The sequence below is a fragment of the Pseudomonas sp. 5.2 genome (genome assembly GCF_059025405.1).
Window position 1 is genome coordinate 676,420 of sequence record NZ_JBYBHH010000001.1, and the last position, 92,842, is coordinate 769,261.

A 92,842-nucleotide genomic window follows, 5' to 3' on the forward strand; every position below is an offset into this window, starting at 1 on the left:
CTACGGTCCGAAGATCGAATTTACCCTGCGCGACTGCCTCGGCCGTAACTGGCAGTGTGGTACCCTGCAGTACGATCCGAACCTGCCAGAGCGTCTGGACGCCAGCTACATCGCCGAAGACAACAGCCGCAAGCGCCCGGTAATGCTGCACCGCGCCATCCTCGGTTCGTTCGAACGCTTCATCGGCATGCTCATCGAGCATTACGCGGGTGTGTTCCCGGCATGGCTGGCGCCGACCCAGGCAGTGGTCATGAATATCACCGACAAACAGGCCGATTTCGCCCTTGAGGTTGAGAAATCTCTGAACGGTAGCGGTTTCCGTGCCAAGTCGGACTTGAGAAATGAGAAGATCGGCTTTAAAATCCGCGAGCATACTTTGCTCAAGGTCCCGTACCTTTTGGTTATAGGGGACCGCGAAGTCGAAACGCAAACCGTCGCTGTGCGTACTCGCGAAGGCGCAGACCTGGGCTCCATGCCCGTCGCGCAATTCGCTGAGCTCCTGACACAAGCGGTTTCCCGGCGTGGTCGCCAAGAATCGGAGTAATGACTATTAAGCGTGAAATGAGAAACGATAAACGTGCTGTACCGAAGGCCCCGATCAACGAGAATATCTCGGCCCGCGAGGTTCGGTTAATTGGCGCAGACGGCGAGCAGGTTGGCATCGTCTCGATTGATGAAGCGCTGCGTATCGCTGATGAAGCGAAGCTGGATCTGGTGGAAATCTCTGCAGACGCGGTACCGCCGGTCTGCAAGGTCATGGACTACGGCAAGCACCTCTTCGAAAAGAAGAAGCAGGCTAACGAAGCCAAGAAAAACCAGAAGCAGATCCAGATCAAAGAAATCAAGTTTCGTCCAGGGACGGAGGATGGGGATTACCAGGTAAAACTACGCAACCTGGTACGTTTCCTTACCGATGGGGACAAGGCCAAGATCTCTCTGAGATTCCGTGGTCGTGAGATGGCCCACCAGGAGCTGGGCATGGAGCTGTTGAAGCGGGTTGAAAATGACCTGCTTGAATACGGCACCGTTGAGCAGCATCCTAAGATGGAAGGACGCCAGCTTATGATGGTCATCGCCCCCAAGAAAAAGAAGTAATCTCCCGGGCACGGCAGGCCTGATGATTATGTGTAATTTTATCGAATGCGGAGTTCCAACATGCCAAAAATGAAAACCAAGAGCGGTGCTGCGAAGCGTTTCCTGAAAACAGCTTCGGGCTTCAAGCACAAGCACGCTTTCAAGAGCCACATCCTGACCAAAATGTCGACCAAGCGTAAGCGTCAACTGCGTGGTAGCAGCTTGCTGCACCCGTCTGACGTCGCGAAAGTCGCGCGCATGCTGCGCGTTCGTTAATTCTGGTCAAAGATAGAGGAAGTTACTCATGGCTCGTGTAAAGCGCGGCGTTATCGCTCGTAAGCGTCACAAAAAAATTCTGAAACTGGCTAAAGGTTACTACGGTGCACGCTCGCGCGTATTCCGCGTAGCCAAGCAGGCTGTCATCAAGGCCGGTCAATACGCCTACCGTGACCGTCGCCAGAAGAAGCGTCAGTTCCGCGCACTGTGGATCGCTCGTATCAACGCCGGTGCCCGCACCAACGGTCTGTCTTACAGCCGTCTGATTGCTGGCCTGAAAAAGGCGTCGATCGAAATCGACCGTAAGGTTCTGGCCGATCTGGCAGTGAACGAAAAAGCGGCGTTTGCTGCGATTGTCGAGAAAGCTAAAGCCGTTCTGGCTTAAGTACCCGCGACAATCACCCGGCGGCGCTAGCGTCGCCGGGCATTGAACGTCATCGATAGGGGAAGAGCCTTCAAAGCTCTTCCCCTATTTTCGTATCTGGAGTCTGTACATGGAAAACCTGGATGCGCTGGTCTCCCAAGCCCTTGAGGCCGTAGAGCGCGCTGAAGACATCAATGCCCTGGAACAGATCCGGGTTCAATATCTCGGCAAGAAAGGCGAGCTGACCCAGGTGATGAAGACCCTGGGCAACCTGCCAGCCGAAGAGCGGCCGAAAGTCGGCGCGCTGATTAACGATGCCAAGGAACGCGTCACCGAGGTGCTCAACGCACGCAAGGCCGCCTATGAAGAAGCCGAGCTCAGCGCTCGCCTGGCTGCCGAATGCATTGACGTCACCCTGCCAGGCCGTGGCCAGACCACCGGTGGCCTGCACCCGATCACCCGTACACTCGAGCGCATCGAGCAGTTCTTCACCCACATCGGCTACGGCATTGCCGAAGGCCCAGAGGTCGAAGACGACTACCACAACTTCGAAGCGCTCAACATCCCCGGCCACCACCCGGCGCGGGCGATGCACGACACCTTCTATTTCAATGCCAACATGCTGCTGCGCACCCACACCTCGCCGGTGCAGGTGCGGACCATGGAGTCCAGCCAGCCGCCCATTCGCATTGTCTGCCCGGGCCGCGTCTACCGCTGCGACTCGGATATCACCCACTCGCCGATGTTCCACCAGGTCGAAGGCCTGCTGATCGATCGCGATATCAACTTCGCCGACCTCAAGGGCACCATCGAAGAATTCCTGCGCGTCTTCTTCGAAAAAGAACTGGCTGTGCGCTTCCGCCCGTCGTTCTTCCCCTTCACCGAGCCGTCCGCTGAAGTCGATATCCAGTGCGTGATGTGTTCTGGCAAAGGCTGCCGCGTCTGCAAGCAGACCGGCTGGCTCGAAGTCATGGGATGCGGCATGGTCCACCCGAACGTGCTGCGCATGTCCGGCATCGACCCTGAAGAATTCCAGGGCTTCGCCTTCGGCATGGGCGCCGAGCGCCTGGCCATGCTGCGCTACGGCGTCAACGATTTGCGTCTGTTCTTCGACAACGACCTGCGCTTCCTCGCGCAATTCCGCTAGGTCAATGCCCGACGCAACTTTCAGGAGAACAGCATGAAATTCAGTGAACAGTGGCTGCGCGGTTGGGTAAACCCGCAAGTCTCCCGTGACGAACTGGTCGCCCGCCTGTCCATGGCCGGCCTCGAAGTCGACAGCGTGACCCCCGCTGCCGGCCAGTTCAGCGGCATCGTCGTGGGCGAAATCCTCGCCACCGAGCAACACCCGGACGCCGACAAGCTGCGCGTCTGCCAGGTCAGCAACGGCCAGGAAACCTTCCAGGTTGTCTGCGGCGCCCCCAATGCGCGCCCGGGCATCAAGATCCCGTTCGCCATGATCGGTGCCGAACTGCCAGGTGACTTCAAGATCAAGAAGGCCAAGCTGCGCGGCGTCGAGTCGTTCGGCATGCTGTGCTCGGCGGCCGAGCTGCAGATCAGCGAAGAAAACGACGGCCTGCTGGAACTGGCGGCTGACGCCCCGGTTGGCGAAGACATTCGCCAGTACCTGAGCCTGGACGACGCCAGCATCGAAATCGGCCTGACCCCGAACCGCGGCGACTGCCTGTCCCTGGCCGGCCTGGCCCGCGATGTCAGCGCCCTGTACAACGTCCCGGTCACCCGCCCAGTCGTCCCGGCTGTACCGGCTGCCCACGACGAAGTGCGTCCGGTCGAAGTGACTGCCCCGGCTGCCTGCCCACGCTACCTGGGCCGCGTCATCCGCAACGTCGACCTGTCCAAGCCGACCCCGCTGTGGATGGTCGAACGCCTGCGCCGCAGTGACGTGCGCAGCATCGACGCTGCCGTCGACATCACCAACTACGTGATGCTCGAACTCGGCCAGCCGATGCACGCCTTCGACCTCGCCGAAATCAACGGCGGCATCCGCGTCCGCATGGCTGAAGAGGGCGAAAAACTCGTCCTGCTCGACGGCCAGGAGGTCGCCCTGCGTGCCGATACCCTGGTCATCGCCGACCACACCCGCGCCCTGGCCATTGCCGGCGTCATGGGTGGCGAGCACAGCGGCGTCAACACCGAAAAAACCCGCGACCTGTTCCTTGAAAGCGCCTTCTTCGAGCCGATCTCCGTCGCTGGCAAGGCCCGTTCCTACGGCCTGCACACCGATGCCTCGCACCGCTACGAGCGCGGGGTCGACTCGCAGCTGGCCCGCGAAGCCATGGAACGCGCCACCGCGCTGATCCTGGAAATCGTCGGCGGCGAAGCCGGCCCGATCGTCGAAGCCGTCAGCGAACAGCACCTGCCCAACGTCGCCCCGGTAACCCTGCGCGCCGAACGCATCACCCAGATGCTTGGCATGGAGCTGGAAGCCGCCCAGGTCGAGCAACTGCTCAACGCCCTGGAACTGACCACCACGGCGAACGGGGCAGGGCAGTGGACCGTCAACGTCCCAAGCCACCGCTTCGACATCAGCCTGGAAGTCGACCTGATCGAAGAGCTGGCCCGCCTGTACGGCTACAACAACCTGCCGGTCCGCTACCCACAGGCGCGCCTCGCGCCCCAGGGCAAGCCGGAAACCCGCGGTGACCTGCCGAACCTGCGCCGCCTGCTGGTCGCCCGCGGCTACCAGGAAGCCATCACCTACAGCTTCATCGACCCGAAGTTGTTCGAGCTGTTCACCCCTGGCGTCGAGCCCCTGCTGCTGGCCAACCCCATCTCCAGCGACATGGCCGCCATGCGCGCGTCCCTGTGGCCGGGCCTGGTCAAGGCGCTGCAGCACAACCTCAACCGCCAGCAAGACCGCGTACGCCTGTTCGAAAGCGGCCTGCGCTTCGTCGGCCAGCTCGGTAACCTCGAGCAGCAACCGATGATCGCCGGCGTCGTCACCGGCAGCCGCCTGCCAGAAGGCTGGGCCAACGGCCGCGACGGCATCGACTTCTTCGACGTCAAAGCCGACGTGGAAGCCCTGCTGGGTTATTCCGGCGCGCTGAGCGACTTCACCTTCAGCGCCGGCAAACACCCCGCCCTGCACCCAGGCCAAACCGCCCTCATCGAGCGCGACGGCAAGCCCGTCGGCCACCTCGGCGCCATTCACCCCGAGCTTGCCAAAGCCCTGGGCCTGGATCGCCCTGTGTTCCTGTTCGAGCTGGTATTGGGTGACGTGGTCGAAGGCCGCCTGCCGAAGTTCAGCGAACTGTCCAAGTTCCCAGAAACCCGTCGTGACCTGGCGTTGATTGCAGGACGTGATGTAGCTTCTAACGCGGTGCTTGAATTAATTCGTGACAATGCAGGCGAATGGCTCACAGACCTCAGGCTGTTTGATGTCTACCAAGGTAAAGGCATTGATCCTGATAGAAAAAGCCTGGCCGTCGGCTTGACCTGGCAGCATCCATCGCGCACTCTTAACGACGATGAGGTGAACATTACCCTGCAAAATATCCTCACCTCGCTCGAACAAAGGTTGAACACCACGTTAAGGAAATAACGGCATGGGTGCTCTGACGAAAGCTGAGATGGCCGAAAGGCTGTACGAGGAGCTGGGGCTTAACAAGCGTGAGGCCAAGGAGTTGGTCGAGCTGTTTTTCGAAGAAATTCGGCACGCACTTGAAGAGAACGAGCAGGTCAAGCTGTCCGGTTTCGGCAACTTCGACCTTCGCGACAAACGCCAGCGGCCGGGCCGCAACCCCAAGACAGGGGAAGAGATCCCGATCACCGCTCGCCGCGTCGTCACCTTTCGTCCAGGGCAGAAGTTGAAGGCCCGGGTAGAGGCCTATGCTGGAACCAAGCCATAACGACGAACTGCCCCCCATACCGGGCAAACGCTACTTCACCATTGGTGAAGTCAGCGAGCTTTGCGCGGTAAAGCCGCACGTGCTGCGGTATTGGGAGCAGGAGTTCCCTCAGTTGAACCCCGTAAAGCGGCGGGGGAATCGGCGGTATTACCAGCGCCAGGACGTGCTGATGATCCGCCAGATTCGAGCGCTGCTGTATGACCAGGGGTTCACCATTGGCGGGGCGCGGTTGCGGCTCTCCAGTGATGAGGTGAAGGATGAGTCAAGCCAGTACAAGCAGCTGATTCGGCAGATGATTGTTGAGTTGGAGGATGTGTTGGTGGTGTTGAAGAAGTGATTTGCTCCGACGAATGGAAATTTTTTTGAGAAAAAGCTTTCATTTATCAAAAGGTTAGGGTAGATTCTTCAACGTTCTCAGCGGTATCGAGAATAGAGTCGGGGCGTAGCGCAGCCCGGTAGCGCACTTGCATGGGGTGCAAGGGGTCGAGTGTTCGAATCACTCCGTCCCGACCAATAATCCCAATGGGAAAGGCCAATGTTCAGAGCATTGGCCTTTTTCATTTGCGTGACTTTTGCGTGACTTCTCCGTTTTTCATGCCTTCCTCCTGGTCAGCATCGTAAGTACCGGTCCGCGCGAATCGGTTGCGGACACCTTGTTGGCTGCCTCGATCAGTTGACCGATCTCTGCGCCAGAGTAGTGACTGGTGATGCTGCCGTTCTTGTGTCCGAGCAGCGCCTTTCGATCTTCCTCCGAAACACCTGCAGCCTTCAGTCGCCGACCGAACGTGTGTTTGAGATCGTGCACACGGAACGATGCGAACCCGTCGTGCGCTGGCCTCAGGTTCTTCTCCTGCCAAACCTTGGCCGCCCTGGCCCTGGCCTTCTTCCATGCCGAGTCGTTCATTCGATGCATCGGCGTCTCATCGTGGTATGGGAATACCCATTCCTTGCTGATCCCTCGCTGCCGGTTGACGATCAACCTGGCAACGCTGTTCAGCACCACCAGCCTCTCGTCGCCGTTCTTGACCCCGGACTTCTCCGTTCGACCACCGAAGTCGGCAGGGATCAGGAACACGGTAGCGTCGATCTCGGGCACATGAATCTCCCAATCCCAGCGAAGCTTGCACACCTCCTGCTCCCGGCAGCCCGTGTTCACCTTGAACAGGGCCATCTTGTGCAGGTGGTCCGGCAGTTCCGCAAAAAGCAGCGCCTGCTCTTCCCATGACATCGGGTAGGGTTTCCGCGCTGACCGTTTCTCCTCCAACATCGAGATCATCGGCACGTTGTCCAGCCACGGACGCTGCTCGGAGTCCCGCCACTTCCTGGCGCACAAGTTCAGAACCCTGACCACTCGCTGCAAGGCGATGTTGATAGTCCTGTTCGATGCGCCCGGCTTGATCTTCCCGGTTTTCGTCTTCCCTGGCATCTTCCGGTCCTTGATGTACTGAGCCAGCGTCCCGTCATCTACGTGACTGACGGGAAGGTGGCCGATGTACGGATCAAGCTGCTCCAGATAGGTGGCGGTCAGCCAGATTGATGGCTGGTCGGCAAAATCCACCAGGTACTTCGTGGCGGCCTCTCGCCACAACCTGACCTGCTTGACGCCGTAGATCTTCCGCTGCCGCAACTGCTCCAGCCGGAATATCAGGTAGCGCTCCGCTTCTTCCCTTTCGCGAGCGCCAGTGCTTTCGTAAAGTCGCTCACCGTTGACCCTCTTGTCGATGTGCCAGATTCCGTTCCTCTGCGAGAGGCCCGTGATGGTTTTTCGCGCCATGTACTTCCTCCAACCTGGCGCTCGCTGCAGGGGGATTCTGTTCCCTTGGCGCCTTGTTTCGCAATTGCTGTGGTCAGGATGTAGTCAGTTGCCCAGGCGTCGAGCTCCTGCCGGTCGAAGCCGATACCGCGCTCGCCGATGGGGAACTCGCTGACGTAGGGCCTGACGGTCTTGTTGAACTCGGCGCGGCTCATGCCGAGATAGGCGGGGGCCTTGCCGGCGCGGAGAATGCGCGGCAGGGCAGGCGCGGGCTGTGCCGCGCTGGCTGCTGTCATGTGGTGATCTCCAGGCTAGGCGGCCAGATCAGGCCGTGAATTTGTGCCCGACCTGCGCCGCGCGGGCGGCTTCCTCGGTGCGGAGCATGAGCCGGGTGGTGCTCACGCTGCCCCAGCTGTTGTATTCGACGTCGACCCACCAGGCGCCGAACTTGCGGTACGGCTCGCCGAGGATCTTCGTGACGTAGCAGTCGATCAGGTTCATGGATAATCTCCACGCCGCCGGCGGCGGCTGTTTCGTGGTCACGCTGCCGGGGCAGGCTCTACGCGGTAATAGCTGGTGCACCGGCAGCGAGGGCACACCATGGTGCTGGCGCCCTTGAGCCATTTGCAGGGAGCGAGCACGCGCTCGCTCTCCTTGTGCTGGTTGCGGCACCTGCTGCACTTCACGGTGTTATCGGACATAGGTCATCCTCGCCCGCGCATGTCGGCGGGCTCATGTGATTAAATTGGAGCTCTAAAGGAGAGGTGATATGGGCAAGGAAACCAGGAAGCCGTTCGGCTACGTAGCGGTCACACTGATACCCACTGGTATCGGGTTTGTAATGGGCGGTCTGCTGTCAAAACAGCCTGCATTCATATACAGCGGCCTTGGCTTGGCTATACCGGGGGTGTTGCTGGCTGCGACGCACTTCTTGGCGGTGCGTCGGCGGGCTTGAGTTTTAGGGGATGCGGCTTTGCTTTTGGCTGCAATAGCGCTTTTAATCCACCCCTCACCATAACTTGAGGGATCTTGAAGTGAATGATTGGGTGGACTTTTTCGAGGATTTTCCGGAATACGACGATTCCGATCCTAGTAGCAAAAAAAAGGGGCCGGCTTTGGATAGGGTGCAGGTCCAGCACAGGAAGAACGAGAGGGACGAAGTTCAAGCAATGCTTGATGCCGCTCTTCTTCAGAATCCTCTGAAGAAAGTAAGGTAGTTCGAGCTTGGGCGTCCGCATTAATGGGTTGCGGACGCGACCAGTTCCTTCGGCACCTGGACGGTATCGCCGAGCTTGGCTTTGACCAGGCCTCGACAGAAGGCAATTAGCGCAGTTGGGCCATAGCACCAGAATCCGGACCTTCCCGGGCCGGAGCTGTATCGGAAGGCTTCATCAGCCAGGTGGGCCTCGTAGTGCAGACCGCCATTGTGCTTGTCGATCAGCGGGCCGCCCTGGTCCCAGTTAGTGGATGGTCGAAACCCGAAGCCTTCGGATGCGCCGCGAATGCTCACGCTGGTGAAGACGCCCCGGGGACTGATAATCGTCAGGTGGTTCTCGGTGTCCTGCTTGTAGCCTTCGGCCATGGCCACCGCCCAGTCCAGGGGCGCGCCGATCAGGTTGGAAACCCTCACGCTGATCAAGTCGGTCATGCCCGCTGCTCCTTCCGACGCTCCACATCGATCTGCTCGTAAAGGGCATCCACTCGCTTCTGCTTGCGGTTAATCGCCTCGGAGCGGCTCAGATGGTCCCTCATGGCCTTGTCATATGGCTCGATCTTCTCGATCAGCCGAAGGCGCTCATTCGGGTCTTTTGAGGCGTTGAATTGCTTGGCCAGGCGATCACGCTCTCCGAAGTCGAGGTGATCAAGTGCGCGGTTTTCCTTCTCCATCTCATCGATAACGGCGGCTGATTGCCGATGCCAGCGCAGGTACAGAACATCGCTCTTCTTGGGCTTGATGAAAAAGTGCTGCGACCTGATCCAGTCCACCAAGTCTTCCTTGGTCATTTCGTCCAGAACATCTTTGCGGGCGGCTTTGCTCACAGCTGATACCTCTCATCAATACAGCGCCCAGGCGCCGTAGCGGGTGTAGGTTCGGGTTGGGTTTCGTGCGGGGAGAGCTGGCGCTCGTTGCCGGCCTGCAGCTGGCTGTCGGGGATGCAGCTGATGCCTTTCCCGTACCAGCTACTTGCGACCCAGCACGTAACCTCTCGGCGATCGTCGTGAATGACTGTCACGCCATCGCCAAAGCTCATGTCTTCACGCTCAACCCGGCGAATTTCTGCATCGGGAGTTGCTGCGCTGGCGCCGGTGGCCAGCAGCAGGAGGCAGAGGGCGAGGCGGGTCATTCCTTCACCTCGATGGCTACGTCGTCATGAATCCACTCGATGTCGAGTAGGTCGTCTTCGGTGATCTGGTCTTCCCGGGTGTCGTTCATGCTCACCAGGTCCTGGACCTCATCGTCAGGTACGTTTTTCATGACCTTGCGGAAGTTCACGACCGCTTTCCCGGTCATGATGATTGTTTTGCCCACGGCAGATCCTTGGCCGCCATATCGCGGCAGTGAATAGAGGGGGTTTGTTGGCAGGTCTTGGAGGAGGTCGCTAAAGCCTGGCCGACATTGGGGGAAGTCCCGGCTTAATGATGGTGTTAAAGCAAAATCGGAGTGATTTCAGAAATGTTGATTCATTTTCGCTTAGGCGACCCGCACAACTGCTGGTCGCCATTAGTTATAGGGTGTTGATCTGGCTAGTCATTTAAAACTTTCTGTCAATATATAAATTTATTGCTCGTCTTTATCTTTGTCCTCATTTTCCTTTGAGGATTTTTTGCTGATGTAGGATTTGGTGTGTTTAAGTGTATTGGCTATTATTTCGTTCTGAAGCTGGGTGCTTTTACTAATGTCTTGCGCAAACTTGATAAGTTGTTCGGAAGAGTTAAGTTGGATGTCTGCTAGAGAGGGGAATGATAACGTGGTTTTTCGAATGTCCTCGCTTATCGAATTTATGTCGATAAGGCTGGACGACCATTTTGATGACTTGGAGGTGGCATCTCGGTCCGAGTTTGTTTTGAGTTGTTGCAAGTCGCTTTGGAGTTTTGCAATTGTTTCTTTGTAGCTTTCGCCAGTGTCTTTGGCTTGAGCAAGCTCTTCAACTAGAAGGCTCATCTTCAGAAGGGTCTGATCGCGCTCTTCAGTGAGTTTTGCGACCTGCAGATCGTTGATGCTCATGGCTAACGATAGATTTTTAACGAACGTTCCCATCTCATCAGCGCTCCCGGCCATCCTGTTAAAAATAGTCAGAAAGTATACAACTAACGGATTGTCCGAAAAATTAGGGTATCTAATCTTGTGGTCAATTTCGCTCCAGCCTTCTTCAAATATTGTCCGTACCTGAACCTCTACCAAGTTTTCACGAATTGTTGGCTGCGTCCTCAAGACATAGTGGATGGATCTGTAGCCAGCTGGATGGGGTTTTTCGTCAAATAAGTCTTTTTTGAAATTATCTGGAGTTGTGTCTCCGGTGCGTATGTAGTGAATAGGCGGAGATTCATGCAGGTTCCATTTTGCACGAATTGCCTGGTCTATGCCCTCGTACTCATGCTTGAATAAATGTAGTACGCGGACTCCGATTAGGTCGGTTATGATGCTGTTATAATTATCGAGGTTGATGCTCTCGTATTTTTCTGACTTTTCAATTCTTTTTCTAATGATTTTCGCCAGTAGGTGCTCAGGATCTTTAATGCGCCAGCGTACGGAATGCACCCCTGGGGTTGCTTGGAATGCAGACGCGAAGTAGCTCGCTGTTGCTCGCAGATCCTCAGATCGATCAATGTGGTCTATGGCGATGGCGTAGAGTAAATCCCAATCAATACGAGCCATATCCCATTCGTCCGTACTGATGTTCTGAGAGCTCAAAAACGAATCAAGAGAGTTGTCCATGCTCTATTCCTGCAAGTTTTGTTGGCGAAAGCATAATGCTTCAATTTTAGATTTTGTTACAGGGCTTAAGCTGCTGCGGACTGAAAGCGTTGACGCAGCCAGGGGTCATTGGCTCTCGCCAATGCAGCCATAGGCGGTGGACTCACACTATTGCCGCACATGTGAACCTGCTCAGTCTTGGTGAACGGCTTGCCGTCGGCGCCTTTGTCGATGATGTAGCTGGCAGGGAAGCCTTGAGCGCGGTAGAGCTCGTGCGGCTGCAGCATCCGCAGGCAGATGTCGACGATCACATAGGGCGCTCCCTTCACGAACACGGTGACCAGGCCTAGGCGGTCTTTGGTGGTCACCGTGGGCGCTGGCGAGTCGCAGGCGCTGATGTTTTCGGTTCCGTAGTAGCTGATCAGGAACGCGGCGACGCGTAGGGCGCCTTCCTCGTGCTCTGGCGATAGCTTGTACTCGACCAGGGCGTGATGCTCGGCGCCGGCGGTCATGGTCGGTACCGGCTCATCTGCTGCCCGTCCTACGCAGTTGCGGCGGAGCGTGGCCAGGCTGGCCGTTACGAGGCGCTGCTGGCTGCCGGTGTTGGTGACCGTGGTCAGCGGTTCGTCTGCACCCTTGGCCGGGGTGGCGTTGAAGCCGCCGTTGGCCTGTTCGATGAATGCAGTGACCAGGGCGCGGTGATTCTGCGTCATTAGCGTGCCCACTGGTTGATCAGCTGGCGCAGGCTTGCCGGCATACACAGGCCCACCGGCCCCGATCATCACTGGGCTGGCCATCATCAGTTCGCCACGATTGGCTGCAGTTACCGTTGGCAGCGGATCGCGCGGGTTGTTCACACGGTCGGCGCCCTGGTGCGTTGCTGGAAGAATCACTGGGCTTGCCACGGCGAAGGATCCGCCACGCGGCCAGGAGGTGACGGTGCGCAGCGGCTCATCAGCCGACTGGGCTAGCTCGCCCGACCAGTTCGCGATCGGCACGATGAAGGGTTGCGGGTTATCCAGCACAAACTTCTTCATGCCCTTAGCCACACGGCGCAGCGTGGCATCGGCCAACGCCTTCTTGCGGCCGAAGATGCTCTTGCTCGGCACGCTCCAATCGATGCAGTCGGCGGCGGTGCGCCACTTCTGCTGGCCCTTGGCCGGGCTCTTAACGTGGGTTGGCTCTGGCCACACAATTGGCTGGCCATCGCAACGGGCGATCATGAACAGGCGTTCCCGGCTGGTGGGTGCGCCGAAGTCGCAGGCCTTGATGATCTGCCATGCCACCTGGTAGCCCATGCCTTCGAGCAAATGCACGAACCTGCGCCAGGTGATGCCGCGCCGCTTCGGGTCGGGCACCAAGAACTGCTGTTGCACTGGTACGCGCTCGCCGACGGCGGCCACGGTGCCGTCCAGCTTCATCACCCGGCCAGTGGCCTTGTCGCGCTTCGCCAACAGCGGGCCCCACTGCAAAATCTGCTTCACGTTCTCCAGGCTGATCACCCGCGGCTTCTTCTTGCCGGCCCACTTTAAGCCGATCCACGACAGGTTGCGGATCTCGCGTTTGCGCGGCTGCCCGCCGGCGGCCTGGCTGTGGTGCGTACAGTCGGGGCTCATGTGGAACCAGCCCACGGCGCGGCCCTGGCATTCTTCGTCCGGGTCACCCTCGAACACGTCGGTAGTGAAGTGGCGCGCCGCAGGGTGATTGGCGGTGTGCATGCTGATGGCCGCGGGGCTGTGGTTCTTGGCCACGGTCACCGGGCGGCCCAGTCCCATTTCCAGCCCGGTACCGGCGCCGCCGCCACCGCAGAAGAAGTCCACCACGATCTCGTCGTCCTGAGGGTCGAAGCCAAGGCCGTACTGGGTTTTGAAGTCGAGCGGGTTCTTTTTCTGAAATGCAGACATGTGCGGTCCTCGCCGAGAGCTCTATATCTCGGCATAATCGTCAGGATTGTGGTTAGGGGGATGTAAAATGGATCGTATGGTGTGGGCGGGATGTCTGCTGTTGTTTCTAGCGGGTGGGGTTTGGTTTAATGTTGTTCCTGAGTTTACTTGGAAGAAAGAAGTTTCAGTAGCTGACTTTGTAGGCGGAGTGTCAGCTATAGCTGCCGCTTTCGCTGCATACGCGTCTTGGAAGGCTGCAAATATTTCGAAGGCGTCGGCGGATGATAGTAAGTATTTTGCTAGGGCGCAGCTTTATATGAGTCACCGTAAAGATTTTTTTGAGCTCATAGATTATGTGGCGTCAGAATTGAAAGTTGTTTTTTTTAGAAAAAACGACCTGTATAGGATGCTGTTTCCCGCTAATCATTATTCTGGCAGGTCCTTCGATACGATAGGTAACTTGGATGTTGTTAATGAGTGGCGATCCAGCTACGCTGAGTTGGTTTTGATTACAGGTCAAGCGCCAAGCGACTTAGCGCTTGTTCGCTGGATCATTGAGTGCTCGAACTTAAGTGACAGCATGCATTTTGCTTTTCCGCGCCTAGATGATATAGAGCCTGAACTGTACTTGTTTGTTAAAACCGACCCAATTCAGACCCAGTTTTCAAGAACTCCAGCGAGGCCGGTATTCCTCTTAGGGGAGGTTTTGAATCATCTACTTTCGTTCTGCGGTCATGAACGCATTGAACCGCTTCTGATGGACCGGCATCCATTTGAAGATCACTACCTGAGTTTTTTTGATAGGGTCGATGCGGGACATTCTGAACACTATGTAATACATCGCGTTAGAGAGCCGCGACCAGCCTAGTTGTGAAGGTCACGCCTCAATCACCGCAGAAGCAATCTATATCCTCTGAGGTGTAGTCGAAATCGAAATCCCCCTGCCTGGCGCGCTGGTCCGCTGACCAGGCCAGCGACCGATAATTGGGGCGGTCTTGCCGGAACACCTGGCCAAACCGCTCTTCGGTGCCGGACCACCAGATCACCCGGGATGGATCTTCCTGAATGGTCCTGATCAGCTTGGCCTCGTTCTTTTTCCAGCATAGGTCGCAGTTGCCGTAGTCCGAATCCATGCCCAGGTCGAAAGACTGTTCGGCCCAGAAGGCGGCCACGTCCTCTTTGATGATGCCGGCGACGTAGGATGGGCAAACGCTGTCCCATCGGGCGTTGCCGCGCTCGTTGGCGGTCATCATCCGGCTGTAGCGGCGAGGCTCGTCGTAGCGGATGCCGACGATGCAGTCCCATTCGTCGTAGCCCAGGGCGCGCATGTGCTTCTCGCCGATCTTCACCTTGAGGTAGGCGGTGCACATGTTGTTGCTGAAGTTCGGCAGCACCGCCGGCAGATTCTTCTCTGCCTTTCGGTATGCCTGGTAGTACTCCAGCATCATGGTGAAGGGCTCGCCGTTGCGGCTGGCCGTCTCGAAGTCGACGATCTTGTACCAGGGCGCGTCATCCGGCTGGCCGTACACTCGGCACCACTCCATCCAGACGATGTTGACGCCCCAGTGCTTAGCCATGGCGTCGATGAAGACCAGCGTCTCCTCGCGCTCCTTGCCGGTGTTCTGGAAGAAGGCGTGCACGTCTGCCGGTAGCTTGCCGCCGTGGGCCTCCAGTATTTTCCAGAGCATGTGACCGCTGGTGCGGCCACCACTGACGCCAATCTGCGCCGGCCCCGTGATCTGGTAGGGGTTCATGGGCAATCTCCATTGCAGGCGCCGCCATCGCCGAGGTGGCGTTATTTGTTGAAGTGGGGTAGTTATGATTCGCCCGGCACGGAGCCGGATGGGGAGCAGGTTGTGGGTGAGCGTAAGTACGAGTACAGACTGGCAGCACAAGATCAGTCTTTGCACAAGATCGATTGTCGGCAATGTTGCCGTGAAACCAATCACCGGATCGCGGCTGCTTATGTTGAAGATGGCGCTGATGAAACTGATTCTCATAACCACTACTATTGGAATTGTGTTAGTCAGATTATTCAGTGCGTCGGCTGTGACCTCGTTTCATTTCGCACGATCTCATCAAATTCGGAAGACTACGATTATGATGAGGACGGTCGGTATGATGTCGAGACTGTGAAGTTTTATCCGGGGCGATCGACTGGGCTGAAGGGGTTTGATCGAAGATACGTGCCCTATAGGATTTCTCAGTTATACAATGAGACCAAATCCGCTATAGAGAACGATCTGTCGATCGTCGCCGGTATAGGAGTACGGGCAATATTAGATGCGATTTGTAAGGATGTTAAGGCTGATGGTAGGGATTTATACAAAAAACTCGATGATCTGCATAAAAGATCTCTGGTTACTAAAGAAGGTCTCGCGGCGCTTCACAAGATAAGACTCTTGGGTAATAAGTCTGCTCATGAAGCAGAGGCGCATTCTAGGGACCAGTTGTCGTTGGCTCTAGAGATCGTTGAATACATACTGGTTGGTACCTATGTAATGCCTAAAAGGGTAGAGGACACGTTTGTAGATGCAGATCATCACCCTTTGCAGACTCTCCCCGTTCTTCCAGGCCAGTAGCTAGTTACAGGTGCTTTGGCGATCGTGGGCTGGCTAAGGTATGGTGGCAATTTGGTTTTGAATGGGGTATTACGGGTGGCCGGCATGGGGCCGGATTTAGGAGAAGCGATGGGGCGTTCAAGCAAGCCTGACGAACTCAAGAACCCGAGGCGAGTCATGGCGGGCAAGATGGTATACATGCAGAAAAAGGCAGCTCAGGACGCGGCAGATAAAGAGGACTTTGAGAAAATTGTCGCCGGTGTTGTCCTTGTTGGTTTTTTACTGGTAGCAGCGCTTGTTTTCTTCCGCTACGGATAGATCACTTCATCCCCTGGATCCTGCTGAATCATCAGCATGCTCTTCCGGTCGAAGGCCAGGGCCAGGCGCGGTGAGATGCTGATCTCATGTCGCGGCGGGGCGAGAAACTTCGCCGAGTGCAGCCTGCCCAGGGCGTGAATTCCATGGATCAGCGCCTCGATCATCTGGCTTTATGTGGCGTCAGCCCATCCGCAGATCGCGCGCAGGTGCTGGCCCGTTCGCTTCCTGGCTGAAAGCCTCAACGGTTCAGTCCGCGCCACAACCCGATGACCTTCTATTTCGTGGCGCGCGATCCTAAACAGCGCGTGATGGCCGAGCGCCTCGACGTGATGAATCATCAGCGTCATCGCCTCGCCCTGCTCCTCGATACCGGCCCACTCCATCAGCTCCAGCAGGGCCTGTTTAGTCCCTGGTCGAACCTTCAAGCGCAGGTCTTCTTCCTGCAGGCGCTCGGCCTTGGCGCGGCGCTTCTCGTCCCGCTCTTGCTGAGTCATCGCCATACGGCACCTCTTTCAATCCGCTGGGCGGTAGGTTGAACTGTTCACGCCGCCTGTGCAGTTGCAGCGATCGGCGGATTTTTCGGTTCATGGGATAACTCCATATCGCAGTCATGCCAGCCCGCGAGCCACCAGGCGCTATCGACCGACATTTCTGGGTGAGGCTGGTAGGCTCGGCACCGGCCAGCAGCCCGAGTGGTACGCCCGTGGTAGTAGGGCGGTGGGTGGATCTTCTCCGGCTTGACTCTTGGCATGGCTACCCCCGGTGCCGCTGAAGCGGGAAGTTGATCTTGAATGCCACCAGGATTCGCTCGAGCTTGCGATTCCCGATCCCCAGCTTCGCGGTTACCCGGGTCCGAGAATCACCGGCGTCACGGAGAGCGATAATCTGATCGGCGAGCGCTCGATCTTCCTTTTCCTGATCAGCCGCAGACGTCGTTGGCCGGGCCGCCCTGGGCGGGGAGAAGAACTTGAAGCCCTCCCGCGCAGCCACGCCCCACAGCGCGCCTTTGGTTTCCCCAAGGAGCTCCGCAACCTCACCGCAGCTCATGGTCTTGGCCAACTCGGCGATCTTTACGGCGCGGGTCCTGGCTTTGGTTACCTGCTGTCTTTCGGCCTTGCGCGTAGAAGGCTTGGCCGGCTTCTGCTTGGGGTCTGGGTGCTTGCGCTCGGGCAGTGGTCGGTAGGTGTAGCCATCCAGCACGACAAGCTGGCCACCAGAGGCAAAGAAGGCCGCTTGTGCGGCCTCTAGGTCGATTGATGGGTTCATGCGAGCTACCTCATAAGGGCTTTCCGAACGAACGGGTCAAGGTCAGGTTGGTTGAGCAGCCAGCGCCGGTAATCGGCCGGGAGGTCGCTGAACTTGGCTCCCCGATGCTTACCGAAGCCGATCACGGTAGGGATGCGTGCGTCTTCGGAGATGGTCCAGAGTTCTTCCCAGTCGGCCACCGGGCGTCCCAGTTCGGCGGCCAGGGCGTCGAGGATCTTGATCAGCAGCAACCGGCAGTTCTTCACGTCGTCGAGCGCGGCGTGCGCGTTGCGGAGAAGGCCCGGCGCCTGGTCCCGGTAGTGCAGATAGATCATCGCCGATTGCGAGTGGCTGTCGGCGTCAGGCCAAAGGCGGCGGCTCAGTGCCGCAGTGCAGATGCGCTTGATCTCTGGCCGGCCAATGACACCCCAGTCGTAGTCGACGTTGTGGCCGACCAGGTACTCGATCTCAGATGGCAGCTGAAACTCGGTGTGATCCGGGCAATCCGCCACTTCCTCGTCAAGGATGTGGCTGGTGGCCAAAGCACCAAGTTCGATTGGCTTGCCCGGCTTGTAGCGCTGGAGGAACTCAGCGGCCACCGGCAGCCCTGGAATGGCTGCCAGTTGAAGGTACGCGGCCTCGACCAGTTGAGGGTCATTCAGGCCAGTGGTTTCGCTGTCGAAGATGCAGGCGTTCATGCCGATTGCTCCTGAGGGGTGAGTTCATACTTGCGCCGGTCTTTGGCGGCATTCAATTGCGCAAGGAGGTAAGGCGACTGTTCAAGGACGCGGTAGGCTGCCGAGAACACGCTCTGCAGTTCTTGCATCGTCTCCGTGAGCGGGATCTTCGAAAGGGCCTCTTCGAGTGCTGCGGCCTGCAGGTCTGCCTGCGATTTGCCGTCGTCCAGCCAGGCTAGAAGCCGCCTGCCGGTGTCCGAGCTTACTACCTCGGGCTGTTCAAAGAGCCTGGTGCGGTCCTTGGTGGCTACGGCTACGTTGCCGTCGTGCACCAGGTCGAGCACCACCGTGAATTCGTAATCTGATCCATCACGCTGCTCGGACTTCATGCCGAGCTTGAGGATCTTCTTGCCTTCGCCCTGGACCGTCTCGGTCTTGCTGCGCATGGTGCAGATGATATGCAGCGGGCTAGTGAGGATGGTGTCGACCAGCTTGCGGTGGCGCGGCGTCGTCTCGTTCCAGGCCGACCACGTGTTGCCCTTGTAGCGCTGCTTGGCGATCGTGTCGTTGATCTCCAGGCAGCCGCCGGACCCGACCCACTCGTGGGAGTAGCTGTCGATGATCAGCGTTGAGTAGCCGCCGGCCTCTGCAGCCTTGATGGCGTCGATGTACCGCTCTGGTGAATACGGAGCGCTAAGCCCCATCACGTCGAAGTCGGTGAGATCGGCGTACAGCGAGGCGCTTTCGTGCTCGGTGTCGATGACCGCGATGGGGCCGCCCAGACCCATGGCAAGCAGAAGGGCGGAATAGGTCTTGCCTGATCCAGATGGGCCGGTAAGTGCTAGCCGTAGCCTTGCCTGCTTACGTTCGGCTTTCTTGAACATGGGGGTGCCCTCAGTTCGGTTGGTTGTCCCATTGCCGCTCAATTCGAGCAGCCTCTTCTTCGTACTCTTTGCGCTCGTCGCCCTGGTACCGCTCAGGCGAGAACGATCCGACCATCATCCAGTCGAGCTGGGCGGCCAAGCGGGGTGTGGTGTTCATGGGCACCTCAGTAAGAAATGGCGATGTTCGGGATCTTGCGCTGAGCGATCAGGGTGATCGCTTGCTTGGCGCATGCTTCAGGCATGCCCTCGGCCATGAAGGCTTCCAGGGCGGCGCGGTTGATGCTCGCCCGGTGCGCTTTGTCGGCCTCGCGGGCTTCTTGCTGGCGGAGGATCTCGGCGGCCGCTGCATCTGCCCGGCGGCGCTCGTCCTCGCGGGCAAGCTCAATATCGCACTCAGCCTGCAATGCTGCTGCCTGGCGCTCCTGCTCCATCCGCTGCTCAGCTGCAATGCGGTCTGCTTCGGCCTGGACTCGGGCGCGCTCGGCCTGTTCGGCCTGCAGTTTCAGTTCCAGTTCTCGGCGCTCGGCAGCGGCCTTGTCTTCCTGCTCGCGTCGCTCTGCAGCTTGGCGTTCAGCCTGAGCCTTCCGCTCAGCCTCCAGCCGGGCACGTTCAGCTGCTTCACGTGCGATTCGCTCCTCGCGCTCCTTCTGTTCGCGGGCGGCAGTTTCGGCGCGCAGGCGCTCCAGTTCTGCCTGCTCAGCCTCGTGCTTTTCCTGTTTGGTCAGGGATGCGCGCAGTGACTCCAGCGTTTTGGCCTTGACCTGATGCGCCTCTGCTTCGAACTCTTCGAAGCCTTCGTCAATAACGACTGCTTCGGCATTTTTGATCTTGAAACGAATTCCCTCGGCAAACAGCGTTTCAACGTCCACCAGTTCCCGCAGCTGCTGGATGCGCGCTTGGTGCCTGTCAACCCGGGCGTCCTCGGCGGCTTGCCAATCGTTCAGTGGCCGGCGGACCTCTTCCTGCCAGGCATCCAGGATGTCGCGCATCCGCTTTCGCTCGGCGTCGATCTTCTTTGGGATCTCCTTGAGATCGGCCACCAGATCCTTGCCGACGGTATCCAGCGCGGTCTTGGACCGGGCCACCTTGTACGCGATCGAGGCGATAGCCTCGCGACCCTTGCGGGTGGAAACGTCCGGCACGAAGGCGTCGATCTCGTCGCGGATCTTCTGCAGGTACGGCTCCAGGCCGTTTGGCGCTTGGAAAACCTGCAGGGCTGTTTCTTTCGGCGGCACTGCAGCCAGCTCAGTTTGTGCGGACATGCGAATCTCCCGCGCCATCCGTGCGGTGGGCGCTGATCAAGGGTTATTGGGTGATGGTGCCGGCCAGAGCGCTCAGGAGGAGCCAGCCGGTGCAGAAGGTGAGGGCGATGAAGCTGCCGCGCCAGGTGGCGAATCGGCGGGCCCGCCGGTAGCTGGTCACGCCCGGACCTCGTAGGCCAAGGTGCAGATGCCGCAGAGGTAGGCGCGGCCCGACCAAGCTTCGGGGTTCTCGATGTGAGCCATGCGCGCCTGATTCATGGCGTCCGCCATGGTCAGGCCCTTGAAAACCATGAGCATGCGGCCGTCTGGTAAGGCCTGGGCCACCTCGGCGACCTGCTCATCGGTGAGTGTCTTAACGATTGGCGTCGTCATGCGGCATTCCCCTGCAGTCTGGAGGTGTGCACCTGGTGGATGCGGTTCACCTCGGCGCTAAACTCTCGTTTCTCGTCGAGCGAGATCACGCGAAGCAGGGTTGCCAGATCGATGACGGAGCGAACCGCGGCGCTGGCATTGGGCTGTCCCACGTTCGCGGCGAAGATCTTCATCTCCGTGGCGATCCAGGTGGTGGCCGTCTGGTGGTCAAGCTGCTGCTGATTCATGCAGTCCTCCGGGCGGCACCTGTGCCGCACATGGATTCCATCTTGTCGAGTGCCGAGGCAATGACCCGGCGGCTGGTTGCACGCTGGCGCTCGTCGCGCTCGCGGATCATCGTGTTCCAGGCTTCGTTGTTCGCCCTGGCCTGTTTCGAGGTAAGGTGGTCCGCCCAGTGCGTATCGCCAAACAAAGCCATCTGGCGGTCGACCTCGCGCGCCTGGGCTGTATCTGCGTAAAGCTCATGCTCGCGAGCCATGGTCGCCTCCAGATGGTGGGTTACTCGGTGGGTGGGGTGAGGTGTGGCTGCCAGTGCGTCACGCGGTGCTCGAAGCGCGAGCCATCCCCGTAGCGCCAGTCAACTCCGTTCCAGTAGAGGAAGCGGGCGCCGTTGAAGGCGCTCTGCGCTTTTCGTGCTGGCGTGTAGGCGATTACCCAGGCCTTGCCGCCGCCCTTGGGCAGCTCAGGCATGCGTTCAGAGCACTTGATCCAGTCGCTCATGGCTCTTCTCCACGGCGCCGGCGTTCGGTTGCCATTTCCATATCCAAATCATGTCGCTCCTCGCTGATCAGCTCGGCTACGGCATTTTCGATTTGGGCCATGGCCTGCTTCTCGTCAGCGGCGCGGCGAATCATCACGCGCAGCAGCTGAATGGCAGCATCAAGGCGTGTTGGGTAGACCTGAGCCGAAAACCCGCTGCCTGACGGCTCCTGAATCATGATCTGGCCGGAAACGTTCATTCCGCTCATGGCTTAACCCGGGCGGCGAGCATGGCGTCGGCCAGCCTGTAAGCCGTGCTTGCGGTTTCGTTCTCGCTTCCGCCCATGCCCAGCAGGCACGGAGCGCCGGCGGTTGATATGAGCCCCTGCAACGCCTTGGCCGCGAAGTAATCGCGGATGCTCATGCCGAAGCAGGTTCCGTGACCGCCATATTCGTTCGCGGCTACAGGGAAAGCAGGCTGCTCACCTTCCTTGAGGGCGTCGTCGTATCGTTGCTGGGCGCCTTCAATTTGGCGATCCATTTGAGCTGCCATGTATTCCATTGTGTGGACCTCAGTAGGACCGCATTGGTCGGATGCCAGGCGCAGTGACCAAACTGGGCGTGAAAAGCCAGCCTGGCACCCGCCAATGCGGTCGATTCATAGGGAAGGGTGCAGGCGGTGAGCGCTACCTCACATGCATCTGGTCTGGCCGGGTAGGCCCCGGATTCGCCTGCTTGTACGTCGATTAATGTTGACTGCGGTGATCCTTAACTTGCATAAGACTCACGGTGATGAGCTTTAAATCGATGAAAGCTGCATCGGTGATCCACATTCCGGGGCAAACCGGGTGACCGGACGCCTCACCAAAGGGCGAGACGCTACCCAGGCTCACAATTCGCGGCGATCAACTCGCGTTCAATGTGGATCACCGATGCAGCCTGCGATGGGGAGCAGCGCATCGGGCCAGTCTGTTCCTGGCAGTCAAGGGATGGTGTCAGCCAACAATGGGGCTTTCCAAGGCCAGGCACAGCGCGTGGGACTTTGCGTCCTCGCTATCCAGAAATCGGATCAGCCAAGGCACCAACGTTTGTACGGTGCCGTCGGGCATTTCAACGATGGCAACGGTATGGTTGCCCGGGCCGGCTTCGAACTCTTCGTACTCAACGCCCCAGCCATGGAACTTGCCTTCGGCTGCATCCTCGATCCCTGTGCGGCGCCCACGATCATCGTGCAGCGCCTTCATGGTCATAACTGGTCGCATTTGGTTGCCCTCCAGGGCGGTTGATTTCCCGTCTGGCCCTGTCGCCAAGGCCAGCCAGTGAAATCGTTCCCTCATTACCGCCGGGGTGGCGGGGCGCATTGCATGCCCGGGTCGTTCTCTCGGTTAAGGCGTTTCACCTTCGTCAGCCGTACAGGGTGATCCCTGTCGTGGGCAGCCTTTCGGGGCTGTCTGGCGCCGGTCGCCGGTAGAGGCAATGCGGTCTGTTGGTTGTTGCGCTGGTTTTTAAAGAGCGGTGAGGCTTGAGGGCCTCCGCAGTCCCTGTTCGGTGACTGCTTGAGGTGAAATTTAGCCTTACGCTAAAATTACGTCAATAGCTCAGGGCTAAATTATTTTCGCTGGGCGACAAATTACCTCGGAGCGAAAATTTTCCGTCTAGGGCTTTACGCTGGATTTAGCAGTGAGATATTCTTTCCTAAAGCACTGTACGAATATACAGCAGTCAAGGAGGGAAAATGTCCAAGCAGAAGAAGTCCACCCCCAAGCCGCGCCAGGAAATGACCGGAGTTGAGCGGCTAGGGCTCCGCGTATCGTCGATGATTAATCACCCCCTGGCGCAGACACAGCGCTGGGTGACGATCCATCGACTCGACACGGATGGCGACCTGGAGTGGGAAGAGGTGATGGGGCTGCTTTCTGAGACGCCCGAACTTGACCTGACCTTCAATGACGACGATAGCGTGACAGTGAGGTGGGAACTGCAGAGTGCCGAGGACCGCGATGATCTGGTCGTGGAGCGGGATTGGGAGCAGGAGAGGGAAGAGGAGGGGGCTCCTTTCTGAAGGGCACAAAAAAAGCCCGCCAAGGCGGGCTTTTTTAGAGAATTCTCGTTACTGCACCGCGACCTTTGTCAGCATTTTCACAACCTCATCGAATCGGTTGTTGATGATCCATGCAAAAATCGCAGCCACAACAAATCCAGCGCCGCCGAGGTAGGCCATGCGGCGCTTTATTGAAGTCAAGTCGGTGTGCACCTCTTTGAGGTCTGCACTCATCACATCCAGATCGCGCCGGATGTATTCGACATGGGTTTCGAGTCGGGCAACACGAGCTTCCAAGTCAGATCCTCCTCCGTTGCCCCCAGTATGATCCCCGCGGCCTCGGTCCGTCCAGCCGCCGGATTGCTTTCCGTCTACTAGGCGGAGCTTACTCATCAGCTTTCTTCCTGAAGTAATCGCGCACTGCCACCAGGCTAAGCATGGGCATAAATCCGCAGCCAGGGCACTCCATCAGAGCTACTGGGTTGAAGGCTTCAGGCGAGCCATCGCGGGGAACGCTATGAATAGCGATCTGGTTGGTTCCAGCAACTGTGTGAAAATACCAATTGCCATTATGGGGGCATAAGGGACACTGAGGTGACCTTCTCGCAGCCGCCAAAAACTCGGAAAGTTCGCTGACTGTAAATTTTACCTGGTCGGCAGAAACCATCGGCTGTGCTTCATTGCTACTCATGATGTGATCATGACTCCAGTGTCAGGTATCTTGGGCAAGGTCAAACCAGATGGGCATTCCACACCAGCAGCACCCGGGCCTGAATGTAGGTCTCCTCCCGGCGGATCATGCGATCCTTGTGCTTCGGGTTGTCAGAGATCATCTCGAAGTGCTCTTCGTCCGCGATCTGCAGTCGCTTGATGTATTCATGGCCGCCCCAGGAGAAGTAGTAGATCCCATCGCCTACGAAATCGCGGATGCTGACATCGACGATCAGGGGGTCGCGGTTCTTGATCGTGGGGGCCATCGACTGACCCCGACCGGTGACCAACTTCAGGTGGAAGTGCTCCTTGAACTCGATACCCAGCTCGCGCAGGTGAGTGGGGCTCACCCTCACGTCCTGCAGCATCTCAGGGAAATCGTGAGTGGTTTCCCCATCGCCCATGGCCCCGCGCACGTCGTAGTGCGCAATCCAGACCTCGTCACCCACTAGGCCAGGCCGGGTGAAATCGCCCGTCACAACCGCATTATGGCGCGCGGTTTCGGCATCTTCGGGTTCTTCGGCGGCAGCCAGGAGCCTTTGGCGGGTTTCTTCAGAAATACCTCTCCCGCTTTTGGCGAGCATCTGTTTAACGAGATCGGCAGCAGACATAACTGGATCGGCCGCCGGCTCGAATCCATTGAGGTTCGAGTTCGGAATAGCGTCATCCAGTGTTATCGAATCGAACCAGCCGCGAGGCAGGCCCTCGATGCCCTCAATTCTCCGGGCTACATCATCGCCTAGGTTCTTTGCCGTCTTGTCCGAAAGGATCTGACTCAGGTGCGCAGGAGCCATCCCCCAGCGCTCGGCGCAGGACCCTTTCCTCTGGCTGCCAATCAGCCTGACCAGGTTGTGCTTGCGAATTTCGTAGATATCCATGCCGCGAAGAATGCCAGCGTTTAGCTCGATGCTAAATGTGCGCAAAGCTAAATTCTCCTTGCCCAAACATTAGCCATAAGCTAAATTTCGCAGTATGTGTAAGGAGAACCCACATGAATGATCACCTCCGTGAATGGTTGGCCACCGCCACCAACGATCGCCGGCGGGATGTAGCAGTCGCAGCGAAGACCACTGTCGGCCATCTCTGGCAGCTCGCAGGTGGTCATCGGAAGGCTTCTGTCGATCTTGCTGAACGCCTGCAAGACGCATCCAACGGCGAAATCACCATCGCCGGACTGCGCCCAGACCTCATTCCGTTTGCACGCAAAGCGCTGAAGGGCGCTGCGTAACCAATTCCATAGCCGCAAGGAGCCACCAAAGCATGTACGCCAACCCCAAGCACCTGCATGACCGCGAGATCAAGGTCCGGGTCGATGAGGACACCTTTGAACTGATCCAGGCGCTCGCAAAGTTCCACCGCACGCAGCGCGCTGTTCTCTGCCGCGAGCTTTTGGAAGCTCAGCTGGCTGCCCTGGCTTCGGAGAATACCGGCGATCAGCACGTGGCCTGAAGGCCCGTAGGAGGCCCCATGCCGATTGAAGAAGTCGGATTGGACCAGGGGCAGATGGAGCAGCTGGAGAAAGAGGCGAAGAGAAGGGGTGTAAGCCCTGAGGCGCTGGCAGCTGAGCTGATCCGTCGAGAACTGGCCAACCGAACAAAGCCTCGCAATCCGCGAGGTGTCGTGACCCCGTTTCATCGAAAGGCCTGAGCAGGCCCTGATAAGCCCGAATTACGGGCACAAAAAAGCCGGGGGTGAAGGCCCGGCTATCTGCAAAACAAAACTCTGAAGGGAATTATGCATATGCAGACCCAAAGTGTACAGGCCCTCAACCGGGCCGCGCCACAAAATGCGAGCCACCATTCTGTGGCGCGGGAAAAGAACAGGCCTCGGCTTGTCTGCGGAGTCGGCCTAAACGATTCCGAAACCCCGATTGCTTCTGCTGTCCGCGTGAACGGGAAGACAAGAATCACCTGGAAATGCCCGGCCTATTCCGCCTGGGCAGACATGCTCTATCGCTGCTACAGCGAAAAATTCCAGAAGCGCTACCCCAGCTATCAGGGCTGCTCCGTATCACCTCGGTGGCTTTCGCTTTCTTCCTTCCGCGATTGGATGTTCAGCCAGGACTACACCGGAAAGCATCTGGACAAGGATCTTCTGATCCCCGGTAACAAAGTCTATTCAGCGGAAACGTGCGTGTTCATCACTCCAGAGCTGAACAACTTCCTGACCGAGGGCCATTCCAAGAGCGGAGGCCTGCCAATCGGCGCCTCGCGACACAAGCAGGGGCGGATTGATGCGCAGTGTCGTAACCCGTTCACAAAGCGTAATGAGCACATAGGCCTGTTTGACTGCCCGTTCGAGGCCCATGAAGCCTGGCGAGCACGCAAGCATGAGCACGCTTGTGCCTATGCAGACCTGCAAGATGACCCCCAAGTAGCCAGAGCCCTGCGAGCCAGATACCTGAACTTGGACGGCCTGCACACCCACGACAAGGCTGTGCGGGGTGCAGCATGAGCAAACCTGATTGGAGGCACGCCCCAGAGTGGGCGGAGTGGCTTGCAGCAGATGGCAGCGATGGTTACTGGGTTTGGTACGAGTCCGAACCATCTTGGATGTCCGGTGGCTGGTGGTATAGCTACACGGGCGAATGGTTCATGGACAGGCGCTTCTCGGCTGCGGGGTATGAGTCAGAGCACTCGCTGGAGCGCCGCCCATGAGCAAATCGATCTCTCCATTCAAGCGCGTCAAGGTCTACGCAAAGACCCGCGGTCACTGCGCGTACTGCGGCGATAACCTGTGCGAGGAAGACTTTGCTGTCGACCACGTTTATCCGAAGTCGCTCGGCGGCTCGAACCACATCGACAACCTGATGCCCTCCTGCCATTCCTGCAACGCCTCCAAGGGCACGAAGACGCTCGACCACTACCGCATGTACCTGACAGCGAAGAACGTCACAGGGGTGGCCGTTTTCGGACATTCCCAGCTGCTCTATCTGCGAGATGCGGGCGCCTTTCCAGTCCTGGGCTTCGACAACGAGCACAAATTCCACTTCGAGGTGATGCCATGAGCAAGCCTGTGAACGTGGAGAAGGCCACACCAACGCTTTTTTACGCCAAGCAGGCGCCGTACAGCTCGGTCAGCAACGACGTGGTGGCCATGATCGCTAACCCCGACGCCCTGGCCATCTGGATCTATCTGCAGACCCGTTCCAGCGACTGGAAGGTGATCGGCTCGTACCTGCAAGACCGGTTCTCGATTGGCCGTGATCGCTACTCGAAGGCCATGGCCTACCTGAAGGAAATCGGCCTGGTCAGCCATGAGGTTGTGCGCGAGGAGGGCACCGGCAAAGTGCTTGGCCGCCGCGTGATCGTCCACTACGAACCGAACCTACAGGTTTCCGAATATTCGGTTAACCGAAGTGTGGGTTCTCCGAATGGTGGGGAAACCGACAACTACTCAATAAAGGATTCTTCTACTCAATCAAGGAGTAAACCCGATGTCGCTGACGCTCCTGAGCTGGTGGACTTCGAGCGCTTCTGGAAGCTCTACCCGCGCAAGGTGAGCAAGGCCGACGCAAAGAAGGCCTGGGCGAAGATCAAGGTCACCGCAGACCTATTCGACCTGATGTCCAAGGCGTTGGCTGCCTGGACCGTGTCGACCGACTGGACCAAAGACGGCGGCCAGTACATCCCGCACGCATCCACCTGGCTGAACGGCAAGCGCTGGGAAGACGAACTGCCTCAGCCAGCAGGTTCTAGCCAGCCCGCAACCCGTCGCCAAAGCAACGAACCCGACTTCAACGACTCATCCTGGGCCGAAGGGCTGATGGTGCGCACATGAAATCAGCAAACCAATTGATGGCTGCCATGCAGAACCGTCCGCCAGAGCTTCATGGTGGGCCGGTGGTGGTCTCCCTGGAGACTGCCGAGGTGGTCAACGGCCTGTTCCGCCGCCTGCGCGGCATCTTCCCGGCCTGGCGCCAAGCCTGGCCATCCACCGAGGCCCTGGCCGCTGCCAAGGAGGAGTGGATCAAGGAGTTCGCCGCCGAGGGCATCCGCACGGTCGAGCAGATCGAGTTCGGCATCGAGAAGTGCCGCAAGCTCAAGAAACCCTTCGCGCCGAGCGTGGGCGAGTTCATCGCCATGTGCCAGCCGACGCCTGAGGATTTCGGTATGCCGGCTCCGGCTGCTGCCTGGGTTGAGGCGCTGATGGGCGTCTACAGCCACGAGGGAGTGAAGATCGCCGCCGTGGCCACCGGCCTGTTCGACCTGCGCTCTGCCCAGCAGAACGACAAGGGTCTGCAGGCGCGCTTCGACCGTGCCTACGAGATCGTGCTGCGCCGGGCGAAGGAAGGCCAGCCACTGGGCGGAAAGATCGCCACCGGCATCGGCCACGACAGCCAGAAGAGCCTGATCGAGCAGGCCGACGAGTACGCCAACCAGCGCCAGGCCCGTCTGCTGGACCTCCAGCAGATCCCGTCGAGCGCCGCTGCGTGCCGTGCACGCCTGCTGGCCAAGTTGAACATCAAGCGCGCCGGGCATCCGGCCGGGGAGGGGGTGTGATGCGGAATTACCTCAAGGCAGTGGCAATGATCTTCCTGGCTTCGACCGTGATTATCGCGGCATCTGCGGCCTTCACCCTGTGGATCAAGTTCGCCGTGGAGCTTGATCTTTCGTGGCCCGCGAAGCTGGCCCTCATGGCGGGGCCTTCGATCCTACTGGCCGCCATCCCTACAGTCTGGCTGATGAACAAGATCGAGGGGAAGCACTGATGGACACCAGCAAGATGCGCGAGCAGTTCGAAGCGGCATACACGGCCTACTGCGAAAAAAATGGCGTCTTGTCTTACACGGCATTCAACAGGACCAGACAGGTTTACATCAACACTCCAACTGAACTTGCTTGGCAGATGTGGCAGGACTCCCGCGAGGCTGTGGTGGTGGAGCTGCCGCAAGGGCTGTGCATGTTTGATAGGTCGGGTGGTCGAGCCCCTGGCGGACTTCCTCTCATTGAGCTCAAACAAGCTGCCGATGCTATCGAGGCGGCCGGGCTGAAATATGAGGTGATGCCATGACTGAGTTCGCCATTCGCAGCAGCCAAGACCTCAACCGCCTGTATGGGGCCCTGCACGCCATCGACCTGACCAAGCCCAAGGTGGTGGTCATCAAGGACGAGAAGCGCCCAGACGTCTGCAACAGGAAGATGTGGGCCATGCTCCGCGACGTCTCCCAGCAGGTGGAGTGGTACGGCCGCAAGCTCACCGACGAGGACTGGAAGCACATTTTCAGCGCGGCGGTGCAGAAGCAGGACGCGGTGCCGGGCATCGACGGTGGCTTCGTCGTCCTGGGCGTCTCGACCCGCAAGCAGTCGCAGAAGTGGTTCAGCGACCTGTTCGAGGTGATGCACGCCTTCGGCGCTGAGCACGGCGTGCGCTGGACTGAGCCAGATCGGTGGGGAGGGCAGTACTGATGAGCCATCAATTCAAGCCGGGCGACTTGGCACTGGTGATCAATCACACGTACCCGCCCGCCATCGGCCTGTGTGTAGAGCTGGTGTCGCGGCACCTAGTCGGCGCTGTGGATCGGCGCGACCCAATGGACCCTGGAGTGTATGAGCAGGAAGGGGGCGATCCCGTGTGGGTGGTTTCCGAGATGCAGGGCGAGTCGAACTGCATTGTTTGGGAGAAGTGGATCATGCCCCTGCGCGGTGACTTCACCCCTGAGCAGCAGAAAGCCAAGGAGGCCGAGCCATGCGCGTAGCTGAGATCAAGCCGAAGAAGTGCAAGGCGCCCGGCTGCGGCCAGCGCTTTAAACCGGTCATGTCCACACAGTCGGTTTGCAGCATGGCCTGCGCCCGAGCCATGGCGAAGGATCCGAAGCTTCAGAAGATCGCAGCCAAGGCGATTGCCAGGCAGGCCCGCGAGGACCTGCAGGAGCGCCGGGAGAAGCTTAAGACTCGCCGCGAGCACATGGCCGAGGCGCAGACCGCGTTCAACGCCTACATCCGCGAACGCGACGCCGGCCTGCCGTGCATCAGCTGCGACTCGAAACCGAGCGACCACGACCTCATCACCGGCAGTCGCTGGGACGCCGGCCACTACCGGTCGGTGGGCGCCTGCCCTGAGTTGCGCTTCGAGCCACTGAACGTCCACCGCCAGTGCGTGAAGTGCAACCGGAACCTGTCGGGTAACGCGGTCGAGTACCGCATTCGCCTGGTGAAGCGCATCGGCGCTGATCAGGTTGAATGGCTCGAAGGGCCTCATAAGCCCCAGCGCCTGACCATCGAAGACCTGCAGGCCATCAAGGCCCTGTACAGGCAGAAGCTTAAAGACCTGAGGAGGGCCGCAGCATGACACCGGCATGGGGATTCCTGATTTTGGCCACCCTCATGGTGGTGGGTGGTGTGGCGTTGTCCTGGGCGGGCGCAGTGCGCCGCAAGCGCAGCTACGAAGAATTCATTTTGAGAAAGGCCAAGCGGGCAGGGGGTGGGCAGTGAACTATCAGAACGTGGTATCGGCAGTGGTTCGCGCCTTGGCGGCCGAGACGATCAACAGCGCAGGCGGATGCAACGTGGAACCGCGGGTGCAGACCAGCAAGCTCAAGGGCGAGATCTCAGGAAAGGATGCCGCCCTTCTGGCTGACTCCATCGTGCACAAGCTGCTGCACGCCCAGCTCAGCCCGCGACACTGGAACGCACTGGTGGCCAAGTACAGCACCCACCGTGGGCGCAAGATCGATTCCATCGGCCGCCTGGTGGCTGTGGTGCCCACCCCGGCGCCCAAGCGGTTCACCCAGCAGGCCGTGTTGGTCTGGGCTGTGCCGGAGCAGAAGAAGGGTGTGCAGCGTGTTGCGACCCAAGCCAAGCCGGTCAAGCCACTGGAATGCGCTGAGGACTGCGGCTGCAAGGGGGGCTGCAAGCTGGAGTGGCGCAACCGTGCGGCCCAGCAGGCGGTGGAGCGGGCCAATACTCACGCCAGGGCTGTAGCTGAGCAGCGATCTGGCGAAATGATCGTGCTCGCCGAATCGAACTACGACATGACCGACTGGGATTCCCAGGGCCTGACCGCACGCACTTATCAGCGTTGGAACAGAGCCATCAAGGGTTCTTTGGAGGCCATGGTCAACGAGGCGCTGGTTGAGGCGCAGCATATGTTGGAGGCGGTCGGGGTGCTGTCCGGCGAGGCTGCGTGAAAGAGGCCCTCAATAGGGCTTGCAATACCATGTCGTTGTGTCGTAAATTTACCCCATCCTGTCATTCCTGCGCGTGTTGAGGAGTGACAACAAAAGCCCCGCCAGAGAAATCTGCCGGGGCTTTGTCGGCTTTGGCTTAGGAGAATCAAATGTCCAGAGCACAACGCCGACACGATACACGCCGAATCAAGGCCCGCTTTCACCTCAAGCAACGAGCCCAGGAATGCTGGGCTACTGATGCTCGCAACGCCGGCCTGTTCGCCAATCACGGGAAAGTCTGCTCCTGCTGGATGTGTGGTAACCCGCGCAAGCTTGGCGAACTCACCATGCAAGAAAAGCGAGCGGACCTTTCTCGCGCTACCGACTAAAACCCAAACCTGGCCCAGCCGTCGTGCTGGGTTTCCATTTCAGGCACAAACAAAAAAGCCCCGTCATTGATCGGGGCTTTTGCGTTTCTGTCGCGTAATAAAGAGAGGGCGACTCCAGAGGGTGCGGGAACACCCAACGGAGACGCCAGATCGCAGACTGTACCTGCAAGCCAGCCAAGGCCCTCACTGCTCGCGCGAGCGGGGCGGAGCCTAGCAGAAAAACATAAGGCTTTGCAGATGCTTAGAGACATTCGTTGCGGAAAATGCAACCGACTTCTCGCCCGTGCGGCGGGAGTTACCCAGCTCCAGATCAAGTGCTCCCGATGCGGGACTCTCAATCAAGTCCAGGCCGCGAGCCAAGATCACATGCTGGATACTAAAGACGCGAAGGACTCTCGCGCTTAGATGAGCAGTAGTTTCGGAAGATCCAGAAAGCCTTGAGCTTCGAGCTTGTCGCCCTATGGCGGCAGAGAGCGACCTGATCGCTTCAAATAACTCGACCAAGGAAGTTTTTATGATTGTTAAAACTAAGCCAATCAAAAGTTCAGATGAAAATATTTGCGGGGCAGAGTTCTCTGCTTCAGGCGGTGGTGCGGAAGTTGAAAGTGGCGTTGGCAGTCAGATGCTTACGTTCAACGCTTTCAATAGTGATGACTACCCGAGTGAGGCCTCTGGACAGTTTGCTTTTGGAAAGAACGTTGTCTCTTCAACCATTCAGGTTGATTACAATATTTCAACATCTTTCATGGTCACCGAATTTACCGATTATGCCCTCCCTAAGCCTAACCCTGATCCGCAGGTACCCCAGAAACCAATTGTGCCGCATAAAAATGCTCGCGTTACTGCGATTGTTATGTTTCGGGGAGAGGTTCTTTTCACTAAAAATTACCAACTTGAGGAAGTTGATGAAGAGGGTAACTGGCATGCCACTGGTGAACGCGGCGTCTATGTAGGTGGTGGTTTTTCCATCAGCATGCCAACCAAAGTCGGAGCCCCCTACAAAGCCACCTTCCAACGTACAGACCTGCACTCTGTGCAAATTCGTATCACCGCTTCCACGAGTGCAATCACTGCAACCGCTAAAGTGGGCTTCCCGCTTCAAAATAAATCCAGCGGATTCACTACTCGCGAACTTGCGTCTATTCAGGAAATCCTGCGGGAATATGAAAAAGAAAAGGACTTTTTTTATTTAGATTCCGAAGGTTATGTCACTACTGGTGTGGGGTTCAAGCTAGCTAATGAGAATGCTGCTGCGGCACTATCGCTTCTGGATTTTGATGACAATCCAGCCACTGATTTGCAGAAGCGACAAGAATGGCGGACTATTCATGGCCTAGCAACCGGTTATGTGGCGGATTGGTACGAGGACTTCACTTCACTTTATATGCCGGATGACGCAATCAATGACAAGTTGAACTCTTTGATCGTTGAGAGCTACCCTCAGTTGCTTGGTGTGTTTGAAGATTTTGGTAGCTATCCATCCGCTGCTCGAATTGCCTTGCAAGATATTATTTACAATGTGGGGATCGGTCATTTCCGGCAGTTCGTTCGACTTCAAGCTGCGGTCCGACGTCGCGACTGGGCAGAGGCTGCGGCTGAGTCTCATCGCGCAGGTATTGACGAGGCGCGTAACAACAAGGTGAGAGACCTCTTCCTTAGCGCGGCAGGTTCAGGTGAGTTCTAGCTTAAGTAATTGAGATATTAGTGCCCGCGCAGATCTGCGGGCACTTTTTTATCGAGACTGCGTAACGTACCCAAGATGAAGCAGATTGGAGACTTTTAATGGACCCGACCGACCTCGGCCCAGGCACAGCCACCTGGCTGGGCGGAACGGGCACGGTATTGCTGGGCGGCTTTCTATGGCTACGGAAGTGGCTGTCCAGGGATGCGACCGACAGGGCGATGGATACGGCTGACATCGGCGTCGTCCGGCGTCTGAATGAACTACTAGATATCGAGCGCGAGGCACGGAAAGAAGCTGAGGCCCGCGCCGACCAGTTCGCTAAAGAGCGGAACGACCTCGCGGCCACTGTTGGCCGAATGGAGGGGAAAATCGAGGCCTTGACCAGTCAGGTGGTCAGCCTGACAGAGCGGGTGACGCTGCAGAGTGATGAGATCGCCCGCCTGCGCACCAAGCTTGGAGGTACGTCGTAATGGACAGATGCGCATTGGAGTTCATTGCTCGCCGCTGGTGGCACCAGGCAGAGGTCTGGATCATCGCTGCTCTGCTGGTTGTCGGCGGCGTTGTGCTGGGCTGGCAGTCAGCCTACTGGGTCATGGCCATCACCCAGGCCGGCCAAGTGGCCCAGATCCGCGAAGCCTATGACACCGCTATGGCCGAGCGCGATAAGCGTTTGGACGAGCTGACCCGGAAGGCCGAGAGCGCCGCGGCCCATGCGTCGAAGGCGGCTACCACCGCCACCCAGGCTGCCGACAAGGCTGATGAGGCCCTGAATCGGGCCGCGCCTTAAGAGGATGAACCCTTGATGGAGTAGCGCTAGGCTTTTTTTTTCGCCATCATGCAGCCCGCGAAAAGTCAACTCAAGGAGCGAGGCCTGTGAAGCGTTTGTTCAAAGCAGTCTGTGTTGGATCTCTGCTGGTAATGGGTGCTACCCATGCTGATGTTGGTCGGGAGGATGCATTGGATGCGGTGGTGCGCCAGTTCGCGGCGAAGCTGGAGTCCGATTGGCAGCGGTGTCTGAACGGTTCGGAAACGGTCAAAAAATGGGGCTCGGAACGTTGCGCTTATTTGATGCTGCAAACGGCTAAAGATGCGGTGACACAGAAATACCGGGAGAAGCTTGCTATTGCTCAGGATAACGCAAACAAGGATTGGCTTCCGAAAGATGTACCGGCCATGTTGCCGAAGGCGCAAGATGCGTGGGAGCAGTACGTCAAGAAGGACTGTGGTGTAGTTGCCGCGCAAACAACAGGAACCGCTAGCACTACCTACCAACTGGTATGCGAGTACAAGCATCAAATTCAGCGACTGCACGCCTTGGACGAGTGGTGAGCCGTGCCGGCTTCTGTGCCGTAGGGTAGGTGTGCCGCATGTGAGTGCGGCACTATCTTCATTTCTTGGCGCCAAGCGCCTTTTGAATTTCATCCGCGTACGCCGACAGGTTGGTCATCGCGTAGCTGAGATGGTTAGCGTCAGCGGAATGCGAAACGCTCGAGACGATTACTTCAAGTGCAGCTGCAACTGCTAGAGCGCGTTTCTGCTCGTCAGGTAGTGCGCTGTAGCGGTGACCTCCCAGTTCAGTGAGTTTGTCAATAGCTATGGCCATGTATCCATCCTTGCGTTGAGTTGATCCCTACCAATACCGGCAAACCGCCACCATTTCAAGTAGTAGGTTTTCCATGACCAAGCAACCCGACTGGGAGGCGATCGAACGAGCCTACCGGGCAGAGTGCGGTCAAGCGCACCCCGCCGGCACTCCTCTCTAGAGCTTCCAGATTTCGAACAGGGCTAAGGTCCCCAACCCGAGTATCACCAGGGTAGTGGTGGACCGGATCCGTTTAGTCGCCAAGTAAGTCGCGAATAGTCCGAGGGTGGTAATGGCTAGGGCACTCATTGCGTATCTCCGTTTTGGTTTGAGCCCCTAGTGTTCCTGATTTTTTTTTGAACAAGCCTCAGTTTGCGACGGATTTTCGTCAACTTTCGAATTCCTCTCTTTTTTATGCTTTTCTCGGCGGTGATCTATGGGGCGGCCAAATCCACCGGAAGACCTGCTTGAGTCGGTCTGGCTTGCTCTGCTGCCAGCGCCTGAAGTCTGGGAGTGGATACAGAGCGAGATCCTGGCTGATACCGGCAGCATCCATAACCCCGAGCATGCACACCTCATCGATGCGAACATCGGCGTTCTATGGGCATCGTCATCCTTCACCAAGAAGGGGCGCCACGTCCTTGGCCAGGCCGAGCAGCTGATGATCCGGGCTGGAGGGTGGCAGAAGGCGCGTCAAGAGCAGCAGATGCGGGACTGGTTCGGAGAGGAGCCAGAGTTCCTGATCACCCTGGCCGGCGACTACTGCGCCCAGTGCACCGAAGCCGAGTTCTGCGCCCTGGTCGAGCACGAGCTGTATCACATCGGCCACAAGCTCGATAAGTACGGTGCCCCGGCATTCGGTGATGACGGCATGCCCAAGCTTGAGATGCGGGGGCACGACGTCGAAGAGTTCGTCGGGGTGGTTCGCCGGTATGGCCCGAGCCATGACGTACAGCAGCTGATCGACGCTGCAAGCCGGCCGCCTGAGGTGGCCAAGATCAACATTTCGAGGGCCTGCGGAACCTGTCTGCTCAAGTCGGCCTGATGTGAGACAGGCATGAGACGGAATCCAATCTATGGCAGCCCTGAAAAGCGATGTGAAAGCCTTCATCGTTCAGGCTTTGGCGTGCTTTGACACGCCTAGCCAGGTCTCACAAGCCGTCAAGCAAGAATTCGACATCGATGTAACCCGCCAGCAGGTGGAGCAGCACGACCCAACTAAGCGTGCCGGGGCCAACTTGGCAGCAAAGTGGCGGACGCTGTTCGAAGACACCCGCAAGCGCTTCCGTGAGGAGGTGGCCGAGATCCCCATTGCCAACCGGGCGTTCCGTCTGCGCGGTCTTGGGCGAATGGCCGAGAAGGCCGAAGGGATGCGCAACCTTGCGCTGACTGCCCAGCTGTATGAGCAGGCTGCCAAGGAATGCGGCGACGTGTACGTCAACCGCAAGATCGAACCCGACAAGCCCCTGGGCTCCCAGGCGGATCAGCAGCACGCCATTGCTGAGTACAAGCTGGAGCCAGACGAAGGTGTCCCGACTACCCCGTACCTATGACCCGCCGGTGAAGCTGACGCCGAAGCAGGCGAACATTTACGTCTGGGGCTTCCAGCCTGAGGCGCGCTTCCGTGATGCGGTATGCGGGCGTCGATTCGGCAAGACCTTCCTCGGCAAGGCTGAGATGCGCCGCGCGGCCCGGTTGGCTGCGGAGTGGGGGGTGAGTGTCGAGGACGAGATCTGGTATGGCGCGCCGACGTTCAAGCAGGCCAAGCGGGTCTTCTGGCGCCGGCTGAAGCAGGCCATCCCAGAAGCTTGGCGTGCAGCCCGGCCAAACGAGACTGAGTGCTCGATTACCCTCAAGTCCGGCCACATCATGCGTGTGGTCGGCCTGGACAATTACGACAACCTGCGGGGCTCTGGCCTGTTCTTTGTCCTGGTGGACGAATGGGCGGACTGCCCGTGGGCAGCCTGGGAAGAAGTTCTCAGGCCAATGCTCTCGACCTGTCAGTACACGATCCCCCAGACCGGGGAGTCGAGAAAGGGCGGGCATGCGCTGCGGATCGGCACGCCGAAGGGCTTCAATCACTGCTACGACACTTACCGCGACGGGCAGCCGGGCGGTGAGCCTGACCACAAGAGCTGGCAGTACACCTCGCTGCAGGGCGGCAATGTCCCGGCTGAAGAGCTGGACGCTGCCCGCCGCAAGATGGACCCGCGCACGTTCCGGCAGGAATACGAGGCTGGGTTCGAAAACTACGCTGGGGTGGTCTACTACACCTTCGACCGAGCCGAATGCCGTACGAGCGAGCGCGTCAAGCCAGGCGAGGCCGTGCACATCGGCATGGACTTCAACGTCATGAAGATGGCCGCGGTGGTCTATGTCGTCCGCGACGGCCTTCCGCTGGCTCTGGATGAGTTCCACTCGGTGCGTGACACGCCGGAGATGATCGAGAAGATCAAGGTTCGTTTCTCTGGCCACAGCGTTTCCGTGTACCCCGACGCCAGCGGCCAGAACACCAGCAGCAAGAACGCCAGTGAATCGGACCTATCCCTACTCAAGAGGGCCGGCTTCACCGTGGTGGTCGACTCGCAGAACCCCGGCGTCAAGGATCGCATCAACGCGGTCAACTCCATGTTCCTCAACACCTACGGGGAGCGGCGCCTGAAGGTCAACATCGACCAGTGCCCGCAGCTTACGCAGTGCCTGGAGCGGCAGACCTACACCGACAAGGGTGAGCCGGACAAGGACCCAAAGAAGGGGCACGACCACATGAACGACGCCGCCGGCTACTTCATCGCCAAGCGGTTCCCGATCAAGACTCAGTCCGCCGGCACCCGCCGCATCGGAGGTTTGGCGTAATGCCTGTTCAATCCACCAACCCAGACTACGACGCTCACATCGAAGAGTGGCGGATGATGGACGACGCCCTGGAGGGTGAGGGCGCCATTAAGCGCAGCCCGCGCAACCTGCCAAAACCGAGCGGCATGACCGAAGCCGAGAAGCTGGACGGCGCCGGCAATGCATACCTGTACCAGAACTACACCGCCCGGGCTCAGTACGAGCACTGGGTGCGGGATTCGCTGCGCTCGATGATGGGCCTGGTCTCTCGGCTGATTCCCGAGGTAAAGCTACCGTCAGGGATGAAGAGCCTTGAGGAGAACGCCACGGCCGATGGCTTTGGCCTGACTCAGCTGTTCCTGCGGATCGTGCGCCAGGCCATTTCTCACGGCCGGGTGCCGCTGGTGGTCAACATCGATGACGCTGGCCAGCCTTATTTCGCCACTTACGCAGTGCGCAACGCCATCAACTGGGACACCGCCGATCAAGGAGGTCGTCAGGACCTGGTGCTGTCGGTGTTCCGCGAGTTCAGGCGTAAGGAGCAGGACCGCTACAGTCACGAGTGTGAGACGGTGTATCGCGAATTCTACATGGACGGCGCGGTCTGCCGCACTGGCGTGCGCAACGAGGCCGGTGAGCTGATAGAAGACGACCGCCCGCTGGGCACTGTCGACGGCAGCAACAACTTGGTGCGCGGCCTGGACTACATCCCGGTCATCTACTGCGGGTCCACCGACAATTCTCCGGATGTGGACGAGATCCCGCTGCTGACCATGGCAAGGGCTGCGCTGAAGTCGTACCAGCTCAGTGCCGACTACTTCACCGCGCTGCACCAGACCAGCCACCCGCAGCCGTGGGTATCTGGCCTGGACGAGAGCGTGGAACTCAGTGTGACCGGTCCTTCCGCAGCCTGGGATCTCGGGCCGAGCGGTCAATGCGGCTACCTGGAGTTCCAGGGCGCCGGCATCCAAGCCGTCCGCACGGCGATGGAAGACCAGAAGAACGCCGCCCTTGAGGCGGGCGCCAAGGTCATGGATGTGTCGGGAACCGAGTCGGGCGAGGCCCGCAAAACCCGCCAGAACGACCAGCATGCCACGCTGCACAGCATCGTCATTACAGCGGCTGCCGGCATCGAGCAGGCCCTGCGCTACGCGGCGGAGTGGATTGGCTACAACCCTGACGAGGTTGTCTTTATGGTCAAGCCAGAGTTCGTGATCCCAGAGGTTGACGCCCAGGTGCTGGCAGAGCTGCAGAAGAGTGTCATGGCCGGCACCATCAGCGCCGAGACCTATTGGCAGTACCTCACCACCGGCAAGCTACCCGAACACCCATACGACGAAGAGGCCGAACTGATCGGCGACGATCACGGCTCGAGCGGCGTCAACCTGGACAAAGACGATGGCGACGAAACCGGAGCAAACGGCGGACGAGAAGCTGCTGGAGCAGGTAAGCCGCCACGCGGTCCTGCTTGAGCGGCTGAAGGCCGGCGAGGTCGAGAAGTTCGAAACTTACCTGCGCCGGGCTGACAGCCATGTCCGCGACCAGCTAACCCGCAAGGAGCTGACTACCTACGGCCGGAGCCGGTTGGAAGAGTTCCTGGGGCGGGTGGGCGGCAAGCTGCTGGAGATCTACAAGTCCTTCAGCGACCGGATGCAATCCGACCTAGTGGACATCGCGCAGTACGAGGCTGCATTTGAGGGCCGCAGCCTGGCCAAGGCGTTGCTGATCGACGCGGTAATGCCGGCGGACTCCCTGATCCGGGCTGCGATCAACACGCAGCCCCTGCAGGTTGCCGGGGTGGATGGCGGCAAGCTGCTCAAAACCTTACTGAACGGTTGGACGCGCACCGAGGCGGATAGGGTAACCAACGCCATCCGTATGGGTGTCGTGCAGGGCCAGACCAACGCCGAGATCACCCAAGCCGTGCGCGGCACTGCGGCGCAGAACTTCACCGATGGCGTGCTGGCGGTCACGAACCGGAGCGCCCGGGCAGTCGTTCAGACCGCAGTCCAGCATGTGGCCACCACCGCGCGCATGGAAACGCTCAAGGCGAATGCCGAGGCGGTGCCTGGCTATCGGATCGTCGCCACCCTGGACCGGAAGACCAGCGTGCAGTGTCGGAGCCTCGATGGTCGCGAGTACGAGATGGGCAAGGGACCGGTGCCGCCGTTCCACATTCACTGCCGGACCACCATCACGCCGATCACCAGGTTGTCGGTGCTGTCCGGACAAGGTGCCACGAGGGCAGCCGTGGGAGCTGATGGCGGCGGGCAGGTCTCGGCAAGCCTCAGCTACTACCAGTGGCTTAAGACGCAGCCAGCGGCGTTCCAAGATGCCGCGCTAGGGCCGGTGCGCGGCAAGCTGTTCCGTGATGGTGGCCTGACGGCTGAGCGCTTCGCCGCTCTGCAATTGGACAAGAACTTCAAACCGCTGACGTTAGAGGCACTCAGAGAGCTTGAACCACTTGCGTTTACTAATGCGCGGCTTTGACCTCAGCAGTCCTGTCGAGCCTGGTCAAACAGCATCAAATGTTCGAAATAGAAATTGTGCCATGGGATGACTTCACTCGCGTAGTCCTGCAGGTTCTTGGCGTTTTCAGCTTCGTTCGAGGTCGGGTTCACCGCCTGAATGTACTTTCCCGTCAGCCTCATTGTTGCGGCCGCCAGTCGAGGCGGCGCATTCGCGATCAATGCCTGCGCTGCCACCACAGATGATTCGTAACGTACTGCGAGCTCCTCCCCATTGGGCTTGGGGTAGTACGGGTAAGCCATTGCTTTCGACATTGCGGTGAGGAAGGTCTCGGCCCGAAGCCGCAGCTTGTCTTCCCGCTCATCTACCCGCTTTACACAAGCGATTTGTTTTTCCTTCTTCACGGTTAGCTCGGCGGAATGGTTCTGCATCCAGGTCGCTGCGGCGGTGAAAAGGCCGGTGACGAGCGCGACTTGAACCGTGATGTGGAGCTTTTTCAATAATGACAATGTTGTTTCCGCAATTTTTCGAGGGGATCTTGTCGATCCAGACTCAGGGTTTCCGTTAGGGCCGCATGGCGGCGTAAATCCTACCGCTTCAAGCATCAAAAACAGATCCGTCGATACGAGTTTTTCATGCCCGCCAGGCGGGCCGACCAATCCCAAGGGGAAATGCAATGCCTTTCGACTTCGACCCGGCCGCCCACGGCCTTACCCTCGACGAAACCCAAACCGCAGCGCTGAAGGCAGCGCTGGGCGGCGAGGTGCAGAAATTCCTGGACGGCGAGGTCTCGGGCCTCAAGTCCAAAAATAACGAGCTGATCGGCTCCAACAAGGCCATCAAGACCGAACTGGACAAGCTGAAAGGCCAGTTCGACGGCCTGGACATCGAAGCGGTCAAGGGTCTGCTGGCCAAGGCCGGCCAGGACGAAGAGACCAAGCTGATCGCCGAGGGCAAGCTGGACGAGGTCATCAGCCGCCGCACTGAGCGCCTGCGCACCGACCTGGACAAGCAGGTCAAGGCCGCCAACGAGCGTGCGGACAAGGCCGAAGCCTTCGCTGCCAAGTATAGCGACAAGGTGCTGGCTGACTCCATCCGCGCTGCCGCCATCATGGCCGGCGCGCTGCCCGAGGCTGCCGAGGACATCATCCTTCGCGCTCGCGGCACCTTCAAACTGGGCGAAGACGGTGAGCCTGTCGCTACTGACCGTGCCGGCGAAGTCGTGTACGGGAAAGACGGCAAGACACCACTGTCTCCCCTCGAATGGGCGGAATCGCTGCGCGAAACCGCTACCCACCTGTGGCCAAGGGCTCAGGGTGCCGGGCAGACCGGCGACAACGGTGGCAAGGCCACGAAGAAATGGGGCGAGTACACCGAGACCGAGCGTGCTGCGATGGCTCGTGACAACCCCGACGCTTTCAAAAAACTCCAAGCCACCCGAGGAACCTAACCCATGGCATCTACCCAACTGTCGGACATCTTCGTTGCCGACTACTACGGCACTCTGGAGCCGGTGAACTCTCCAGAAAAGACCGCCGTCTACGAGTCGGGCATCATCACCCGCTCGGCCACTCTGGACAACATCGCGAAGAACGGCCAAGGCACTTCCGAGATCAGCTACTGGCAGGATCTCGACGCCGACGAGGCGCCGAACATCTCCAACGATGATCCCGACGACCTGGGCGCCGTCGGCAAGGCCGAGCAGGGCAGCATGCGCGCCCGGACCCTGTACCTCAACAAGGGCTACGGCGTATCCGACCTGACTGCTGAACTGGCCAACTCCGAGCCGATGCAGCACATCCGCAACCGCTTCGGCACCTACTGGACCCGCCAGTGGCAGCGTTACCTGATGGGCGCCGGCCGCGGCATCATCGCGGCCAACATCGCCCAGAACGGCGGCGACATGGTCAAGGATGCGGGCGCCTCGATCAGTGCCAATGCCTTCCAAGACGCCGCCTTCACTGCCGGCGATGCTGCCGACATGTTCGGTGCCATCGGCGTCCACTCGGTCGTCATGAACCAGATGGTGAAGCAGGACATGATCGAGTACCTGCGTGACTCGCAGGGCAAGATCATCCTGGCGACCTATCTGGGCAAGCCGGTATTCATGGACGACGCCCTGACCTACGCGCCGGGCCAGTTCCTCTCGCTGTTCTTCGGCCAAGGCGCCTTCGGTTACGGAGAGGGCGACCCCCACATGCCGGTCGAGATGCAGCGCAACGCCGCCGGCGGCAACGGCGGTGGTGCCGAGGTGCTGTGGGAGCGCAAGACCTACATCCTCCAGCCGGCCGGCTTCAGCTGGCAGGGCAGCGAGAACCGCAACCTGAGCCCCACTGCCGTCCAATACGCCTCGGCGGCCAACTGGAAGCGTGTCTTCGACCGCAAGCAGGTTCCGTTTGCCGCGGTCATCAGCGGCACCGCCAATCCTTGACCAAATGATGCGGGGCGCCGGCCTGGCGCCCTGCGCAGGAGATCTTCATGAAAGTCATCTACACCAACACGCCGGGCAACGAGCGCGGCACCTGCTATCGCCGCCTGGACCAGTTCTTCGGCGTGATCGACGGCGCTGTCTCGGTGTCCGTGCAGGGCGATGCCCCTCACATTAGCGAGGCCTACCAGCGCCAGGGCATCAGCGTCAGCGAGATCGAGGAAGGTCTGCGCGTGGACGGCCCCACCATCGCTCAGTGTGTAGCGGAGGGCTATAAGGCGTCGACCTACCCGCCGAACGGCTATGCCTCGGTCAGCAGCCAAGCGGAGATCGACAAGGCGATCGAGGACGAGACCGGCGGTGACGATGAGACCGACCCGCACAAGATGAAGGTCCCGCAGTTGAAAGAATGGCTGACTGCCAAGGGCATCACCTTCGACGCCACCCTCTACAAGCCCGAACTGCAGGCCCTGATCCCGAAGGAATAAGCCATGACCGACTTCATCACCGTCGCTGATGTAGACCAGGCACTCGGGCAGGGCTGGGCAGGCGACGGTGATGCGGTTCTCGCCGTCTCCATGGCTAATGCCTGGCTCACGGCCAAGATTAAGCGGGCGGTGCCAGACCCGGTGCCGGATGCCATCATGACTGCCGGTGCGCAGATGGCCAAGCTGGCTGCGGCCGGCAAGCTCTACAAGGACACCCAGCGCGAGGTGCAAAGCAAGTCGGTATCTGCCCAGTCGGGCACCTCGACGAGCAAGACCTACGTTGCGGGCTCCGTCGATCGCTCCGCTGGCGAGAACTTCGCCCTCGACCTCATCGTCCCATGGATCCGGCGCTCTGGCACCGTGATGCTGAAGCGGGTGTAACGGCCTTCAGTTTCGCCAGGTCTGTTTCAGCTCCTGATCAAACCACTGCTCAGCTACATCGTTCGCGGGCATCACGCTCTTGAACTCTAGGTAGTGCCCATAACCATGAGTGCGAAGCCAGTCTTTGAACTCTCCGAAGCTCGGGTGCCAACCTGGCGGCTGCTCCTTGGTTCCCGCCCAGGTGTGAGCAAGTTGGCGTATCGCCATTTCGCATTCAGCTTTTTTTGTCATGTTCGATCTCTGTCAGGGGGGTTGGCTGGAGTTTATTTGAATGGGCATGCGAGAAGAAATCCAGGCCGAGCTGGCGGAAGCGTTCGATGATCCAGATGGCCTGGCCGACACGGTGAAGCCTGTTGCAGGTAGCCGCACGGTCAAGGGCGGATATGACCCCGAGATCGGCGGCACCGTCCCGGCCTCGACCATCCACTACGCCGGCCGCGGGGTGTTCGGCAGCTACTTGGCCAAGGAAATCGATGGCTCGCGTATCCAGACCGAGGACTTGAAGCTGCTGGTCCTCCAGAACGAGCTGTTCGAGGAACTGGCCGGCGTTGTCACCGACATTCCAGCGGCCCCAAAGATCGGCGACCAGGTCAGCGGCTACCGGACTCTGAACGTGTCCGAAGATCCCGCCCAGGCCACCTGGACCATCCAGCTGAGGAAGTGACATGGCGCGCGGCTCCCATATGACCCAGCGATACGGCGGCCAGCAGGGCGGCTTCGCCGAGGCTATCCGGGCATTCGCCGAGCAGGCGGGGCAAGCTCTGGAGGCTACCTTCCGCGAAATTGTGATCGAGATCGGCAGCAGCGTCATTCGTATGTCGCCGGTAGGTAATCCGGAGCTATGGGCGGCCAACGTGGCCCACCGAGCCAAGGCCAACAAGGCAGCTGATGATTACGATTTCAAAGTCGCGGTCCGCAACACCCTGATCAACCTGAATCAGGACAACTTCACCAAGGCCGGCAAGCTGCGGAAGGGCTTGAAGTACGCCAAGCCCCTGACCAAGACTGAGCGTGTACAGAACTTCGCCACCAATCGCCTAGTCGCCGGCCAAGGCTACGTCGGCGGGCGGTTCCGAGGAAACTGGCAGTTCTCCATCGATTCGCCGGCGACCGAAGAGCTAGATCGAATCGACCCGTCCGGCAGTGAAGCCATTACCGAGCTCATCACCCAGGTACAGGCGCTGACCATCGGCCAGACAGCGTTCATCGTGAACAACTTAATCTACGCGGTTCCGTTGGAATATGGACATTCAACCCAGGCGCCGCACGGAATGGTCCGTGTGACGCTGGCTAACTTTCAGCGCATCGTCGACGAAGCCATCAGGAACAACCGCGTATGAGTCAAGCAAGGGCCCGCCAGGCCATAGAGATCAAGCTGATGGCTTGGGCGGAGGCTCGCCCGATCCGCGTGGCCAATTTCGAAGAGGGCTTCGAGCCCATGCAGGATGAAACCTACCTAAGGGCCTTCCAGTTGCCAGGTGGCACCACCTGCCGCTACCTGGGCGGCGAAGCCTATGAGTACACCGGAATCTACCAGGTCAGTATCGTTTGCCCGACAGGTCAGCCGCTGGAGGCAGCCGAGACGCTGGTCCAGGAGCTAACCGGCTTGTTCCGGGTCGATTCCGCCCTAAGTCGCAACGGCTTCGAGGGCATGGTCACTGAGCCGGTGGAGCAGGGGCCAACCATCACCGAGTCGGCGACCTATACAGTCCCGGCCAGCTTCACCTACAAGGGTGAGGCAAGCGCTGACTGAACCGCCCATTGGGCAACCCATACCCGCCATGAGCGGGTTTTTTTATACCCGCAGAGGAACCCCACATGGCGTTCAAACTCCCCAATGGCGCGATCATGGAGATCGGCGTCGCGTTCGCAACCGCTATCCTGGCCACGGCCATCAGCAATGCCAATCCGGCCGTAGTGTCGGCGACTGCACATGACCTGGAAGATGGTGATGTAGTCGTCGTAACGTCTGGCTGGGTGCGCCTGGATGGCAAGGTCGCCCGGGTCGATGATGCCCTGACCAGCACCTTTGCCCTGGAGGGCATCGACACCACCCGAACCCAGGTCTACACCGCCGGTGCGGGCGCGGGCTCCGTCAAGGCCGTGACCAGCTGGGCCCAGATCTCTCAGATCACCCAGGTGGCCATGAGCGGTGGCGAGCAGCAGTTCTACACCTTCGGCTTCCTGGAGGACGACGACGATCGCCAGCTGCCGACCACGAAGAACCCGATCACCATGACGTTGACCGTCGCGGACGACCCGGCGAAGCCCTACGTTCCGATCTGCGAAGAAGCCGACGAGGACAAAGAGCCGCGGGTGGTCCGCTTGAAGCTGCCAAACGGCTCGGTGATCTACTACAACGCCTACGTGTCCATCTCCGCCACCCCAACCCTGGACCGCAACAGCCTGATGACGCGTTCCATCACGCTGTCGCTGGCCGCCCGCCCAACCCGATACGCCGCCTAAGGAGCCAACATGGCCAAGTCGTTCAAAATCGCCCAGCCTGCCAGTTTCAAGGCTCCCGTCGAGATCCCCAAGGTTGGCGGTGGAGTGCTGAAAGTGGACTTCACCTTCAAATACCGTGACCGGCTGGCTCTGGCCGACCTGTTCGACGAGTGGAATGAGAAGGGGAAGGAGCTGATTGAGTCGGCGCGCAAGGAAGGCGCGACTCTGAAAGAGGTGGCTCAACTGGAGATCGACATCCAGGTCGAGCAGGTCAAGGAGGTGGCCGAGGGCTGGGGCTTCGATGAGCCATTTGACGATGAGTCGATCCGCCAGCTGGTCACTGGCCTGAATGAGGCGCCGCGGGCGATCCTGCGAGCCTACTCCGACGCCTTCCAGGCGGCCCGCTTGGGAAACTGAGTGAGGCCGCCGCCGCGCTGTACGAGCAAGACGACAGCGCGGCCTTGGCGGCCTTTGGGCTGAATCAGGATGATGTAGGCGGCGAAGATCAGCAGGTGTGGCCGGAGAACTGGCCAGCCTTCTGCGTCTTCGAGGCATTGACGACGCAATGGAGGGTGGGTCCTGGCGGGGCCTCCGGCCTGGACTATGGCGCAATTCCAGCCGTCCTCGACCTGGTAGGCATCCGCAAGAAGGAGCGGGCTGGGGTTTTCGGTGACCTGAGGCACATGGAGGGGGTGATTCTCAAGCAGTGGGCGGACGAGAGGCCGCCTTCATAAGGCGTGGTGGTACTGGTTTTCCGTTCAGGCTGTATGACTAGACAGGATGGCCTGTGGGGCGGCTTTGGGAGAAGATGGCATATTGCCTTTCTCAAGGAGTCGAGCTATGGCGCTACGTTTTCGAAAAAGCATCAAGGTCGCCCCCGGCGTACGAATCAACCTTAGCAAGAGTGACGTTAGCACCTCGCTCGGCGTTAAAGGGGCAACTGTCAATCTCAGCAAACGCGGTACTCGCGTTACGACAGGAATACCAGGAACTGGCATTTCAAGCTCAACGCTTTACAAGGCCAAGCAAAGCCGAGCGAGCTCGAGTGGAGGGCCCAGGGAGTACTCGACGGGTGAGTGGGTGCTTGCATGGATAATTGGAGAGATTCTTGCGATTGTGGGTTGGCTGAAGCTGGATGGTGGAGTAAGCATCTTTTGCTTGGTAATCGCGCTTTTGATCCCCGTCAGCTTGTTTCTCTATTACCGGCCCAAGCGCAGTAGTTGGTAGGTCAAGGCAACCAGTCCAGCCCCGCGCTGGGCTTGTTGCATCTGGAAGACTTCAATCTCACTGCTGACGGAGCTCGTGCCGGCGAACGCGTTGCGTTGAGTGGATCATTTCCTCGAAGGTTTTCGCCTGTGCTAGATCACCACCACCATGAGTCCATCCGATGAGGTAGGCCCGAGCAAGATGGAAGCGGTTATTTAGGTCCTGATCTGATTCTGCCAAGGCGATGTAGCTCTGCAGCTTCACGAAAAACTCACTTGCTTGCTGCGGATCAAGCGCATTGGGTTGTAGCGTTTCCTCGAAAGGGTTCATATGGGTAGCTCCAAAAATTTAACTTAAGACTGTCGAGCAGCCAGTTTTAATTAACGTGTCATCGAGAGGGATGGCAGGAAGGGGACCGGAGGCCTGCGCTTGGTCGGCTTTGGCGAGAAGCGCGGCACTAGTCGTTCCAATCGCGAGTGGTCTGCCAAACGTCCCGTTTCGGGTCGAACTCAAAGAGGACGCTGGTGCTTCCATTCGGGAAGAAGAAAGTGATCTCGCCTTTGTACTTCCCATTCTCCATGCCGGTGATCACATCATAGTGATCCACTTTGAGTATCTGAGGACTGCTCTCGGCGTAGTGACGCTCCAGTCCTTCCTGCTTTGCTTTTTTGTAACGCTCCTCTAGGTGATCAGGAAGCTTCACTGGCTTTCTTTTCGACATAACTACTCCTGCCTGAGGTGAGGTTGCATGGTGAACATATGTTAGAAATCCGGCGCTTGGCCGGGCTTATGCTTACTCGTACGCAGATTCGAGAGTGTTCATCTCCCCGTACGCCCACACTCGATGCGCTTCTGCAGTGTGGCCATTGTTTTCGTCGAAGCCGAGTGCAGCGGCAGCGTGCCAGCGCACACCCAAGGCCTTCTCTTTGGCATAGCCATTGAGTTGATCGTCGTTCTCGAGGTCCTCTACAACGCCCCGAATGGCAGCGAATAGCGCAGCACGCTCGAAGATGCTTTCAGCATTCTTGAGTTCGTCGATGAGCTCCCGTAGCGCTTCGACGCGGGCTTTGATGTGGCTCATCGCTCACTCCAGTAGATGAAGGTTACCTGGACGTTGGCTTCCTTGATCTTACCTCCGTCGAGAATGCGGAGTGCGTGACGAGGTGGATTCACGTTCACCGATACCAGGTTCTCCTCGGTGATGTCGAGCTCCGAGGCTCGCTCGTTGAACTCTTGAAGGATTTCATCAACGCTCAGACCAATCACTTCACGGCTGCGCAGCTTTCGCATCGTTCTTCCTTGATGTCTCATTTATGTGGGAATCCGGCGCTTGGCCGGGCTTGAGTTTATCTGTGTCTGAGGGCGAGGTCGCAGGCCCAGGATTCGGACGTCATTGCTCCTCTCGCGGCGCGCGCTGGTTCAGCTTCAGTACTGCCCTGAGCTTTTCATATTCGCTTAGGAGTTCGCTTCTATGGGTAGAAAGACTATCGATTTCAGACTGAGCAATAGTTGATGCAGCAAGCAGGGCCGCTTTCTCTTCTGGGGAGTGTGATTCATTGAGTTCGGCTTTCAGGGCGACCAAGGCTCTAATCTTGGCGATCTGCAATGCAGAAATTGCAGCTTGCTGACTGTACAGCTCATTGAGCTCTGAAACGCCGTCTTCGGCTGATATGGCCGTGGACTGAGGAATGAAGTCGTAGCTTGCCTCAAGCCTCGCAACGATTTCAGCGTTGAGACTGCGCTTACCCTCTGATGCGGACGCCTCCAGTTTCTCGCGCAGATCGGCTGGCATCCGTAATGAGTATGGGGGCAGGACGTGGCGGTCAGTCATGGGTTTCCAAGGTGCAATGATATTAAACAGGGATTCTGTTCGTGCATTCAAAAAGATTCAAGAATCCACTTGACGTCACATTTGTGTGACGTCAATATGAATCCACATGCCCAGGGAGGAGAGCCATGAAAGGCGAACATCAATGTCCCGCATACAGCTTGCGGATTGCGAATGAATTGAAAGAGAAGGCAAAGGAGGAGGCGGGAATCAACCGTCGCAGTCTCAATGCCGAGCTTGGCCTTTTAATCGAGGAGGGGCTGAAATGGCGGGCAATGCAGAGGCAACAGGCGGAAGCCTAAAAACGAAGAAGCCCCAGTGCGGGAACACTGAGGCTTCGGAGATCAACGCAGTCATCGATCAGGAAAACAACGTCATGGGCGATAATAGCACAAACGTAATCCCTTTCAATTTTGGCAAGCAGCAGGTGCGCACGCTGCTGATTGATGATCAGCCGTGGTTTGTGGCTGCAGATGTTTGCGCGTCCTTGGCAATCGGCAACGTCTCCCTCGCCGTGAACGGGCGCGCTGACCGCGAAACCGACGGTCTGGATGAGGACGAGAAGGGTATTGCCACTGTCAATACCCCCTCAGGCGCCCAGGAAATGCTTGTGGTGAATGAATCCGGGCTCTATGCCTTGATCTTCAAGAGCCGCAAGGCCGAGGCCAAGCGCTTCAAGAAGTGGGTGACTTCTGAGGTGCTGCCAGCGATCCGTAAGCATGGTCGCTATGAAGACTCAAAAGGAGTGATGGTGCCGATGGTCGATGACATCCTCGGTAAGCCTGGCGCCTTGCGACTCAGTAACATCATGCGTTGCCGGGTAGCCAAGATGAGCTCGGAACACCAGCGCAGCGCTACGGCAAAGCTTGCGTCTGCGCTCCATGCCTGCTTCGGAGTGCCACGAGTTGAGCTTATCCCTGCGTGTCAATTTAATGCTGCCGCCAACTTGGTCGCGAGCTACGCAATTGAGGGCGAGTACCTCGGACCAGAGCAAGCTAAGCCAGAGTTGGATATTCACTGTCCAGTTGAAGCGCTGACCCAGCGCCGCCCTGAAATGCTTGAGTATCGAGGCATGGGCCAGGCCTGGCTGGATGTAAGTATGAGCGACATCTGCTCTCGCCCTCAGGATCTGTCGCTGTGCGAGAAGATCCTGTGCGAGCTCCGCCAGGCTGGATACGAAATTGATGGAGCCTGGTACGAGGTTCGCAGCCTGCGAAACCGATTGCATCAGCTTAATTCGTTCCTGACTGGATTAGGGGCTGCTATGCGGCAGCCGACGCGTTACGCGGTTTAAGTATCAGAGGGGAGGGCTGCCGCATGAGCGCGCTGATGATCGCAGGTATCGAGATTCACCAGGACCATGATGGCCGCTTCAGTCTGAACGATTTTCACCAAGCAGCTGGGGGAGAAGACCGTCATAGCCCTTGGCGCTGGACGAGGACCGACAGCTATCAGGGTTTGGTTGGGGTGCTAACACCAGAAATGGAGTTTGCCCCAACAGATGTCCGTCGCGGCGGTTCGGCGCCAGGAACCTACGCCTGCAAGGAGTTGGTTTACAGCTATGCGATGTGGATCAGTCCGGAGTTCCATATTCGGGTTGTCCGCACGTTCGACTCTGTAGGCTCTCAGGCGTCGAACGACCCGGTGATTCCAATAGAGCGGCGTCTCCCGGCTGCTGCCGAAAGTTTCGACGCCTCCTTGCGGATCATTCACAGCCTCGGCCTTGAGGGAAACCAAGCCAAGCTCGCGGCCAACCGGATGGTCAAGGAGACCATTGGCGTGGATGTTATGGAGTTGGCTGGAGTGAAACGCCTGGTCAACGAGGCCCAGGAACTGAACTACACGCCAACTGAGCTTGGCGCGAAGTTCGGCATGAGTGCTGCCAGCATGAACAAGCTGCTGGCCCAGTGCGGTCTGCAGCATCATGTGACGTACAAGCCTGGCAAGAAGCGCTGGGAGGTAACGCCGGATGGCAAGGAGTTCGCCGTCATAACCGACACTGGCAAGAAGCACAGCGACGGCAAGCCTATTCAGCAGATCCTCTGGAAGGAATCTGTGGCCAAGCCGTTGAAGCGACTGGCTGAGAAGCTCCAGGCTGAAATGCCCGAGGTCGTGGCGCACGGTTTGTCGCGGTAGCTACCCACTTAAAGCCGAACCCCGCCAGCGCGGGGTTTTGGCGCTGCTGAATTGCGATGCTAAAGTGACGCCATTACCAATGGAGGTGTCATCGATGCGTTTGGCTTTGTTAGGCATGTGCCTCGTTTTCTCATCGTTGGCTCTCGCGGATAGCCTTGCCGATAATTTTTCATCGGCATTGGCGTCGGCCACTGTAGCCTCAGAGCAAGGTGAACTATGCCAGAGCGAGCTTAGGCGAACGGGATCTACGCAGGAGTGCAAACTGTTCTCCAAGGCGTACGGCGCCTATAGGGAAAGGCTGAAACTTCTGAAGTCTGCGCTTGATCAGTCGCCCGGCGGACCCGAAGCGGGAGCAAGCACTATCCCTCATGAGGATTGGTTGGAACTCAACCAGAAAGGCAAAAAAATTACCTTCACAATTGACTACGTTGATTCATTTGCAGAACTGCATAAGTGAGTCTCTTTAATTAACTAAACCCGCTCCGGCGGGTTTTTTTATGCCCGGAGTACAGCATGGCCAACTTCGCCGAGCTCGGCATCAAGATCGATTCAGGCGACGCCGTTGAGGCAGTAGACAATCTGGGCAAGCTGGTCGATGCAGGTAAGCGAAGCGAGGAGTCAGCCGGAAAAACAGGCAGGGCGTGGGAGAACGCGCTAAGCGGGCTGCAAGGGGATACCCGGCAGATTGTTCAAGAGCTGCGGGCACTCAATGCCAGTCAGGCCCAAACGGCTCAGTTGATGGCCTCTGTTGGCAGAGCTGTCACATCTGCGTCCGACTCCTTCACTTCGGCGGCCAAGGGCCTGAATGCCATGCGATCTGGAGCCGACCAGGCAGGTCAGGCCCAGACGAAATTGGCTGGATCTACAGATGCTTCGGCGCAGTCAGGGCGAAAGGCTGCTGAGACCGCCGAACAGCAAAAGGGCCGCTTGCTGGCCATGGCGCAGGCTTCACTTGAGGCGAGCACATATGTTCAGTCGTTAAATAGTTCTCTTGAGCGTCAAGCTACCGCAACAAGTCAGGCAAATGCCGTCCTTTCCGACCGCGAAGCCCGACAGGCAGCAATCAATACTCGAGCCCAGTCTCTGCTTGAGACCGAGGAAAGACTATCGCGATCCTCGAAGGAGTCGACAGAATCTCGTAAGGCGGAAGCTGCAGGCCTGCAAGAGCTGCTAGGAAAAATCGATCCGACGGTAGCCGCTCTAGGGCGCTTGGATGAGATGGAGTCCAAGCTTCAGGGCTATCGCGACAAGAAACTTTTGGATACCGAGTCCTTCGGGGAGTACAAGGCCAAGATAGATCAGGCAAGGTCTGCCTTAGGCGGTATGGATGCCGCAATTAACAAGACTGGCATGAGCGCCAAACAGACTGCTGCCGCTATGCGCATGCTGCCAGCGCAATTTAGCGATGTGGTGGTGAGCCTGCAGGGCGGTCAGGCCCCGTTGACCGTTCTGCTTCAGCAGGGTGCTCAGGTCAAAGATTCTTTTGGCGGTGTCGGGGCTGCGGCCAAAGCGATGGGCGGTTACATTGCTGGGTTGGTAAATCCCATAAGCGTCGCTGCCGCAGGCATTGCGGTCCTTGGCGTTGCTTATTATCAAGCTGGAAGAGAGCAGGACGCTTTTAATCAAGCAATCATCCTGACTGGAAATTACGCGAATACTTCGGGTGCTCGGCTTACTGATTTAGCGAGACAAATCAGCAGCACCGTTGGGACAACTGGCGCGGCAGCATCCGTTTTAGCTCGATTAGCTGGCGCAGGAGATCTAGCCGGAGAAAGCTTCAAAACCGTTGCCCAGACTGCCCTTGAAATGGAGAAGGCGACCGGGCGGTCGGTGGAGCAGACCATATCCGAGTTCAGCAGAATTGCAGACGACCCTGTAAAGGCTGCAGAGACGCTCAATGAGCGGTATCACTGGTTGACCGCGGCCACGCTTGAGCAAGCGAGAGCACTGGTTGAGCAGGGCGAAAAGACAGAAGCGGTACGCCTGATCACCGAACAATTCGGTGAAACAATGAGTCGGCGCGCTCAATTAATCAGGGAGGAAATGAGCGGGCTTCCCAAGCTCTTTGACGATATTGGTTCAGCCGCAAGCAAAATGTGGGATGGCATCAAAGGCGTTTGGAGAGCCCCGTCGTTGGATGACGTTGCCGAAAAGCTTCGATTGCAAATCCGCTCCATGCAAAACATCCGACCTGAGTTTCGAAACGAGGGTAATTACGACCTCGAAAAGATAAAAGCTTGGCAAGCCCGTCTTGACGAAATTGTCGGTGTTTCGAAGCCAGATAAAACTGTGGTTTCTCCAGAAGGCCAGGGTGCTTACAAGTGGATTCAGGATGAGCTTGATAAGACCGCGCCAAAAGCCGAAAAGCTCAAGAAGGCACTTGAGGAGGTCGATCGTCGTGTAGCTAAAGCTCGGTCAGATGGCTTTACGGTCACTGATTCAGACATCGTGAAGCTCAAACAACAAGAGCGTGAAAAGTTCAAGGACCCAGCAGGCCGGACCTCCTCAGTTGACCTCACCTCTGTCAACGACCAGCAAAACGCCCTCAAGGCCATCGTCACCAGCTCCGCCAACAACCAGAAGGAACTGGACGCCCTTCAGAAGGCCGGAATCGTCTCGCAGGAGGCCTACTACCACCAGCGCGTTGCTCTGGCGAACTCCGAGAAGGAGCAGGTCACTGCCGCCTACGAGGATCAGATCAAGGCCCTGGAGGATGCGAAGAACCGCAGCAGCACGACTGCAGTGCAGCGTATCCAGCTGGATCAGAAGATCGCAGATGCCCGGGCCAACATGGTCAAGGCGCAGAAGGATGCTGACAGCGATCTGGCCGTCCTTTCGGCCAACGAGAAGGGCCGGCTGAAGTCTGAGGAGCGGGCCATCACCAGTTACACCGAGGCCCTGCAACTGCAGCTCGACACGCTCCGCCAGTCGGGCGCCCGGGCAGTGGCAGGCGTGGGGCAGGGTGGTCGTAATCGTCAGATCGCGGGAGAGCTCAACGCTCGTGATGATCGCTATACCCAGGACCAGCGCACGCTGGCTGACCAGTATGGAGACGGCTCTCGCGGCATGTCGAAAAACGAGTTCGACACCAAGAAAGCCGATCTGGCGAGCAATCACAATGCTGCTACCAAGCAGATCCTGCAGAACTACCGCGACCTGGCAGACGCCGAAGGGAACTGGCTGAACGGGGCGAATTCGGCTTTCGAAGACTATGGCGATAGAGCGCGCGACATCGCCGGCCAGACCTCCGACATGATCTACAACACCATGGAGTCGGTGACCCAGGGGATCGGCGATAACGCGGCAGCGGCCATTGTTCAAGGGAAGAACCTTGAGGAGTCGATGGCTAGCCTCGGTCAAACCATCGTCACTGAGGTGCTGAGCTCGCTTATTCAGATGGGCACCAGGTATGGCATCAATACCGCCCTGGAGCTGGCTGGCATTGCCACCACCACAAGCGCCAAGGTGGCGGCGGAAGGCGTCAAGACCGCAGCCGAGGTTACTGGAATCGGCGTTGTTACCGGCGCTTCCCTCGCAGCCACCGCAACAACCACTACTGCACAGGTTGCAGCGGCAGGGACCACCTTGTCCGCCTGGCTGCCGGCGGCATTGGTTGCCTCGGTCGGTACGCTTGGTGCCGCCGCGATCGTGGGTGGTGCTGGCCTGCTGGCGGCGTTTGCGCTGTTCAAGGGCTTCTCCGGCGGCGGTTACACCGGTGATGGAGGGGTCAATGAGCCTGCTGGCGTCGTCCACAAGGGCGAGGTGGTTTGGAGTCAGGCTGACATCAAGCGGTTCGGTGGGGTTGCGTCGGTGGAAGCGCTGCGCAGCGGAAGAATGACCACCAGCGGTGCCGCCGGCGCGAGCAGGGCGGTTGCCAGCGACCGTCCATCCTCCGCCCCGGCTCAGCAGGGTGCTCAGGTGAACCTCTATGAGGACGCCAGCCGGGCGGGCCAGGTGCAGAGTCGAACCGGTACCGATGGGAAGCAGATCACTGACCTGTGGGTCTCCAACATCCGCAGCGGCGGCAGGGAGGCCAAGGTTCTCGAAGAAACCTATGGACTGAAGCGGAGGGGTCGATGACGGCTATCGAGACGCTGTACGCATCTGGTGGCCGGGCGGTAATCATCCCCACCCTTGAGTTGAGGTGTTCTGCCTGGGTGGCCCCGCTGTACCTGTGCAGTGGGTTCGACGACATCGTGGCGACTACAGAGGGTGGTGTGACAGCCACCTTCATCGCCACGGCATTCGATGCAGCTTTGCCGAAGCGAGACAACAGCGGCAACCAGTCGCTGACGTTCGCCATCGATAACGTGACAGGCATCGCCCAGCAACTGATCGACCAAGCTTTGGAGGCCCGGGCAAAGATCACCCTGGTGTTCCGCACCTTCCTTTCCACTGACCTCTCTGTGCCTGCTGATCGCCCTTACCGAATGACGGTGCTGAGCGGTTACATGGAGGGCACCACCGTGCAGCTGCAGGCTGGCTACTACGACCTCATCAACCTGGCATGGCCACGGAAGAAGTACACCTTGGACTTCGTTCCGGCACTTCGGTACACCTGATGTTCGACCAATATCTAGACGCCACCTACGAGGATGGCGCGCGTGGCCCTGCGCGTTTTGATTGCTGGGGCTTGGTGCGTGCTGTCCGCCACGAGGTCTTTGGCCTGCCGCTGATGCCCAGTTGGGGCTATGTGCGCAACACGATGCCCAGGGAGTTCACCCGTGCCGTCAACCAGGAGGCCGGCGCGATGGAGCGTTGCGAGCCAGAGGTGGGGGCGATCGCTTGCGTATGGCGGGGCGATATCTGCATCCATGTCGCGCTGATCGTTGAGGTGGACGGCCGGCTGCACGGCCTGGAGATGAAGCCCGCCGGGGCCACGATCAAGCCGCTGAGGCGGTTTCAAGACCAGTACCTAAAAGTGAGCTATCACCGTGATCGAATTCTATCCGAGCAAGCTTGAGGGGGCTCCGCTGGAGCGCCACAAAACCAAGCAGGTGATGACGATCGAGTCGTGGCTGAAGGACAACGTGCCGAGCTACCGCCGGCGTGAATCTCCGCCAATCAGCATCGAGCTGAATGGCCTATTCATCGCTCCCAGTCGCTGGCACTTCGTAGAGTTCGGACCCGAGGACTTGGTTTGCATCTATCCGGAGCCTAAAGGAGTAGAAGTGGCTGTTTGGGCTCTGGTCGCGGCCGTCGTTGCGATAGGCGTCGTACTGCTCACCCAGAAACCACTTTCCACTCCGAAGAGCCTAGCGCGAAGCGGGCGAAACCTGGACTTGGCGAAGACGACCGGCAATCAGGTCAAGGTTGGTGATGTCATCCGCGAGGTCGCAGGCCGAACCCGGATGTTCCCTGATTATCTGGTGCCGCCGCGCCGATATTTCGTGAACGCCACTGAGCAGTGGGTGGAGCTGCTGCTATGCGTGGGTGTTGGCGAATTCGAGATCAAGCCAACAGACGTCAAGATTGGCGATACGCCTATCGCATCCCTAGGCAGCACAGCAAGGCACGCCATTTACGGCCCGGGCGAGTCCCTGGCGGCTGAGCCGGCTCGCTTGTGGTGGCACAGCTCGACCGAGGTCGGTTCGACCAGCACCGGTGGTTCAGGCCTGACGCTCACGACGACTACTGAGGTGCTGCAGCAGTTCTCTGGTAATGCTGTGCTGGTGGCGGATACCGTCGTGACAGTTCCCGAAGGGGCCGGGTGGTTCCCAGTAGGTTGGGACGGCGGCATGATTGCGCGGGTTGAAATCTTCTACCCGTACACCTTCACCGCCCCAGGCGATGGCGGCGCAACGATTGTAAGCGGGCCGCATGTTCCGATGCTGAAGCCATCCGTTGGGATGCGCATCGAGATTTCCGGCGCCAACGCCGGCGAGTATGTTGTCTCTAGCTACGCGCCAGAAATTCCTGGGACGCCTGCAGTCCCTGGTAGCGCCTCCATGATCACTGGCAGCGCTGCTCCGGCGCGCTTCGACTTCGACGTGACGCCGGCCAGCTTCACGGTGTTCCGCGGGGCCAGTGAGTTTCCGGTCAATCTGACCGCCAATGCCACAGATCTTGCAGGCCTGGTCTCTGCGATCAATACGTCACTGGCAGGTACTCCGATGGCCGCCAGCGCCATCAGTGGCCGTGTGCGCATCGCTGAACAGGCCGCGCCGTACATGGGAGTCGGGCTGTCTATCACCGGCTCTGCAGCCGATATCCTGGGTGTTTCCCCGGTTTCGGTGGCGGGCGTCAAGTCGGAGGCTGCAACCGAAGGCCAGGATGCCCGAATGACCATGGCCTATGACGGCGGCGCGCCGGCGATCGGACTTCAGACGGGCGAGCTGCTGTCATCAATCGGATATCGCGACCTGCGGTACCGAATAACAGCAGTCTCCGACGACTCGGAAGAAGATGACGAGGAAACTCCGGAAGACGAGAGCCATGGGCCTTCAGCAATTACTGTTGCCCGCCTTACTGATACGGGAGCGGTAGATGATGCATGGGGTGGTTTTGATGCAATCGAGACTAACAACTTCTCAATAACCCTGGACGAATCCACCAAGGAGGGCGACTGGTCCGGGCCGTTCTATGGCTGCCCAGAGGGTGAGGTGATACGTCGTTTCGAGTTGGACTTCTTCTTCCCGCAGGGCCTTGCCCGTTTCACGGAAAAGAACGGCAACATCCGATCTCACTGGGCGAAAGTCGAGGTGCAGTTCCGTGACTCGGCATCTGCCGGGGACTGGGAAACTCGTACGTACACCTTCGAAGCGATGAGCCAGGATCAGCAGGGCTACACCAGGGCGGTTACTGCAGCGACCTACATCCGTCCCGAGATCAGGGTGAGGCGGATCGGTGCCGAGTCCACAGAGAACTTCAAGTTCAACCGGGTGCAGTGGTATGGCTTGCGAGGCCGGATAGATAAAGCGCCTACCAGGTACAACGGGGTGACTACGATGGCGCTCTACATCCGGGGCGGATCGCGACTATCAGCGCAAGCAGAAAGTCAGGTGTCGGTAATTGCCACCCGAAAACTCCCGGTCCTGGTAGGCGGTGAATGGACCGAACCCGTGGCCACACGCGATATCACCCCGTGGGTGAATCACGTCAGTAAGTCGGTAGGGGCAGTGGACGATGATCTCAATATCGAAGAGCTTGCTCGCTATGGCGAGATTTGGTCTGCGCGCGGCGACTACTTTGATTTCTCGGTAGAAGACTCGAGCACGGTCAAAGAGTGCATTAACGATGCGCTAACGGCAGGCTTCGCCGAGTTCACGCTGGAGCGAGGGCAGATCACGCCTGTTCGTGACGAGCCGCGAACCCAGATCGGCAAGATGTACACACCGCAGAACATGACCGCGCCGCTCAAGCGGTCGTTCACGTTGCCCGCGCCGGACGACTACGATGGGGTGCTCATTAAGTATCGGGATGGCACCACCTGGGCTGAGGAGCCGGTGAAGTGCAAGCTCCCTGGCGATGCGTTCAACAGAGTCCAGGAAATCACGCTCGATGGCGTCACTGACCGTGACCGGGCCTGGCGGTATGGAATGCGCAAGCGCCGGGCCCAGGTGTACCAGAACAAAAGCTACAGCTGGAGCACTGAGCTTGACGCATTGAACAGTGGCTATCTGAGCTACGACGCTGTGGCGGATGACATACCGGGCTACGCCCAGTCGGCAATCATGGTTGATTACACCTCGGGAGAGGGGCCAGTAATCATCGAAAGCACAGAGCCATTCGAATGGACCGAAGGCCAGAGCCATGTTCTGGCCTTGCGCCGTCCAGACGGATCGGTAAGCGGGCCTTGGGCGGCATCGCGAGTGGACAAGTTCCGTATCGCAGTACCGATTATCGACTTCGTGCCTGACCTGTCCTATGAGATCGAGCCGCCGCACCTGCTCTTCGGCACAACCACCAGGTGGTGCTACTCGGTGCTGGTGACTTCGATTGAGCCGGGCGATTACGCCGCTGATGTCGAGGCCGTCAACTACGACGCCCGGGTCTACGCCGACGACAACAACTTCGCCCCTGAGGATGCCTGATCATGCTCTCTTATCCAGACGGCCTGCCACTCCCTCTGCGGGATGGGTATGCCATGACGCCAACGAGCCCGATTCGCCGGACTCGAATGCAGAGCGGGCGCTCAAGATCTCGCAGGGCATTTCTCAGCGTTCCCACGCAGGTGACGGTTTCGTTTCTCTTCAACGCAAGGCAGGCGCGACTGTTCGATGGCTGGCTCAAATGGGGGATTGGTTGGGCGGATTGGTTTTTGTGCCCGCTCAAGAGCCCGCTTGACGACCATGTCCAGCCAACGCGAGCGCAATTTGTAGATATACCGGTCGGGCCGGAGTTGGTCGGTACACGCCTGTGGCGCTACACCGCCACGCTCGAACTGTTCGAACTGCCAATCATTGATGAGGCCGAGTTTACTTCACTCCTCGCAGGCATGCCGATTGTGCAGATGACAGCCCAACTGCGCTCGCTGCTTGAGCGCTGGTACACCCGAACATGGCCTGGCGCCACGGCCACCTAATTCCCTGCCCACTTCGGTGGGCTTTTTTTCGCCTGGAGTAAACATGAGCGGAGCCGAAGATCTCGCGCGCTTGACACAAACGATCGATAAGGCCGATGAGCTGATGCTGTCCGATCAAATCAAAATGATGGACGTTGGTGGCGGAGTGATGCGCCCGACCAATGCCAAGATCCTGGCCGACCTCGCAGTCCAGATGAGCGGTGCACTCATCTACACCAGCACTGCCCTGGGCCTGGCCGGCACTCAGCCTGGCGGCTATTTCAGCGTTATCTCTACCAGTGCACAGGAATACGTCAACCTCTACCGAAACGAGAGCGGTACGGCAGCCTACATCGCCACATACCCGAGCGCGCTGGCCACGCAGAATGCTGATGCCATGGCGCGCACAGCGCTCAGCCAGACCCCGCCGCGCTCCCTCGATGACGCAATGCCATGGGCGATCGTGGATGAGTTTTTCCGAGCGATCCTCGGCGTCAAAGCTAACGGTGCTGTGCACGCCATTCTCGACACCCTCCCAGGCCTTGACCTGCTGGGCGACTACGCCTGGGCGGTTGTCGATTCGCAAGGCGTGGTGCTGCTCGGCATCAAATGGAGCGGGGAGGTGGTCACGTTCGGCCAGAGCACCGGCGCCGTGGCTGCTTATGCTGACGGGCCGGCGGGCGGCCAAGACATCTGGGTGTTGGTCGATGGCACCCCGTACCAGGTCACCTCCAGCGGCGACAACTTTTCACCGCAGGTATCGAGCGGACGGCTGTCCTACATCAGGCGCAGTGCCGGCGTTTCCTCGGTTACGGTGGATGTGCCCATTCCTGGTTCAGTTGCGTCGTTTGTTCAGACCCTTCTGCATGTGATTGGCTACGGCCAGTCCCTGAGCATGGGGGCAACCTCGAATGTTCAGACGACCCAGCCACCGACGGCCAACCGTCTGCTCACCATTCAGAGTGGTGTGATTCTGGCTGACCAAGAGGCCACCCTGACGAATGAAATGGTGGTGCCGTTTAAGCCCCTGGTCAGCGTTGAACGCGAGGTGCCGGTGGTCCAGCTCTCAGCGCAGTTGAACCGGATTCGCGGCATTCCGTCGGATGTTGGCCTGCTGACCAGTGCCCACGGTCGCAACGGTCGCGCTATCGCCCAATTGAGCAAGGGTACTCTGTATTACAGCAACCTGTTGACCGCGGTGACTTCGGCGAAAGCCGAGGCAACGAGGCTTGGCAAGGCCTACCGGGTGCCATTCGTTGACTGGATTCAGGGCGAGGCTGACCGGACGATGGCACAGGCCACATACCTGGCCGCCCTGTTGCAGCTTCAGTCGGACCTCGACACCGATATCCGCGCGGCTGCGGACCAGGCGGAGCCAACGCCAATGCTACTGGACCAGATCAGCAACTTCACCGCCTACAATATGACCAGCAGCTTTGTCCCGCTCGCACAACTGCAGGCCGCCCTGGACTACCCCGACCGTTTTGCGTGCGCCGGCCCTAAATACTGGGTGCCTAGCAATACTGACGGCATTCACTTGACGGCTGATAGCTATACCCGGATCGGGTGTATGCACGCCCGTGCCGGCGAAGCGCTGATCCGAGGCGGTCGATGGCTGCCGACTCATGCACTCTCGGCGATCAGAACCGGATCTGTGGTTGTCGTTCGGTTCCACACCCCATCCGGGCCGCTCACTGTTGATACCGGTAATGTCAGCGACCCTGGCAACTGGGGCGTTCGCTATGTGGATGACGCCTTAAGCGCAAGCGTCTCAAAGGTTCGCCTAATCGGCGACAACCTTCTGGAAGTCACGCTCAGTGCTGTGCCTACCGGCGCAAATCCCTACATAGGAATCGCTGACGCTGGCGTAGCTGGTCAACCACTTGGCCCAACGACCGGCGCGCGTGCGTGCCTCCGCGATAACAGCCCTGACCGAGACGGCCAGGGTCGCCCTGTTTACAACTGGGCCTGCCACCAGCGCATTGCAATTCAAGCCGCTTGAAACCATTCACAGACTGAAGGAACAAATACATGGCTGGTCAGCTTATTCGACTACCAGGCGTCACCGCGGCTGCAGCTGCAGGTGCTCCACGAATCATCATGACTGCCCCTGACGCAGTTGCTGCGCGAATTGCATCGCTCAAACATGTGGTTAGCGCGCGTAGCATGCGCGCACTCAACGGGGGCGGGGTTGAGGGCCGATGCCGTCTTACGGGGCAGCCGCTGACCCCGATGGGCATCAATACTGACCGGTGGCAGATCGTGACCGTTGGCGGTCGTGAAGGCCTCTACTCTGGACCAGCAGCATCAGGCGGGCAGGGGGCTGCGGCATCGCTCGCCCTGCCGCCGGGAAGCCTCACCCAGTCCTACACCCTGGTTGGTGCGTTCGCCTGGGAAGCGGCAGACCGTGCGGGTAACTACCTGACCAACTTCGTTGTCGGTTTTGACGGGGCTATAGCCACCCGGCGCGCATTCCGTGCCTATGGTCAGCAGTATTCGGTGGTGGAGGGGCGAAACAGCATCGCCACGGGGTCTGGTGAATTCACCTCTATCTATGAGCCCATTCCCCTCACTGAGTGGGGAATCTTCGTGGCCGACTACAACCATGCGACACGCATGATCTCCTTGTCGGTGAACGATGCCGACACGTTTACGCAACGCACGGAGACTGTAGCCACGCCGACCCTATCTGCCGCCGCATATTTGGAGCTTGGCTATCACAACAGCAACAACGCGTTACGCAACTCGAAGATCGGGGATTTGTACACCTTCAGCGAGTCACTGCTTTCAACCGAGCTCGGTGCTGCTCAGCTTAAGCAACTGGTGGCGGAAATGAAGACCTACTACGCGGTTGCGTGAGTAACCCGGAAAGCAAACGACCGCCTTCGAGCGGTTTTTTTTGCCCACAAGATGAGGCCCGCCATGCGCGGGCTTTTTTGCGCCTGGAGAAACTTTCCAACTCACGAATTCTTCGGTGGTATTTGTCAGTGACTACGATTGAGAGACCAAGTGTTTGCTGGTTGGGGAGTTATTTCGGTGTTCATGTCTATGGTCTCTCAATTGTTATTGTGGGAAGGCTTCTTTTCAATTTATCTGGTTGAAAATGCTCTCTATTTCCATAGGTAAGAATAATGGAAAGTCAGCGATTGTCTCAATAATCGCCAGCTTAAGGCCAGAGTCCCCTTTCCCTTTGGATAGCGCATTTAGCTTTGGTATTCTAGATTTAATAAGGCTCTCATATGAGTGCCCTTGGTGGTAAAGGAATTCTCTGGGGTAGTAAACTATGAAGCCATTGATTAAGGTTGCAGGTGCCAGATCTTTAAGTGCAATGCCTATAATGCTTAGAAAGTTATCAATCAACTGTTGGCATTCATCTCTTGTTAACTGGCTGGCCTCAGGATATCGACTTTTGTTGTTGATTCCAAAATCAGAAAAGCTAAGTGCTCGCTCTCGTATTAGAGAAAGTGCAATGTACAGAGGGTCAAGGATGTAGTTTTCGATAGCGTATCGATTCCCATCTCCTATTACTAATATTTTATTGCTGCGAGAGTTTATGTTGTCGTGATCAATTATCCCCCAGGCAGTATCGCATCCCGAACTTATTAGCTGGTCGATGATGGTCTTGACATCGCTGGAATTTGTGTTTTTTTCACGATGAGGATTCATGAAAAACGGTTGGTATTTGTAGCTGTTTTTGCGATTTAAGATCTGAAATATTTTATCATAATATTGCGCGTCATAGTTGCTCTCGACAAATATTTGACGTCGATTTTCGTATCCTACTCTGAAAAACTCTAAGCCCTCCGTTAGATTTGCTATTGCAACTAGGTTGCTTACTAGCTCTGGTGTCTTTTTTATGCGATCAACTTGGTAAATACAGTTGGCTGGCGCTAACGCAACAGTTGCCGGAGAGTGAGTTGTCATGACTACTTTGATGTCTGCTCTTATCACAATAATTTCGACAATTATTTCAATTAGCAGTTTTGAGTAGCTCGGGTGGAGTGCCGCATCTGGCTCGTCTAGGAGGAGAAGGTCAGGCTTTTCTGCCTCCTCTGATGTGTTGTAAATGGCTAGAGCAAGTGACATCAGAACTTTTTCGCCTGTTGATAGCTCAGAGGGTGATATGCACTGCTGCGTGAGTGGATTGATAAGGCGTAATTCAAAGCCTACGTCAAGGTTGTCTAGTTTTGGTTTCTCGAATCTGTAAGGGAGTTGTGATTTCGCAAGTATTTCGTTTAGCACATCCCAAGGCGCCGGACCGAAACGCTTGAGGAATTCATCTTCTTGAAGGTATTCAATTGCTTCGCCTTTACTAGCCCTGTATTCGCGAAATTGATTTTTGTGCTGCCTTGCATGATATGCTTGGAATATAACTGCAATCTGCGATTGGAATAGAGATCTTCCTGTTTCGCTTGTGAAGGACATGTATTCATGTACATCCGGTTCCGTTATTTCTGTGAAATGTTTTCCGGTTGCTTCTGTGATGTCTCTTATTAATTTATTGCGCGGTAAGTCCACGCCCTCTTCAATGTTTAAATATTGTGTGATCATTTCCTCAGTGCTTTGGTGCGCTCTACCTAATCTGCGGTAAGGGCCTATTGATTCATTGAGTTTCGCCCAGGTTGCGCGTGAAATAGTAGCTAAGTGATTTGGTTGGCATTGCTCGGTAATTTGTGGGGATAGGCCGTTAAATGGGATTAAGGCTTTTCGGTTAAGTATTTTTCCGGAAGCTTTTACTATGTTCTGATTCATTGCTTCCAAGATGTGGCTCTTTCCTGATCCGTTCTTTCCTGTGAGTAGGCAGAAGTCGGGAAACATTATTTCCATTCCTTCTGGAAGTGATTTATATTGCTGGGTGAGTTTTGCTTCTATAGGCAATTGATGCTTCCTTTAGCATGTTTGTTTAAAAATTATCATTAAGGTTGTCAGTAGTTTTTTCTGTTCTGGGAGTTTCTGCTTGACCGCTTGTACTTGCCGTCTACGGGGTAGTTTCCATTCGGCTTGATTGAATCTAAGTTTCATCGTTGCTTGCTGTGAAGGTGATTTGATCGTTTGAGGTCGAACACTCTTGGTTGGTCATCAAACCTCAATCTCCTGATTGCTTATCTTCGATGAGAATGGCGGGAGGCGCAACGTCCATGAGGGCAAAGCGTAGTGAATCGACAAAATCTGGCTCGTTCAAGGCGGGCTTATTTGATTGGAAGAATTATGACAAAACTCACTGAGTTACAGGTGGGCGGTGCGAAAGTGCACCGTTTTCTGGACCTGATCGCCTTCTCGGAAGGTACCTCTACCATTAAAGCGAGCGATGACGGCTACGACGTGTTGTATGGCGGCGGCCTGTTCCAAGGCTACGACGACCACCCGCGGCGGAAGCTGACCTTCCCCATTAACGGCAGGCCGGTAACCAGCACGGCGGCCGGCCGGTATCAGCTGTTGGAGCGCTACTGGGACGCGTACCGAGTCAGCCTTCGCCTGGCTGGCGGGTTCACGCCGGAGAATCAGGATCGCATTGCGCTGCAGCAGATCCGGGAGCGCCGGGCGCTGGAGGACATTAAGGCCGGGCGTATCCAGCAGGCGATCGCCAAGTGCTCGAACATCTGGGCCAGCTTCCCTGGCAACACTTACGACCAGAACCCGCATCATCTGGACAAGCTGCTCGGTCGCTGGGTGGAGCTGGGCGGGACGCTTGCATGAATTGGCTCGGCGCGGTGCCGGCCTGGTGCTGGTGGCTGATAGCTCTAGTGCTGGTGACCGGTGGGCAGCAGTACCGGATTGTGGTGGCGCATGGCGATACCGCGACGGCCAGGCGCGAGCTGTCCGACTACCGCCTGCAGGTTGCTGAGCGCGACAGGCGCACCGCGGCCCAAGCCCGACAGGAAGAACAGCGCCGCCAGGCTGTGGCGGATGAGGAGGGTGAGAGTGCACGACAGAAACTGGAACTGGCCCAAGGTCGCGCCGCTGCTGCTGAGTCTGCTGCTGGTGGGCTGCGGGGTGAAATCGCTCGACTGCGCGCCGGCCACCGATCCACCTGCGACACCATCGCTGCCCAGCAGCACCAGGCAGGAACCTCTGCCGTCGTGGTGCTCGGGGGATTGCTTGAAGAAGCTGACCGAATGGCGGGAGACCTCGCGACAGCGCTTGAGCGAAGTCGAATAGCTGGGCTGGCGTGCGAGTCGATCTATAATGGCCTCTCCATCAAGGAGAGAGAAAAGTGAGCAGCCCCTACGATAACGCCCAGCCCGGCGAGTTCTTGCCAGGCATCATCATGCCGCCTGAGATCCATGGCCTTCTCCGCAGAAGATTGGCGCAGATCGAGGTAGCCGACAGTGCCGTCAATTGCCTGATCGCCCCAGGCGAGGGCTGAAAGCTTGGTCGAGGCGCTCGAGGTGTTGAAGGCTATCCCGGCTCAGGCCATCGAGCGGCTCTACAACCTGGTCGAGCATTCAACTCAGGCCCGACTGGCCGAGATTGGAGACCAGGGTTAGGGCCTGGCCTGTGAGTAGCTGTATAAAGGAAGGGAAACGGTCGGCAGAACGCCGAAGGCGGGCGCAGGCGAGTAAAATGCCTGCGTGATTTTTGCGTGACACTCTCACGCAGCTGTTGGCACCTATGAGCAGTCGATTGCAGCGAGCGCCAAGAAAAGTGCCGTGTTTACTGTGTGTTGCTAGGTCCTGCATGCATGGGGTGCAAGGGGTCGAGTGTTCGAATCACTCCGTCCCGACCAAAAATCCCTAAAAAATCCAGTCACTTCGCGGTGACTGGATTTTTTTATGGGCGGCTCTGCGCAAAATGGGCGCAAAACTATCCGGCGAATTCGCCACTATCCAGCTTCTGGTAGTTCCTGGTCATACCGTCAGTCGTATGTCCCGCGATCTTCTGGCCATCTTTCTCCGCCCGCTTGTTCAGGCCGGCCGCCACCAGCACATCAAGGTTGTTCGAGTCCTCATAGCCTGGGCTTTTGAGGAAGTGGTTGCGGCTGATGCTGTGTCGGTCTGAGCATTCAGCGCACAAGCCAAGGGTGAGCCAGAGCAGGCCGAGCTGCTTCTCGGTGGCTTCAATCATAGCTTTCTCCACGCATGCGCCGCCCTCGCCGGGGAGGCGTTATCGTCGATAGGAAAGGTTGTCTGAACTGCCAAACGCGCTGGCTGCCCAACGGAAGGCAATCCAGAGGCTGCTACGGTAGCAACAAGGGGTTGTGGCACAGTGGCGTGTTACGGATCGCTGAGGGTTCCAGCGCGGGATGCGGCGCTTTTCGATACTCATGAAGGAGAAACAGAACATGGCGACACTTTCGAGATTGTCACTCATCTGCATCAGCACAATCTTCGTCAGCTCGTTTAGCCATGCTCAGGCTGGCTCGGCTGCGGCAATCGCTGCCCGTTCTCAAATCATGAGCGCGTTCGAGGCGTCGGTGGCGACCCATGCGGAGCCCAACTTTTCAATCTTGAAAACGCTGGACTTCAAGTCCCAAAGCTATCAGGAGACGGTTCAGCGTCTTGGTGTTAGGTTCACGTACCCACAAGGCTTTGAAATCGATGAGCAACGTGACCTGCTGTACGTTCTGCGGTACTCCAATGGTCGGCCTGCTCGCGCCGTGATTGAGAAGTACCGGTGGAGCTCTGGTGAATTGCTCTCGACCTACATCATTCCCGAGCCTCAGGCCTCGGTGTCTGAGGGCCTTGTGGTAACCCAGGAAGAGGGGGGTGATGTAGCCTTCCTGCGATCCGATAGCGCCCTCACGCGCTATCGTCTTGTAGATGATCAATCCGGTTTCGGCACCACGCAAAAGCTTGAGGCGGTTGCAAGCAACGTTGCCCAAAGTTTCTATCACAAAGGTGGCGAGTGGTATGTCGAAAAGTTCAAGACGCCGGAAGACGCGCTTGGGCAGAGCCGCGGCCAGTACTCGGTGCTCGACAGCAGCTTCAAACACGTTCGGGACGTGAGCTTTGCGCCGCAGTACTCCGGCTACCGAAACTCCGAGCAGCTCAATCTACCCAAGCACCAAGGCTTCGCGGTAACAGATGACGGCTATGCAATGACCATGGGCGGCTATTGGTCATCGCGCATGAAGGCAACGCCTTACCACTATTTTGGCGTGAACCTGTTTGACCGGCACGGCAAGATCGTCAAGTCGGAATACATTGCCCCTGAGGCCCTGGTTTCACAGCTATCAGCGATGGGGATTCAGGCTGACACCGTCGAGAACGAGGGCATTCAGGCCTTGAGCAACGGCAAATTGGTGACCCTGCAGGTTGTTCGCACCAAAGGCGAACGGAGCGGGAAACTGCTTTTCCTCACCCTGAGCCCTTAATCCCCATTTTTTGGGCGTGATCTGCGGCAAGGCAATTTCGACTGAGGGCGCCGCCCTCGCCGGGGTGGCGCGATTCTGATTGGGCTAGAGTTGCGTCACGTTTTGCGGGAGGGGTGGATCTTTGCTATAACGCCCGGCCATTTCACAGGAAGGACCCTCATGAAACTAGCCATTGCTCCGCTCTTCGTTGCCGCACTCGCTATTGGCTTGGCCGGCTGCAAAGAAGACACCGCCGACACTGCCGCCTACGAGCCCACTGCAGAACACTGCCAGCCCGATTACCTGAAAACGCTTCCGGACAACAAGGCTCGCGAAGACTTGGTCGAGAAGTGCATGACCGGTGGCTCATACAAGAAGTCAGAGCCGAAGACCTGGTAATGTCCGATCTTCGTCAGTCAGCGCCGCCTCATCAGGCGGCGTTTTCGTAAGCGTGGATGGCGCTGGCGAGGAGCGCCGCAATTCGTGGTGGTAAGCTTCGCCGCTTACCAAACAAGGAGCGTGGTAATGGGGTTGCGGGAGAGGCATAAGGCGTTTCAGGAGTGGTTCACGCCTAAGCGTAGGAGGCGAGCGGGCGGAGCGTTGCTAGCTATCTGGGCTGTCGGTATCTGCCTATACCCTGGCAAGCACTGGATCTACGTAATGATGCCGGGAATCATAGGGTTCTTCAGCGCTTGGCCACCAGAGCTGCACGATAAGCGTTGAGGCGCTGGCGGGCCGCGCCGGAGGGGCAGGCGGCTTTGCGCTTGATCAGCGCGGCCTTGTAGCTGGCCTTTGCAAGCGGGGCGGTCGGACACTACTCGCCAACCGCGTCCCGGTCATAGGCCGATTCGCGACCATCGCGCGTGCGGTACATCCGATATTGGCATTGACCTTCATGCTTGCGCTTTTCGCGGTGAGGCCGGTTGATACCCAAAAACGCGTGGAAATCGCAGTTCCACTCTTCTTGGTAATAACGGTCAAAGTTAGTGCGGCGCGGTGGCTTTGGCAGCGCTTCAGCCATCTCGTCGTACTCGATGCCGTCGACGGGGTGGTATCGGCCTGGATGGCGCTTCGTGCTCTCGTCGAGGGTGATACCGATGTGATTTTGTCATTCGGCATTAATGGGGAAGTCTGCGATTGTGCTTGGATCGATGGGGCCGCTACGCGGCCCTTTCCGACCGGTCCGGCGCCTCGGCAAGGCCGCTCCTACAGAGGGAGCGTTGGGCCTGTAGAGGGGGTTGTGATCAAGTGGTGGCCATCATTCCAAGTTCAGCATCGTCGAGCAGGGCCTTGGCCAGGGCGCAGAGGTAGTGCGAGGCCCAGAGCAGTTGGGGTTTGTCTTCCATCAGGCCGTCGATGGACAGGTCGCGGGCGTAGCCCATCAGTTCCGAGGCTTGTTCGCGGGCGCTCTGGCAGGGGATGCCGGGTTCGATGCGGAACAATGGGTGGGTCTGGTTTTCACCTTGGTAGAAGGTGGTTTTACCGACAGTGAATTTGGTTTCTTCGGTGGCCATGGTTTGATCTCCCTTCAGTGCTGGCTCGTCGGACCCGTCGGCATTTGCAGCTGTGCCAATGCCACTTCAAGCATTCTGCGCAGGGCTTCGAGTTCATGCACTGAGGCCATGATCAACAAGGTGGAGGGCGATTTGGGTTGCATCATCATCGCCTGCTGGGCGACGGCTTCGGCACAGAGTGCGTAGTCCGCAGCCATCATTAGCGTGTCTTCCAGGGAGTGGAAGTTGTGGGGTGGATCGGGGACTATCTTCAGCATAAACCCTCTCAGTACCTTCAAGGGCTGCCGCAAACCCGCTGTCAAACGGAAGGGTGGCAGCTGTGTGTGGGTTGACAGACCGAGGGTACTGAGAGTCCCGGCGCACACAAAGGTGCCCCACGCACAGCTGCCATAACTGGCATTGCACATGCACTCAGTGACCCACGGTCTGTCAAAACCGTATCGCCGATTAGCAGCGACAGGCCGAGACTATGACTCACGTTTTGCGTGCGCAACGAAAAACAGGCGTCGCGAGTATCTTTGGGAAATGCCCTACAAGAAAGGGGCTAAATCTGATTTTTCAGCGGTTAGGCGTAACTACATGTATCGCGCTCACCGCACAGGGAAACGTAACGCCATGTGAGTGCACGGATATTCAGAATTAGTTAAAATTCGCGCCTCTACCATCTCAAAGGACTGAATTTGTGGTAAGTCAAAATGCCATCACCTGCCCACACTGTCAGGGTCAAAACGTACAGCTTCTTTCTGTCATTCATGCCGCCGGAACCTCTCATTTCCAAGCCACTCATGAGGCGCACTCAGGATTCGGGCCGCGTGTAACTGTTGAAACGACCGGGCGCCAGCAGACTAACTTGAGCGCTAGCGTCGCACCTCCAGGCGCTAAACGTCTGCGGGGCCCGATAGTGCTTACAGTGGTGGGCGGCATCATCCTTTACGATGGGCTCAAATTGTCCTGGGAAGTGGACTGGACCAGGTTCTTCATTGGTGTGACGTTCATCACCATCGGTGTGATCGGATTTGTGCGGCACTGGCGGCACAACGTTGTGCAATATGATCAGTACGAAGAGTGGCGTCGTACCTGGCTGTGCCATGCCTGCAACACGAGATTCCAGCCTTCCTAACGTACACCTCAATAGTCGTTAGAGCCCGCCTAGTGCGTAATGCTGTTCACTTAAGTTATTCATCGCCTGTAGTGGGGCCGCTTTGCGGCCCATCGCGGCACAAGGCCGCTCCCACCCGAACTGTGTAGCCTCAAAGGCTAGCGCCGCACCTGTGGAAGCTGGCTTGCCAGCGATGAGGCCGGCACAAGCACCACAAGACAGTTGCTCCCACAACGATCGCTTCATTCTCCCCGCGCCCCTTCAGGGTGCAAAGTGGCCTGAAATAACAGCCTTTATGCACCATCAGTAAGCGTCCAGTGCTAGCTACTACCCCTCAATACGCTTGGATTACAGTTGGCGTAGAAGTTGCTGGCATTTTGGCATCTGTGTCGCTTATGGTGAACTTAATGTCGCTTTCAAGTAGTTCCATGCAGTTGTCATCGAGCGAGCGGGGCTGGCTGCCCTGGTTCGGCAAAGCCGGCAAGTTCAGCATGGGGTGGGCGTGCCGCCTCAATCGTTCGAACTATGGAGAAATCGAGCAGACGTTCGAAGCCATTGCCCAAACGCGGGTGCAGTTGCTGCACAACTGGGCGCGCGAACAATGGGATCACCTGGCAGAGTTGGCGGAATACCTGGCAGCAGACTTCGCTCATGTGCAGCCCTCGGCATTACTCGACAAGCTGGCACAGGCCGAAGACTTTTCCGAACTGAGTGTGATCGACTGCACTGGCAACGTCAGGGTATCCACTTGGCCAAAGCGTGGCAGCACGCAGATCGAGCAGCTCGCGGCGTTGGCCCATGGTTTGAAAGCGCCGTTTCTTCACGGGCCCTACAGCGACCCGATGACCTTGCAGATCGGCCCATCCTCGTCGCGTTTTCACGATGAGGTGACGCTGATGTTCTACCAACCGATCAGGCACGCGGGCAAAGTCCTTGGCTGCCTGTGTGGTCGGGTCCCTAATGATGTGCTGGGCGACCTGATCCAGCGCGAGGCCGGGCATATCTATGCCGAGTCGGGCGACAATTATCTGTTCATGGTGCAGTCACGCTTCGACCCGACTGTGCAGCCAGGCACCGCCTTGTCCCGTTCGCGCTTCGAAGACGGGACGTTTACCCATGGTGAAAACCTCAAGAGCGGCGTGCGTACGCCCTGGAGCACTGTGCAGGTGCAGCGCCATACCGAGTTGGAGTTGCGCTTCACCGACCCCGCGACGCGTGAGCTGCACCCCGGCGTGCGCGAAACCATCCGGTGTGGCGTCAACCTGTTCGTGACGTACCCGGGTTATTCGGACTACCGCCATGTGCCGGTGGTCGGCAAGGGCGTGACCTTCCAGTTGCCAGGCTCGCTCGACCGCTGGGGCATGATGTGCGAGGCAGACTTGGAGGAGGTCTACCGCCGCCGTTCGCTGAGCTACCGGTTGATGAAACCCTACGTGGCGACCATGGTTGGGCTGTTCGGCTGTAATTACCTGGTGCAGCATTACGCCGGATTGCCTCAGGGCGTGAACGACGCCATCCAGGCCCTTAGCATGGTCGGCGCTACGCTGCTGTTCGGCGTGCTCGGGCCCAGGCGCCTGGCGGCCAGGTTGAACGGCATGAGTGGTGTGCTGCGTACCATCGCCGAGGGTGAGGGCAACCTGCGCCAGCGCCTGGACACGGGCGCCCTGGCCAATGACGAGAGTGGCGACATGGCGCGCTGGATCAACAGTTTCATCGACCGCCTGGATGCCGTGGTGGGGCAGGTGGTCAAGGCCAGCCGCACGGTTGGCAGCACCAACCAGATGATGCTCGGGCGCAGCCAGGAAGCGAGCGTGAGCTCTGTCGAGGTGGCCGATGCGGTGCACCAGATGATGATCATCATGGAGGAGCAACTCGGTGAGCTGCAGCAGGCGTCGGTCAGCGCTGAACAAATGAAGCAGGCCATGGACGAGGTGGTCAGCCGCGCCCGCGAGCAGTACCTGGCTGTGCAGGCTGGCACCCAATCGATTCGCGATGTGGTGGCCCGCTCGGCCTCCAGTGTGCAGCTGCTCGACAGCCGCATGGCGCAGATTGGCAATATCACCGGGCTGATCAGCGACATCACCAACCAGACCAACCTACTGGCGCTGAATGCCGCCATTGAGGCGGCACGGGCGGGCGAGCATGGCCGTGGGTTTGCGGTGGTGGCCGATGAAGTGCGCAGCCTGGCGGCCCGCACCGCACGGGCGGCCGACGATATCCGGCACATGGTTGAAGGCCTGCAGAACGAAACGCAGCAAGCGGTGAGCTTTATGGAGGAGGGCGTGCAGAATGTCGATGATAGTTTGCGCCTGGCCGAGGATGCATCGTCGGAGAACGTGCAACTTCATCAGGCGGTGGAGGGCATGTTCGCCATCATCCAGCAGCTCAACCGCCGCAGCATCGAGTACGGCAAGACCATCGAGCAGGTTAACCACTCCTCCAGCGAGATGCGCCAAACCGCAGTGGTGCTGCAAAACAGCGCGCAGAAGGTAAAGGTGGATGCCGGCAAGCTGCAGAAGCTGGTGGGGCAGTTCGAGGTCAGCGGTGATGGCGAACGGGTCGCTGCTGCTTGAGCGCCGACGGCGCCTCACACAAGTCACCCAGAATTCGCGTAAAAGTGCGAATTCTGGGTTGTCCGCTGCCAATTAGAAGTAGGTAGTTACCCCGGCAAAGTACGCCCGACCGGGTACGTAAAAGCTGGTCGAGTCATCACGTGGATCTTCATCCAGCAGGTTCTGCACGCCGACGTTCAGGGTCAGCCAGCGGGTGGCTGACCAGTTGGCGGTCAGATCGTACGTGGTGTACGACTTGACGAAGTCGGTGCCCAGGCCGCGTTGCTTGCCCACGTGCTGAGCTGACAATTCTGTGCCGATCCGTTCGGTGATCTGCCAGTCGATGGCGCTGAACAACGACAGTTTCGGCGAGCTGATCAGGTCTTCACCGGTCGACAGGTTGCGGCTTTCGAGCATGTAGGTAGCGTTGGTGCGCCAGCTGGCATTTTCCCACAACGGCACTTTGGTGCTGCCTTCCCAGCCGCGGGTGCGGGCTTCCTCAGCATTTTCAAGCATGGTCCACCAACGGCCCTGGAAATACCCCAGCGGCGCGTACTCGATTTTGTCCTCGAAGTCGGTGTGGAAGTAAGTGAGGCTGGCCTCCCAACCGTCGCGGTCGAAGGAGACACCAATCTCCTTGTTGGTGCTGATTTCTGGGCGCAGGTTCGGGTTGCCGGCCATCCAGCAACTGCCGGTGACGTAACCCAGCGGGCGTAGCGATGTACAACCGCGACCGCCCGAGTTGGTCGCCGCGCCAGCACTGCCTTCTTTCAGGCTGGGGGCACGGAAACCTCGAGACACGCCACCGCGCACCGTCCAGTCAGGGTGAGGGTGATAGACCAGGTAAGCACGTGGGCTGTTATGGTTGCCGTATTCGTCGCTGTGGTCGAAGCGGTTCCCCAACGTCAGCGATAGGTTATCGAGCAGAAACAGCTCGTCCTCGACGAACAGCGCAGAGTAGTCGCCCTCAAGATCCGCGCCGCCCACCGCTGCCCCTTGGTAATCAACGGGTACGGTGCCCAGCGTGTCGGTGTTGGTCAGTTGCTCACGCTTCCACTGGCCGCCAACGGTGAGGCGCTGGTTTACCAACAGGTCAAACGGGATGTTAAGGCTACCCTCGACGATTTTTTCTTCCGAGTTAGCCTTGCCCTCGCTGAGGTCGTTGTTGAACTTGTTCAGGTAAGCGTCGATACGCGAGGTGCCAAAGCCCCAGTCGCCGTGGTGGGAGACCACGAAGCTATCACGGGTGAGGCGTCCGGCACCGAAGGCTTCACCTACCGTGTCACCCCAGTCGCCGTAGGTTTTCTTCGACGACCACGAACGCTCGACGCCTTGGATCGCTTCGAAGGACAACTCATGGTTTTCGTTGATCTGCCAATTAAGCAACGCGTTGACGCTGTGGTCTTTGGCACCGCCGGCGCCGTCGTTGTAAACGAAGTCACCCAGTGCATCGAGGCGTGGCGCGGCTTCGTCGGCAGCGCGCCGAGTCAGGTTGGCGCCCAGGCGCAGCCCCAGGGAGTTGGTGACAGGGCCAGAAAGGTTAATGCTGGTCTGGTTGGTCTGACCACGGTCGGAGTCTTCCGGGATCGTGGTGTTGACGTTGAGCGAGCCGCTCCACTCACGGGACACTTTACGGGTGATGATATTGATCACGCCGCCCATGGCGTCTGACCCATACAACGATGACATCGGCCCGCGCACGATCTCGATTCGCTCAATCATGTTCGGCGAGATCCAGTTGATGTCCTGGCGACCCAGATCACGGCGGTAATTCGTGTCGGCGGAACTGCCGACGCGTTTACCGTCCACCAGGATCAAGGTGTATTTGTCGTCGAGGCCGCGCAGCTTGATTTTCGACTGCTCGCCCACCGGGCCGTAGCCCCCGGTGACGCCGGGTATGCGGCGTAGCAGGGTGTTCAGGTCGTAGACCGGCTGTCGCTCGATCTCTTCCCGGGTAATGACGCTGACACTGGCCGGCGCGTCGCGCACATCAGTGCCGCCGCCCGTGGCGGTGACGAACGAAGCTTCCAGTTCGGTGGCGGGGAGCGGTTCAAGCTCATAGGCTTCCTCGGCCTGGACGGCAGTCGCGGTGAGCAGCGCGACGGTGAGCAGGGCACGGGAAAAAGGTGGGCATGGCATCGTGAAACAGTCCTTGTCGAGCGGTTGGATTCCAGGGGCAGAATGCAATCGGGGCAGGACACTAACGCAAATGAGAATTGTTTAAAAGAAAATGTTAAAAATAATTTACTGAAAATTTACAAAAAATTGACCCAGCGAAGGGGCATTCCAGGCTTACAGCCACGGCTACCTGACGGCAGGCCGTTACCGGCCTGCACACCAAGAATCTGACAGTCCCGAAAGAGCATTCAGATCGCGATCAATCCACCCAGCGCCACAGCGGTTCATCTAACAGCCCAACACCGCGCAGCTGCGTTTGCCCCTGTATCTTCTCCAGCTCCAGCACATTGCAGCCATCACACGCCGACAGCGCCTCGATCAACGGGGCGCTGTGGGATACGACCCAAACTTGGCTACGACGCGAAGCGCGAATGATCAACCGCGCTAGCGCAGGAAGCAGGTCAGCATGCAAGCTGGTTTCCGGCTCGTTCAGCACCATCAACGACGGCGGCCGTGGTGTCAGCAGTGCTGCCATCAACAGCAGATAACGCAGGGTCCCATCCGACAATTCAGCCCCCCCCAGCGGGCGCAAAAGCCCGTGCTGATGGAGCTGTACGCTGAACAGCCCACCAGGCGGCGCATCGATCGCCAGGCGACTCCCGGGAAACGCGTCATCCAGTGCCGCTACGAGGTCTTCAACCTCACCAATCTCGATGATGGTCTGCAATGCCGAGGCAAGGTTGCGCCCATCGTGATGCAGAACCGGCGAGCGAGTCCCGAGCTGTGGTTGACGGCAAGGCGCGTCACGGTCGATACGGAAGTGATCGTAGAACCGCCAGCTGTTGATGAACGCCCGCAGCTCCCCGATCTCGGGTGCCTGACGTGGCCGGCCAACGATGTTGAAAAAGCTCTCACAGCTGTCGGCATGTTGATCGAGTACCGTCCAACTGTTTCCCTCCCGGGCACGAACCATCGCGTTTTTACGTTCAACCAGCAAGGACGATGGCCGGTACGCGCCGGCGGCCCAGATGGCTTCGGTTTTGATCTCGGGGTCGAGCATGAATGCGCTGGGATAGGGCAGGGGAATCGGCAGGCCGAGTGAGATGGCAAAGCCGAAATCCTCGGTGGCGAAGCCGAGCCGCAGGCGTTTGGCGTCGCTCGGGTGCTGGCCTTGGATGGGCACTTCACCGCGCTTCATGCGTGCGCTCATCTCAGGCCCCGCCCACCAGGTCGAATCCAGCCCGCCTTCACGAGCGAGCGCTTCGATCACGCCGCCCTGAGCGGTTTCGGCGAGCAGGCGCAGGGCTTTGTACAGGTTGGATTTGCCGCTGCCGTTGGCACCGGTCACCAAGTTGAGTTGGCCCAATGGCAACACAAGGTGGTTGATCGAGCGGTAGTTGCCGATGGCGAGGGTGGTGAGCATGTGGGGCGTCCCAGCTTGAACTGAGTGGCCGATTGTGGCGGAACTGGAGCTGCCTTACTACCGCGGGCCTTTGCTTGGATCGATCGGGCCGCTATAGGGGGCGGCGTTGGGCCTGTGATTCTGCCGTTACGCGTAACGGTATGGATCGCGCAAAAGCGTACGCACTTCGACAAGCTCGCCGGTCCTCATGTACAAGTCACTCATTGCATATGGAAATCAACCGGAGGGAGCATGGTGTCGATACACCCACTAGCGGCGAATGAATGGCGAGTCTACCGGGACCTGCGTTTACAGGCACTGATCGACTCACCCGATGCCTTCGCAAGCCAATACGAAGATGAGGCTGCCAGAGACGATTCAGCGTGGGCAACACGTGTCTCTACAGCTGCTGCGTCCGCCAGCGCCCACGTCTTGATTGCCTTTCAGCACACTGAACCCTGTGGCTTGGTGTGGTGTAAATCCTTGGACGCTGAACCCCCTGTCGTTGAGCTTTTCCAGATGTGGGTGAGTCCTTCATCTCGCGGAACAGGCGCCGGCAGAGCATTACTCGATGCCGCCATCGCCTGGGCTGTAACACGCAATGCAGAGCGTGTCTGCTTGGGCGTGACCCGCGCAGACAGCCCGGCAATGCACCTGTACCAATCAAGTGGCTTCTGCCCAGTCGGTGAGCCAGAACCTTTGCGGCCGGGCTCGGCTTTGACATCCCAACCCATGGAGCTGCGCTTGAAGCGCCCTGAATAATGCCGCCCTGAAGCAGCGCCGACTCAGATCCACACGTCGTTCAAGGCTGTGCGCTCACCCCCTTCATGGCCGGTATTCAGCACGCCGCGTGGCTCGATCATCATCAGTTTCGCCTCCCCCTGGGCCGCTGTCCTGTGCTCCACCCCACGTGGCACCACATACAGTTCGCCCGGGTTCACATAGACGCAGCCCTCGGGCAGGTCGATGCGCAACGTGCCTTCAAGCACAAGAAACGCTTCGTCGGTCTCAGGGTGCGAGTGCCAGATGAATTCACCCTCGATTCGCACGACCTTGAACTGGTAGTCGTTCATTTCGGCGACCACTCTCGGGCTCCACTGTCGATCGATCAGCGAAGCCTTTTGGGCCAGGTTTACAGGTTGCAAGTTGGTGTCGGACATGACGGATTCTCTGTAGTTGAGGTAGTCAGCCTATCGAACCCAAAGCGCGCGGCGCTTGTACGATCCTGCAAGTCAGCGCGTAGGCCGCAGCCGTTCCAGCCAGCGCAACGGCGACACGCCATAGCTGCGGGTGAAGTGCCGGGTCATGTGGCTTTGATCGTGAAAGCCTGCAGCCAGGGCTGCATCGACCAGCGTGAAGCCATCCAGCATCAGCCGCCGAACAGTGTCCAGGCGCCGCAGCGTGACAAAGCGGTAGGGGCTGGTGCCGTAAAGGGCGCGGAAGTCCCGTGACAAGCTCCACTGCTCGCGCCCGCTGGCCTGTTCGAGCATTTCCAGGGTGATGCCCAGGTGCAGGTGCTCCATGATGAATGCCCGGGCGCGCTCGGCCGAGCGGTAGTCCAGGCGTTTGCGACCGCGTGGCTTGCCGCCGACTGCACGCAAGGCCATGGCCAAGTCATAGACGGCGTCCTGCTCTTCCAGTGTTTCCAGGGGGTGGTCCAGTGCCTGCACGAAGGCTTCACTGGCGCAGTACAGGCGCGGGTCGCTGGACAGCCCGCCAGCAATGAAGGGTAACGGCTCACCGCTGAGCACGTTTTGGATCAGCGCCGGGTCGATGTAGGCCATGCGGTAGCGAAAGCCCGCATCCGTGCCGGCCATGCCGTCATGCACTTCGTCAGGGTGCAGGACCAGCGTATTACCGGGTACGCCGTGGCACAGTGCCCCCTTGTAGTGAAAGCTCTGCACGCCGGCGAGGGTGCGGCCGATCGAATAGGTGTCGTGACGATGCGGATCGTAGCCATGGCTACCGAACCATGCTTCGATCCGCTCTACGCTGCCGGGTTGAGCGCTGCGTATGACCCAGTCCGAGGTGGCTGCGTGGGCTGTTTTACGTTCCATCGAGGGGCTTTCCTGCCGGGTTCCCTGCATGAGTGTCACTTGAAAACGATTGCCTTCTGATTAAAGCTGCGCTCAGGTCAGAGGCCTGAACCCCTAAGCCAGATCGGGGGTCCTAGCGTACAGAAAACGCGAACCAAGGAGGGGTATGTCCAACGTGAAATGCACCCAATCGCTTATGGTATTGCTGGCAGCGGCCACACTCGCCGCCTGCGTCCCCTGGAAGCGCGAGCGCCCCGCCTACGCAGACCTTTGCCAATCCGAATTTCAATTCAAAGTGCCAGGCCCGCAGGGGGAGACTACCCTCTACCTGGAAACCTACCTCTACGACCACGCCGCCCACTGGAGCGACCGGCCAATCGAGCAAGTCCTGCACGTCGAGTACCCCGGCGAGAAGTACGCGCGGCGTGAATTCTATGTGCAACTGATCGCCTACAACAAAAACCGCCAGCGTCCGTCGTCCAGCTCCACCCGCGGCGAGCCGCCGATCCCGATCCTCTACGACAGCCGCCAGGCCTCTATCACCTTCGAAGATGGCTCACGCCTGCAGGCGCGGCCCGAGGTGTACCTAGGCATCGACAAAACCTACGACTATCCGCTCGTTTACCCAACCACCGCGCGCCCATCGCCCTACGACATCAACAGCGACGAAGTACACCGCAACATCCCCAAGATCACCAACAACAAACGGTACGGCTCCGCCTATGTGGTTTTCCAGACCGACAAGTTCGATGCCAATTCCAAGTGGACCATCCACCTGGGCGCGCTGGAGGTTCAAGGCCAGAAACTGCCGATTCCACCGATCAAACTCTGCTACCAACCTGTGAAGAAATGGATCGGTATCGAGCCTTTGATGCGGCCATGAGGTAATGCGTTTTTATCGGTATGTAGGGGCAACCCACCGCCGTGGTGCTGCGCCCCTACATTTGAACTGCCCAACTGCAGGGGTGCCTAATGAACATCAACCAGAGGGCAGCACGATGACTGAGCGCAAAGACGACCAGAAGCAACAAAGCCAAGTACCGGCGCATTCCACGGAAGAGGAAAAGGCCAAGCTTAAGGACAAGAACAAGGATGGAATCCCGCCGGGTGCTGAGTGACGCCCGTTGGTTGCGGCGCGGGCACTGCGGCGTAAGGCAAGGGCTGCATCGGTAATCAGTAATTGACAGCGGCCCTACAGCTGACGACCATCCCCAAACAACGACGCCCCGCTGCACCCAGCTCCCCCTGCGTCAATCCATTCGTTTACGACCGTTACAGTGAGTGACGGTCCGCATCAGATCAGGACGATGAACGACTACGCCCTAAAACTCGCCACCTACTGGCGTAACTCCCTCGCTGACGCTGAAAACGGCAATGGCGCACTAAATTCCGATAAATCCAAGGCACTGACCCCCATCCTTTTGGAGCACGTCAACAAAGGCTGCCTGCCTGTGGAACTGGCAGACCCATTGTTCACCAACGAGCCCGCCTCGACTGCGACAGTTAAGGTCACCCTTCGGCCTTGGGTATTCGAAGCGCAACTGGAACACGGCAAGACGCGGTCGGGTATACCAGCCACGGTCACGCCGGTGATGTGCACTGTGCTTGTTGCGCGGGATGGTCGTCTTTATCCAACCAGCCAGACCTTCGTGCCACGCGATATTCTCGAACCGCTCGACAGGGGCACGTTCTGCATCGGCGCGCAGTCGGTGCTTGATGAGTTCTTGAACGCCAGGGAGGTACCTGCCTTTTCCCCTCCCGAAGGGGAGCAGGTGCTGGATGCGCAGAAGCACCACGAGCAATGGCGCCTGTTCATGCGTTTTTGCTGGAAGATGTTGCTCAAGGTGGGCAAAGGCTGGGACCCAACGGCAGACGGCCTGAGTCGAGCTGAGCATGGCCTGCTGTTCAAAGAAGACAAAGCCGACGGATTCAGCCAGAACATTGTCAACCTGTACGACTACCTGCGCCAACACAAGCCCGCCGTAGCGCTGTTCGAGCGCTTCGCCCAGCGCGCCCCGAGCCTGGACGAAGCCTGCCTGCCTGCCAATAGCCTGTTTGCCGCACGGCTTGGCCATGCGGGTGACGAATACGCACTGGCGCCGGCCCAGCGTGACGCCTTGGCTCATCTACTGGCAGGCGAGGTGGGCGAGGTACTGGCTGTGAACGGCCCGCCCGGTACGGGTAAGACGACGCTGGTGTTGTCGGTGGTTGCATCGCTATGGGCCAAGGCTGCCGTGGAGGGCGGCGAGCCACCGATAATAGTTGCCAGCTCCACTAACAACCAGGCAGTCACAAATATCATCGCGGCATTCGGCAAAGACTTCGCCGAGGGTAGTGGGCCTTTCGCGGGACGTTGGCTGCCTGACGTTCATAGTTTCGGTGCTTATTTTCCGAGAGCCTCGGCCGAAGCGGAAATGGCCACTGTCTTCCAGACCAAAAGCTTTTTCGCCGAACTGGAATCAGAGGCGTACCTGGAGAGGGCGCAGCAGGCTTATCTGGAGCATGCTGCATTGGCTTTCCCAGGCGTTCAAGAGATGAGCGTGAAGGGTGCGGTGGACCTGCTGCGTCAGCAGATCGTCGATCGTCAGCAGCAACTTGCTGTTATCGAACAGGCGTGGATTGCCCTGAATTTGGCACGGGAAGCTGTCCAGGCAGCGTTGGGCGACGACCCGCAGGCTGATATCCAAGCACGAAAGGCGGCGCTGGCTGGCCATGTGCAGCCATTGGAAAACGTACAGAAACGGCTGAAAAATTTCAGACATTACCTGGCCCACGAGCCGCTGTTTTACAGCCTCTTCAGCTGGATCCCCCCCGTGGCGGCCAAGCGGCTTCGGCTGGCCAAGCTGCAGCTCGATGGCGCCGATACCCCGCTGCACAATGCCTCGAGCTTGAGTGAAATCGAAAGCCGTCTGGTGGCGGCCGAGAATGAAGCGCGTGCACAGCATCAACAGCTAACTGCCCGGTTACAAACTGCACAGCAACTGCTTGAGGCGCAACAGCGTTCGCTGCAGCACTGGCAGGGTGTGATAGGCCCGCTGGCCGGGGCGATTGGCATGCCTGCAGCTGAAACCACGCTCGATGACTGCGACGGTTGGGCCGATACGACGTTGCGCTTCGACATTTTTCGGTTGACCACACACTACTGGGAAGGGCGCTGGCTGTTGGAGGTAGGCGAAGACCTGCCTGCCATTGTCAAAAGCCGCACGAAAACCGGCAGGAAAACCCTCGTCAACAGCTGGCGTCGCTGGATGAAGCTGACGCCTTGCGTGGTCTCGACGTTTTTCCGCCTGCCCAAAGAGCTGTCGTGCAAGCGCTACGATGACGGTGACTACATCGACGATTACCTGATCGACTTCATCGACCTGCTGATTGTCGACGAGGCCGGGCAGGTGTTGCCAGAGGTGGCTGCGCCATCGTTCGCCCTCGCCAAGCAGGCGCTTGTCATCGGTGACACGCAGCAGATAGAGCCCATCTGGTCGATCCCGGCCAAGGTGGATATCGGTAACTTGACGAACGCCGGGCTGACTTCACACAGCCAGGTCGATGAGGACTACGAGGCCTTTTGTGAGGGCGGGCGCAGCGCGGCGAGTGGTAGCGTCATGGCGATCGCCCAAGCGACCAGCCGCTATCATTACGATCCCGATTTGGCACGAGGCATGTATCTGTACGAGCATCGTCGCTGCTACGACTCGATCATCAGCTTCTGCAATGCTCTCTGCTACAAGGGCAAGCTGCTGCCACGGCGTGGCCAGAAGCCAGACGGGGGCTTGCCGGGCCTGGGCTACCTGCATATCGATGGCAGATGCCAGCAAAACAGCCAGGGTAGCCGCGACAACCTGCTTGAAGCGCAGACGGTCGCGGCCTGGATACAGGCCAATGAAGCCGAGTTGAGGCAGCGTTACGAGGGCAAAGCGCTGTTTGAGATCCTTGGTGTGATCACGCCATTCGGTGCGCAAACCAGTGCCATCGTCGACGCCTGCACCGCGCTGGGTATTCACGCCGGTAAAGGGGCGGGCGAAATTACCGTCGGCACGGTGCATTCGTTTCAGGGCGCGGAGCGGCCTGTGGTGATTTTCTCAGCGGTGTATTCCAAGCATGCCGATGGTGGTTTTATCGATCGCCGAGATAGCATGCTCAACGTCGCCGTGTCGCGGGCCAAGGACAGTTTTCTGGTGTTCGGCGATATGGATGTGTTTGGCCAGGTGCCGGTCAGCAAACCGCGCGGATTATTAGCGAAGTACCTGCTGGCGGACCCTGCCAGCGAGCTGCAGTTCGAGTACCAGCCCAGGCTTGACCTGCAAACGGCCACTACCGGGTTGAGCCATTTGCATGAGTGGGAGGAGCATGACCGGTTTCTGATGCAGACGCTGAAGACTGCTCGCCAGCAGGTACAGATCGTGACCCCGTGGGTCAGGCTACACTGCTTGCAGACAACCGGAGCATTGCAGCAGATGCATGCTGCTGTGCAACGTGGGGTGCAGGTCGAGGTGTATACCGACTTGCTCTTGAACACGGATACCTCACGTCAAAAACCCAAAGGCGAGCCACAGAAAGTGGTTGAATTCGAGGCTGTGCTTGCTTACCTGCAGGCGCAAAATGTTCCTGTGCGTGTGGTCAGCAAAGTGCACAGCAAGATGGTCATGGCAGATCAGGAGGTGCTGTGTGTTGGCTCTTTCAACTGGCTGAGCGCCCAGCGTCAGGGTGAGTATGTACGCCACGAGACCTCGATGGTTTATCGGGGCGCGGATGTCAGCGAGGAGATCCAGGTCAACCGCAGCAGCTTGGCGAGTCGGGTGACTTCATATGGGGGAGGGGCCTGAGGCGCCGAAACCAAATGTCAGCAACTTTTCAGTCCAATAGCCTGGTCATCGACCTGGAAGTCGTCCCCGCCAAGGGGGACAAACCCGATCGCATCATAAAAGTCGGCGCAACAAGGCCTGACCTGGATAAACAGATAGATGTAGCGGTCAAACAAAACCTTGCGCAGGTACTGGCTGAGGTCGATACGCTCTCGCACGGTGCTGGCTACCTGCTGGGGCACAATATCATCGAGCACGACCTGCCCATCCTTCTGCAACAGGCACCGGCACTGGCCCTGCATGCGCTGCCGGTAATCGATACGTTGCGTCTGTCACCGCTGGCGTTTCCGCAGAACCCTTACCACCGGCTGGTCAAAGACTACAAGCTGATCCGCGACAGTCTCAACTCGCCGCTTGCCGATTGCCGTTCAACGCTGGTTTTGTTCAGCGACCAGCGCGATGCATTCGCGCAGTTGAACGAGGTCAACCAGGCCGAGTTGCTGTGCTATCAAGCGCTGCTGGCCCCAGGTCTGGACAGCGACCTGGGCACTTTTTTCGCCTCCCTGACTGGTCGGCAAGCGGTGTCTATCGCGCAGCTGCGCCAGCTGATTCCAGGCCTGTTGACGGAAACCGATGCGTCGACAGGTCGCGATCTGAAGGTGTGTAACACCCGCTTGCAGCAACTGCTGGGCACTGAGCTTGAACAGAGGGATTTGCACTTGCCTTTGGCCTACGCACTGGCGTGGCTACGGGTGTCGGGCGGCAACTCGGTGCTCGCGCCGTGGGTGCGGCATCAGTTTCCGGGGGTGATGCGCCTTATTCGTGAGCTGCGCGATGTGCCTTGTGGCCGTGCGGATTGCCAGTACTGCCTCACCACCCACGATCCACGCCATGAACTCAAGCGCTACTTCGGTTTTGCGGACTTCCGCTACGAACGCCCCGGCGAGAGCCTGCAGCATGACGTGGTACTCGCTGGCATGCAGGGGCAGCATGTGCTGGCCATTCTGGCGACAGGCGGCGGCAAGTCACTGTGTTACCAGCTGCCCGCGCTGAACCGCTTTCATCGCAACGGTAGCTTGACCATCATTATTTCGCCGTTGCAGTCGCTGATGAAGGACCAGGTGGACGGGCTGTTGGAGCGCAGCGTGCAATGCGCCGCCACGCTCAATGGCATGCTGACGATGCCTGAACGTGCCGATGTGCTGGAGAAAATCCAGATGGGGGATGTCGGCATCCTGTTGGTATCCCCCGAGCAATTTCGCAACAGGGCGTTTCGCCGTGCCATTCGGCAGCGACAGATCGGTGCCTGGATTTTCGACGAGGCGCACTGCTTATCGAAGTGGGGCAATGATTTCCGTCCCGACTACCTGTATGCATCGCGCTTCATTCGTGAGCACACGGGCGACCAACCACTTGCACCAATCGGTTGCTTCACGGCAACAGCCAAACCGGATGTATTGGCTGATATCCGGGCGCATTTCAGGGATGGCCTGGGCATCGAGTTCGCCCAGTTTCTGGGCAGCCATGAACGTACCAACCTGAGTTTTGAAGTACAGCCTTGCAGCCGCGACGAAAAGTGGCCGAGGATCCACCATTTGCTTGAAGCAGAGCTCGGTGGCCAGGAAGGTGGGGCGGTGGTGTTCGTTTCAAGCCGTAAGGGGGCTGAAAAGCTCTCGGACTTTCTGATCGAGCAAGGATGGTCCTGCCGGCATTTCCACGCCGGCCTTGAGCCCAACGACAAGAAGGATATCCAGGACGACTTCAAGGCCGGGCGTATCCGCATCATTGTCGCCACCAATGCCTTCGGCATGGGGGTCGACAAGGCCGACATTCGGCTGGTTGTTCATGCAGACATCCCAGGCTCGCTTGAAAACTACCTGCAAGAGGCTGGCCGGGCCGGGCGTGACCAGGGCGCCGCACGCTGCGTGCTGCTTTACGATGCGCAAGACATTGAAACCCAATTCGGCCTCTGCGAGCGCTCCAGGCTCAGCCTGCGCGACATCCAGCAAATTTTGCGCAAGCTACGTTTTGAGTACGCCAGGCGCAAGGGCGGTGAATTGGTGATTACCGCAGGCGAAATCCTCATGGATGAGGACGTCGAAACCTCGTTCGATGCCGGCGACATCGATGCTGAAACCAAAGTGGTCACCGCCGTTGCCTGGCTGGAGCGCGGGCAATACCTAAAGCGGGAAGAAAACAGCAACCAGATCTTCCCGGCGCGTTTGAGCCTGAGCGAAGGGGAAGCCAGCCAGCGTTTACACAAGGCCAACCTGTCGAAGCGGCGCCATGAAGAGTTCGACGCGATCCTGAAGTACCTTTACCGCGCCGAGGCCGACGAGCGGGTCAGCACCGACAACTTGATGACACTCACCAGCCTCACCTCTGAAGAGGTCGTCAGCACATTAAGGCAGATGGAAGCGCTGGGGTTGCTGGTCAACGACACCCAGTTGACCGTATTGCTGCGCCATGGCGTGGTGGGGGCTTCGAGCCAGCGTCTGGCACAGACCCTGGCCTTGGAGGCGGCCCTGTTCGAATTACTCAGCGAACTGGCGCCGGACGCACACGATGGCAGCTGGCAAGACTTGAACCTCACTGCACTGACTGCGGGCCTGCGCGCAAGGCTGGAGCAGGAAGATCTTATCCCCCTTCAAGTGTTGCGCCTGCTGCATAGCCTGTCCTACGACCGCGAGAGCAACAGCCAGCCACGCAGCAGTTTCGAGCTCAAGCAGGTCAACCATGACTACATCAAGCTCAGGATCCAGGGCAAATACAGCTGGGCACAGCTCGAACGCTTTGGCGAAAAACGACGGACAATTGCCACAAAGTTGCTGCAGTTTCTGACCAGCAAGCTGGCGCCTGCTTCAAAGGGCAAAGACCTGATGGTGCAGAGTACATTCGGTGAGCTGGCCGGCTTGATCGAGTCGGACCTCGTCCTCGCTCAAGCCGTGCAGGCCAACCAGCGCCAGAGGGCCATCGAGCACGTGCTGCTGTACCTGCACAAGCAAGAAGTGCTTACGCTTAACCATGGTATGACAGTGATGCGCAGGGCAATGACCATTGAGGTGAATGCCGAGAAAAAGGGCAGTTACCTTAAGGACGACTACTTGCGCCTGGACGAGCATTACAGCGAAAAACGCATCCAGGTGCATGTGATGCGTGAGTACGCGCAGGTGGCCCTGGAGGCGATGGCAAGTGCGCTGGAGTTGGTACTGCATTACTTCACAGACTCGAAAGATGCTTTTTTACAGCGCTATTTCTCTGGCCGCGAAGAGGTGCTCAAGCACGCCACCAGCGAGGAGTCGTGGCGTTCGATTGTCGAAGACCTAAGTACTCAGCAGCGGCTTGTGGTGGTCGATGACGACGACAGCAATCGCCTGGTGCTGGCTGGGCCGGGCTCAGGTAAGACGCGGGTCATCGTGCACCGCATCGCCTATCTGTTGCGCGTGCGGCGGGTACCGGCCCATGCGATCGTGGCCCTGACCTTCAATCGGCATGCTGCCAATGAAATTCGCAAGCGGCTTCTACAGCTGGTGGGTGCGGATGCTTACGGTGTCAGCGTAATGACTTACCACAGCATGGCCATGCGCCTGACTGGCACCCGTTTCGAGCGCAAGGACGGAGTGGATGAAGGGGCGCTCAAGCAGGTGCTGGAAAATGCCGTACTGATGCTGGAAGGCAAAGGCATGGCTGAAGGCGAGGATGACCTGCGAGATCAGCTATTGCGTAGCTATCGCTACATTCTGGTGGATGAATATCAGGATATCGACGCGCTGCAATACCGTTTGGTGAGTGCACTGGCCGGCAGGCAGTCCAGCGAAGAGGGCCGTTTGTGCATCTTGGCGGTGGGTGACGATGACCAGAACATCTATGCGTGGCGCGACACCAACAACCGTTATATCGAACGTTTCCGCGAGGATTATTCGGCCACCACCAGCTATTTGATCGAGAATTACCGCTCGACGCAGCACATTATCGCGGCAGCCAATCAGTTGGTAGGCCATAACCCCGAACGGTTGAAGGTTGCCCACCCGATCCGGATTGATCGCAGTCGCCAGTCGAACCCTCCAGGTGGCGCCTGGCAATCGCTCGACCCAGGGCGTGCAGGGCGGGTTGCACGCCTGGCCATTGACCCGGTTGACAGTGGTGTTGGCAATGTTCAGGCCCAGGCCGCCATGAACGAGCTCAAGCGTCTTCTGGCGCTGGAGGAGGGCGCCTGGCACGGTTGCGCCCTGCTTGCGCGTACTCACCAATATTTGCTGCCGGTTCAGGCCCTTTGCGAGCTTGCAGGCATTCCCTATTTTCTGGCTGCCGACAAGGACAGCGGGTTGCCGATCACACGGCAGCGTGACTTCGTAGCGGTGGTTGATCAGCTGCGGAATATTGGCAAAACACTGACTGCTGCAGAGGCGTGGGCGCAGGTTTCGGTGACTGTCAGTGCCGCCTGGCGCAGTTTTTTTGACGAGGCCTTTACCCAGTTACACGTCGAATTGGGGGAATGCCAGCTTCGCTGCAGTGCGGTGGTCGAATGGCTTTATGACTACGCCCGGGAAATGCGCCAGCAAGCACGCAATGGCCTGTATCTGGGGACTGTGCATTCGGCAAAGGGGCTCGAATTCAGGCATGTGGTATTGCTTGATGGCGGCTGGAATACCCAGGCAGGCGGGCTCAACGATGAACGTCGGCTGTATTACGTAGGCATGACGCGGGCCGAACAGACGTTGACGTTGTGTGAATTCAATGCGGCTAACCCGTTCAGTGGCAGCCTGACAGCAAACGTCGCACCCTTGGTGTTCAAGGGTGACCATGACCGGGCTTTGGAGCGGCGATTTTTGCAGCTCGGGTTGAGAGACATCGATATCGGTTTTGCCGGGCGCACTGCGTCGACGGATGTCATCCATGAGGCACTGCGAAGGTTGCAACCGGGGGATGAGTTGCAGCTTGTGAGGCAGGGTGACCGGTATGAGATACGCGATGGGCAGGGGCGTGTGGTTGGGCGAACCGCCAAGTCGTTTGTGTTGAACATTGAAGTGGAGCGATGCGAGGTGGCAGGGGTGCTGGTTCGGTATCTGGAACATACTGAGGAGCAGTATCGAACGTGGCATAAATCTGAGCGGTGGGAGATTGTCGTACCGCGGGTGTGTGGCACGAGCTGCATCGGGAGGCCATGAGCCAGCAGACTAGCCCACTTGCTAGAATGACAGGAGTCGTTGAAGTGGGCAGCTCCAGCGCAAGGTCTAGGTGATTTCACACAAAACGCGATCCGCCTGAAGGGTCAAAGGCTGGAAGCGTTTTCTGCATGACAACCGTCCGCTCCTCCCCATAAAACGCATCCCGCACAGTGCAAAAGCCCAACCCTGCATAAAACCCTTCCGCCGCTATGGAGGAGGGCACACGCAAGACCTTCAGCCCACGCGCAATCGCTTCATCTTCGATCACTGCCATCATCTGTTTCCCGACCCCAAGCCCTTGATGCTGGGGTTCGACAAACACACTTCTGACCACATCCCCGTCAAGACTGGCCGTGGCAATCACCTCATGCTCAATCAATGCCACAAACACCAACCGCCGAGTCAGCATCTCAAGAATGGCCGCCGCACTGAAAGACGCCTCGATGCGCGATATAGTCTCGGCATCATAGTCAGCCGCGTTCGACCCGCGTAAGGCCGCTATCACGACTCGGCTTATGCCCTCGGCGTCGTCTGCATTCGCCAAGCGAATAGGGCAACTCACTCTCGCGCCCCCGATGCATTCAACTGGGTTTCCTTCGCCAACTGAATAGCCGCATTGATCGCAGCCCGTGCCTGGGGGCTGTTCTTCCAGCATGTGGAGCCAACGGCCGCTGATGCCTGGGCCAAAATGTCATCGACATTCGCTTCGCTAAGCATCGCCAGCGAATCAATCCCCATCTGCTCAAGGCGAGCGACAACGGTTGGCCCTACGCCCTTGAGGGCCAGCAATGCTGTGTGTTCCGTCAGTGGAAATGGCATCCGTAAACTCCTGTTATCGGCAAATACTGCCGCTGGAGTTTACCAACTCGCTGGCCTGCTGGGGCTAATCAAGTTTCTCCAGTGCGTTGCTTTGTGGTGTTTCCACCGGCTGTTTCGAAAATCGCTTCGGCCCACTTCTGTTTGCCACCCCAAACGGCACATGCACCATCGGCAGGTCGCCGGCCGGTGATTGCAGGTGGCTGCGTTGATCATCGAAGAACACGTGGGGTTTGAGAATCGACAACACCCGGGGCTTTTCCATCCCCCCAAGGAAGAAGCACTCATCCGGCGACACGCCCCAATCCTTCAACGTGGTCACCACCCGCTCGTGCGACGGCGCGTTGCGCGCGGTCACGATGGCGATGCGCAAGATGCGTTTGTAGTTCGGGTCTTGTGCCAGCTTCTGGTCTTCGAGCGTGCGAATGTGGGAGAGCTTGCGGTACAGGTCCGCCAGTGGCCCGGGCTGGTGGGGGATGGCCTTGCGGGCCCGCTCGTGGGCCTGGAAGTCGTCCAGGTTGTCGTTCTGCTTGTACACGCTTTCCGCTTCGTCATCGGCGATCACGCCGTCAAAGTCGAAGGCCACGCGCAGCTCGGTGTCGATCTCATCGTCGTAAATGCGCGTCGGCAGCACCAGGCCAGCGGGGTAGCTGGCGTCGATGGCGCGCTGCACGTCGTCTTCGTTGGCGCTGAGAAACAACGAGGCGTTGAAGGCCGGGATGTACTCGTGGGGCGAGCGGCCGGACATGAAGGCGGCGCGGGTGATGTCCAGTTGGTAATGGCTGATGGAGCGGAACACGCGCAAGCCGGTTTCGGGCGAGTTGCGCGAGAGCAACACCACTTCCACGGGGAGTTGGTCGGGGAAGGCCTGGTTGATGCTGAGGAAGCGGCGAATGAACGGGAACGCAACGCCCCTCGGGAAGGGCTCATCCAGGTTTTGCTCCTGGTGCTGGCGGTAAGCCTCGACGCCGTCGGCCTTGTAGATGTCGTCAGACACGGTGAGGTCGAAAAGTGCACTGGAGGCCACGCCAATGACCAGCTTGTGTTCGATGGGGTAGGGCATTGAACGTGCTCCTTGAGGGGTGCAGGTGACGAGTATACGGGTATGCAGGCGGGTGATGGTTAATTGGGGCCGCTCCGCGCCCCTTCGCGGGCAAGCCCACAGGGAAGGCGCATGCTGGCAAACGCGGCACAGATCATGAGCGTTGCCATCGTTAGGCTACTATGTATAATCCCGCCGAAACCCGCATTCCAGAGCGGTTAACCATGGAAAGGCAAGTTTCTTGATGCGTTTCTAGCCGATGCCCTCCAGCGGCACTGCCCGCCATTTTGCGCATTGCATTTACTCCGTTGCATCCAGGCCATTGCTGGGCGTTGGCGAAGCCATGCCCCGCAACAGGCTGCACGCATTTCAACAAGGATATTCATGAAAAAGCGTTTCGTTCTCTGTGCCCTGGCCTCCGCCTTGGCAGGTTGCAACTCCGAATACAACTTCGACGAAGTCACCAGCTACACCGGCACTGTCGGGTCGCCGCATGCGCTGTACCTCGAGCGCAAGTCGGGCGAGCGGCTGAACGGCACCGTGGTGCACAAGGTGGGTGACCGGGTGCTGCAGGCGTTCAAGGTCGAAGACGGCAAAGTGGTCGGCGAATGGAAGGAGTTCGACCAGGACGGCAAGCTGCTGGTAGAAGGCCAGTTGCAGGACGGTGCGTTTGTCGGGCCCAAGAAAACCTGGTGCAAGGGCGAGTTCGCCGAGCACCTGGACAACGTCATCACCCTCGAAGGCGGACGCCGCAGCGAGCAGCACTACGACTGCGCCACAGGCCTGCAGGTCAGTGACAGCACAGAGATCCCGACCGTTGATTTCCGCAAGCGCGCGATCCGTGTCGGCACCCAGCGCGAGTGGAAGGTGATCGATGGCCAGCAGAAGCTCACCCTGCTGGAGACCTTCGCCAGCGATGGCTCCGGCAAGCTCGATGGCCTGGTGGAACACTATGACTACCAGGGCACACTGAAGGACCGCGCGACCTACAAGGCTGGCGAGCTCGATGGCGTGCGTGAGACCTGGACGTCGTTCACGGATGGCACGTCGGTGCCGGCCACAAAGGTCGAGTACAGCGCAGGCAAAAAAAACGGCCTGTACGAGGTGTACTTCATTCGCGGCTGGCCTGCTGGCACGGTCTCCGAAAAGGGCAGCTACAAGGACGACAAGCAGGCTGGCGTGTGGGTCAACTATCAGCCTGGCTCGGCCCAGGTACGTGATGTCGACAGCCCGCCAGACACCTCGCCCATGGCCATGCGCCTGTGGGACGCCGCCCAGGGCCAGGCGCGTACGTCGGACTGGGCAAAAGAGATCAAGGACCTCGACGCCTTCGCCTACCTGCTGAAAAGCGCCGGCATCAATGTCAATCAACGCCTGCATTACGAGAACAAGCCGCTGATCACCGTGGTCGCCGATAACGCCTACGACTACCTGATCTCGGTTGGCGCCGACCCGATGGGGCGGGATATCAACGGCAACACGCGCCTGATGAACTGCCTGGCGGGCAGCGACTACAGCTCGTGCAGCTTCGCGCACATGATCACCCTGGCGGGCAAGGAAGACCTGAAGGCGCACAACGTCTACGGCGACACCGCGCTGTCGGTGTTCTGCCAGAAAGCCGGCAGCCTGCAACGCCGCCATAGCGCCGGCCAGCAGCCTGAAGCGCTGTTCCAGGCACTGCTCAAGGGCAGCGACGTCAACGCCAAGGCCTACGGCGGCGAGACGGCCTTGCATGCCTGCATGGCCCAGCGTAACCACAGCTACGCCGAAGCGCTGGTCGCGGCGGGCGCTGACCTGAATGCAGCCGATGTCGATGGCACCACGCCGGTGGCCGCGGCCTTCTTCAACAGCTACAACCTGGCGGCAGCCGGGCAGCGGGTGGGCTGGTCCGAGAACGTGATCCGCTTCGCTGCCAGCTACCAGGGCAAGTCCGACTTCACCTTCGACACGCCGCTGGCGGCGTTCGGCAAATCGATTCGCCAGCTGGTGCTGGAAAACGGCGACACGGCCTCGGCGATGTTGATCGACTCCCTGGTGGGCACCGCCAAGGGTTGATTGTTTCTTTCAGGATCTACAGACAAGGATTACCTATGCGTCACTTCAAATACGTGCTGGCAGCACTGCCGTTCTGTGTATTGGCTGGCTGCGGCAACGACGCGCTGGATGGCACCTACGAGGCCACGACCAGCGTGATGGGCTACAGCGCAGGCAAGCAGACGGTCGAGTTCTCCAGCGACTACATCATTGCTGCGGGCAACAAGATCAAGGTCGACGAGTGGGAGCGCAAGGACGACGTGGTAGTGGCCCGTGATGCCAACGGTGTCGCGCTGATCAACGTCCGCGTGCTGGACGGCGGCAAGCGTCTTGAGTCGATTGGTGGCAACAACATGGCCAAGCAAGTGTTCGTGCGCGTCGACTGACCCTACCGGGCCGCTCTGCGGCCCATCGCCACTGTTTACGGCAAACGTTTAGCTTTACCGGCCTTCATTGGGGCTGCTGCGCAGCCCATCGCAGGCAAGCCAGCTCCCACAGGGAAGGCGTAATTCTCGAGAGCACCGCTCATCCTGTGGGAGCAGCTGTCTTGTGGTGCTTGTTCCGGCCTCATCGCTGGCAAGC

The 92,842-nt window shown here is 58.7% G+C and carries 117 protein-coding genes, 1 tRNA gene and 1 pseudogene (1 of these 119 cut by a window edge); 72 read left to right on the forward strand and 47 right to left on the reverse strand.

All coding sequences use genetic code 11. The annotated features are described in order from the left end of the window. The 9 genes from thrS to AC5PZ0_RS03100 all read left to right on the forward strand — a co-directional run. A protein-coding gene (thrS, locus tag AC5PZ0_RS03060) for a threonine--tRNA ligase (protein WP_493854285.1) crosses the window boundary here: on the forward strand, positions 1–544 show its end. 1,379 nt of this gene lie to the left of the window's left edge; the window shows 544 of its 1,923 coding nt (coding positions 1,380–1,923); the start codon falls outside the window, past its left edge; its stop codon occupies positions 542–544. Next, positions 544–1,095: a translation initiation factor IF-3 gene (infC, locus tag AC5PZ0_RS03065; RefSeq protein WP_016487884.1), complete on the forward strand. Its 552-nt coding sequence runs from the start codon at positions 544–546 to the stop codon at positions 1,093–1,095. The genes thrS and infC overlap by 1 nt, the downstream gene beginning before the upstream one ends. A gap of 60 nt (positions 1,096–1,155) precedes the next feature. Then, positions 1,156–1,350 carry a 50S ribosomal protein L35 gene (gene rpmI / locus AC5PZ0_RS03070; RefSeq protein ID WP_008100408.1) on the forward strand — a complete coding sequence of 65 codons (195 nt, stop codon included), beginning with the start codon at positions 1,156–1,158 and terminating at the stop codon, positions 1,348–1,350. A 28-nt stretch (positions 1,351–1,378) separates the two neighbouring features. Further along, a complete protein-coding gene (rplT, locus tag AC5PZ0_RS03075; RefSeq protein ID WP_003250671.1) occupies positions 1,379–1,735 on the forward strand; it encodes a 50S ribosomal protein L20 in 357 nt (118 codons plus the stop codon). Positions 1,736–1,844: 109 nt separating this feature from the next. Then, complete coding sequence (gene pheS / locus AC5PZ0_RS03080; RefSeq protein ID WP_027596148.1) at positions 1,845–2,861, forward strand: phenylalanine--tRNA ligase subunit alpha; 1,017 nt, start codon at positions 1,845–1,847, stop codon at positions 2,859–2,861. A gap of 33 nt (positions 2,862–2,894) precedes the next feature. After that, positions 2,895–5,276, forward strand: coding sequence for a phenylalanine--tRNA ligase subunit beta (pheT, locus tag AC5PZ0_RS03085; protein ID WP_493854286.1), 2,382 nt, complete (start codon positions 2,895–2,897; stop codon positions 5,274–5,276). A gap of 4 nt (positions 5,277–5,280) precedes the next feature. Then, complete coding sequence (ihfA, locus tag AC5PZ0_RS03090; RefSeq protein ID WP_003250679.1) at positions 5,281–5,583, forward strand: integration host factor subunit alpha; 303 nt, start codon at positions 5,281–5,283, stop codon at positions 5,581–5,583. Continuing rightward, positions 5,564–5,920: a MerR family transcriptional regulator gene (locus AC5PZ0_RS03095; protein ID WP_008100384.1), complete on the forward strand. Its 357-nt coding sequence runs from the start codon at positions 5,564–5,566 to the stop codon at positions 5,918–5,920. The genes ihfA and AC5PZ0_RS03095 overlap by 20 nt, the downstream gene beginning before the upstream one ends. Positions 5,921–6,019: 99 nt before the next feature. Next, positions 6,020–6,096, forward strand: a tRNA-Pro gene (locus tag AC5PZ0_RS03100). 79 nt (positions 6,097–6,175) lie between these two features. On the opposite strand, the gene AC5PZ0_RS03105 is transcribed toward AC5PZ0_RS03100, so the two are convergent. The 3 genes from AC5PZ0_RS03105 to AC5PZ0_RS03115 are packed head-to-tail and all read right to left on the reverse strand — an operon-like array spanning position 6,176 to position 7,837. Beyond that, complete coding sequence (locus tag AC5PZ0_RS03105; RefSeq protein WP_493854385.1) at positions 6,176–7,342, reverse strand: tyrosine-type recombinase/integrase; 1,167 nt, start codon at positions 7,340–7,342, stop codon at positions 6,176–6,178. Continuing rightward, a complete protein-coding gene (locus AC5PZ0_RS03110) occupies positions 7,228–7,632 on the reverse strand; it encodes a hypothetical protein (RefSeq protein WP_493854287.1) in 405 nt (134 codons plus the stop codon). The genes AC5PZ0_RS03105 and AC5PZ0_RS03110 overlap by 115 nt, the downstream gene beginning before the upstream one ends. Positions 7,633–7,660: 28 nt before the next feature. Further along, a complete protein-coding gene (locus AC5PZ0_RS03115; RefSeq protein WP_493854288.1) occupies positions 7,661–7,837 on the reverse strand; it encodes a hypothetical protein in 177 nt (58 codons plus the stop codon). Between the two features lie 268 nt (positions 7,838–8,105). Between AC5PZ0_RS03115 and AC5PZ0_RS03120 the strand changes: the two genes are divergently transcribed. After that, entirely contained in the window at positions 8,106–8,291 is a 186-nt protein-coding gene (locus tag AC5PZ0_RS03120) for a hypothetical protein (protein WP_275751519.1), read from the forward strand. Between the two features lie 282 nt (positions 8,292–8,573). Here the strand turns inward: AC5PZ0_RS03120 and AC5PZ0_RS03125 are convergent, their stop codons facing one another. The 6 genes from AC5PZ0_RS03125 to AC5PZ0_RS03150 all read right to left on the reverse strand — a co-directional run bounded on the left by AC5PZ0_RS03125 (position 8,574) and on the right by AC5PZ0_RS03150 (position 13,156). Continuing rightward, positions 8,574–8,984: a phage protein NinX family protein gene (locus tag AC5PZ0_RS03125; RefSeq protein WP_493854289.1), complete on the reverse strand. Its 411-nt coding sequence runs from the start codon at positions 8,982–8,984 to the stop codon at positions 8,574–8,576. Next, positions 8,981–9,376 carry a hypothetical protein gene (locus AC5PZ0_RS03130; RefSeq protein WP_414193146.1) on the reverse strand — a complete coding sequence of 132 codons (396 nt, stop codon included), beginning with the start codon at positions 9,374–9,376 and terminating at the stop codon, positions 8,981–8,983. The genes AC5PZ0_RS03125 and AC5PZ0_RS03130 overlap by 4 nt, the downstream gene beginning before the upstream one ends. Continuing rightward, positions 9,373–9,681 carry a hypothetical protein gene (locus AC5PZ0_RS03135; protein WP_493854290.1) on the reverse strand — a complete coding sequence of 103 codons (309 nt, stop codon included), beginning with the start codon at positions 9,679–9,681 and terminating at the stop codon, positions 9,373–9,375. The genes AC5PZ0_RS03130 and AC5PZ0_RS03135 overlap by 4 nt, the downstream gene beginning before the upstream one ends. After that, positions 9,678–9,866, reverse strand: coding sequence for a hypothetical protein (locus tag AC5PZ0_RS03140; protein WP_493854291.1), 189 nt, complete (start codon positions 9,864–9,866; stop codon positions 9,678–9,680). Before AC5PZ0_RS03140 ends, AC5PZ0_RS03135 begins: the two co-directional genes overlap by 4 nt. 249 nt (positions 9,867–10,115) lie before the next feature. Continuing rightward, positions 10,116–11,273, reverse strand: a complete 1,158-nt coding sequence (locus AC5PZ0_RS03145) for a RelA/SpoT domain-containing protein (protein ID WP_493854292.1) — start codon at positions 11,271–11,273, stop codon at positions 10,116–10,118. A 65-nt stretch (positions 11,274–11,338) separates the two neighbouring features. Beyond that, the gene (locus tag AC5PZ0_RS03150; protein WP_493854293.1) at positions 11,339–13,156 is read right to left on the reverse strand and encodes a DNA cytosine methyltransferase; all 1,818 of its coding nucleotides are present in this window, start codon (positions 13,154–13,156) and stop codon (positions 11,339–11,341) included. A gap of 67 nt (positions 13,157–13,223) precedes the next feature. On the opposite strand from AC5PZ0_RS03150, the gene AC5PZ0_RS03155 reads away from it, so the two are divergent. After that, the gene (locus AC5PZ0_RS03155) at positions 13,224–14,003 is read left to right on the forward strand and encodes a hypothetical protein (protein ID WP_493854294.1); all 780 of its coding nucleotides are present in this window, start codon (positions 13,224–13,226) and stop codon (positions 14,001–14,003) included. A gap of 16 nt (positions 14,004–14,019) precedes the next feature. Here the strand turns inward: AC5PZ0_RS03155 and AC5PZ0_RS03160 are convergent, their stop codons facing one another. Further along, positions 14,020–14,889 (reverse strand): adenine nucleotide alpha hydrolase family protein, encoded by an 870-nt coding sequence (locus AC5PZ0_RS03160; protein ID WP_493854295.1) that lies wholly within the window; start codon positions 14,887–14,889, stop codon positions 14,020–14,022. Between the two features lie 102 nt (positions 14,890–14,991). Here AC5PZ0_RS03160 and AC5PZ0_RS03165 point away from each other — a divergent pair, with 102 nt between their 5' ends. Both AC5PZ0_RS03165 and AC5PZ0_RS03170 read left to right on the forward strand, forming a co-directional pair. Beyond that, positions 14,992–15,717: a DUF4145 domain-containing protein gene (locus AC5PZ0_RS03165; protein ID WP_493854296.1), complete on the forward strand. Its 726-nt coding sequence runs from the start codon at positions 14,992–14,994 to the stop codon at positions 15,715–15,717. Positions 15,718–15,741: 24 nt separating this feature from the next. Further along, a complete protein-coding gene (locus AC5PZ0_RS03170; protein WP_493854297.1) occupies positions 15,742–16,014 on the forward strand; it encodes a hypothetical protein in 273 nt (90 codons plus the stop codon). Here AC5PZ0_RS03170 and AC5PZ0_RS03175 read toward each other — a convergent pair. The 13 genes and pseudogenes from AC5PZ0_RS03175 to AC5PZ0_RS03235 all read right to left on the reverse strand — a co-directional run bounded on the left by AC5PZ0_RS03175 (position 16,005) and on the right by AC5PZ0_RS03235 (position 22,415). After that, positions 16,005–16,514 (reverse strand): annotated as a pseudogene (locus tag AC5PZ0_RS03175) (hypothetical protein). The gene AC5PZ0_RS03170 and the pseudogene AC5PZ0_RS03175 sit on opposite strands and share 10 nt — an antisense overlap. 253 nt (positions 16,515–16,767) lie before the next feature. Further along, a complete protein-coding gene (locus AC5PZ0_RS03180; protein WP_493854298.1) occupies positions 16,768–17,280 on the reverse strand; it encodes a hypothetical protein in 513 nt (170 codons plus the stop codon). A 5-nt stretch (positions 17,281–17,285) separates the two neighbouring features. Continuing rightward, on the reverse strand, positions 17,286–17,957 hold the full coding sequence (locus AC5PZ0_RS03185; RefSeq protein WP_493854299.1) for a 3'-5' exonuclease: 672 nt from the start codon (positions 17,955–17,957) through the stop codon (positions 17,286–17,288). Further along, a complete protein-coding gene (locus AC5PZ0_RS03190) occupies positions 17,954–18,820 on the reverse strand; it encodes an ATP-binding protein (RefSeq protein WP_493854300.1) in 867 nt (288 codons plus the stop codon). The genes AC5PZ0_RS03185 and AC5PZ0_RS03190 overlap by 4 nt, the downstream gene beginning before the upstream one ends. Positions 18,821–18,830: 10 nt before the next feature. Beyond that, positions 18,831–18,977: a hypothetical protein gene (locus AC5PZ0_RS03195; protein ID WP_493854301.1), complete on the reverse strand. Its 147-nt coding sequence runs from the start codon at positions 18,975–18,977 to the stop codon at positions 18,831–18,833. Between the two features lie 7 nt (positions 18,978–18,984). Next, positions 18,985–20,082: a hypothetical protein gene (locus AC5PZ0_RS03200; RefSeq protein WP_493854302.1), complete on the reverse strand. Its 1,098-nt coding sequence runs from the start codon at positions 20,080–20,082 to the stop codon at positions 18,985–18,987. A gap of 156 nt (positions 20,083–20,238) precedes the next feature. After that, positions 20,239–20,454 carry a hypothetical protein gene (locus AC5PZ0_RS03205; protein WP_493854303.1) on the reverse strand — a complete coding sequence of 72 codons (216 nt, stop codon included), beginning with the start codon at positions 20,452–20,454 and terminating at the stop codon, positions 20,239–20,241. Next, positions 20,451–20,681, reverse strand: coding sequence for a hypothetical protein (locus tag AC5PZ0_RS03210; RefSeq protein WP_493854304.1), 231 nt, complete (start codon positions 20,679–20,681; stop codon positions 20,451–20,453). The genes AC5PZ0_RS03205 and AC5PZ0_RS03210 overlap by 4 nt, the downstream gene beginning before the upstream one ends. Next, positions 20,678–20,932 carry a hypothetical protein gene (locus AC5PZ0_RS03215; protein ID WP_493854305.1) on the reverse strand — a complete coding sequence of 85 codons (255 nt, stop codon included), beginning with the start codon at positions 20,930–20,932 and terminating at the stop codon, positions 20,678–20,680. Before AC5PZ0_RS03215 ends, AC5PZ0_RS03210 begins: the two co-directional genes overlap by 4 nt. Before the next feature lie 20 nt (positions 20,933–20,952). Further along, on the reverse strand, positions 20,953–21,174 hold the full coding sequence (locus AC5PZ0_RS03220; protein WP_493854306.1) for a DUF551 domain-containing protein: 222 nt from the start codon (positions 21,172–21,174) through the stop codon (positions 20,953–20,955). Beyond that, positions 21,171–21,422, reverse strand: a complete 252-nt coding sequence (locus tag AC5PZ0_RS03225) for a hypothetical protein (protein ID WP_493854307.1) — start codon at positions 21,420–21,422, stop codon at positions 21,171–21,173. The genes AC5PZ0_RS03220 and AC5PZ0_RS03225 overlap by 4 nt, the downstream gene beginning before the upstream one ends. Further along, positions 21,419–21,715, reverse strand: a complete 297-nt coding sequence (locus AC5PZ0_RS03230) for a hypothetical protein (RefSeq protein ID WP_493854308.1) — start codon at positions 21,713–21,715, stop codon at positions 21,419–21,421. Before AC5PZ0_RS03230 ends, AC5PZ0_RS03225 begins: the two co-directional genes overlap by 4 nt. A 433-nt stretch (positions 21,716–22,148) precedes the next feature. Continuing rightward, the gene (locus tag AC5PZ0_RS03235) at positions 22,149–22,415 is read right to left on the reverse strand and encodes a hypothetical protein (protein WP_493854309.1); all 267 of its coding nucleotides are present in this window, start codon (positions 22,413–22,415) and stop codon (positions 22,149–22,151) included. 473 nt (positions 22,416–22,888) lie between these two features. Between AC5PZ0_RS03235 and AC5PZ0_RS03240 the strand changes: the two genes are divergently transcribed. Further along, entirely contained in the window at positions 22,889–23,215 is a 327-nt protein-coding gene (locus tag AC5PZ0_RS03240; protein ID WP_493854310.1) for a DUF1654 domain-containing protein, read from the forward strand. Between the two features lie 48 nt (positions 23,216–23,263). Here the strand turns inward: AC5PZ0_RS03240 and AC5PZ0_RS03245 are convergent, their stop codons facing one another. From AC5PZ0_RS03245 to AC5PZ0_RS03255, 3 genes are all read right to left on the reverse strand, one after another. Further along, positions 23,264–23,491 carry a hypothetical protein gene (locus AC5PZ0_RS03245; RefSeq protein ID WP_493854311.1) on the reverse strand — a complete coding sequence of 76 codons (228 nt, stop codon included), beginning with the start codon at positions 23,489–23,491 and terminating at the stop codon, positions 23,264–23,266. Between the two features lie 88 nt (positions 23,492–23,579). Beyond that, positions 23,580–23,885, reverse strand: coding sequence for a hypothetical protein (locus AC5PZ0_RS03250; protein WP_493854312.1), 306 nt, complete (start codon positions 23,883–23,885; stop codon positions 23,580–23,582). Positions 23,886–23,925: 40 nt separating this feature from the next. Then, positions 23,926–24,783 (reverse strand): S24 family peptidase, encoded by an 858-nt coding sequence (locus AC5PZ0_RS03255; protein WP_493854313.1) that lies wholly within the window; start codon positions 24,781–24,783, stop codon positions 23,926–23,928. A gap of 113 nt (positions 24,784–24,896) precedes the next feature. Here AC5PZ0_RS03255 and AC5PZ0_RS03260 point away from each other — a divergent pair, with 113 nt between their 5' ends. From AC5PZ0_RS03260 to AC5PZ0_RS03350, 19 genes are all read left to right on the forward strand, one after another. Next, positions 24,897–25,133: a hypothetical protein gene (locus tag AC5PZ0_RS03260; RefSeq protein ID WP_252824919.1), complete on the forward strand. Its 237-nt coding sequence runs from the start codon at positions 24,897–24,899 to the stop codon at positions 25,131–25,133. A 32-nt stretch (positions 25,134–25,165) separates the two neighbouring features. Beyond that, positions 25,166–25,354 carry a hypothetical protein gene (locus AC5PZ0_RS03265; protein ID WP_027919780.1) on the forward strand — a complete coding sequence of 63 codons (189 nt, stop codon included), beginning with the start codon at positions 25,166–25,168 and terminating at the stop codon, positions 25,352–25,354. An 18-nt stretch (positions 25,355–25,372) separates the two neighbouring features. Next, positions 25,373–25,552: a hypothetical protein gene (locus tag AC5PZ0_RS03270; protein ID WP_252824918.1), complete on the forward strand. Its 180-nt coding sequence runs from the start codon at positions 25,373–25,375 to the stop codon at positions 25,550–25,552. Between the two features lie 87 nt (positions 25,553–25,639). Further along, positions 25,640–26,359: a hypothetical protein gene (locus tag AC5PZ0_RS03275; protein WP_493854314.1), complete on the forward strand. Its 720-nt coding sequence runs from the start codon at positions 25,640–25,642 to the stop codon at positions 26,357–26,359. A gap of 199 nt (positions 26,360–26,558) precedes the next feature. Next, a complete protein-coding gene (locus AC5PZ0_RS03280) occupies positions 26,559–26,912 on the forward strand; it encodes an HNH endonuclease (RefSeq protein ID WP_493854315.1) in 354 nt (117 codons plus the stop codon). Further along, positions 26,909–27,685 carry an LvrA C-terminal domain-related protein gene (locus AC5PZ0_RS03285; protein ID WP_493854316.1) on the forward strand — a complete coding sequence of 259 codons (777 nt, stop codon included), beginning with the start codon at positions 26,909–26,911 and terminating at the stop codon, positions 27,683–27,685. The genes AC5PZ0_RS03280 and AC5PZ0_RS03285 overlap by 4 nt, the downstream gene beginning before the upstream one ends. Beyond that, the gene (locus AC5PZ0_RS03290) at positions 27,682–28,407 is read left to right on the forward strand and encodes a replication protein P (protein WP_493854317.1); all 726 of its coding nucleotides are present in this window, start codon (positions 27,682–27,684) and stop codon (positions 28,405–28,407) included. Before AC5PZ0_RS03285 ends, AC5PZ0_RS03290 begins: the two co-directional genes overlap by 4 nt. Positions 28,408–28,433: 26 nt before the next feature. Further along, entirely contained in the window at positions 28,434–28,616 is a 183-nt protein-coding gene (locus AC5PZ0_RS03295) for a hypothetical protein (RefSeq protein WP_493854318.1), read from the forward strand. After that, the gene (locus AC5PZ0_RS03300; protein ID WP_493854319.1) at positions 28,616–28,918 is read left to right on the forward strand and encodes a phiTE_015 family protein; all 303 of its coding nucleotides are present in this window, start codon (positions 28,616–28,618) and stop codon (positions 28,916–28,918) included. Before AC5PZ0_RS03295 ends, AC5PZ0_RS03300 begins: the two co-directional genes overlap by 1 nt. Then, a complete protein-coding gene (locus AC5PZ0_RS03305; protein ID WP_060537476.1) occupies positions 28,915–29,313 on the forward strand; it encodes a recombination protein NinB in 399 nt (132 codons plus the stop codon). Before AC5PZ0_RS03300 ends, AC5PZ0_RS03305 begins: the two co-directional genes overlap by 4 nt. Next, entirely contained in the window at positions 29,313–29,603 is a 291-nt protein-coding gene (locus AC5PZ0_RS03310) for a hypothetical protein (protein ID WP_493854320.1), read from the forward strand. The genes AC5PZ0_RS03305 and AC5PZ0_RS03310 overlap by 1 nt, the downstream gene beginning before the upstream one ends. Continuing rightward, positions 29,594–30,196 (forward strand): recombination protein NinG, encoded by a 603-nt coding sequence (locus AC5PZ0_RS03315; protein ID WP_493854321.1) that lies wholly within the window; start codon positions 29,594–29,596, stop codon positions 30,194–30,196. The genes AC5PZ0_RS03310 and AC5PZ0_RS03315 overlap by 10 nt, the downstream gene beginning before the upstream one ends. Next, on the forward strand, positions 30,193–30,339 hold the full coding sequence (locus AC5PZ0_RS03320; protein ID WP_162998265.1) for a hypothetical protein: 147 nt from the start codon (positions 30,193–30,195) through the stop codon (positions 30,337–30,339). The genes AC5PZ0_RS03315 and AC5PZ0_RS03320 overlap by 4 nt, the downstream gene beginning before the upstream one ends. Further along, a complete protein-coding gene (locus tag AC5PZ0_RS03325) occupies positions 30,336–31,034 on the forward strand; it encodes a hypothetical protein (protein WP_493854322.1) in 699 nt (232 codons plus the stop codon). The genes AC5PZ0_RS03320 and AC5PZ0_RS03325 overlap by 4 nt, the downstream gene beginning before the upstream one ends. 605 nt (positions 31,035–31,639) lie before the next feature. Then, a complete protein-coding gene (locus AC5PZ0_RS03330) occupies positions 31,640–31,807 on the forward strand; it encodes a Com family DNA-binding transcriptional regulator (protein ID WP_493854323.1) in 168 nt (55 codons plus the stop codon). Between the two features lie 109 nt (positions 31,808–31,916). Next, on the forward strand, positions 31,917–33,086 hold the full coding sequence (locus AC5PZ0_RS03335; RefSeq protein WP_493854324.1) for a lysozyme family protein: 1,170 nt from the start codon (positions 31,917–31,919) through the stop codon (positions 33,084–33,086). 98 nt (positions 33,087–33,184) lie between these two features. Then, positions 33,185–33,556, forward strand: coding sequence for a chemotaxis protein (locus AC5PZ0_RS03340; RefSeq protein WP_493854325.1), 372 nt, complete (start codon positions 33,185–33,187; stop codon positions 33,554–33,556). Further along, positions 33,556–33,873 carry a hypothetical protein gene (locus tag AC5PZ0_RS03345; protein ID WP_493854326.1) on the forward strand — a complete coding sequence of 106 codons (318 nt, stop codon included), beginning with the start codon at positions 33,556–33,558 and terminating at the stop codon, positions 33,871–33,873. The genes AC5PZ0_RS03340 and AC5PZ0_RS03345 overlap by 1 nt, the downstream gene beginning before the upstream one ends. An 86-nt stretch (positions 33,874–33,959) precedes the next feature. Continuing rightward, positions 33,960–34,415 (forward strand): lysozyme inhibitor LprI family protein, encoded by a 456-nt coding sequence (locus AC5PZ0_RS03350; protein ID WP_493854327.1) that lies wholly within the window; start codon positions 33,960–33,962, stop codon positions 34,413–34,415. A gap of 58 nt (positions 34,416–34,473) precedes the next feature. On the opposite strand, the gene AC5PZ0_RS03355 is transcribed toward AC5PZ0_RS03350, so the two are convergent. Further along, entirely contained in the window at positions 34,474–34,689 is a 216-nt protein-coding gene (locus AC5PZ0_RS03355; RefSeq protein WP_493854328.1) for a hypothetical protein, read from the reverse strand. Positions 34,690–35,104: 415 nt separating this feature from the next. On the opposite strand from AC5PZ0_RS03355, the gene AC5PZ0_RS03360 reads away from it, so the two are divergent. From AC5PZ0_RS03360 to AC5PZ0_RS03380, 5 genes are read left to right on the forward strand one after another with little or no spacing between them, the layout of a single operon-like run. Beyond that, positions 35,105–35,713, forward strand: coding sequence for a putative metallopeptidase (locus tag AC5PZ0_RS03360; RefSeq protein ID WP_493854329.1), 609 nt, complete (start codon positions 35,105–35,107; stop codon positions 35,711–35,713). Between the two features lie 31 nt (positions 35,714–35,744). Next, the gene (locus tag AC5PZ0_RS03365; protein WP_493854330.1) at positions 35,745–36,221 is read left to right on the forward strand and encodes a DUF2280 domain-containing protein; all 477 of its coding nucleotides are present in this window, start codon (positions 35,745–35,747) and stop codon (positions 36,219–36,221) included. Continuing rightward, positions 36,196–37,524, forward strand: coding sequence for a phage terminase large subunit family protein (locus tag AC5PZ0_RS03370; RefSeq protein WP_493854331.1), 1,329 nt, complete (start codon positions 36,196–36,198; stop codon positions 37,522–37,524). The genes AC5PZ0_RS03365 and AC5PZ0_RS03370 overlap by 26 nt, the downstream gene beginning before the upstream one ends. After that, positions 37,524–38,975, forward strand: coding sequence for a DUF4055 domain-containing protein (locus AC5PZ0_RS03375; protein WP_493854332.1), 1,452 nt, complete (start codon positions 37,524–37,526; stop codon positions 38,973–38,975). The genes AC5PZ0_RS03370 and AC5PZ0_RS03375 overlap by 1 nt, the downstream gene beginning before the upstream one ends. Further along, complete coding sequence (locus AC5PZ0_RS03380) at positions 38,902–39,993, forward strand: minor capsid protein (protein ID WP_493854333.1); 1,092 nt, start codon at positions 38,902–38,904, stop codon at positions 39,991–39,993. Before AC5PZ0_RS03375 ends, AC5PZ0_RS03380 begins: the two co-directional genes overlap by 74 nt. 2 nt (positions 39,994–39,995) lie before the next feature. Here AC5PZ0_RS03380 and AC5PZ0_RS03385 read toward each other — a convergent pair whose 3' ends face one another. Beyond that, positions 39,996–40,649 (reverse strand): hypothetical protein, encoded by a 654-nt coding sequence (locus AC5PZ0_RS03385; RefSeq protein WP_493854334.1) that lies wholly within the window; start codon positions 40,647–40,649, stop codon positions 39,996–39,998. Between AC5PZ0_RS03385 and AC5PZ0_RS03390 the strand changes: the two genes are divergently transcribed. From AC5PZ0_RS03390 to AC5PZ0_RS03405, 4 genes are read left to right on the forward strand one after another with little or no spacing between them, the layout of a single operon-like run. Then, on the forward strand, positions 40,649–41,422 hold the full coding sequence (locus tag AC5PZ0_RS03390) for a hypothetical protein (RefSeq protein ID WP_493854335.1): 774 nt from the start codon (positions 40,649–40,651) through the stop codon (positions 41,420–41,422). The two genes, AC5PZ0_RS03385 and AC5PZ0_RS03390, sit on opposite strands and share 1 nt — an antisense overlap. Positions 41,423–41,425: 3 nt before the next feature. Continuing rightward, a complete protein-coding gene (locus AC5PZ0_RS03395) occupies positions 41,426–42,403 on the forward strand; it encodes a major capsid protein (protein ID WP_493854336.1) in 978 nt (325 codons plus the stop codon). A 47-nt stretch (positions 42,404–42,450) separates the two neighbouring features. Further along, complete coding sequence (locus AC5PZ0_RS03400) at positions 42,451–42,888, forward strand: HeH/LEM domain-containing protein (protein WP_493854337.1); 438 nt, start codon at positions 42,451–42,453, stop codon at positions 42,886–42,888. A 3-nt stretch (positions 42,889–42,891) separates the two neighbouring features. After that, entirely contained in the window at positions 42,892–43,269 is a 378-nt protein-coding gene (locus AC5PZ0_RS03405; RefSeq protein WP_493854338.1) for a hypothetical protein, read from the forward strand. Positions 43,270–43,275: 6 nt separating this feature from the next. Here AC5PZ0_RS03405 and AC5PZ0_RS03410 read toward each other — a convergent pair whose 3' ends face one another. After that, positions 43,276–43,500, reverse strand: coding sequence for a hypothetical protein (locus tag AC5PZ0_RS03410; protein WP_493854339.1), 225 nt, complete (start codon positions 43,498–43,500; stop codon positions 43,276–43,278). 40 nt (positions 43,501–43,540) lie between these two features. Here AC5PZ0_RS03410 and AC5PZ0_RS03415 point away from each other — a divergent pair, with 40 nt between their 5' ends. From AC5PZ0_RS03415 to AC5PZ0_RS03445, 7 genes are all read left to right on the forward strand, one after another. After that, on the forward strand, positions 43,541–43,933 hold the full coding sequence (locus tag AC5PZ0_RS03415) for a hypothetical protein (protein ID WP_493854340.1): 393 nt from the start codon (positions 43,541–43,543) through the stop codon (positions 43,931–43,933). A 1-nt stretch (position 43,934) separates the two neighbouring features. After that, positions 43,935–44,609: a hypothetical protein gene (locus tag AC5PZ0_RS03420; protein WP_493854341.1), complete on the forward strand. Its 675-nt coding sequence runs from the start codon at positions 43,935–43,937 to the stop codon at positions 44,607–44,609. Further along, a complete protein-coding gene (locus tag AC5PZ0_RS03425) occupies positions 44,606–45,022 on the forward strand; it encodes a phage tail terminator-like protein (protein ID WP_493854342.1) in 417 nt (138 codons plus the stop codon). The genes AC5PZ0_RS03420 and AC5PZ0_RS03425 overlap by 4 nt, the downstream gene beginning before the upstream one ends. A gap of 65 nt (positions 45,023–45,087) precedes the next feature. Next, positions 45,088–45,735, forward strand: a complete 648-nt coding sequence (locus AC5PZ0_RS03430) for a phage tail protein (protein WP_493854343.1) — start codon at positions 45,088–45,090, stop codon at positions 45,733–45,735. 9 nt (positions 45,736–45,744) lie between these two features. After that, positions 45,745–46,131 (forward strand): phage tail assembly chaperone, encoded by a 387-nt coding sequence (locus AC5PZ0_RS03435; RefSeq protein WP_493854344.1) that lies wholly within the window; start codon positions 45,745–45,747, stop codon positions 46,129–46,131. Positions 46,132–46,175: 44 nt separating this feature from the next. Beyond that, on the forward strand, positions 46,176–46,448 hold the full coding sequence (locus tag AC5PZ0_RS03440; protein WP_493854345.1) for a DUF1799 domain-containing protein: 273 nt from the start codon (positions 46,176–46,178) through the stop codon (positions 46,446–46,448). Between the two features lie 106 nt (positions 46,449–46,554). Further along, positions 46,555–46,941: a DUF4236 domain-containing protein gene (locus tag AC5PZ0_RS03445; protein WP_493854346.1), complete on the forward strand. Its 387-nt coding sequence runs from the start codon at positions 46,555–46,557 to the stop codon at positions 46,939–46,941. Between the two features lie 57 nt (positions 46,942–46,998). Here AC5PZ0_RS03445 and AC5PZ0_RS03450 read toward each other — a convergent pair whose 3' ends face one another. From AC5PZ0_RS03450 to AC5PZ0_RS03470, 5 genes are all read right to left on the reverse strand, one after another. After that, entirely contained in the window at positions 46,999–47,250 is a 252-nt protein-coding gene (locus tag AC5PZ0_RS03450) for a hypothetical protein (RefSeq protein ID WP_493854347.1), read from the reverse strand. A gap of 127 nt (positions 47,251–47,377) precedes the next feature. Next, positions 47,378–47,641: a hypothetical protein gene (locus AC5PZ0_RS03455; RefSeq protein WP_493854348.1), complete on the reverse strand. Its 264-nt coding sequence runs from the start codon at positions 47,639–47,641 to the stop codon at positions 47,378–47,380. A 72-nt stretch (positions 47,642–47,713) separates the two neighbouring features. Next, on the reverse strand, positions 47,714–48,001 hold the full coding sequence (locus AC5PZ0_RS03460; protein ID WP_493854349.1) for a hypothetical protein: 288 nt from the start codon (positions 47,999–48,001) through the stop codon (positions 47,714–47,716). Then, positions 47,998–48,210, reverse strand: coding sequence for a hypothetical protein (locus AC5PZ0_RS03465; RefSeq protein WP_493854350.1), 213 nt, complete (start codon positions 48,208–48,210; stop codon positions 47,998–48,000). The genes AC5PZ0_RS03460 and AC5PZ0_RS03465 overlap by 4 nt, the downstream gene beginning before the upstream one ends. Before the next feature lie 100 nt (positions 48,211–48,310). After that, positions 48,311–48,751 carry an Arc family DNA-binding protein gene (locus AC5PZ0_RS03470; protein WP_493854351.1) on the reverse strand — a complete coding sequence of 147 codons (441 nt, stop codon included), beginning with the start codon at positions 48,749–48,751 and terminating at the stop codon, positions 48,311–48,313. A gap of 125 nt (positions 48,752–48,876) precedes the next feature. Between AC5PZ0_RS03470 and AC5PZ0_RS03475 the strand changes: the two genes are divergently transcribed. The 11 genes from AC5PZ0_RS03475 to AC5PZ0_RS03525 all read left to right on the forward strand — a co-directional run bounded on the left by AC5PZ0_RS03475 (position 48,877) and on the right by AC5PZ0_RS03525 (position 62,246). Further along, positions 48,877–49,050, forward strand: a complete 174-nt coding sequence (locus AC5PZ0_RS03475) for an Arc family DNA-binding protein (protein WP_493854352.1) — start codon at positions 48,877–48,879, stop codon at positions 49,048–49,050. After that, positions 49,014–50,042, forward strand: a complete 1,029-nt coding sequence (locus AC5PZ0_RS03480; RefSeq protein ID WP_493854353.1) for a BRO-N domain-containing protein — start codon at positions 49,014–49,016, stop codon at positions 50,040–50,042. The genes AC5PZ0_RS03475 and AC5PZ0_RS03480 overlap by 37 nt, the downstream gene beginning before the upstream one ends. A 23-nt stretch (positions 50,043–50,065) precedes the next feature. Then, positions 50,066–50,884 (forward strand): KilA-N domain-containing protein, encoded by an 819-nt coding sequence (locus AC5PZ0_RS03485; RefSeq protein WP_493854354.1) that lies wholly within the window; start codon positions 50,066–50,068, stop codon positions 50,882–50,884. Between the two features lie 94 nt (positions 50,885–50,978). Continuing rightward, positions 50,979–51,341 carry a hypothetical protein gene (locus AC5PZ0_RS03490; protein WP_493854355.1) on the forward strand — a complete coding sequence of 121 codons (363 nt, stop codon included), beginning with the start codon at positions 50,979–50,981 and terminating at the stop codon, positions 51,339–51,341. Between the two features lie 56 nt (positions 51,342–51,397). Continuing rightward, on the forward strand, positions 51,398–54,964 hold the full coding sequence (locus tag AC5PZ0_RS03495) for a phage tail length tape measure family protein (protein ID WP_493854356.1): 3,567 nt from the start codon (positions 51,398–51,400) through the stop codon (positions 54,962–54,964). Further along, positions 54,961–55,446 (forward strand): DUF1833 family protein, encoded by a 486-nt coding sequence (locus tag AC5PZ0_RS03500; RefSeq protein WP_493854357.1) that lies wholly within the window; start codon positions 54,961–54,963, stop codon positions 55,444–55,446. The genes AC5PZ0_RS03495 and AC5PZ0_RS03500 overlap by 4 nt, the downstream gene beginning before the upstream one ends. After that, complete coding sequence (locus AC5PZ0_RS03505; RefSeq protein WP_493854358.1) at positions 55,446–55,847, forward strand: hypothetical protein; 402 nt, start codon at positions 55,446–55,448, stop codon at positions 55,845–55,847. The genes AC5PZ0_RS03500 and AC5PZ0_RS03505 overlap by 1 nt, the downstream gene beginning before the upstream one ends. Then, a complete protein-coding gene (locus AC5PZ0_RS03510; protein ID WP_493854359.1) occupies positions 55,819–58,917 on the forward strand; it encodes a host specificity factor TipJ family phage tail protein in 3,099 nt (1,032 codons plus the stop codon). The genes AC5PZ0_RS03505 and AC5PZ0_RS03510 overlap by 29 nt, the downstream gene beginning before the upstream one ends. Positions 58,918–58,970: 53 nt before the next feature. After that, a complete protein-coding gene (locus AC5PZ0_RS03515; protein WP_493854360.1) occupies positions 58,971–59,408 on the forward strand; it encodes a hypothetical protein in 438 nt (145 codons plus the stop codon). Positions 59,409–59,451: 43 nt separating this feature from the next. Beyond that, entirely contained in the window at positions 59,452–61,389 is a 1,938-nt protein-coding gene (locus tag AC5PZ0_RS03520) for a sialate O-acetylesterase (RefSeq protein WP_493854361.1), read from the forward strand. A 29-nt stretch (positions 61,390–61,418) separates the two neighbouring features. Continuing rightward, on the forward strand, positions 61,419–62,246 hold the full coding sequence (locus tag AC5PZ0_RS03525; protein ID WP_493854362.1) for a hypothetical protein: 828 nt from the start codon (positions 61,419–61,421) through the stop codon (positions 62,244–62,246). A 225-nt stretch (positions 62,247–62,471) separates the two neighbouring features. On the opposite strand, the gene AC5PZ0_RS03530 is transcribed toward AC5PZ0_RS03525, so the two are convergent. Further along, entirely contained in the window at positions 62,472–64,265 is a 1,794-nt protein-coding gene (locus AC5PZ0_RS03530) for an AAA family ATPase (RefSeq protein ID WP_493854363.1), read from the reverse strand. A 330-nt stretch (positions 64,266–64,595) separates the two neighbouring features. Here AC5PZ0_RS03530 and AC5PZ0_RS03535 point away from each other — a divergent pair, with 330 nt between their 5' ends. Genes AC5PZ0_RS03535 through AC5PZ0_RS03545 form a run of 3 tightly spaced genes read left to right on the forward strand, consistent with a single transcriptional unit; the run spans position 64,596 to position 65,754 of the window. Beyond that, positions 64,596–65,084 carry a glycoside hydrolase family 24 protein gene (locus AC5PZ0_RS03535; protein WP_493854364.1) on the forward strand — a complete coding sequence of 163 codons (489 nt, stop codon included), beginning with the start codon at positions 64,596–64,598 and terminating at the stop codon, positions 65,082–65,084. Beyond that, complete coding sequence (locus AC5PZ0_RS03540) at positions 65,081–65,605, forward strand: DUF2514 family protein (RefSeq protein WP_493854365.1); 525 nt, start codon at positions 65,081–65,083, stop codon at positions 65,603–65,605. Before AC5PZ0_RS03535 ends, AC5PZ0_RS03540 begins: the two co-directional genes overlap by 4 nt. Then, complete coding sequence (locus AC5PZ0_RS03545) at positions 65,602–65,754, forward strand: hypothetical protein (RefSeq protein WP_493854366.1); 153 nt, start codon at positions 65,602–65,604, stop codon at positions 65,752–65,754. The genes AC5PZ0_RS03540 and AC5PZ0_RS03545 overlap by 4 nt, the downstream gene beginning before the upstream one ends. Before the next feature lie 437 nt (positions 65,755–66,191). Here AC5PZ0_RS03545 and AC5PZ0_RS03550 read toward each other — a convergent pair whose 3' ends face one another. Then, on the reverse strand, positions 66,192–66,452 hold the full coding sequence (locus tag AC5PZ0_RS03550) for a hypothetical protein (protein ID WP_493854367.1): 261 nt from the start codon (positions 66,450–66,452) through the stop codon (positions 66,192–66,194). A 217-nt stretch (positions 66,453–66,669) separates the two neighbouring features. Between AC5PZ0_RS03550 and AC5PZ0_RS03555 the strand changes: the two genes are divergently transcribed. Together AC5PZ0_RS03555 and trbK are read left to right on the forward strand one after the other, a co-directional pair. Next, a complete protein-coding gene (locus AC5PZ0_RS03555; protein ID WP_493854368.1) occupies positions 66,670–67,701 on the forward strand; it encodes a hypothetical protein in 1,032 nt (343 codons plus the stop codon). A 159-nt stretch (positions 67,702–67,860) separates the two neighbouring features. Next, positions 67,861–68,079 (forward strand): entry exclusion lipoprotein TrbK, encoded by a 219-nt coding sequence (trbK, locus tag AC5PZ0_RS03560; protein WP_099428889.1) that lies wholly within the window; start codon positions 67,861–67,863, stop codon positions 68,077–68,079. A gap of 415 nt (positions 68,080–68,494) precedes the next feature. On the opposite strand, the gene AC5PZ0_RS03565 is transcribed toward trbK, so the two are convergent. The 3 genes from AC5PZ0_RS03565 to AC5PZ0_RS03575 all read right to left on the reverse strand — a co-directional run bounded on the left by AC5PZ0_RS03565 (position 68,495) and on the right by AC5PZ0_RS03575 (position 69,451). Beyond that, positions 68,495–68,701, reverse strand: coding sequence for a hypothetical protein (locus AC5PZ0_RS03565; protein WP_493854369.1), 207 nt, complete (start codon positions 68,699–68,701; stop codon positions 68,495–68,497). A gap of 223 nt (positions 68,702–68,924) precedes the next feature. Next, complete coding sequence (locus tag AC5PZ0_RS03570) at positions 68,925–69,194, reverse strand: DUF3077 domain-containing protein (RefSeq protein ID WP_493854370.1); 270 nt, start codon at positions 69,192–69,194, stop codon at positions 68,925–68,927. A 14-nt stretch (positions 69,195–69,208) separates the two neighbouring features. Continuing rightward, entirely contained in the window at positions 69,209–69,451 is a 243-nt protein-coding gene (locus AC5PZ0_RS03575) for a hypothetical protein (protein WP_099428893.1), read from the reverse strand. Between the two features lie 2,764 nt (positions 69,452–72,215). Between AC5PZ0_RS03575 and AC5PZ0_RS03580 the strand changes: the two genes are divergently transcribed. Further along, positions 72,216–72,866 (forward strand): methyl-accepting chemotaxis protein, encoded by a 651-nt coding sequence (locus AC5PZ0_RS03580; RefSeq protein ID WP_371925411.1) that lies wholly within the window; start codon positions 72,216–72,218, stop codon positions 72,864–72,866. Positions 72,867–72,938: 72 nt separating this feature from the next. Here the strand turns inward: AC5PZ0_RS03580 and AC5PZ0_RS03585 are convergent, their stop codons facing one another. Together AC5PZ0_RS03585 and AC5PZ0_RS03590 are read right to left on the reverse strand one after the other, a co-directional pair. Next, complete coding sequence (locus AC5PZ0_RS03585; protein WP_493854371.1) at positions 72,939–74,984, reverse strand: TonB-dependent receptor domain-containing protein; 2,046 nt, start codon at positions 74,982–74,984, stop codon at positions 72,939–72,941. Positions 74,985–75,222: 238 nt separating this feature from the next. Further along, positions 75,223–76,386 carry an AAA family ATPase gene (locus tag AC5PZ0_RS03590; RefSeq protein WP_186679892.1) on the reverse strand — a complete coding sequence of 388 codons (1,164 nt, stop codon included), beginning with the start codon at positions 76,384–76,386 and terminating at the stop codon, positions 75,223–75,225. A 231-nt stretch (positions 76,387–76,617) separates the two neighbouring features. On the opposite strand from AC5PZ0_RS03590, the gene AC5PZ0_RS03595 reads away from it, so the two are divergent. Beyond that, on the forward strand, positions 76,618–77,127 hold the full coding sequence (locus tag AC5PZ0_RS03595) for a GNAT family N-acetyltransferase (protein ID WP_493854372.1): 510 nt from the start codon (positions 76,618–76,620) through the stop codon (positions 77,125–77,127). A gap of 23 nt (positions 77,128–77,150) precedes the next feature. Here AC5PZ0_RS03595 and AC5PZ0_RS03600 read toward each other — a convergent pair whose 3' ends face one another. Both AC5PZ0_RS03600 and AC5PZ0_RS03605 read right to left on the reverse strand, forming a co-directional pair. After that, positions 77,151–77,525: a cupin domain-containing protein gene (locus AC5PZ0_RS03600; protein WP_027596163.1), complete on the reverse strand. Its 375-nt coding sequence runs from the start codon at positions 77,523–77,525 to the stop codon at positions 77,151–77,153. A gap of 72 nt (positions 77,526–77,597) precedes the next feature. After that, positions 77,598–78,422: an AraC family transcriptional regulator gene (locus tag AC5PZ0_RS03605; protein ID WP_274886284.1), complete on the reverse strand. Its 825-nt coding sequence runs from the start codon at positions 78,420–78,422 to the stop codon at positions 77,598–77,600. 175 nt (positions 78,423–78,597) lie between these two features. Between AC5PZ0_RS03605 and AC5PZ0_RS03610 the strand changes: the two genes are divergently transcribed. After that, the gene (locus AC5PZ0_RS03610; protein WP_446731382.1) at positions 78,598–79,284 is read left to right on the forward strand and encodes a hypothetical protein; all 687 of its coding nucleotides are present in this window, start codon (positions 78,598–78,600) and stop codon (positions 79,282–79,284) included. Positions 79,285–79,783: 499 nt separating this feature from the next. Here the strand turns inward: AC5PZ0_RS03610 and AC5PZ0_RS03615 are convergent, their stop codons facing one another. After that, complete coding sequence (locus tag AC5PZ0_RS03615) at positions 79,784–80,527, reverse strand: hypothetical protein (RefSeq protein ID WP_493854373.1); 744 nt, start codon at positions 80,525–80,527, stop codon at positions 79,784–79,786. A gap of 15 nt (positions 80,528–80,542) precedes the next feature. Here AC5PZ0_RS03615 and AC5PZ0_RS03620 point away from each other — a divergent pair, with 15 nt between their 5' ends. Further along, on the forward strand, positions 80,543–83,221 hold the full coding sequence (locus tag AC5PZ0_RS03620) for an AAA domain-containing protein (RefSeq protein WP_493854374.1): 2,679 nt from the start codon (positions 80,543–80,545) through the stop codon (positions 83,219–83,221). 14 nt (positions 83,222–83,235) lie between these two features. Continuing rightward, on the forward strand, positions 83,236–88,368 hold the full coding sequence (locus tag AC5PZ0_RS03625) for a RecQ family ATP-dependent DNA helicase (protein WP_493854375.1): 5,133 nt from the start codon (positions 83,236–83,238) through the stop codon (positions 88,366–88,368). A gap of 76 nt (positions 88,369–88,444) precedes the next feature. On the opposite strand, the gene AC5PZ0_RS03630 is transcribed toward AC5PZ0_RS03625, so the two are convergent. The 3 genes from AC5PZ0_RS03630 to AC5PZ0_RS03640 form a co-directional block, all read right to left on the reverse strand. Further along, a complete protein-coding gene (locus AC5PZ0_RS03630) occupies positions 88,445–88,930 on the reverse strand; it encodes a GNAT family N-acetyltransferase (protein ID WP_493854376.1) in 486 nt (161 codons plus the stop codon). After that, positions 88,927–89,187, reverse strand: a complete 261-nt coding sequence (locus tag AC5PZ0_RS03635; RefSeq protein WP_265967830.1) for a helix-hairpin-helix domain-containing protein — start codon at positions 89,185–89,187, stop codon at positions 88,927–88,929. Before AC5PZ0_RS03635 ends, AC5PZ0_RS03630 begins: the two co-directional genes overlap by 4 nt. Before the next feature lie 64 nt (positions 89,188–89,251). Continuing rightward, a complete protein-coding gene (locus tag AC5PZ0_RS03640) occupies positions 89,252–90,247 on the reverse strand; it encodes a 5'-nucleotidase (protein WP_099428903.1) in 996 nt (331 codons plus the stop codon). Between the two features lie 363 nt (positions 90,248–90,610). Here AC5PZ0_RS03640 and AC5PZ0_RS03645 point away from each other — a divergent pair, with 363 nt between their 5' ends. After that, the gene (locus tag AC5PZ0_RS03645) at positions 90,611–92,281 is read left to right on the forward strand and encodes a hypothetical protein (protein ID WP_493854377.1); all 1,671 of its coding nucleotides are present in this window, start codon (positions 90,611–90,613) and stop codon (positions 92,279–92,281) included. A 35-nt stretch (positions 92,282–92,316) separates the two neighbouring features. After that, complete coding sequence (locus AC5PZ0_RS03650) at positions 92,317–92,646, forward strand: hypothetical protein (RefSeq protein WP_027596171.1); 330 nt, start codon at positions 92,317–92,319, stop codon at positions 92,644–92,646. Positions 92,647–92,842 lie beyond the last annotated feature (196 nt).

Excerpts from the sequence above, each read along its gene's own strand:
- infC (WP_016487884.1), top strand. The coding sequence starts at position 544 with ATGACTATTAAGCGTGAAATGAGAAACGATAAACGTGCTGTACCGAAG.
- rpmI (WP_008100408.1), top strand. The coding sequence starts at position 1,156 with ATGCCAAAAATGAAAACCAAGAGCGGTGCTGCGAAGCGTTTCCTGAAA.
- rplT (WP_003250671.1), top strand. The coding sequence starts at position 1,379 with ATGGCTCGTGTAAAGCGCGGCGTTATCGCTCGTAAGCGTCACAAAAAA.
- pheS (WP_027596148.1), top strand. The coding sequence starts at position 1,845 with ATGGAAAACCTGGATGCGCTGGTCTCCCAAGCCCTTGAGGCCGTAGAG.
- pheT (WP_493854286.1), top strand. The coding sequence starts at position 2,895 with ATGAAATTCAGTGAACAGTGGCTGCGCGGTTGGGTAAACCCGCAAGTC.
- ihfA (WP_003250679.1), top strand. The coding sequence starts at position 5,281 with ATGGGTGCTCTGACGAAAGCTGAGATGGCCGAAAGGCTGTACGAGGAG.
- AC5PZ0_RS03095 (WP_008100384.1), top strand. The coding sequence starts at position 5,564 with ATGCTGGAACCAAGCCATAACGACGAACTGCCCCCCATACCGGGCAAA.
- AC5PZ0_RS03110 (WP_493854287.1), bottom strand. The coding sequence starts at position 7,632 with ATGACAGCAGCCAGCGCGGCACAGCCCGCGCCTGCCCTGCCGCGCATT.
- AC5PZ0_RS03115 (WP_493854288.1), bottom strand. The coding sequence starts at position 7,837 with ATGAACCTGATCGACTGCTACGTCACGAAGATCCTCGGCGAGCCGTAC.
- AC5PZ0_RS03120 (WP_275751519.1), top strand. The coding sequence starts at position 8,106 with ATGGGCAAGGAAACCAGGAAGCCGTTCGGCTACGTAGCGGTCACACTG.
- AC5PZ0_RS03125 (WP_493854289.1), bottom strand. The coding sequence starts at position 8,984 with ATGACCGACTTGATCAGCGTGAGGGTTTCCAACCTGATCGGCGCGCCC.
- AC5PZ0_RS03135 (WP_493854290.1), bottom strand. The coding sequence starts at position 9,681 with ATGACCCGCCTCGCCCTCTGCCTCCTGCTGCTGGCCACCGGCGCCAGC.
- AC5PZ0_RS03145 (WP_493854292.1), bottom strand. The coding sequence starts at position 11,273 with ATGGACAACTCTCTTGATTCGTTTTTGAGCTCTCAGAACATCAGTACG.
- AC5PZ0_RS03150 (WP_493854293.1), bottom strand. The coding sequence starts at position 13,156 with ATGTCTGCATTTCAGAAAAAGAACCCGCTCGACTTCAAAACCCAGTAC.
- AC5PZ0_RS03155 (WP_493854294.1), top strand. The coding sequence starts at position 13,224 with ATGGATCGTATGGTGTGGGCGGGATGTCTGCTGTTGTTTCTAGCGGGT.
- AC5PZ0_RS03160 (WP_493854295.1), bottom strand. The coding sequence starts at position 14,889 with ATGAACCCCTACCAGATCACGGGGCCGGCGCAGATTGGCGTCAGTGGT.
- AC5PZ0_RS03180 (WP_493854298.1), bottom strand. The coding sequence starts at position 17,280 with ATGAACCCATCAATCGACCTAGAGGCCGCACAAGCGGCCTTCTTTGCC.
- AC5PZ0_RS03185 (WP_493854299.1), bottom strand. The coding sequence starts at position 17,957 with ATGAACGCCTGCATCTTCGACAGCGAAACCACTGGCCTGAATGACCCT.
- AC5PZ0_RS03190 (WP_493854300.1), bottom strand. The coding sequence starts at position 18,820 with ATGTTCAAGAAAGCCGAACGTAAGCAGGCAAGGCTACGGCTAGCACTT.
- AC5PZ0_RS03195 (WP_493854301.1), bottom strand. The coding sequence starts at position 18,977 with ATGAACACCACACCCCGCTTGGCCGCCCAGCTCGACTGGATGATGGTC.
- AC5PZ0_RS03200 (WP_493854302.1), bottom strand. The coding sequence starts at position 20,082 with ATGTCCGCACAAACTGAGCTGGCTGCAGTGCCGCCGAAAGAAACAGCC.
- AC5PZ0_RS03205 (WP_493854303.1), bottom strand. The coding sequence starts at position 20,454 with ATGACGACGCCAATCGTTAAGACACTCACCGATGAGCAGGTCGCCGAG.
- AC5PZ0_RS03210 (WP_493854304.1), bottom strand. The coding sequence starts at position 20,681 with ATGAATCAGCAGCAGCTTGACCACCAGACGGCCACCACCTGGATCGCC.
- AC5PZ0_RS03215 (WP_493854305.1), bottom strand. The coding sequence starts at position 20,932 with ATGGCTCGCGAGCATGAGCTTTACGCAGATACAGCCCAGGCGCGCGAG.
- AC5PZ0_RS03220 (WP_493854306.1), bottom strand. The coding sequence starts at position 21,174 with ATGAGCGACTGGATCAAGTGCTCTGAACGCATGCCTGAGCTGCCCAAG.
- AC5PZ0_RS03225 (WP_493854307.1), bottom strand. The coding sequence starts at position 21,422 with ATGAGCGGAATGAACGTTTCCGGCCAGATCATGATTCAGGAGCCGTCA.
- AC5PZ0_RS03230 (WP_493854308.1), bottom strand. The coding sequence starts at position 21,715 with ATGGAATACATGGCAGCTCAAATGGATCGCCAAATTGAAGGCGCCCAG.
- AC5PZ0_RS03235 (WP_493854309.1), bottom strand. The coding sequence starts at position 22,415 with ATGCGACCAGTTATGACCATGAAGGCGCTGCACGATGATCGTGGGCGC.
- AC5PZ0_RS03240 (WP_493854310.1), top strand. The coding sequence starts at position 22,889 with ATGTCCAAGCAGAAGAAGTCCACCCCCAAGCCGCGCCAGGAAATGACC.
- AC5PZ0_RS03250 (WP_493854312.1), bottom strand. The coding sequence starts at position 23,885 with ATGAGTAGCAATGAAGCACAGCCGATGGTTTCTGCCGACCAGGTAAAA.
- AC5PZ0_RS03255 (WP_493854313.1), bottom strand. The coding sequence starts at position 24,783 with ATGGATATCTACGAAATTCGCAAGCACAACCTGGTCAGGCTGATTGGC.
- AC5PZ0_RS03260 (WP_252824919.1), top strand. The coding sequence starts at position 24,897 with ATGAATGATCACCTCCGTGAATGGTTGGCCACCGCCACCAACGATCGC.
- AC5PZ0_RS03265 (WP_027919780.1), top strand. The coding sequence starts at position 25,166 with ATGTACGCCAACCCCAAGCACCTGCATGACCGCGAGATCAAGGTCCGG.
- AC5PZ0_RS03270 (WP_252824918.1), top strand. The coding sequence starts at position 25,373 with ATGCCGATTGAAGAAGTCGGATTGGACCAGGGGCAGATGGAGCAGCTG.
- AC5PZ0_RS03275 (WP_493854314.1), top strand. The coding sequence starts at position 25,640 with ATGCATATGCAGACCCAAAGTGTACAGGCCCTCAACCGGGCCGCGCCA.
- AC5PZ0_RS03280 (WP_493854315.1), top strand. The coding sequence starts at position 26,559 with ATGAGCAAATCGATCTCTCCATTCAAGCGCGTCAAGGTCTACGCAAAG.
- AC5PZ0_RS03285 (WP_493854316.1), top strand. The coding sequence starts at position 26,909 with ATGAGCAAGCCTGTGAACGTGGAGAAGGCCACACCAACGCTTTTTTAC.
- AC5PZ0_RS03290 (WP_493854317.1), top strand. The coding sequence starts at position 27,682 with ATGAAATCAGCAAACCAATTGATGGCTGCCATGCAGAACCGTCCGCCA.
- AC5PZ0_RS03295 (WP_493854318.1), top strand. The coding sequence starts at position 28,434 with ATGATCTTCCTGGCTTCGACCGTGATTATCGCGGCATCTGCGGCCTTC.
- AC5PZ0_RS03300 (WP_493854319.1), top strand. The coding sequence starts at position 28,616 with ATGGACACCAGCAAGATGCGCGAGCAGTTCGAAGCGGCATACACGGCC.
- AC5PZ0_RS03305 (WP_060537476.1), top strand. The coding sequence starts at position 28,915 with ATGACTGAGTTCGCCATTCGCAGCAGCCAAGACCTCAACCGCCTGTAT.
- AC5PZ0_RS03310 (WP_493854320.1), top strand. The coding sequence starts at position 29,313 with ATGAGCCATCAATTCAAGCCGGGCGACTTGGCACTGGTGATCAATCAC.
- AC5PZ0_RS03315 (WP_493854321.1), top strand. The coding sequence starts at position 29,594 with ATGCGCGTAGCTGAGATCAAGCCGAAGAAGTGCAAGGCGCCCGGCTGC.
- AC5PZ0_RS03320 (WP_162998265.1), top strand. The coding sequence starts at position 30,193 with ATGACACCGGCATGGGGATTCCTGATTTTGGCCACCCTCATGGTGGTG.
- AC5PZ0_RS03330 (WP_493854323.1), top strand. The coding sequence starts at position 31,640 with ATGCTTAGAGACATTCGTTGCGGAAAATGCAACCGACTTCTCGCCCGT.
- AC5PZ0_RS03335 (WP_493854324.1), top strand. The coding sequence starts at position 31,917 with ATGATTGTTAAAACTAAGCCAATCAAAAGTTCAGATGAAAATATTTGC.
- AC5PZ0_RS03340 (WP_493854325.1), top strand. The coding sequence starts at position 33,185 with ATGGACCCGACCGACCTCGGCCCAGGCACAGCCACCTGGCTGGGCGGA.
- AC5PZ0_RS03345 (WP_493854326.1), top strand. The coding sequence starts at position 33,556 with ATGGACAGATGCGCATTGGAGTTCATTGCTCGCCGCTGGTGGCACCAG.
- AC5PZ0_RS03355 (WP_493854328.1), bottom strand. The coding sequence starts at position 34,689 with ATGGCCATAGCTATTGACAAACTCACTGAACTGGGAGGTCACCGCTAC.
- AC5PZ0_RS03360 (WP_493854329.1), top strand. The coding sequence starts at position 35,105 with ATGGGGCGGCCAAATCCACCGGAAGACCTGCTTGAGTCGGTCTGGCTT.
- AC5PZ0_RS03365 (WP_493854330.1), top strand. The coding sequence starts at position 35,745 with ATGGCAGCCCTGAAAAGCGATGTGAAAGCCTTCATCGTTCAGGCTTTG.
- AC5PZ0_RS03375 (WP_493854332.1), top strand. The coding sequence starts at position 37,524 with ATGCCTGTTCAATCCACCAACCCAGACTACGACGCTCACATCGAAGAG.
- AC5PZ0_RS03380 (WP_493854333.1), top strand. The coding sequence starts at position 38,902 with ATGGCGACGAAACCGGAGCAAACGGCGGACGAGAAGCTGCTGGAGCAG.
- AC5PZ0_RS03390 (WP_493854335.1), top strand. The coding sequence starts at position 40,649 with ATGCCTTTCGACTTCGACCCGGCCGCCCACGGCCTTACCCTCGACGAA.
- AC5PZ0_RS03395 (WP_493854336.1), top strand. The coding sequence starts at position 41,426 with ATGGCATCTACCCAACTGTCGGACATCTTCGTTGCCGACTACTACGGC.
- AC5PZ0_RS03400 (WP_493854337.1), top strand. The coding sequence starts at position 42,451 with ATGAAAGTCATCTACACCAACACGCCGGGCAACGAGCGCGGCACCTGC.
- AC5PZ0_RS03405 (WP_493854338.1), top strand. The coding sequence starts at position 42,892 with ATGACCGACTTCATCACCGTCGCTGATGTAGACCAGGCACTCGGGCAG.
- AC5PZ0_RS03410 (WP_493854339.1), bottom strand. The coding sequence starts at position 43,500 with ATGACAAAAAAAGCTGAATGCGAAATGGCGATACGCCAACTTGCTCAC.
- AC5PZ0_RS03415 (WP_493854340.1), top strand. The coding sequence starts at position 43,541 with ATGGGCATGCGAGAAGAAATCCAGGCCGAGCTGGCGGAAGCGTTCGAT.
- AC5PZ0_RS03420 (WP_493854341.1), top strand. The coding sequence starts at position 43,935 with ATGGCGCGCGGCTCCCATATGACCCAGCGATACGGCGGCCAGCAGGGC.
- AC5PZ0_RS03425 (WP_493854342.1), top strand. The coding sequence starts at position 44,606 with ATGAGTCAAGCAAGGGCCCGCCAGGCCATAGAGATCAAGCTGATGGCT.
- AC5PZ0_RS03430 (WP_493854343.1), top strand. The coding sequence starts at position 45,088 with ATGGCGTTCAAACTCCCCAATGGCGCGATCATGGAGATCGGCGTCGCG.
- AC5PZ0_RS03435 (WP_493854344.1), top strand. The coding sequence starts at position 45,745 with ATGGCCAAGTCGTTCAAAATCGCCCAGCCTGCCAGTTTCAAGGCTCCC.
- AC5PZ0_RS03445 (WP_493854346.1), top strand. The coding sequence starts at position 46,555 with ATGGCGCTACGTTTTCGAAAAAGCATCAAGGTCGCCCCCGGCGTACGA.
- AC5PZ0_RS03450 (WP_493854347.1), bottom strand. The coding sequence starts at position 47,250 with ATGAACCCTTTCGAGGAAACGCTACAACCCAATGCGCTTGATCCGCAG.
- AC5PZ0_RS03455 (WP_493854348.1), bottom strand. The coding sequence starts at position 47,641 with ATGTCGAAAAGAAAGCCAGTGAAGCTTCCTGATCACCTAGAGGAGCGT.
- AC5PZ0_RS03460 (WP_493854349.1), bottom strand. The coding sequence starts at position 48,001 with ATGAGCCACATCAAAGCCCGCGTCGAAGCGCTACGGGAGCTCATCGAC.
- AC5PZ0_RS03465 (WP_493854350.1), bottom strand. The coding sequence starts at position 48,210 with ATGCGAAAGCTGCGCAGCCGTGAAGTGATTGGTCTGAGCGTTGATGAA.
- AC5PZ0_RS03470 (WP_493854351.1), bottom strand. The coding sequence starts at position 48,751 with ATGACTGACCGCCACGTCCTGCCCCCATACTCATTACGGATGCCAGCC.
- AC5PZ0_RS03475 (WP_493854352.1), top strand. The coding sequence starts at position 48,877 with ATGAAAGGCGAACATCAATGTCCCGCATACAGCTTGCGGATTGCGAAT.
- AC5PZ0_RS03480 (WP_493854353.1), top strand. The coding sequence starts at position 49,014 with ATGGCGGGCAATGCAGAGGCAACAGGCGGAAGCCTAAAAACGAAGAAG.
- AC5PZ0_RS03485 (WP_493854354.1), top strand. The coding sequence starts at position 50,066 with ATGAGCGCGCTGATGATCGCAGGTATCGAGATTCACCAGGACCATGAT.
- AC5PZ0_RS03490 (WP_493854355.1), top strand. The coding sequence starts at position 50,979 with ATGCGTTTGGCTTTGTTAGGCATGTGCCTCGTTTTCTCATCGTTGGCT.
- AC5PZ0_RS03495 (WP_493854356.1), top strand. The coding sequence starts at position 51,398 with ATGGCCAACTTCGCCGAGCTCGGCATCAAGATCGATTCAGGCGACGCC.
- AC5PZ0_RS03500 (WP_493854357.1), top strand. The coding sequence starts at position 54,961 with ATGACGGCTATCGAGACGCTGTACGCATCTGGTGGCCGGGCGGTAATC.
- AC5PZ0_RS03505 (WP_493854358.1), top strand. The coding sequence starts at position 55,446 with ATGTTCGACCAATATCTAGACGCCACCTACGAGGATGGCGCGCGTGGC.
- AC5PZ0_RS03515 (WP_493854360.1), top strand. The coding sequence starts at position 58,971 with ATGACGCCAACGAGCCCGATTCGCCGGACTCGAATGCAGAGCGGGCGC.
- AC5PZ0_RS03520 (WP_493854361.1), top strand. The coding sequence starts at position 59,452 with ATGAGCGGAGCCGAAGATCTCGCGCGCTTGACACAAACGATCGATAAG.
- AC5PZ0_RS03525 (WP_493854362.1), top strand. The coding sequence starts at position 61,419 with ATGGCTGGTCAGCTTATTCGACTACCAGGCGTCACCGCGGCTGCAGCT.
- AC5PZ0_RS03535 (WP_493854364.1), top strand. The coding sequence starts at position 64,596 with ATGACAAAACTCACTGAGTTACAGGTGGGCGGTGCGAAAGTGCACCGT.
- AC5PZ0_RS03540 (WP_493854365.1), top strand. The coding sequence starts at position 65,081 with ATGAATTGGCTCGGCGCGGTGCCGGCCTGGTGCTGGTGGCTGATAGCT.
- AC5PZ0_RS03550 (WP_493854367.1), bottom strand. The coding sequence starts at position 66,452 with ATGATTGAAGCCACCGAGAAGCAGCTCGGCCTGCTCTGGCTCACCCTT.
- AC5PZ0_RS03555 (WP_493854368.1), top strand. The coding sequence starts at position 66,670 with ATGGCGACACTTTCGAGATTGTCACTCATCTGCATCAGCACAATCTTC.
- trbK (WP_099428889.1), top strand. The coding sequence starts at position 67,861 with ATGAAACTAGCCATTGCTCCGCTCTTCGTTGCCGCACTCGCTATTGGC.
- AC5PZ0_RS03565 (WP_493854369.1), bottom strand. The coding sequence starts at position 68,701 with ATGGCTGAAGCGCTGCCAAAGCCACCGCGCCGCACTAACTTTGACCGT.
- AC5PZ0_RS03570 (WP_493854370.1), bottom strand. The coding sequence starts at position 69,194 with ATGGCCACCGAAGAAACCAAATTCACTGTCGGTAAAACCACCTTCTAC.
- AC5PZ0_RS03575 (WP_099428893.1), bottom strand. The coding sequence starts at position 69,451 with ATGCTGAAGATAGTCCCCGATCCACCCCACAACTTCCACTCCCTGGAA.
- AC5PZ0_RS03580 (WP_371925411.1), top strand. The coding sequence starts at position 72,216 with ATGGACGAGGTGGTCAGCCGCGCCCGCGAGCAGTACCTGGCTGTGCAG.
- AC5PZ0_RS03585 (WP_493854371.1), bottom strand. The coding sequence starts at position 74,984 with ATGCCATGCCCACCTTTTTCCCGTGCCCTGCTCACCGTCGCGCTGCTC.
- AC5PZ0_RS03590 (WP_186679892.1), bottom strand. The coding sequence starts at position 76,386 with ATGCTCACCACCCTCGCCATCGGCAACTACCGCTCGATCAACCACCTT.
- AC5PZ0_RS03595 (WP_493854372.1), top strand. The coding sequence starts at position 76,618 with ATGGTGTCGATACACCCACTAGCGGCGAATGAATGGCGAGTCTACCGG.
- AC5PZ0_RS03600 (WP_027596163.1), bottom strand. The coding sequence starts at position 77,525 with ATGTCCGACACCAACTTGCAACCTGTAAACCTGGCCCAAAAGGCTTCG.
- AC5PZ0_RS03605 (WP_274886284.1), bottom strand. The coding sequence starts at position 78,422 with ATGGAACGTAAAACAGCCCACGCAGCCACCTCGGACTGGGTCATACGC.
- AC5PZ0_RS03610 (WP_446731382.1), top strand. The coding sequence starts at position 78,598 with ATGGTATTGCTGGCAGCGGCCACACTCGCCGCCTGCGTCCCCTGGAAG.
- AC5PZ0_RS03615 (WP_493854373.1), bottom strand. The coding sequence starts at position 80,527 with ATGAGCCAAGGCGTCACGCTGGGCCGGCGCCAGTGCGTATTCGTCACC.
- AC5PZ0_RS03625 (WP_493854375.1), top strand. The coding sequence starts at position 83,236 with ATGTCAGCAACTTTTCAGTCCAATAGCCTGGTCATCGACCTGGAAGTC.
- AC5PZ0_RS03635 (WP_265967830.1), bottom strand. The coding sequence starts at position 89,187 with ATGCCATTTCCACTGACGGAACACACAGCATTGCTGGCCCTCAAGGGC.
- AC5PZ0_RS03640 (WP_099428903.1), bottom strand. The coding sequence starts at position 90,247 with ATGCCCTACCCCATCGAACACAAGCTGGTCATTGGCGTGGCCTCCAGT.
- AC5PZ0_RS03645 (WP_493854377.1), top strand. The coding sequence starts at position 90,611 with ATGAAAAAGCGTTTCGTTCTCTGTGCCCTGGCCTCCGCCTTGGCAGGT.
- AC5PZ0_RS03650 (WP_027596171.1), top strand. The coding sequence starts at position 92,317 with ATGCGTCACTTCAAATACGTGCTGGCAGCACTGCCGTTCTGTGTATTG.